We start from the raw sequence: 114,475 nt of genomic DNA on the forward strand, positions 1-114,475 counted from the left end.
AGGCCGTGAAAAATGCGGTTGAAGCCATGGGCTACACCAGCCCTTCTGTCCGCCGGTACGGCGAGGATTGGGAAGCCATGATCCGCATCGAGCGCCAGGAAGGCGATGCCAAGGCCCAAAGTGCTGTGATCCAGAAAGTGCGGGAAGAACTGCCGAACGCGGTTCCCGGCATCAAATTCATGGACGGTAACTTCATTGGTGCCACGGTTTCAGGCGAACTGAAGCGCGACGGGGCGCTGGCTGTGACCATCGCGGTTCTGGCGGTGCTGGTTTACATCTGGTTCCGCTTCGAATGGCAGTTCGGCCTGGGCGCTGTGGTAGCACTGGTGCACGACGTTCTCTTGACGGTCGGCTTCTTTGCCATCACCCAGCTTGAGTTCAACCTGTCGATCATTGCGGCCATCCTGACCATCGTGGGCTACAGCCTAAACGATACCGTGGTGGTGTATGACCGGGTGCGTGAAAATATCCGCAAATACAGCAAGACACCAATGGAAGAGCTTCTGAACCTGTCCCTGAACCAGACGCTGGCACGGACCTTGATGACCTCTGTCACCACCCTGGTGGCGCTGTTTTCCCTGTTCTTCTTTGGCGGCGAGGCCATTCGCGGCTTTACGGCGGCGATGATCTGGGGCGTGGTTGTGGGTACCTACAGCTCGGTCTTTGTGGCATCACCGCTTCTGTTGATGTTCAAGATCAAGCGGGATGCACTGCTTGCGGGTGACGACAATGACCCAACGGTGGACAAGAGCCGCCCTGGCCAGTTTGATCAGATGTAAGTCTGATGGCTGACAAGATCAAACAAGGTGGCTTTATCATGGAGCAGCAGGCCGATGACGACCTGCTGCTCATTGAAGCCTATGGTGATGGCGGTTTCCGCCTGATGGACCGCCGCGTTGAAGGCGGTGTGTTGGTACAGCCCACTGGGTTCTATCCTATGGACGCCAAAACGCTGGATGATTTGAAACCGGAACATTTCAGCAAGATCATGAATGAGGGTGATCGCCCGGAAATCGTCCTTGTCGGAACCGGCGTAAAGATGCAGCTTCTGCCCAAGGCTATCCGGCAGTTCCTCGAAGACGCCAATATCGGCTTTGATATCATGGACACAGGCGCCGCGGCCCGGACCTATAATGTCCTGCTGATGGAACAGCGCCGGGTCGCCTGCCTGTTGCTGCCTGTCGACTGACACGCTGAGCCCAGGAAACTAAAGGCCCCTGCGGTGAACGGTTCGTCGCAAGCCTGTCTCTCGGTTCACCGCAACACCGGGCGGCCCGCCGCATCAACCCCACAATTCATCGCTTCCGCCTTCCACTGACACCAAGACCTGCGCATCCTTGATTTCACAAGAACGGGAAGTTCGGGTATAGGCCCGAGAAAATCGCGACAGTCGAGGATAGAGTTTTTTCTGGCGTCAGTGTACTCGCCGGGGGATACTCAGAAGAAGAATGGAGATTTCCCATGTGGATGACACCAAAACAAAAGCGCCGTGCAGCTGCAGCCCTAGGCATCGCCGCGTCAAGCCTGGTGATTGCCGGAGCCAGCCATGCCATGATTGCCATGGCGGGTGGTGACGAGCAAACCGAGCAGGCAGAAAAAGCCGAAAAGAACAAGCGGACGATCCGCGTTGTTCGCAGCGGCGACAGTAAAGTCGAGGTGCATAAAAAGGGGCACCGGACCGTTCTGGCAACAAGTGACCGCAAAGCGTTCGAGAAAGAGCAGCAGGAAGCGCTTGAGAAGGCGCGCGCTGCCCTCAATGAGGTGACCGAGCGGCTGATGAAGGCCAAGAGCAAGAGTGAGGTGCAAGCCCTGAAGGCCGCACAAAAGGGCCTTGAGGCTGCAATCATCTCGCTGGAAGAGCGCCGGATGCGCCATGTGATTGTCGCACCTAGCCGGATTGAAATTGCCAGGATCGAATCTGAAGCCCTGGCCGAAGCTCTCACGGACCTCAGTGAAAGCGAAGCCGAGCTGTCGGAAATGCGGGTTGAGCTCAAGGACGAAATCGCTGAAGCCCGCCGCGAGATCGAGGAAGCGCTTGGGGACTTGGAGCTTGAGCTGGATATCGACGGCGATATCCGTACCCTGCGGATAGAATCGCTCAAATCTGCGCAACTGTCGCTCGAGGAGATGGAAAAGCACCACCTTGAGGCCTTGAAGCAGGCGGAAGCAGATATCAAGCGGGAACGCGAGCGGATTGAACAGCGCCTGCGTGAGCGTGAGGCAGAAGCCAACAAGAAAGACGGTTAAGCCACATCCGCGAGGGAAGAATGGACGAGGGCGGCCTCATGGCTGCTCTCAGGCATTTGATCAAACTATGCCTAAAGTTTACTTGTCGTTTGTGTAATAATGTAGCATTATCCTGACACAGTTGGGAAATGGAACCACACATGAAACGCACCCTTATTGCTGTTGCATCTTTCGCCCTAATCGGTAGCGCTACTGCGCTTGCCGGTGAGCGCATGGTTGGCTTTGACAGCCTGGGTACCATGATGCTGGAGCACGAAGCCGAGGAAGTTCGTGAAGTTTCCTACCGCTCGCCAGAGCTGGCGCGCTGTGAACAGAAGGAAGAGGAAATTCGGGCGCGGCTCAATGACCTGAACCTGAATTTTGCCCAGTCCTTCTCCGAGTCTTTCTCTCAGTCCTTTGCCAAAAGCGACGCCGTGGATATGCAGGCGTTTGAAAGCCGCATTGAAGCCATGACTGACCGGCTGTCTGAGCTGAAGATGCAGAAACTTGTTCAGATGGGTGCTCTGCAGCAATCGCTGTCGGAACATCGGGCAGAGCTGGACAAGTACCGTAAGGCCTTCAAGGATGACGCGCTTTATGCCAAAGTGTTGAGCGCGCTGGAGCAGGCCGAACAGGCCATGGCGTCTGAATAGACCCCAATAGGGCCTGACTGTTACCGAACCGGGCCCAGCCCGGTTTTTTGTTGCCTCCCTCCCGGTTGCCGTCAGCTGTTACGCGAACCTTACGCAATAGTATTTCGCCAGATAAGAAAAACCATTCCGATCATTGCGTGCAGCCGTTGCGCTTGGCCCAAAATTCCCTTAGAGCTAAGCGTTCACAGGGCGCTTTGGCGCGTCCGGTTTTCGACAATATCCAAGGTAAAAAGGTCATGAGCAATCAAGAGTTTTACCGCATCAGGCGGTTGCCCCCTTATCTATTCGCTGAAGTGAATCAGATGAAGGCGGCGGCACGAGCGCGCGGTGAAGACATCATTGATCTTGGCATGGGCAACCCCGATTTGCCGACCCCGCAGCATATTGTCGACAAGATGAAAGAAACCGTGGATAAGCACACCACGCACGGCTATTCCGTATCGCGCGGTATTCCGGGCCTGAGGCGTGCCCACGCGGCCTACTATAAGCGCCGCTTCGGGGTGGATATCGACCCGGAGACGGAAAATGTGGTGACGCTTGGGTCCAAGGAAGGGCTGGCGAACCTGGCGTCCGCCATCACCACGCCGGGTGATGTGATCCTGGTGCCGAACCCCAGTTTCCCGATACACCCTTATGGTTTCATGATCGCGGGTGCGGCTGTCCGTCACCTGCCCATGGGGCCGGGGCGCGACTTCCTGACGGAACTGAAGTATGCCGTTCAGCACAGCGTGCCCACGCCGACTGCCGTGATCCTGTGTTATCCGGGTAACCCGACGGCCGAAGTGGTCGACCTTGCCTTCTATGAAGAAGTGGTCGATTTCTGCAAGGCGCATGGCATCTGGATTCTGTCGGATCTGGCTTATTGTGAGATTTATTTCGACAACAACCCGCCGCCTTCCATTCTGCAGGTGCCGGGGGCGAAAGACATCGCCATTGAATTCACCAGTATGTCAAAAACCTATTCCATGGCTGGGTGGCGCGTGGGCTTTGGCGCGGGCAACAAAGACCTTGTGAGCGCGCTGACACGGGTGAAAAGCTATCTGGACTATGGCGCCTTCACGCCCATCCAGGTGGCGGCAGTGGCGGCCCTCAATGGCCCGCAGGACTGCATTGACCTGCACCGCGAAACTTACAAGAAACGCCGGGATGTTTTGGTTGAAGGCCTCGCGGCTGCAGGATGGGACATCCCAAGCCCCAAGGCATCCATGTTTGCCTGGGCGCCGATCCCCGAAGACTTCCGCGAAATGGGGTCCATGGCCTTCTCGAAACTGTTGCTGGAGCACGCCAAAGTCGCTGTGGCGCCGGGCATTGGCTTTGGCGAATACGGCGAAGGCTTCGTGCGTATCGGCCTGGTGGAAAACGAACAGCGAATCCGGCAGGCGATCCGCAATATCAAGAAACTCATGGCGAACAGGGACGAGATTATCGCGTCTTGGAACGCCGAACAGAATAAAGCGTAACTGGAGATCAGTATGAGTAAGCAGGACGACCGGAAGATCATCCTGGGCATCGCGGGCCTTGGCACCGTTGGGGCTGGGGTAGTGAAGATCATTGAGAAACACAAGGCTCTCATTGCCGCCCGCGCCGGATGCCCAGTGGAAATCAAGGCCGTCAGCGCCCGTGACCGCAGCCGCGACCGCGGTGTGGACCTCAGCGCCTATGATTGGGTTGATAACGCTGTTGATCTGGCTGAAGAGGGCAGCGGCGTCAATCTTGTGGTGGAACTGATCGGTGGGTCCGACGGCCCGGCGCTGGCGCTGGCGCGGAAGGCGCTTGGCCGCGGTATCGGGTTCGTGACCGCCAACAAAGCGCTGATTGCCACCCACGGCAAGGAGCTGGCCGTGCTGGCGGAAGAAACCGGCGCACCGCTGAAGTTCGAAGCGGCTGTCGCGGGCGGTATCCCGATCATCAAGGCACTTCGTGAAGGGCTTGCCGGCAACGCCATCGAAAGCGTACGCGGTATTTTGAACGGCACCTGCAACTATATCCTGACGCGGATGGAGCATGAAGGCCTCGCCTTTGATGACGTGCTCAAGGACGCCCAGCAACTGGGGTATGCGGAAGCGGACCCCACTTTTGACATCGACGGCATCGACACCGCCCACAAGACGGCCATTCTGGCGACGCTGGCGTTCGGCACCGAGCCCGATATTGAAAACCTGCCCACCGAAGGCATCCGCAACATCGCGCCTGTGGATATTGAGTATGCCAAAGAGCTGGGCTACCGCATCAAGCTTCTGGGCGTGACCCAACAGACCGCCGAAGGCATCGAGACGCGCGTACATCCGGCCATGGTGCCGACCCGCGCGGCCATCGCCAATGTGATGGGCCCGACGAACGCTGTGGTCGTGAACGGCGACGCCGTTGGTCAGACGGTTTATGAAGGCGCGGGCGCGGGCGAGGGGCCAACGGCTTCTGCCGTCATGGGTGATATTCTTGATGTAGCGCGCGGCGCGGAAGGTCCACGCCTTGGCGTGCCGGCCACCAGCCTGAAGCCGTCAAACCCTGTGCCAGTGGTGAAGCACCGCGGCACCTATTACATTCGCCTGCGTGTGAATGATCAGCCGGGCGTGATGGCCGACATCACCAAGGTCCTGGCGGAAGAGAATGTTTCCATCGAAAGCATGCTGCAGCGCGGAAGTGCAAGTGATGGTGGCGTTTATATCGTGCTTACGACCCACGAAACAGTTGAAGCTTCTGTTGCGGCAACACTTGACCGTTTCACTACGCTTCAATGTGTGCTAGAGACCCCCACAATGCTGAGAATCGAAGCCTGAAAAGGGAGCAAGTCTAATGGGGTCTCAGGAACTGAATCGCCAACTCGTCCTTGAAGTTGTCCGCGTCACCGAAGCTGGCGCAATCGCGGCAGCCAAGTGGAACGGCCGGGGCGATGAAAAGTCCGCTGATGCAGCCGCTGTTGAAGCGATGCGCAAAGCATTCAATAAAATGATGATCGAAGGCACCGTCGTGATCGGCGAAGGCGAACGCGACGAAGCGCCTATGCTGTATATCGGGGAAAAAGTCGGCGCCGGCGGGCCAAAAGTGGATATCGCCCTTGATCCGCTCGAAGGCACGACCATTTGCGCCAAAGCCATGCCAAACGCGCTGGCTGTGCTGGCCATTTCCGCTGAAGGCGGCCTCCTGAACGCACCTGACGTCTATATGGACAAGATCGCCGTTGGCGGCGGCCTGCCAGACGGTGTGATCGATCTGGACAAAACGCCGACTGAAAACGTCAAGGCGGTGGCCGATGCCAAAGGCAAGGCCGTTGAAGACATGATGGTGTGTGTGCTGGATCGTCCACGCCACGCTGAAATCATCAAGGAACTGCGTGCGCTGGGTTGTGGCGTTGCCCTGATCGGCGACGGCGACATCGCGGGCGTAATCGCGACGACGGATCCGAAAACCGGTATCGACCTCTATATGGGGTCTGGCGGCGCACCTGAGGGTGTTCTGGCGTCCGCCGCACTGCGCTGCATTGGTGGCCAGATGCAGGGCCGTCTGTTGTTCCGCAATGATGACGAACGTGGCCGTGCCCGCAAATGGGGCATTGAAGACCTGAACAAGAAATACACCATGGAAGAGATGGCGTCTGGCGATGTGATTTTTGCCGCGACGGGTGTGACAGACGGCTCCATGCTGAACGGCGTGCATATCACGTCCCGCGGCATTGAGACTGACACCATCACCATGCGGTCCAAAACCAAGACCATTCGCCGTGTACAGGCGATCCATGGCCCGGACGGTAGCCAATAAGGTTATTGAGTTGACCGACATCCAAGAGACAACAGGAGCGGCGGAACCCTTTTTGGGTGTCCGCCGTTCTGCGCTTGAGCAGGCATGGGAGCTTAGGCCCTATGTGCCGCGCATTGCCGAAGCCATCGCTGACCGCCTGGGCGTGCCCGCCATTGTGGGGCAGTTGATCGCCGCCCGCGGCATCGGCCTTGAAGAAGCAGAAGCATTTTACACGCCTTCGCTGAAGGAAAGCCTGCCGGACCCCAGCACGATCCTGGATATGGACAAGGCCGTCTCACGCCTTGCAAGGGCGCTGCAGAACGGCGAAAAGCTGGCGATTTTCGGCGATTATGACGTGGACGGCGCAACGTCTTCAGCCGTGCTGTACCGCTACCTGACGGCGCTGGGTGCCCATGTGGAAATCTATATTCCCGACCGGATGGTCGAGGGCTATGGCCCCAATGCGTCGGCACTTCTGGGGCTCAGGGACAAGGGTGTGGACCTTGTAATCACGGTGGATTGCGGCACGCTGTCGTATGAGCCGCTGAGGGCCGCGAAGGACGCCGGGTTGGATGTGATTGTGGTGGACCACCACAAGGCCGAAACAACGCTGCCAGAAGCGGTAGCCGTGGTGAACCCGAACCGGCTTGATGACGATAGTGGCCTTGGCCAGGTGGCGGCTGTAGGCGTCTGTTTCCTGGTGGCAATTGCGCTTAACCGCGCCCTTCGGGAAGCGGGCTATTTCACCGGCGGCAAGCGTGAACCCAACCTGATCAGCCTTCTGGATATCGTGGCGCTGGGCACAGTGTGCGACGTGGTGCCACTGACGGGCGTCAACCGGGCCTTTGTGGCCCAGGGCCTGAAAGTGATGGCACAGCGCCACAATGTGGGCATTACGGCGCTCTGTGACGTCGGGCGGGTGTCTGAGGCACCAACCACCTACCATGCAGGTTTCATTCTGGGGCCGCGCGTCAATGCCGGTGGCCGGGTAGGGGAAAGCTATCTGGGGGCCCAGCTTCTGACCACGGACGACATGATGTCCGCGCGCCAGATCGCGGAGAAACTGGACCGCTATAATGAAGAGCGCCGCGCCATTGAGGCCGAGGTGCTGGAAGCCGCCATGAACCAGGTGGAAAGCGCCACAGGCGTTGGCGGGCAGGCAGATACGGTGGTGGTGGCTGCGGGCGACGGTTGGCACGCAGGCGTGATCGGCATCGTTGCCTCGCGCCTCAAGGATAAATACGGCCTGCCCACCTTTGTGATCGGCATCGAGAATGGCGAAGCCAAGGGTTCGGGCCGGTCGATCAGCGGCGTGGACATGGGCGCAGCGGTGATCGAAGCCGTACAGAAGGGCCTTCTTCTTAAAGGTGGCGGGCACGCCATGGCGGCAGGCCTGACGGCGGCGCCTGACAAATTGGAGGAGCTGACAGCCTTCCTGCGTGACCATATGCGCAAGGATGTCGAAAAGGCCACCCAGAACCGGGCTTTGAAGATTGACGGCATGGTGGCGCTTTCCGGCGTGACGGCAGACCTGATTGACCAGATCGACCAGGTGGGTCCTTTCGGGGCCGGCAACGCAAGCCCGCGGTTTGCCATCCCGGAGCTGGACCTATTGAAGGCAGATCTGGTGGGCCAGAATCACTTGCGCTGTATTTTCAAGTCCCGCGACGGGAAATCCATCAAGGCCATGGCTTTTCGCCAGTGGGATGAGCCCATGGGAGCACTGCTACGCACCGGCATCGGGCGGCGTTTCCATATCGCAGGAAAGCTCAAGAAAGACACCTGGGCAGGGGGCGGAAAAGTGGAAATCACGCTCGACGACGTTGCGCTGATTGGGCTGCCGTAAGAAAAATACAAAAAGATGTTGACCGGGGCACCGGGGGTAGGTATCTAGGCCCCCGTCGCAGCGAGTTCTGCAGCGTGGTCCCTTCGTCTAGTGGCCTAGGACGCCGCCCTTTCACGGCGGAAACACGGGTTCGAGTCCCGTAGGGATCACCATACTCGCCGCAACGGGTTGATATACCTAGCTTTGCGAAAGTTAGGCAGTTTTTTGAAAAAGAAATTTGCCCACTTTTCTAGGAAATTTGCCCATTTTCTAATTTATGGTCCCTTCGTCTAGTGGCCTAGGACGCTGCCCTTTCACGGCAGAAACACGGGTTCGAGTCCCGTAGGGATCACCAAAAAAAGCCCCGCTTCGAGCGGGTTTTTTTTATGCACTATGATTCTATGCTTTTCTTAAGATGGTTTGCTAGCTGAGCAATCTCGGGAAAGATCAGAAAGGAAGCGTGGACGGCCTCTTCTGAAACAGGGTTAAGGCTGGTTGGATGACCGACATCGTTTCGAGTGGTCCGCAGTTGATGGGTGAAGGCGGCCCAATAAGCCTCGTATTTCTCCTTAGTCTCTCTAGGAAACTCACTTTTCTTTCCATCAAAGAAAGTCTTAAGGCCATTAAGGACTTTAGAGATCAACCAGTTGTTTAAGTTGTTAGGAAGATTGTCCTCGGGGCCAAACGTAGCGACGACAGCATCACGCAGATCAATTGCGATTGCTTCGGAGGCTGCTCCCAACATAACTGCAGCAGCTTTGTGTTGTGCCGAGACGAAACAATGTAGTGCCTCATCTAAATACGAGGTGGAGATCTCAGGTAATGAAGCAATGGAATTCAGGTGCGCCATGTACCCTATCGGATTACTTGGGTCGCGTCGTCCAATTTCAATAGCACGCTTTCCAATTGCGGTGATGTGGAAAAAGGGCCTAGAAGCATTCGATAGATTGTGTCCCCAGGCCAGGTATCCAGTACGAAATAGATTATGGAATTCGGCGAGGTATTCCTGCTCGAGAGCTAGTGGCATACGACCCTCGAAGGCTTCGCCGATCATAGAAAATACCGTGTTTTCCTGAATAGAGTGGGTTTCGCCATCACGAGGCGCTATGTCTTCAAGAATACTAAGAAGCTTCTGGCGTATTTCGGTCAAAAGAAAATCCTTAAATCAAATCTTCAAGATCAACTTGAAGGGCTTGTGCTATTTTGGGTAACGCTGCAAGGTCCATTTCTTCCAATGATGCGATTTGTTGCACAGATAGTCCGGTGAGCATTGCAACATTCTCGACAGATAGGTTTCTTAGCTCTCTGAAAACCCTGATGGGGTTTTCACCATCCAATAGCCGATCCGCGTATTCTTGTGGAATAAATTCCAATCGAGCTTCAGTTTGCTTTTGCATCTAATGGTTCTCCAAATTCTCGCTATTCTAGCAGCTTAACCGAAATAATCGTTCGATAAAATCGAAGTGGGCAAGTTATTGAAATCATTAGTTTCCGCGTTTACATGATGAAAGCGCGGCGTCGAGCATCAAAAAGCCACTCCTTTTTACGAATTAAATAGTGCTAAATACCTGAAACACATGAAGGAATCTTTGCCCACTTTCTTCCTAAGTCCTTGATATCTTTGAAGAGCATTTGGTAGTTAATAATGGGCAAGTCATTGATTTATAAGTATTTCAATTTTCCACGGCGGAAACACGGGTTCGAGTCCCGTAGGGATCACCATATCTTCAAAAAGCCCTGCCTTTCCGGCGGGGCTTTTTTGTTGTCGCAAAGCCGTCTTAATTAAATCAAAATCTTTTGCTATGTATGATGTGCACCAGGAACGAAGGGGTGGCGATGACAATTGGTTTCAGAGTAACAGCAGCAATCATTCTTGCCAGCATTTGGGCCGCTCATGTCGCGGCGAAGGAAAGCCAGCCATCCGATCCGCTCTTGCGGGTTCTCAGCTTCAATATCAACGCCCTGCCGTCTGCCATCCATGGGGACGGGTCTGAAAAGTATGCCCGGATTGCGGAGATATTGCGCCAACGTCGGCAAGAGGGCACCCACCCGCAGATTGTGTTGTTGCAGGAAGCCTTTGACGGCGATGCCCGGGTCATTGCTGACACCACGGGTTATGCCTATGCGGTCATGGGGCCGGGACGCAAAGATACCTCCAGGATGGGTGAGACGCACTGGTCGCCAAAGACCCGGAAAGCCTACACCAGTTTCGATGATCCGCAGAAACTAACGGGCAGTGGCCTGGTGATCCTTTCTGATTTCCCAATTCTGGAAGCTCAGCACAAGGCATTTGATTCAGACATGTGCGCGGGCATCGATTGTTTGTCGAACAAGGCCATTCTGCTGGCACGCCTGGCGGTGCCGGGCATGGACCGTCCGCTTGATGTGATCAACTCACACTTCAATTCCCTGAATTCCACCAAGGCGCCCCGGCGCTGGACTGAGAAGGCGCATCGCCGCCAGTCGGATACCCTTGAATGGTTCCTGGGTAAGGTCGGGCAGGGCAACCCACTTCTTCTGGCTGGCGACTTCAATACCAGGGCGCAGGACCGCTACCGCTATTTCCGCGATGCTGTTCAGGTGCAGGACGTGGCAGAGCAATGCCTGTCCCTGTCTGAACGCTGTGAACTTGAGGTGGGGACAAGCCAGTCAGCCGTTCTCTATGACACCAACGACAAGCAGTTTTCGAATGACAGTACCTGTCACCGGTTGACCCCAGTGCGCATCAGCCGGAATTTTACAGAACAGATTGACGGTCAGCCGCTGTCGGATCATCTTGGCTATGAAGTGGCGTACCGCGTTGAGCGGGTCGGTCACGATGATGGACCTTCAACGGAAGCTTTATGGCGCACGACCGACACTGCCGATATGGACTGATTGCCTGCCTGTTGATGTGTGCCTCCGGCGCTGTATTTGCGCAGGATGGTCGCCTGACCAGCCCGGGTAAACCTGTCTATGTGGAATCCAGCGAAATCGAAGAGGACCGCAAGCGCGATGACTGGAGCGGCCAGCTGGGCCTCGGCTATTCGCTGGCGCCGGATTTCCTTGGCGCGGACCACCATGGGCTGGAACCTGCGGTTCTGTTTCGCGCTAGCTGGCGCGACAAAATATTCATTGAAAACAATAAAATAGGAAGTGTTCTTCACACATCACGTTTCCTGAAGGCCGGTGTGATCGGGCGCTGGAACCTGGGCCGCAAGGATGACCTGACATTGCGGCAGGCAACGGGCGCGGAAGAAGTGAATGATGCCTTTGAGGTGGGTCTGTTCGCGGCAGGGTCGCTCTATAAATTCTTTCTGACTGCCGAGCTGTACCAGGGACTAAGCAGTGTACATAAGGGCGTGAACATGGAGCTCGAAGGCGGTTATACGTTTGAGTTGAATTCACGGCTGAAGTTGACACCCATCCTGGGCGCTCACTGGGCATCGAAAGATTTCATGCAGGCTTTCTTTGGCGTCGAGGACGGCAGCGGGGATTTCGCGCCTTACCGCACAGGCGCTGGCATTTATGAGCTATATGGCGAAGCGTCGGCTGAATTGCGGCTGGACAGGAACTGGTTGCTGAAGTCCAGTATGCGTTTGACACAATTGAAAAATGGCGCCGCCAGAAGCCCTATTGTCAGAAGTGATATCGGGAGCCGCTATCAGGTAACCGGCTATGTGGGGCTGGTGTGGCTGTTTTAAGGGGGGACACATGCGTACCTTGGCAAATTTGGTGATGGGGGTGGCGATGGCCCTTGCTGGCTGCGTGACGGCCCTGGCAGCGCCGCCTGACGGTTTCGTGGACCTGGAGGCGTATATCCCCGGCATTGTGGTTGAGGCCCGCTATGCGGGGAACCACAATTTTGTCGGCCAGCCGATTGACGGCTATGAGGCACCGAAGGTGTTTCTGAGTGTTGAGGCCGCAAATGCGCTGAAGACTGCACAGCACAGGTTGGCGGCACAGGGTATGACGCTGAAAGTGTTTGATGGTTATAGGCCGCAGAGGGCTGTGGACCATTTCATGCGCTGGGTTTCAGACGCCAACGATACAAAGAATAAGGCGGCCTATTACCCGGACGTCGCCAAGCACCGCCTGGTTCGGGAAGGGTATATCGCTGAAAAGTCCGGCCACAGCCGCGGCAGCACGCTTGACCTCACAATCGCGCACATCATGCCTGATGGCAGTGTTCAGGAGCTGGATATGGGCAGCCCCTGGGACTTCTTTGGGCCCATATCCCATCCATCCTCAAAGGCTGTCAGTGATGATGCGCGCGCCAACCGGATGCTGTTGCGGATGTCCATGCTGGCGGCAGGCTTCAAGCCCTATGAGGCCGAGTGGTGGCATTTCACGCTGACGCGAGAGCCGTACCCCAATACCTACTTCGATTTTCCTGTGGAGTAACGCCATGACACCAGATGACACCTTGATGCGGCAGATGCGGCTTCTGGAGGAAGCACTTGCCGATGCAGAAGTGCGGGCATCACGTGATGCGATGGCCTCCCTGCTGTCCGACGGGTTTCGAGAGTTTGGTGCGTCAGGCCGGGTTTTCGGCAAAGAAGAGATCTTGGAGTTGCTGGCCAAAGAACCTGGTGGCGACAGCTATCTGGTTGAGGAGCTGAACGTGACAAGGCTTGGCCCGGAAACCGCGCTGGTGACTTACCGTATACCGCCACGCATGGTGGCGGGGTCTGAGCGGGCTGCCTCGCTCAGAAGCAGTATCTGGCGTATGGAAGAAGGCGTGTGGCAGCTGCTGTTCCACCAGGGCACAAGGCAGCCGGTAGCCTAAACGGTTTTGGCCAGCTGCCGCATATAGGCCTTGCCCGGCATGACAAGGTTTTCCGCCTCGTCGCGGGTGTAGCGTTCCAGCAGCTCAGTTTGCGTCATATAGCCGGCACCGTCGCGGATATCCGCTTCAATCGCGGCCTTCAGGCCAAACGGGTTGCGGGTCTCAATGGCCTTCATGATCTCAACGTGCCGGTCCGTGACATAATGCTTTTCAAGGTTCGCCAGCGCCAAGCGGTGCAGCGGCCCCAGTTGCAGCCAGACGCGCTCAATCATCGGCATGGTCACGGGATGAGGGTGGGCCAGGTAAAGCGCGCGGTGGAACGCCTGGTTGCCAAGGATGATGCCCTGGGCATCAGGCCCTTCGAACGCCTGGTTCTGTTCTTCGTTGAGTTCACGCAACAGCTCCAGCCGCTCGTCTGTCACATAGGGCAGGGCGCGTTCCGCTGCGTGCACTTCCAGCATGATCCTGAGTTCCAGCAGTTCCGCCAGCTTGGCAGGGGTCAGGTCGGGCACCATGATGCGGCGGTTGGACTTCAGCTCGAGCGCCCCTTCGCTCGTGAGGCGCCTGAGCGCTTCGCGGACCGGCATGGCCGATACATCCAGCATTTGGGCGATGCCGCGGATTGTCAGGGCGCGGCCAGGCTGCACCTGGCCGGACATGACTGCGAACCGAAGGGCGCGATACACCCATTCCTGGGCAGTTTCATTGTCTACCCGGTCCAGCCAGTCGAAATTGAAGTCATTTTTGCTCATAGGCTCCTTCTTACGCAAGAATGGCAAAGCCAATCAAGGAAATAAGCGCGCCCACGACCGCATAGGGAAGTTGCGTTAGCGCGTGCTGGATGGAAGTGGTGCCGCAGCTTTGAGCTGTCAGGACGGTGGCGTCAGCATAAAGGCACGCGTGGCTGCCGAATGTGCTGGCAGACAATGTTGCCCCGATCACCAGCGGGATACTCGCGCCCGTGGACAAGGCCAGGTCTGCAATGACGGGCAGGGCAATGACAAACATGCCCCAGCTGGAGCCTGTCGCAAAGGCGATCAGGCCCATCACCCCAAACACGATGAAGGGTAGGGTGGTTGCCGTCATGAAGGGCGTGGTCAGCTCAAGGATATAACTCGTCAGGCCCAGCTGCTCATTGACATCCTTCAACATGTAAGCCGCAAAAATGATCGCCAGAGCCTCAACCATGATCTTGAAGCCGTCAATGATGGTGTTGAACGTATCGTGATGGTCCAGAATGCGCAGGCCGATCACTGCCAAGGTCATCAGCGCCAGCGTGGCATATACGGCTGGCAGGAAATCCATGTCGTAATAGATGGTGAAACCGACAAGGCCCACAAGCGGCAAAACAAACAGCCACAAGTTCCGTTTGACGCCTTCTTTTTCGACGATGGTTTCGTTCGCGGCCTGTACATGTTCCGCGCCGGGGGGAATGGACTGGCCATATTCTCGCGCCCGGTATTCGGCTTTCTTCATCGGCCCCAGAAGGGGAAATTTGCCTGCCGCCACCAGCGGAATGATGAAAATTGCGATCCAGGGGTACAGCATGTAGGGAATGCCGGAGATATAGGTCCACAGGCCCTGGCCTTCAGCCGCAAGGCCGTTTTCTTCCAGCAGTTTGGCGAAAAAGACCCCCCAGGTGCTGAGCGGGATAATCACGCTGACAGGCGCTGCGGTGCTGTCGATCACATAGGCTAGCATCTCGCGGCTGACGCGGTATTGGTCTGTGATTTTACGCATCGCCGCGCCGGCGGTGATGCTGTTCAGATAGTCATCAACAAACAGGGAAATGCCAAGGGCCCAGGTTGCCATCAGCGCACTGAAGCGGCTTTTGACCCTTTTGGTGACGAATTGGACGAAGGCGGCGAGCGCTCCTGTTCGGATCAACAGCCCGATCAGGCTGCCCATGGCGCCACACACCAGAATAACCCAGATGAGGTCCTCGTCTGAGAGCACGCGCATGGTGGTTTCGGCAGTGACGATGACGAAATCACCACCATCAAGCATGACGATGCCAACGACAGCGCCTATGATCAGCGCCTCAATGGGCCGCCTGATGGTGACCGCAAGCACAAGAACCACAAGTGTGGGGATCAGCGTGAGTATGCCCTGGTGGCTCAGTTCCGCCGCTGTTTCCATTTAATCGTCTCTCCCAAAAAAATAGGGCGCAGCCTGTTGGCTACGCCCAAATCGGATTTGCTTAAAGCTGCACCCAGGTGGTTTTGAGGTTGGTGTATTTATCGAGCGCATGCAACGATTTATCACGCCCAAAACCACTTTGTTTATAGCCGCCAAACGGGATCGACAGATCACCGGTCGGGTCCCAGCAATTGACCCAGATGGTACCGGCCTGAAGCGCGCGTGCCATGCGGTGGGCGCGGCTGATATCCTTGCTCCACAGGGCGGCGGCAAGGCCATAGATAGTGTTGTTGGCAATCTCGATCGCTTCTTCTTCGCCGTCGAATTCGATCACGGCCAGAACGGGGCCGAAAATCTCCTCGCGGGCGATGGTCATCTCTGGCGTCACGCCGTCAAAGATTGTCGGCTGAACGAAATAGCCGCCGGTCTCGGTGCGTGCGGCAGCACCACCCGCCACCAGTTTGCCGCCGTCCTTGCCGGCTGTCTCGATATATCCCAGCACGCGGCGGTACTGGCTGTCGTCCACAATAGCACCCAGGTTGGTCGCAGGATTAAGTGGATCGCCCGGTACCCAGCTTTTGGCGGCTTCAAGCACTTTGTCCATGAACTTGTCTTTGATCTTCCTGTCCACCAGCAGGCGGGAACCTGCGGTGCAGACCTCCCCCTGGTTGAAGAAGATGGCGCCGGCTGCTGCCTGTGCGGCGGCGTCCAGGTCAGGGCAGTCGTCCATGATGATGTGCGGGCTTTTGCCGCCGCACTCAAGCGCAATGCGCTTCAGGTTCGACTGGCCCGAATATTCCATGAAATATTTGCCAACCTGTGTTGAGCCAGTGAAGGCCAGCCCGTCCACATCCATATGAAGCCCAAGTGCCTTGCCCGCCGTGTGGCCAAGGCCGGTCACCACGTTGAAGACGCCCGCAGGGATACCTGCTTCTTCTGCCAGATCCGCGATCCGAAGTGCCGTCAGGGGTGATTGCTCGGCCGGCTTCAGGACAACCGAGTTGCCGGTCGCGAGGGCAGGGCCCAGTTTCCAACAGGCCATCAGAAGCGGGAAGTTCCAGGGAACAACCGCGGCCACAACGCCGATGGGCTCCCGCGTGATCATGGCGAGCGCGCCAGGGTCGGTGGGGGCGATTTCGTCCAGCACCTTGTTGGCGGCTTCACCGTACCAGCGGATGGAGTTGACCGACGCCGGAATATCGATCGATGTGGCGTCAGAGATGGGCTTGCCCATATCAAGGGTTTCCAGCACCGCCAGCTCGTCGGCGTGCTTTTCCATCAGCTCCGCCCAGCGGATCATCACTTTGCCGCGCTCGGTGGGGTGCAGGTCTGCCCAGATGCCGCTTTTGAACGCGCGGCGGGCCGCAGCAACAGCCTTGTCCACGTCCGCCACATCGCAGGATGCGACCTTCGCCAGAACCTCGCCGGTTGCCGGGTTGATGGTCTCAAATGTCTCGCCAGAGGCCGCGTCTGTGCGCTTGCCGTCGATATAGGCCTGGGTGTGGATCCTGGCGTCCTTGGCCTTGGCCTGCCAGTATCCGAGTGTTTTATCCGTCATGGCAAACTCCTTACATTACGCCGATTTCTTTGGCTGTCAGGTCCAGCGCAAGGCGGGCCTTGGCAACCAGTTCGTCAATTTCATCGTGGGTGATCACCAGTGGCGGACACAGGATCATCGAGTTGCCCACATGGCGCATCACAAGGCCGTTGCCAAAACAGTGTTCACGGCATTTGAAGCCGACATCCAGCTCATCTGGGAACAGCTCTTTGGTTGCCTTGTCCTTGACGATCTCAATCCCGCCCAGAAGGCCGACAGTACGCACCTGCCCAACCAGCGGGTGGTCCGCAAGTGTCTCAAGCTGCGTGCGGAAATAATCGATCCGTGCCTTGGCTGCATCCGTGCCCACCAGGCCTTCACGCTCCATGATTTCAATATTCTTGAGCGCCACGGCGCAGGCCACAGGGTGGCCGGAATAGGTGAAACCATGCACCATCTCGTCGTCGCTTTTGGCAATCTCGCGGGCGATGTCGCCGCCCATGGCCACAGCGGAAATCGGCTGATAGCCGGACGACAGGCCTTTGGCCATGGTGATGATGTCAGGCTGGATGCCATAGTAGGTGGAACCGAACCATTCACCTGTGCGGCCCCAGCCGGTGATAACTTCGTCACACCAAAGAAGGATGCCGTATTTGCGGCATAGCGCTTCAATACGCGGCCAATAGCCTTCCGGCGGCGGCATCATGCCGCCAGCGCCCATCACGGGCTCACCCACGAAGGCAGCGACATTCTCCGGGCCGATCTCAAGGATCTTGTCCTCAACCGCCTGGACGCACTGGTCGCAGAACTCTTCCTCGCTCAAGTCACCACCGAACTTATAGTGGTGCGGCGTCGGGCCCACATGGTGGATGCCTTCAATCGGCAGGTCGAACTGCGGGTGCATGCCGGTGAGGCCCGAAAGCGAAGCTGCAACGGTCGTGGAGCCATGATAGGCCCGTTCGCGTGCGATGAATTGCTTGCGGTTCGGCTGGCCCTTCAGGTTCCAATAGTATTTTACCAGCTTGTAGGCGCTGTCGACGGCTTCGGAACCGGAGCAGGCAAACAGTACCTGATTGACGTCACCCGGGGTTTTCTCCGCAATCTTGGCCGCAAGCTCGGTGGCGTACGGGTTCGACGTCATGAAGAAGAGGTTATAGTAGCTGAGGCCCCGCATGGCTTCGGCGGCTGCCTGAACCATTTCTTCATTGCCGTAGCCGATCTGGGCGCACCAGAGGCCAGCCATGCCGTCCAGGATTTTCTGGCCTTCGCTGTCCTCGAGATACACGCCCTTGGCGCCGGTGATCATGCGTACACCGCGTTCACGCAGGCCTGGGTGGCTGGTGAAGGGATGCAGGTGATGTTCTGCGTCCTGGCTCTGCCAGAATTTGGTACGATTGCTTAACTCAGTCATAACTTACACCGTCAGTAGGAGGTACTTCGTTTCCCAAGGGCTCAGAACTGACGAATAGCTGTCATATTCCATTTCCTTGGCATCGAGATAGGTTTCCACGAAGGCTTCGCCGAAGATTTCGCGAATTGCCTTGCTTCTGCGCATATTTTTCATGCCTTCAAGGAAGTGCCGTGGCAGCGCCTTGCCGCGCGCTTCATAGGCAGAGCCCTTGAATTCCGCCAGCGGCTCCAGGCCTTCTTTCATGCCCAGATAGCCGCAAGCCAGCGACGTTGCGATGGCGAAATAGGGGTTGGCGTCAGAGCCCGCGATGCGGTTCTCAACCCGGCGGCCTTCCTTCGGCCCACCCGGTACGCGGAGGCCCACAGAGCGGTTTTCCCGGCTCCAGTGGGTGTTGGTCGGCGCCGACCAGGCCATGGAGAAACGGCGGTAACTGTTCACAAACGGCGCAAACAGCGGCATCGTTTCGTGCAGGTATTTCTGCAAACCGGCGATATGGCTCAGGAACAGATCTGAATGGCTGCCGTCTTCATTGGCGAAGATGTTCTTGCCTGTCTTGATATCCACCACCGACTGGTGGATGTGCATGGCGCTGCCATAGCTGTCAGGGTAGGGGCTCGCCATGAAGGTACAGAACATATTGTGACGAATGGCGATTGCCCGAAGGATGCGTTTGAACAGGAACGACTGGTCAGCAACCTGAAGCGCTGGGCCATGGGTCACGTTAAACTCGAACTGGGCCGGGCCGGCTTCGTGGATCAGTTCGTCCACATCAATGCGCTGGGCCTCGCACGCGTCATAGACATCGTCGAAATAGGCGGCATATTCGTCCAGGCTGTCGATCGAATATGGGGCCGAACCAACGTCACGGCGGCCAGAGGCGCCAACTGGAGAAATCGGTAGAGATTCAACGTCTTCCTGGCGATCGATAAGGTAAAACTCGAACTCTGGCGCAACGATTGGCTGCCAGCCTTCGTCCTCATAAAGCTTGAGGATGCGTTTCAGGAGCTGACGTGGTGAAAAAACACATGGGTCGCCGTTTTCAAGTTCGGCATCGCAGATGACTGCGGCCGTTGGTTCCGGTTGCCAGGGCGTCGTGCACAGCGTGTCCAGGTCCGGCGTCAGGATGACGTCGCGCTCTGTTTCCGACAGATGATCATTCAGGGCATAGTCCCCTGTGATGGTCATGCCGAACACACTTTCCGGCAGCTTCAGGCCGCGGGACTTGATGCCTTCGATAAATTTGGTGCGCGGCATGGATTTACCGCGGGCAATACCCGCGTTGTCCGCCACCATACATTCGATGTCGTCGATGTTTTCAGATTTCAGCCAGTTATCCAGCTCTTCGATGCGCTTTGCATCATACATAGATCACCTATGCAGGGCCCATTGCTGGGCCGTGTCCTTCTCTATAAGGTTCTCTTGGTCTTATGCCCGCGAACGGCGTCGCCGAACGCGTTAAAGATCTTGGTGGAAGGCTGATCATCCCAGGCCTTCCATTCCGGGTGCCACTGGACTGCCAGGGCAAATTCTTTAGCGCCGTCCACTGAGACGGCTTCAATGGTTTCGTCGTCGGCCAGCGCCTCAATGCTCAGGCCGGGCGCAAGGTCCCGGATGGCCTGGCCGTGCACCGTGTTGACCATGAAGCGGCTTTCGCCAGTCACGCTTGCCAGCAACCCACCTTCCGTGGTGCTGACAGCGTGGGCATGGCCGTACTGGACATCAATCGGGGCGTTCTTGTCTTCCCGGTGGTCCATCCGGCCTTCAATCTCGTGAACACGCGGATAAAGCGTGCCGCCCATGGCCACATTCAGTTCCTGCAGGCCGCGGCAGATGCCCAGCATGGGCACGCCAGCGTCCAGCACGGCTTTCACGAGCGCCAGTGTGTTCTTGTCGCGGCGCGGGTCTTCATGTTCGCCCTCGGGCGCAGGCTCCTCGCCATAATGATGGCGCTGGATGTTGCTGTAGCCGCCGGTGAACAGAATGCCGTCAGCGATGGCGAAAATATCCGCCGCGGCAATCGGGTTCTCAAGCGCCGGGATCAGTACCGGTGTCACGTCCGCACAGCGCACCAGTGCCTGGACATATTTATCCCCAACCTGATGGTAGATATGCGGCCCTTGCTGGTTGGTATCGCATACGATGGCAACAATCGGCTTCATGCTGCGTCTCCGGACTCGGTTACAAGATCATCTTCTGCTGGCGTCGATTCGTGCCATTTGAAGAGGTTCATTTCGATGAAGAAGAAGGCCAGGATCCACCAAAGTGAGTCTAAGAAGCCAACAAGATCACCCAGCCAGCCCCAATAGACACAGCACGCGATCAGGGTAAGGTACAGTACCGCTTTCAAAGCGCCGTTCCATTTGTAGAGTTTCTCCGTTAGCTCACCGCGCAGTTGCAAGAAAATGTCTATCCACAGCACGAGAACGATCAAGAGCCATGTAGAGGCATTCACAACATCGAGAACAGCCAGTTCTTCGAGGAAGTAAAGATTGTTGCCGTCGGTTAGCGCGTTGTAACCCTCATGGTAGAAAAGTGAGCTTGAATCGATGCTGCCGCAGTTCTGTGCCGTAAGATCGGCAAATTCATACAGGTCCAGCGCAAGCGAGGATACGCTGCCCACTGCCGCACAGGCAGTGCCTTCTGCATATGGTATGAAGTTCATGACTTCATTCATATGACTGATATAGCCAAGAAGAGCCTGGGTGATCAGGACGTAGCAAACGCCAGCAATCAGGTTCAGGGTCCATTTGACTGGACCTTTGAGCTTCTCATCTGGGATGATGTAGGTCTCAAGCTCGAAGGTCAGCAACAATACTAGCCAGGCGAAACTGTCAGTCGACTGGGAAAAGGCATCGATAAGCATGCCAAAACCCACGCCATCTGGAAAGCGCACTGTCGCAGCGATATATTCTTCCCGCACGAAATAGACGAGGTTGCCGAAAATGAGCGTATAGATGGTGTATTTGAAAACCTGAAACAGGGTTTCCGGTTTCATACCCAACACTCGTCGCTCTGCGGTCATCAATAAATTCCCCACTTCCCACCTAAGCCTTTTCTATATTCCAAGTTTGTCCCGCATCGAGTACCACCAGCAGCCAAGGGTGCTCAAGGGTACACTAAGAAGCTGTCCACCGGGGAAGCTTCTTGCCGGCATGCTTTCAAACACATCGAACGCCGTCGCGTCGCCATGCAGCGCGTGCGCCACAAGCCGCCCCATCATGTGGGAGCTGGTCACGCCGTGGCCACTGTAACCATGGGCGAAATAAGTGCCCGTGCCAAGCCGCCCGACATGCGGCAGGCGCGACCATGTCAGCGCGATGTTGCCTTGCCAGCCGAACTCAACCTTCAGGTCCTTCGTGGCCGGGAACAGGCGTTCCATGTTGGGGCGCAAGGCTTTTTCAACGTCTGCCACATCTTCGCCGCCATACACGGTGCCGCCGCCGAACAGCAGGCGTTTGTCTGCAGTCAGGCGGAAATAATCGAGCACATAGTTGGCGTCCTCGACGCACATGTCTGTGGGTAGAATGTCGTTGGCCATTTTATCGGAAAGCGGCTCGGTCACAATGATCTGCGTGCTGGCAGGCAGGATTTTGGGGTAGAGCTGTTTCACGGTTTTTCCGAGATAAGCATTACCTGCCAGAACAACATATCGGCTTTTGACCGAGCCGCCTTCCGTGTGCACAACGGGGGTTTCTGCCTGATGGTCCACTTCAGTGACACGTGTCTGTTCGAAAATGCGGGCGCCCAGACTTTCGGCAGCCTTGGCTTCGCCCTGCACCAGATTGAGCGGATGAATGTGGCCGCCTTTATGGTCAATCCAGCCACCGACATATTTGTCTGTGCCCACATGGTCACGGATCGCGTGGCTGTTCAGGATTTCAATGCCGTTCCTGCCGCGGCCGGCCCACATGTCCTTGACGTCGCTCATGCCGCGCAACTGCTTGTTGGTGCAGGCGGCAAGGACAGAGCCATATTTGAGGTCACACTGAATGCCGTAGCGGCTGACAAGCTCGCGGATCACATTGCCGCCTTCAAGAGCGAGGGATGCGAGCGCGCTGGCGCCTTCCGGCCCCACGGTTTTTTCGATATACTCGATTTCGCGGCTGAAACCGTTGATGATCTGGCCACCGTTGCGGCCCGAAGCGCCCCAGCCAATCTTGGCGCCTTCGAGAATCACCACATCATAGCCAAGCTCAGCCAGCGTTAGGCCTGTGACTACGCCGGTGAAGCCGCCGCCCACGATGCAAACATCGGCTTCGATGTCGCCTGTCAGGGCAGGGCGATCCTGCGTGTCGTTAGCTGTTGCGGCATAATAAGAGCCGGTATGATTGGTTTGTTGCTGCACGAATACACCTGTAAGCAAAAATGGGTAACGCGGCCCTTTGGCCGATAACTTGGCAATAAAGTGATCACATTTTTTAAAATGGGTCAAGTGAACTTTTATGATGCTATATAAACAGCAGAATAAAGGGATTTTTGGCCCCTTTGACGAGGCTTGTGCTTCGGCGTAGAAGCAAAAATGTCCTGCCTGTGTTGACACTAATCATATTTTGTGATCACATTGTCTCGTGCCTAGAGGGCTGTCGCTGCTGGTGGCGTGAACAATGTGTTCTAAGTAAACTGTTCAAGCTGTCGGTCAGCGACACTTCCTTTAGGTATTAATAGTGGGGATATTTTGTGATGAAACTGAGTGATCGTGCCTTACTGAAGGACAAGGGCTATATTGACGGTACCTGGGTGGATGCCGAGAGCGGTGAAACGTTCGAGGTAAAGAACCCGGCGACCGGCGACGTCATTGCCACGCTTCCTAATATGGGGGCGGATGAGACCCGTACAGCGATTGAGGCTGCAGAGGCTGCTTTTGCCGATTGGCGTGGCCGGGTTGCGGCAGAGCGGTCCCGTGTTCTGAAGAAATGGTATCAGTTGATCATGGATGCGCAGGAAGACCTGGCGCAGATCCTGACGGCTGAGATGGGCAAGTCGCTGGCGGAAGCGCGCGGCGAAATCGCATACGGCGCCAGTTTCATTGAATGGTTCGCGGAAGAAGGCAAGCGCCTCTACGGCGATGTGATTCCCCAGCATCAGGCTGATAAGCGCATCATTGTGTTGAAACAGCCGATCGGTGTTGTGGCGGCCATCACGCCCTGGAACTTCCCGAATGCCATGATTACCAGAAAGGTGGCGCCTGCACTTGCAGTAGGCTGCCCCGTGGTGGTGAAGCCAGCGGCAGAGACGCCGCTGTCGGCGCTTGCGCTGGCGGAGCTGGCGGAACGCGCCGGCCTGCCCAAAGGCCTGTTGAATATTGTTGTAGGCAAGAAATCCCGCGACATCGGTGGTGAAATGTGCGCCAACGAGACGGTGCGCAAGCTGACCTTCACCGGTTCGACCGAGGTTGGTCGCGTGCTGATGCGCCAATGTGCGGACGATATCAAGAAAGTATCGCTGGAGCTGGGCGGCAATGCCCCGTTCATCGTGTTTGACGACGCGGATATCGATGCGGCGGTTGAAGGTGCCATGGCGTCCAAATACCGCAACTCCGGCCAGACATGTGTGTGTGCCAACCGGCTGTATGTTCAGGCTGGCGTCTATGATGAATTCGTTGAAAAGCTGTCTGTTAAGGTTGCCGCCATGAAAGTGGGCAACGGCACGGAAGAAGGTGTGGCACAGGGGCCGCTGATCAATGAGGCGGCAATCGAGAAAGTTGAAGAACACATCACAGATGCGCTCGATAAAGGAGCGGCGCTGGTGGCTGGCGGCAAGCGCCACGAGCTTGGCGGCAGCTTCTTTGAGCCGACCATCCTGCGCGATGTAACGCGTGAGATGAAAGTGGCGCGCGAAGAAACCTTTGGCCCGGTGGCGCCTGTCTTCAAGTTTGAAGACGAAGCTGATGTGGTTGCTCAGGCCAATGACACGGAATTTGGTCTGGCGTCCTACTTCTACGCCCGGGACCTGTCACGCGTTTGGCGCGTGGCCGAGGCACTGGAATACGGGATGGTTGGTATCAATACCGGCATCCTGTCCACCGAGGTGGCGCCCTTTGGCGGTGTCAAGCAATCCGGCCTGGGGCGTGAAGGATCGCGCTACGGGATCGAAGATTATGTTGAAGTGAAATATCTCTGTATGGCGGGGATCTAAAGTGAGTAGTTCAAGTATGCCAGTTGGTGAGGAAATTAAGTCCTTTTTGAAGGACAACCCGGATATTGAAGTGGTGGAAGTGCTGATCGCCGATATGAACGGCATCTTCCGCGGCAAACAGATGCCTGTGTCCGGCCTCAAGAAGCTGGCGAAAGCCGGTGTGCCTTTCCCAATCACAACCACCTTCCTGACAACGAACGGCTCGAATGCTGAAGCCATTCTGGATGACTATGGCAGTGACCCGGACAGGATTTGCATGCCGGTTCCAGGCACGCTGAAGCGCGTGCCCTGGGCCTCGCGTCCGACGGCCCAGATTCTGGTGACCATGCAAGACAGTGACGGTGCACCTTTCTTTATGGACCCCCGCAGTGTGCTGCAGCGCGTGCTGGACCGCTATGCCGAAAAACGCCTGCGCCCCGTGATTGCGCTTGAGTATGAATTCTTCCTGTTTGAAGCAGGCTCAGTGCCGCCGGTGCCGGTGTCGCCACCAAACGGCATGTCCGCCGCAAGCGGCGCCAACTGCTACAATATGGACGTCTATTATGATTTCGAAGGCCTGATGCAGGAAATCGAGGAAAGCTGCCGTGCGCAGGGCCTCGATGTCATCGGCCTGGTGTGCGAATACGGCAACGGCCAGTTCGAGGTGAACCTGCAGCACACGTCCGACGTGGAAAGGGCGTGTGATGATGCGCTTCTGCTGAAGCGTGCGGTCAAGGCTGTGGCGCTGAAGCACGGCCTGCTTGCCAGTTTCATGGCCAAGCCCACCTATGATGAAGTTGGCAATGGCCTGCATGCCCATGTCAGCGTGCTTGACGCTGACGGCAACAATATCTTCGCGGGTGAGGGCGGTGAAACCAAGCTGAAGCGTGCGGTGGGTGGCCTGCTGGAGACCATGCCTGAAGCCACCGCATTCTTTGCGCCCAATGCCAACAGTTACCGCCGGTTTGACCCAGAGTGGTTCGCGCCCGTGGTGCCGAACTGGGGCGAAAACAACCGCCGCCTGAGCGTGCGCTTGCCGCTTTCGGACGATGCCAATCGCCGGTTCGAACACCGTGTGTGCGGCGCGGACGTATGCCCACATCTGGTGGTGGCTGCGATCCTCGCCGGCGCCTTCCATGGCCTTGAGGAAAAAACCGATCCGGGCGAGCCGCTGGGGGAGTTTGACCTGGTGGATTTCGACGGTGTCCTGCCGTCCCGTTGGCTCATTGCACTTGACGTGCTTGAGAAGGGCAAGGTGATGCCAGAGTATCTTGGCAGGGATTTCGTGGATCTTTACCTGCGCATCCGCCGGTCCGAGGAGGAAGAGTTCCACCGTCAGATCAGCGTCGCAGACTATGAACAGTATTTGAGAATTATCTAGAGGACTTATGCGTATTCGCGATTCTATCCATAGCGACCAACTGCCGCCATCCTATTATACGGCGACCTGCAATGACCTGAAGCCCTTCAGCCGGCTTGAGGGCAACATGAAGGTCAATGTGTGCGTGGTCGGCGGTGGTTTCACTGGTGTGGCCGCAGCACTCCATCTGGCCGAACGAGGCTATGAGGTGGCGCTGGTGGAACAGAACCACATTGGCTGGGGTGCCTCGGGCCGGAACGGTGGGCAGGTGATTGGCGGCTATGGCCCCGAACTGTCGAACCTGTCGAAAATCGAGAAGGTTTTCGGCAAGGATAACGCCCGTGCAGCCTGGAACATGGGTGTCGAATGTGTCGACATCATCAAGGGCTGGGTAGAGAAATACGACATCGATTGTGACCTGAAGTGGGGCTATTTCGACGCTGCGATGAAAGAGCGCGACATGGACGAACTGAAGGAAGCCATGGATACGCTGGTCAGCTTCGGTTACGAGCCCGAGCAGAAAGTGATCGAACGCGACCAGGTGAAGGACATCGTGGGGTCGGACCGCTATATCGGCGGTGTGACGAACATGGGTTGGGGGCACTGCCATACGCTCAATCTGGTGCGCGGCGAGGCCCGGGCGGCAGAAAACCTGGGTGTGAAGGTTTTTGAAAATGCGCGCGTGTCCAAAATGGATTACCAGGGCGACCAAGTGCTGATCGACATGGACACCTGCCGCATCACGGCTGATATCGTGGTGCTGGGCGGCAATGCCTATCTGGGGCGGCTGGTGCCAAAGCTGGCGTCTCGTGTGCTGCCCGCAGGCAGCTATATTGTCGCCACCGAGCCCCTGACCGACGAACAGGTGGCCAGTGTGCTGCCGTCTGATTATGCCGTATGCGACCAGCGCTGGGCGCTCGATTATTTCCGCCTGTCGGCTGATAAACGGCTGCTGTTTGGCGGCCTTGCGACATATTCGGGCCGGCACCCCCGTGACATCGAGGCCGCCGTTAAGCCCAACATGCTCAAGGTGTTTCCGCAGCTTGAAGGCGTCAAGGTGGACTATAGCTGGGGCGGTTATATGGGCATTGGCCTGAACCGCATTCCGCAAGTGGGCCGAATTAAGCCAAACGTCTATTTTGCCCAGGCATATTCGGGCCACGGTGTGGCAGCAACGCATATGTCGGCAAAATTGATCGCCGAAGCGATCGCAGGACAGTTCGAACGCTTTGATATCATGGCAAAAATCAAGCATCCTCCATTTCCAGGGGGGCAGTTATTCGCACAGCCCCTGCAGGCCATTGGTATGGCCTATTATCGAATGAAGGACGCGCTAGGGTAGGATCATGGCTTCAAATACCGGCACCATTGGCATGAAACCGACAGGCGCTGCCCCACGAGAGATGGGGCAGGCGGATGTGGCTAAGTTCCTGCGCCGGGGATATCAGGCCTTGATGCGCCGCGATTTCACTGAGGCGGGTAACTGCTGCAGTCTGGTGCTGAAGTATCACCCAAAGCTTGTCGAAGCCCATTTTCTGGTGGGGCTGGTGGGCATTGAAAGCGGCGACTGGACAACCGCCCGCCGCGCTTTCAAGAATGTCGTGTCTTTGGATGACAAGCATGCCGCAGGCTGGGCCCAGTTCGCGCGCTGTTGCGCCAAGATGGGCCAGTTCACCATGGCTGAGAAGGCCGTCATCAACGCAGAAGAGAATGATCCGACCGATCCCCTGGTTCTGGATGTGATCGGCAATGTGCATAGCCTTCTGGGTGACCAGAAGACCGCGTTGGTGTGGTTTGACAAGGCCAAGGCGGCAGGCAAATCTGCTTTCTTTGACCTGAGCCGCGCCAAGGCGCTGACGTTCCTGGGGCGCCTGGATGAAGCGGGCGCAGCCTTGAAGGCCGTTTTGGCGGAAAAGCCGGATGACGGCATGGCGCACTGGATGCTGTCGCGCCTTGGTAAGGCTGAAGACGAAAATCATATCGCCGAGATGCAGAAGATCGCGGACCGCATGCCATCGGGCCACCCAAGCCACGCGTTCCTGAATTATGCCATCGGCAAGGAATATGAAGACCTTGAGGCCTGGGATGACGCCTATACGGCCTACGAGGCAGGCGCCCGCGCCCGCCGCGCCGCCGTACCGCATGACGAGCAGGCGGAGGCCGAGTTGTTCGAAGCGCTTGAGCAATCTTTTGACAAAGCCTGGCTTGATGGTATCGGCGAGGGCGCTTCAAGTGACGCTCCGATCTTCATCGTAGGCCAGCCCCGCACGGGCACCACGCTGGTGGAGCGTATCATCACCGCCCACAGTGACGTGGAATCAGCTGGTGAGCTGCAGCAGTTCACCATGGCTATCAAGCGCCAGCTTGAGATGAGCTCGCCAAAGCCGATGACGGCGGACATCATCAAGGAAGCCCCCAAGCTGGACGTCAAGGCGCTGGGTGAACTGTATCTTGAAACGACAAAGTCGGTGCAGCCTGACGCAAAGCATTTCATCGACAAGATGCCGGTGAACTATATGTATCTGCCGCTGATCGCAAGCGCGCTACCGAACGCCAAGATCATTCATATCGTGCGTGACCCGATGGACAGCTGTTTCGCAAGCTACAAGCAGCTGTTCGCCGAGGCATACTATCATTCCTATGACCAGCAGGAGATGGCGCTCCATCATGTGCGTTACCGCAGCCTGATGGGCCGCTGGCGTGCGCTATTGGGCGACCGCATTCTGGATGTGGCCTATGAGGACGTGGTGCAGGACCTGGAGCCCAATGCCCGCCGCATCATCGATTTCCTTGGCCTTGACTGGCAGGACGCATGCGTGGAATTCCACAAGCAGGACGCGGCGGTCACGACCGCAAGCGCCGCGCAGGTGCGTGAGAAAGCCCACACCCGGTCGGTTGGGCGCTGGAAGAAGTTTGAGAAGAATTTGAGCCCTATGATGCAGGTGCTCAAGGACGCCGGGCTTGAGGTGGAGCCCTAGTACAACTGGGTGACTGAACGGCAACGCCGCCGCTTCCGCACCTTTGGTTAAACATGAGAGCAGCAGGTTTGGAGACGGAACATGTTGCTTAAAACACCCCGACAGATGTCGGGCCATTCCTTAGGGGAGGAGCAGAAAATGAAAACTGTCCATAGAACCCGCAATCGAGCCCTGGCCACAGGTGCGTCACTTGGCGCCATCCTATTTGCCAGCGGAACTGCGTTTGCGCAAGACACCGACAGCGGCGGTCTGTCGCTTGAGGAAATTGTGGTAACGGCGCAGAAACGGGCCCAGTCCACGCAGGACGTTCCTGTTTCCATCACGGCCTTTGATGCGGCCTTCACCAAACGGGTGAACCTGGATGACGTGAAAGACCTGGTAAAATTCGCACCGGGCTTTTCCGGCGACAGTAAAGACAGCTTCATCGACTATATCAACATTCGCGGTATCTCCACGAATGACTTTGGTGTCGGCGGTGACCCTTCTGTCGGCTTCTTCAAGAATGGCCTCTATCAGGGCCGCAACGGGGTTGTTGTAACCTCCATGTTCGATATGGCACGCGCCGAAGTGCTGCGCGGTCCACAGGGTTTCCTGTTTGGCCGTAACGCCATCAGTGGTGCCGTGAGCCTGCATACGCAGAAGCCGAACTTCGATGAAAACGACGGCTATGTGGAAGTTGGCCTTGGCGAGCGCGGCATCTTTGAAGCCGAAGGCGCGATCAACCTGCCGATGTCCGATAATTTCGCCCTTCGCCTCGCGGCCTACCACAGCGAGGAAAACGGATATGTGGACAACACATTCGCACCAAATGACGACAAGCTGGTGTCGCACGACAAGTCCGCCTTCCGGGCGACAGCTGCTGTTCGCGGCGAGAGCTGGGATGCCACTTTCATGGCGGAATATGAAGACCGCGACCAGTCCGGCTCCATTTACCGCCTGATCCGTGACGATGTTCCGGAAAATGATGGCTTCTCGATCGTCCAGCATCTGAAGAACGTGCTGGGTGAAGAGAATGTCCTGCCGGGCGGTAACAAACGTGATGTGGGCGCCGACCAGAAGCTGGGTAACTATGACCGCGGTGAGATCCTGTCACTGAGCGCGGAATTCAACGTGGATCTGGATTTTGCCACGCTGACGTCCCTGACGGGCTACAAAGACCACGACTATGAGTATGCGGAAGACTTCGACGGCATGCCGATCGGCTTCAACGACTATGGTCAGGTCCAGAGCGGCGACTATTTCGAGCAGGAGCTGCGCCTGGTCTCCAATGGTGACGGGCCGCTGAGCTGGTACGCTGGTGTGTCATACTACAAGGAAAACATTGACGCCCACTTCGACCAGCGTGGTGACGAAGAAGTCATGTGTCAGGTTTACTACTACTATAGCTGTGCGGAAGTGTTTGCTTACTATGAGTATGGCGAATTCACGCCGAATGCTGTTGGGCTCCTTGAATCGAACGATGTGTACGGCAAGTTCGAAGGCTGGGGCGCCTATGTTGACCTGACCTACGCTGTGAACGACAAGTTCGAAGTTGGCATGGGCCTCAGGTACAGCAAGGACACCAAGGAATTCGGCAACTGGATTCTGCCGGTCGAAAGTGACCTCGGTCCTTTCTGGGCGTTTGGTGTTACCACCGACGGTTTCGTGACCGGCAAGAGCTCCTGGGATGATTTCACCCCGCGCTTTGTCGCCCGCTATCGTCCGAATGACGACTGGATGATCTATGCCAGCGCCACGCGCGGCTTCAAATCAGGCGGCTTCGGTAGTTTCGCAGTAGAAGCGGATGATGACGACATCACTGATGATCTGGTGGCCGAAAACGCAACCCTCAACCAGTTCGAGCCAGAGACTGTCTGGTCCTACGAATTGGGTGTGAAGGGTGACATGCTCGACCGCCGTATCCGTATGGACATGGCCGTGTATCACTACATCTACAAAGACCTGCAGCTGAACTATTTCGACAAGGGCACGCGGGTAACCAACGTGGGTAAAGTGAAAGCAACCGGTATTGAAGGTACGGTTCAGGCGATCCTTAGCGAAAACTTCGACCTGTTTGTCTCATCATCCTACAACGACAATGAGATCAGCGATGTTGATCCGGTTGTTGCTGAAGGTGTTGACGGCAACACGCTGCCGGGTACGCCGAAGTTTACCTTCTCTGGCCTCCTGGCCTACCACCGGGCAATTGGTGATAGCGGTGAAGTCAACGCGTCCATCGACTGGCGGACGCAGACCAAAACCTATGGCGGTCTCGATAACATCGATATCTACGCCCAAGAGGGTTGGTCTGATTTCTCGGCCCGTGTTGGGTATGAAAGCTACAATGGCTGGTCTGTTGTCGCATACGTCGAGAACATCTTTAACCGCATGTATTATGACGGCACAGCCGAAGGCGGGGACTTCTTCCCTGGCCACGGTTTCGGTATCAGCCGTCCACGGACGATTGGCGCCAAGTTTACCTACCGCTTTGGCGGCTAGGGCTTACGCCTAACTGATTGTAACTAAAAGATTATCATTTTTCTGGAGGGGCCTGCGGGCCTCTCCATTCAGATGAGGTGTGTCATGAATGACCAAAGTAAACGAGTGAATGACGACTTGGCCGCCTATTGGATGCCATTTACGCCAAACAAGGATTTCAAGGCCAACCCGCGCATGCTCGAAAGCGCTGACGGGCTTTATTATAAAACAAGCGACGGGCGCGAGGTGATCGATGGGTCGTCCGGCCTGTGGTGCTGTGCGCTGGGGCATAATCACCCGAAGGTGGTTGAAGCCATCAGGGAACAGGCCGGCGTGCTGGATTATTCCACAGCCTTTGCCTTCGGGCATAAGGGCGCGTTCGAGCTTGCCAACATGCTGAAGGCCACAATGCCAGGCAGCCTGGACCATTTCTTCTTCACCAACTCGGGTTCCGAATCCGTTGATACGGCGCTCAAGATCGCGCTTGGGTACCACCGGCTCAGGGGCGAAGGCCAGCGCACGCGCCTGATTGGCCGCGTGGGCGGTTATCACGGTGTTGGCTTCGGCGGTATCTCGGTTGGCGGCATGGTGAACAACCGGAAATTTTTCGGCTCCCTGCTGCCGGGCGTTGATCACCTGCCGTTCCCCTATGACCCAAACACCATGTCCATGAGCCGGGGGCAACCGGAAGGCGGCGCCCATCTGGCGGACGAGCTGGAAAACATCATCGGCCTGCATGACCCGAGCACCATTGCAGCGGTCATCGTTGAGCCGGCTGCCGGGTCGTGCGGTGTCTATATTCCGCCGAAGGGCTATCTGGAGCGCCTGCGGGAGATCACCAAGAAGCACGGCATCCTGCTGATCTTCGATGAGGTGATCACGGCTTTCGGGCGCCTCGGATATGCGTCAGCTGCTGAACGCTTCGGCATCGAACCGGACTTGATCACCACAGCCAAGGCCATCAACAATGGTGCTGTCCCAATGGGTGCCGTGGCGGTGCAGAAGGAAATCTACGACACCTTCATGGACGAAACCAAAGCGGGTGTGGAGCTGTTCCACGGCTATACCTATTCCGCGCACCCGCTGGCGGTCGCGGCGGCCATCGCAACCCAGAAGGCGTACGTGGAAGAGGGCGTTTATGAAAATGTCCGGGCGCTCGAGGGCTATTTCGAGGACATGGTCCATGATCTGGCTGAGGCCGAAACGGTCACAGATGCCCGGAATCTGGGCTTCATGAGCGCGCTGACGTTCGCCCATAAGGACAGCACGCCGATGAAGCGAGCGGGCGAGATATTCCAACGGTCATACGAGAATGGCCTGAAGGTGCGGATGAGTGGTGACCACATTGCGATCGCGCCGCCCCTGAATATATCCAAATCAGATATTGACAAGATTGGTGAAATCATGCGGAAAACCATCAACGAGGTTGGTTAGTATCGCGAGATTTCATGGTCAGAAAACATGTCAAAAGGGTAATGCCTGCCACGCGCATTGGACGCATTGTGGTGGGCATTCTTCTTATTTTGGGGGGCTTCCTAGGGTTCTTGCCGGTCCTGGGCTTCTGGATGGCACCTCTTGGGCTTCTGGTTCTGTCTGTTGATTTCCCGGTCGTCCGCCGGTTCCGGCGCAAGTATGAGGTCAAAATTGGCCGCTGGTGGGATGCGCGAAAAGCCAACTATAAGAAATCAAAAAAACATAATGGCGAGGATGCCCCAAAATGACTTATGCAATCAGCTATGATGATATCTTAAGTGCCGCAGAACAGATCAGGGGCGTGGCGGTCCGGACGCCGCTGATCGAAAGCCCGACGCTGAATGCGCGCGTGAGTGGCCGGGTGCTGATCAAGCCTGAAAACCTGCAGCGTGTTGGCGCTTTCAAATTCAGGGGCGCCTATAACCGCCTGTCGCGTTTGACGGACGAGGAAAAAGCCCGCGGTGTCGTGGCTTTCTCTTCTGGCAACCACGCCCAGGGCATCGCCCATGCCGCTGAACTGCTGGGTATCAAGGCCACCATCGTGATGCCGAAGGACGCGCCTGAACTGAAGTTGGCCAACACTCGGGGCTATGGTGCGGACGTGGTTCTGTATGACCGCTATAATGAAAACCGCGAAGAGGTTGCGGCCCGCGTTGTGGGCGACAGCGGTGCCACGGTGGTGCCGCCCTATAACGACCCCTTCATTATGGCGGGGCAGGGCACGGTGGGCCTTGAAATCGCCGAGGACCTTGAGGCCATGGGCATCACGCCTGACCAGGCGGTGATCAACTGTGGCGGTGGCGGCCTGTGCTCGGGCGCCTACATGGCGCTCTATAAGCATTTCCCGGGCCTGGACGGCTATGTGGTGGAACCTGAAGCCTTTGACGATGTGACCCGGTCGCTCATCAGCGGCACCATTGAGCAGGTGGATTTCGGTGCGCGGTCTGTTTGCGATGCGCTTTTAACCCCCAGCGCCGGGGACCTGACGTTCCCCATCATGAGGGATCTGGGACTCAAGGGCGTGACCGTCAGCGACGATGAGGCGCTGGACGCTGTGGCCTATGCGGCGATCAGCATGAAGCTGGTGGGTGAACCTGGCGGCGTGGCTTCCCTGGCGACGCTTCTGGCGGGTAAAGTGGCCTGCCAGGGTAAGACAACAGTGATCGTGATCAGCGGCGGCAACATCGAGCCGGCGCAGTTGCAGGCGTGTCTCGAAAGAACTGTGTCATAAGGTCGCGGATAGGGCTTGGCCTCGGGCGCTGGTTGCGCTATAGAGCGGTCGAGATGGTTTAAAGGCACGCTGCAGTGCCAGTCTATTGGAGCTAAAGTGATGGATATCAAAGAACAGGAACGGACGTTCGAAGGTTTCATGAAAGCGACTGTACGCGGTACTGCTGCTGTTGTTCTGGTTATGGCGCTTCTGGCGGCTTTCGTTGCCTAAGGCCTGACGCCAATACCCAATAAAAAAGCGGCCCTGGTGGCCGCTTTTTTTTATGCTTGAAATATAACGCTCCGGTGCCTTAGTGGCGCGGGATCGCCTTCAATTCATAAAGGCCTTTGTCCAGCTGGCCAAACAGTTCCCCCACATCCGGGTGGTTCACTGGTTCGTCTGAATCGTCCGCTACCAAATTCTGCTGGGATACGTAAGCTTCATAGCTTGAATCCTCATTTTCAGCGAACAGGTGGTAGAAGGGCTGTTCCTTGGCCGGGCGGATTTCTGCCGGGATGGATTCCCACCATTCCTCGGAATTGGAAAATTCTGCGTCCACGTCAAAAACCACGCCGCGGAATGGGAAAAAGCGGTGCCGAACCACTTGGCCAATCGTGAACAGAGGGTTTTTCGTTACTTTTGGATCATACTGCATTTTAGCTTCCGACTCCTTTACTGATGCGTCAGATAGGCATCTCAGGCACCTTTGTCAACAAAGCTTGCAATTTATCGCACGCAAGCGTCACTCTAGCGCACATAAGTTGGCAAAAGCTTACCAAGCCCTAAGAAATTTAGGTTTTTTAACAGGGGCACCGCTGACGCGACATAAGGGAGATATCATGTTTCGTAACACTGTTTCATCTGTAGCACTTTTGCTGGCACTGGCTGCCTGCGAACCCGCGAAGGACACCAAGACCGCAAAGGAAGGCCAGGCCACCGAGCAGGTCCAGGACGTTAATGCCCAGATCACCGCTTTCTTTGACGAGGCGATGAAAGCACGGCTTGCACTGAACCCATTGATGGCAGAGCGCCTGGGTGATCGCAGCAACAATGACAAATGGCCGGAGCTGACGGATGCTGCCGCCGACGAACAGCTGCAGCTGATCAAGGATCAACTGGCAACATTGAAGACCTTCAATTTCGATAGCCTGAATGAGAAGAACCAACTGAGCTACCGCATTTTCGAGATTACGGCTGAGCGCACCATCGCCAACGATCGCTGGCGGGATTACGGCTATCCGGTCAACCAGATGTTTGGGTGGCAGACGGGCATCCCGAGCCACCTGATGACCGTTCACCGGGTCACCAGTGTGGATGATGCCAAGGCCTATATTAAGCGCCTCAACGGCGTGGAGGCGCTGATGGGCCAATTGGTTGCGTCGCTTGAGAAGCGCGCAGGCATGGGCATCCAGGCACCCAAGTTCGTCTATCCATACGTGATCGAGGCGTCTGAAAACCTCCTGAAGGGCGCGCCATTTGATGATAGTGGTGAAGACAGCGTGCTGCTTGCCGACTTCCGCAAGAAGGTAGCTGGGCTGGAGCTGCCAGAAGCTGAGGCGGATGCCCTGGTGGCTGAAGCGTCGGCGGCACTTCTGGCTGGGGTGAAGCCGGGTTATGAGGCACTGATTGCCGAGCTCAAGAAGCTGGAAGCCACAGCGACCACGGACGACGGCGCCTGGAAGTTCCCTGACGGGGACGCCTTCTATGCCCAAGCCCTGAAAAACATGACGACCACCGACATGACAGCGGATGAGGTCCACAATGTGGGTCTTGAGAATGTGGAACGCATTCACACCGCCATGCGGGAGATCATGGACAAAGTCGGCTTTGAGGGCACGCTGCAGGAGTTCTTCGAGTTTACCCGGTCAGGCCCGCAGTTCTATTATCCGAACACGGAGGAGGGCAAAGAGGAGTACCTCCAGCAGGCCCGTGACCTCATTGACGGCATGCGCGCCAAGGTACCCGAGTATTTTACCCTGACGCCAAAAGCGCCCATGGAAGTGCGTGCGGTGGAAAAGTTCCGGGAAGATTCCGCTGGCAAGGCCTTCTATAACCGCGCGGCGCCAGACGGCTCCCGTCCTGGTATCTTCTATGCCAACCTGCGCGATATGAGCTTCATGCCGATCTATCAGCTGGAAGCACTGGCGTACCATGAGGGCATTCCTGGCCACCATTTCCAGATTTCCATCAGTCAGGAACTCGAGGGTGTGCCGCTGTTCCAGCGTGTTGCGCGCTTCACCGCCTTCACTGAAGGTTGGGGCCTCTATACCGAAGAGCTGGGCAAGGACATGGGCTTTTACGAAGACCCTTATTCAGACTTCGGTCGCCTTGCGATGGAACTATGGCGGGCGTGCCGTTTGGTGGTGGATACTGGCATCCATTCCAAGAAATGGACGCGTGAACAGGCAATTGACTATCTTTCGGAAAACACACCGAACCCAAAGGGCGATGTTGTGGCTGCAATCGAGCGCTATATCGTGATGCCGGGGCAGGCAACGGCCTATATGGTCGGCAAGCTGAAGATCATGGAGCTTCGCCAGAAGGCCATGGACGAGTTGGGCGAAAAATTCTCCTATGCCGGTTTCCACCAGGTGGTGCTTGAAAACGGTGCTGTGCCGCTTTCCATCCTTGAGGAAAACGTGGATTCCTGGATCAAGTCCTTGAAATCCTGAGGATAGTTCCCATATTGTTTCTATCTCTGGCGGCGGTGCTACGTAGGTGGCGCCGCCGTTTGTCTGAAAGCCATACTTTTAATTGTAAGGCTGCTGTCAAAAAACTGCCTTCAAGTGGCGGTATACAGGAGAGCATAATAGTAAGAACAGAAAGCGAGTGAGTATATGGAAGATAGAATGAACCATACCATCAACAATGAAGGCCTGCACAGGCTGGTCGCACATGAATTGAAGCGGATGCATCCCACGTCCCGCAAGGAAGCGTACGACACAATGATTGGCCGTATGGGGGTTTATGACCGCCAGGGCGAAGTGATTGAAGAAGGCGTTCGCGCCTATTTCGACGGCGCGGCAAGCGCCATTTAACGGGTTGATCGCGTTTCGCGATCCCTGATTCCCGGGCCCCACCTTTTCGCAGGGCCCAAGACTTTACAGAAAATCAGCTGGAAAGAGCCCGGAGTTTATTCTTCGGGCTGCAACAGCTTGTGCAGGTGCACCACCACATATTTGGTCATGGCATCGTCAACGTTTGCTTGGCTTACGCTGCGCCAGGCCGCTTCAGCCTCAGTGTAGCTTGGGTAAATGCCAACGATGTCGACCTTGTTCAGGTCAGCGAATTCCAGTTTCTGTGGGTCAGTCACTTGTCCGCCGAAGACAAGGTGAAGAAGTTGTTCAGCCATGAGTTACCATCCTGTTGCGTTTGGCCTGCTGCCTTTGGCCTGATCCGATTGTTCAGGCAACGACCCTGCCGGTCTCGTTGCGAATTTTTTCTGCAGTCTGCAATGTAAAAAACATTGATTGTGTGCGCGGCGTTTATTTAGCAAACTCGCAGCAAAACACCACCTTTTTCTAGGAGTGCCACCGTGACGGCTCAAAACCCAACGTCTTTTCTTATTTCGATCATCGGCCGTGACCAGACAGGTGTCGTGTCCGCTGTAACTGGCTATCTCTTTGAAATTGGGGCAAATTTAGCTGACAGCTCGTTCGCGGTACTGGGCGAGGCGTTCGAGTTTTCCTGTATTGCCACGTTTGAAGCTGACACCAGTCGGGAAGACCTGGAGAAAGGCTTGGCAGAGCTCGCGTTGCTCAATGGGGCCAGAATCACTGTCTCAAGCTTCCATTATGATCTGGAACGTGGCGCCGATGGCGAAATCACGCACCTGGTGGAAATCAAGGGCGGTGACCGACCAGGGCTTGTGGCGCGGATCAGCGAAGTGCTGGTGGACTATGACGCAAACATCGTGCGTATGAGCAGCCGACGTGTGCCGCTGGATGATGGGGCGTTTGATTACCGCACGCGGTTTGCGGTGAATGTGCCAGCGGGCAGGGAGGCCGCGCTTGAGGCCGCGCTTTATAATACGGCGGGGAGCCTCCGCCTCGAGTGTAGCCTCGAGGCGGCGCACTAGGTTTATTCCGAGCTTGCGCCCTGAACGGCTTGTGGCGCGGTGTTTTGTGCTTTCAGCCAGCTGATCAGACCGTCCATGCCGTCGTCCTTGACCTTTGACGAGAATACATCGCGGTTGGTGATCATCAGGTTGATGCCTTCAAACTCCAGATTCACGATCTGGAACTTGCCGTCTTTCTTGCGAACTCGCCAGTCTGCCAGGATAGGCTCGCCTTCGTCGCGCTCAACTTCCGTGCTTACAAACAGGTGTCCATGTTTGCCAGGTGCTGCCTTGGTGCCGGTTACAGCAAGGGTCTTGAAACCGATCTGAGCCATGCGCTTGTCAAATTCGGAAACAATATAGTCTCCCATGGCTTTCATGTAGGCGTCGCGCTGCTCGCTCGTAGCGGTGCGGTAGTGGCGCCCCAGCATGCCGCGGGCCAACAGTTCAATGTCTGTTGCTTCCTCAAAAATGGCGCGGAAGGCGTTATAACGCTCCACCTCTGTCATTTTTGAATCGCTCCAGACAGCAATGGTTTCGTCGGAAATCCGCTGGATGAAGTCGATCGCACCGCGGGCATCGTCAACGGCCTGGTCGCCTTGAGCTTTCGCAGGCACAACGATCATCAGCAGCAGGGATAAAGTTGCTAGTAGGCGTTTCATTCAAATGTGTCCTCACATGTCGGCCGCGGATGGTCCGATATATTTTATTCCGCGCCGGTTGTCGCGTCCCGCAGATAGGCCATCAGGTCCTTGCGGTCTTGTTCTTTTCGCAGGCCGGCAAACTGCATTTTGTTGCCAGGCAGGAATGTTTTGGGGCTGGTGAGCCAGGCGTCCAGTTTTTCTTCTGTCCAGACAAAACCGGCCTCCGTCAGTGCTTTCGAATAACGGGTGAAGCTTTCTGACGTTCCGGCGGTCCGGCCAAACAGATTATCCAGATTGGGGCCCAGTTTGGCCCGGTCGGAAGCTGTCAGGTTATGGCAAGCCTTGCAGCGGTTGAAGAGGCGTTTGCCTTTGGTGGCATCGCCGCCGTCAGAGATTGCCGTCGACGTAGGGTCATCGTCTGCAATGGTGGCAGGGGCGACAAAAGGCGATAGCGCAGCAACAAGCGCAAGAGTGGCAAAAGTCTTTTTCATAACACAAGCTCCCAATAGCGTTGTGGCGGGGTAACCCCCGCCACATATTCCAGTTCCTTACTTAATAGCACATGAATGAAGATCAAGTCTCCTGTGGCAGTTTGCCGCTTTCATTTGCTCCGGGAACATAAGGTTTGATCTTGCCAGCTTTAAGGCGCCCCCAATAATCGTTCAGCAGTGCTTTAACTTCCTTACGCAGCAGGAACACGCCAATCAGGTTCGGGAACCCGAGGGCCAGCAGGGCCGCGTCGGCAAAGTCCATCACAGCGGTCAGCTGCATCGCAGAACCGACAACGATGGCCAGCAGGTAACACATTTTATAGATGTTGGTTGCTTGCTTGTGGCCGCCTTTGGTCAGGTAATCTAGAGCCCGCTCACCATAATAATAATAGGTGATGGTGGTGGAGAAGGCGAACATCGGCACAGCAATCGTTAGTACATAACGGAAGCCATCGAAGAAGCTGTCAAACGCCATGGATGTCAGGGCGATGCCGTCAAAATCACCAGCCTGCAGGTAAGCGCCTGTCAGGATGATCACCAGCGCCGTCATGGTACAGATCACAACCGTATCAACGAACGGCTCAATCAGCGCCACGAGGCCTTCAGCCACAGGCTCATTGGTCTTGGCGGCAGCGTGCGCGATGGACGCTGTACCAAGGCCTGCCTCGTTCGAGAAGGTCGCACGCCTCAGGCCCATGATCAGCACGCCAAGGATACCGCCAACAACACCTTCACCAGTGAAGGCGCCTTTGAAGATCAGGCCGAAAGCAGCCGGTACATCAGTGATATTTGCTCCGATGATCGCCAGCGCCGCGATGACATAGACGGCCGCCATGATAGGCACCAGGAATTCAGTCACGTGCGTGATGCCGCGGATACCACCAACAATCACGAAGGACAGCAGGCCAGCATAGATCAGGCCGAAGATCCAGGCTTTGCCGGCGAAGAAGCTGTCTGCGCCGCCCGTCAATTCAGCCGCAATGGCAGCCAGCTGGAATGTCGCCTGGTTGGCCTGGAACATGTTGCCTGCGCCAAACGCGCCCAGGATACAGATCAGGGCGAAGATGACGGACAGGGTTTTGCCCAGGTTCGGCATACCGAGGCCAGCAAGGCCTTTGGACAGATATTTCATCGGGCCGCCGGAAACCACGCCATGTTCGTCAATGTCGCGGTACTTGTGGCCAAGCGTTACTTCGCAGAACTTACTGGTCATCCCAAAGAGACCAACCAGGATCATCCAGAAAGTGGCACCAGGGCCGCCAACGGAGATCGCGATTGCGACACCCGCAATGTTTCCAAGGCCAACAGTTGCGGATAGGGCCGCTGTCAGCGCCTGGAAGTGGGTCACCTCACCAGGGTCATCTGGGTTGTCATAAGTGCCTTTTACGATCCGAAAGGCCTGCGTGAATCCGCGTAAGTTGATGAAACCCATATAGATGGTGAAAAACAGCGCAAAAGAAAAAAGCCATAATACAATGACAGGCAGTCCAGGAGCACCGTCAACCAGCCAATCCATAGGAATTGGATAGAAAATGATTTCAGAGAATTTCGTTGTGAAAGGTGAAACGGCGTCGTTCACCATCATGGAGAAATCATCCAGGAATTGTTGGAAGGATGATTGTTCTGCAGCATGCACTGTCCCACTTAGTGCAAAGACTGCGGCCAAGGCTCCCAGTAATCGTTTATACATAACTCAAAGCTTCCCCTGTTGACGGGCGCATTATTATTTTCTTGCCCAGACAAAATATTCTTGGGACGGTAGGCCCGTCCGGTTAAAATTGTTGCGCATGCTAGCCGCTAAACGGCGCAGGCTCAAGGAAACTATAGTCAAAATCGGGAGAGGGCTGTGGTTTTCACAAATTCAGGCGGACACGCCCTTTTAACTGGCGCTTAACTTGTTTACCGTAGCGTTCATATGAAATTACATGAGTGGGGATAAGGCCTTGTCAGACAGTACCAAGCTTTCCAGCGCCGATGTCGCGAAACTGCTGCAGGATCCGAACGTCGATAACCGGGCAGCGGCGGCCGCCAAGGTAGCGTCAACTTTTGGTGATGCGGCGCTCACGGAAGGGGAACGCAAGATCGCGGAAGACATTTTCCGGGTCATGCTCAAGGACGCTTCAGTCCGGGTTCGGCACGCGCTGGCTGAAAGCCTGAAGGAAAACCCTGACGTTCCGCGCGATGTTGCGACGTCGCTTGCGAAGGACGTGGACGAGGTCGCGCTGCCGGTCGTTGAATTCTCAAGTGTCCTGACAGATCAGGACCTGATTGAAATCGTTCGCACCAAAGGGGTTTCGGTCCAGAAAGCTGTAGCGGGCCGCAAGGATGTTTCTGAAGATGTGGCGGATGCGCTGGCTGACTCTGGCAATGAAGAAGTTGTCGCGACGCTTGTCGGCAATGAAGCGGCAAGGATCGCAGAGAAGACCTACGACAAGGTTCTTGAGAAATTCAGCGATAGCGACGCGGTCAAAACACCGATGGCGCTGCGCGGCGAACTGCCAATCGGTGTCGCCGAACGTCTTGTGACCATGGTGTCCGAGAAGATCCGCGACCATATCATGACCCACCATGAGGTTTCGCCTGCTATGGCGGCAGACCTTCTGCTGGAAAGCCGTGAGAAGGCTACAGTATCGCTTCTGGAAGGTGGTCAGAAATCCGCCACTGTGCAGGAACTGGTTGACCAGCTGGCTGAAAATGGCCGCCTGACACCCACACTGATGCTAAGGGCGCTCTGCATGGGCGACACGACCTTCTTCGAAGTGGCACTGGCCAAGAAGGTGGGTATTCCGGTCAGTAACGCATACAAGCTTGTTCACGACAAAGGCGAGCTAGGCATGAAGCGTCTGTTTGAAGTGGCCAAGATGCCGCCGCAGTTCCTGCCCATGGCACGGGCTGCGCTCGAGGTTGCCGACGAAATGCTGGAGACCGGCGGTGATGACCGGGAGATGTATCGCCAACTGATGATCGAGCGGGTGCTGACCGCAGTTGAAAATGACGTGGATACCGAAAACCTGGATTATCTGATCGGCAAGCTGCAGGCAGTAGAGGGAAGCGAATCGAACGAATCTGATTCGAAATGATTCGTTTTTCAGATTGAATGTTGATGAAGGGACGCCGCGTAGCGTCCCTTTTCTTTTGTCAGGATGCCATGAAAGCTGGCAGCCAGAGCGCAATTTCTGGCCATATCAGCAGCATGATCAACCCCAGAAGCTGCAGCAGAACGAAGGGCACGATGCCCCGATAGATGTCTGTAAGCTTTACGGAGGCCGGCGCGGCACCCTTCATATAGAAAAGGGCAAAGCCGAAGGGCGGTGTCAGGAAGCTGGTCTGCAGATTGACTGCCATCAGAACGGCGAACCACGGCAGCACATGGCTTGGGTCCGACAGGTGATCGCCGAAATCCAGTTGCGAGATGACGGGCGCGAACACAGGCAGGATGATCAGGGTGATTTCGATCCAGTCGAAAAAGAACCCCAGCACAAAGACGGTTACCATCAGGATCCCAAGGATCAGCCACGGACCGGCGCCTGAGGTTTCCATCAGGTGCAGGATCAGGTCGTGCCCACCCAGAAGTGCGAAGACGAACGAGAAAGCTGTGGCCCCGACAAACAGGCCAAACAGCATGGTGGATGTCAGGGCTGATTGTTCGACAACGTTCTTGAGCGTCGCGAAGCTAAGTTTTCTGTTCGCAGCAGCCAGGATCAGGGCACCCGCAGCTCCCACGCCGCTGGCTTCCGTTGGTGTGGCGATGCCGCCAAAGATGGACCCAAGCACAGCAACAATCAGCAGAATGGGTGGCACAAAGCTTTTGACGATGCGGCCAACTGTCAGTTGGCCTTTTGCGGCTTCGGCGCCAAGCGGCGGCGCCAGCGCCGGGTTCAGGCTGGTGCGAACCAGGATGTATCCCATATACAAAACTGCGAGCACAAGGCTGGGCCCGATGGCCGCCATGAAAAGCCCACCCGCGGAGGTGGACAACAGATCGGCCATCACCACCAGCATGATAGAGGGTGGCAGCAGAATGCCCAATGTGCCGGACGCCGCGATGGTGCCGGACGCCAGTGCTTTGTCGTACCCACGGTCAATCATCACCGGCAAGGCCAGAAGGGTCATCATCACCACGCTGGCGCCGATGATACCGGTGGTGGCTGCCAAGATCACGCCCAGGAGCGTGACAGACAGCGCCAGGCCGCCGGGGATGCGGCGGGTCATCAATTGCAGGGTGTAAAGCAGCGAGCGTGCCACACCGCTTTTCTCCAGCATGGTCCCCATGAAGATGAACATGGGAATGGCCACCAACACCTGCTTGTTCACCACGCCGCCAAAAATGCGGCCGATGATCAGGAAGAAGCTGTTCTCATTCTCAAGACCCAGCGCCACGGCCAGCAGCCAGAAGGCCAGACCAACACCGCCTAGTACAAACGCGACCGGATAGCCGGAGAACAGCAACGGTGTCAGCACCAGGAACATCAGGAACGGCAGATATTCGATCAGCATATCCATCAGCTTTCTCCCGTCTGTGGTTCAGTTTGGGAGAAAGGCGTGCGTTCTGCCTGCTCAGGCCTGCCGAAAAGGAAGACAACGGCCTGCAGCAGTCGCGAAATGGCGGCAATACCAAGAACGGCAAAGCCGATGACGATCGCCGACTTGATGATCCAGCGGTCGGGCAGCCCGGTGGGTGAGGCAGAGGCTTCGTTATAGGCCCAGCTGTAGCTGACATAGTCATAGCCGAACCACAGCACGGCGCTGACATACGGCAGCAGGAACAGGATACAGCCGACCAGCTCAATCCAGGCGCGGGTACGGGCACTCAGGCGTTCGCTTACCAGCTCAATGCGTACATGGGCGTTTTTTGTGTAGGCCCAGCCAAGGCACAGCAGGAACAGAAAGCCGTGCAGGTGCCATTCAAGTTCCTGCAGTTTGGTGGAGCCGATCACGAACCAGCGCCTGAGGATCACATCTGTCATGATCACCAGCACAAGGGCAATGATAGCCCAGGCAGCAAGGCGGCCAATGGCGCTGCTGATGCGCTCCAGCTTTGCTGCGAAGGATAAGAGGCGTTCCATAACCCTCATTCCTTCAGGTAGCCGCGGTCGGACCAGGCTTTGTATTTCTTGCGGAAGGTCTGGAGGCTCTCCCAGACGCGGGCGAACTCGGGATCGTTGCTCGCCATCCTGGCAGCGACCTTGTTCCAGGCGGCTTCGAGCTCAGCCAGAATTTCCGGCGACCATGTGTGGATCTGCACACCTGCGGCTTCAAGAGCGGCCATGGCGTCTGCCTGCAAGGCCTCGCCTTCGGATATGCCGTAGCGGATGTTCGACGAACATGTGGCCTCGATGTGGGATTTCTGAAGGTCTGACAGGCTGTTCCAGGCATCCAGGTTGATCATCAGCTCAAAGAAAGTGGATTGCTGGTGCCAGCCGGGGAAATAATAGTGTTTTGCTACCTGATAGAAGCCCATGCGGTAGTCGACAGCCGGCATGGCATACTCGGTTGCGTCGATGGTGCCCAGCTCCAGCGCCTGATAGATCTCACCGCCCGCAATCAGCTGTGGGGAGGCGCCGATTTCCTCCATCACCTTGGCGCCTAGGCCAAAGAAGCGAATCTTGAGGCCTTTGAAGTCTTCAATGCTCTTGATTTCCTTCTTGAACCAGCCGGACGCCTCAGGCGGGGTCATGCCGCACAGAATGCTGTGGATGTTATGCTTGTGGTAAACCTCTTCAAACAGCTCACGCCCGCCGCCATAATCAATCCATGCCAGATATTCCGGCGCTGACGGCCCGAACGGTACGGCGGAAAACAGCTGCAACGCACTGTCTTTTCCCGCCCAGTAGCCGGGGGTGGACCAGCCGGCTTCAATGGCGCCATAGCTGATGGCGTCAAACGTCTCGAAGGGTGGGGCAATCACGCCGGGTTCGTAGAATTTCAGTGTGATGTTACCGCCAGAGATGGCGTTCACTTCACGCTCCAGCCGTTTGCCCATGGTGCCCAACTGGATGAGTGTGCTGGGGTAGGTGCTGGTCATGCGCCATTCGATCTTCTCGGGCGCTTGAACCGGGCTTTGGTCTTTGGCTTCTTCAGTACCGCAGCCTGAAAGAAGGCTGCAGGTGGCAAGTGCCGCAATGATGTGCGCGCGCATAGGCTCCCCTCCCGTACTCGCTTTAATTATAATGGCTTAGCCGAATTTCTTGAGCGATTGTCCTAGCAAAATATACAGCTTGCCCATATCGGATGAAATCAATGTGACAGACATGGCGCTGCCGCGGTCCCCCAGCATCGCCCGTTCCATCATACCCTCGAAATCGCGGCAATAGCGGGTAACCGCCTCGCGGAATTCCGGGTCTGTCTTGAACTTGTCGGCGATGGTCTTGCGGGTGCTGCGGTCTGCAATCTTGAGCGACCGGCGCATGAATACTGACCGGTCCCCCGCGAGATAGGCTTCCCACACATCATCCGGCAGGTCCGTGGAAATGGCCTTGTTGATGTCGATGGAGGTCGACTGCAGGCTTTCCATCAACAGCGTGGATGTGCGGGCGAAGTCATTCTTGGTGGCGCTGGCGATGCGCTGCTCAATCTGGGCCGTATGGTCCATGAACTGGTTCGCCTGTTTGGCGATCTTGTCGGCTTCTGTGCCGATGCGCATGGCCAGAAGCGCGCTTTCCTTCTCTGCCTGCTCGGCCGTGTCGGTATACTCCTCCAACACGCGGGCGAGGGTGGCCTGCATTTCTTCGCGCAGGTAGGTGATGCGCTCTGCTGCCTTGTTGGAGATTTCCTCCATGCTGGCGGCCAGTTCGTCGCGCGTTTCGTCGACGGAGGATTTCATTTCCGTCTGCGCCCGCTCGGTCTGGTCCATCAGGGACTGACTGGCGGCATCAAGGCGCGCTGCGGCTTCCATCGAGCTGAGCGCAAAGCGGTCGACTTCCTTGCTCATGGTGTCAGAAGCCTGATTGAGGTTCTTCACCACGCCTTCGGTTTCGTCCTTGATGCGCGCCCGTTCGCCGGAGAAGGCTTCCGCGGCGCTTCCCAGTGCATCGCTGGATTCCTTGAGTTCCGTCCGCAGGTCGGTGTTGCGCTCCTTCAGTGTGTCCGAAGCTGCCGTCAGGTCGTCGGCTGTCTGGGTGCCCGTTTCGCGCATATGCTCAACAATGGACACCAGATTGCCTGACTTGCCCTCCAGGGCTTCGCCGACCTGTTCGGCTGCTTCCTGAAGCTCGCGCCCGTGCGACGTGAAGCGTTCGGCGGCTTCGATCACGCGTTCAGCAGCGTCGTTCGAGGCATTGTTGAGCGCATCCCGCTGGGCAGAAAGATCTTCCTCCAGCCGTGCCAGCTTCATGCGGGTATCATTCAATACTTCTGCGATTTGCTGGCTTTGAGCGCCCATCTGTTCGCTGACGCCTGCAAGCTCTTCACTGGTGGCGCCAGCTTTTTCTGTCAGTTCGTCAGCCTTCGCCCCTATCTGGTCTGCGGAAGCCCCGAGTTGGGTGCCTGCGGTCTCGCCAGCCTTGGCCAGTTCTTCAAGCTGTTCCTCAACGCCCGCACGCAGCTGGCGGATATGCTGCAAGGTTCGTGCAGCAACTTCTTCTGCTTGGGCTGCAGCAGTATCGCTGTGGCTGGTGATGGACGCCATGGTCTCATCCAGCGCCCGACGCGCGCGCTCAAGCCCGTCATCAAGCACCCGGTCCACCTGTCGGGCGTGCTCCAGCACGGCCTTGCCGGTTTCTTCGGTGGTCGCCAGCGTCTGCTCGTTCACCGACTTGCTTGTGGAAAGCGCGGCCTCACAGTGGTCTTCGAGCGATTTACCGGCTTCATCCAGCATGGCTTTGGCTTGGCTGACGGCTTCGGTCATCTTCTCGGACATGGTCTGGGCACGCTCGGACACAATGGTCGAGACTTCTTCGGTGTGCGCCAACGCATCGGTGGCAGCTGTACGGACTTCACCGACGTGGGACCGCAAGGCTTCTTCGATTTTGGCGGATTCGGCCGCAGCCAGCTGTGCCAGTTCATTGAGCACATTCGCCTGAGTGGTCATATGTTCGGAAAGCTCTGCGGACCGGCCTTCAAGGCCTTCCACATCGTGGCGGAAGCGGTCCATGCCGGACAGTACATTGTCTGTGACAGTCTGCAGGCGCAGCTCCACGTCCATCGACATTTCCTGAACTTCGTTTGCCTTTTTCGACATCTGGCTGCTGGCGCTGTCGAGCCGGGCTTCCATATTGTCTGTAGCGCCGTGAAGGGCCGTGAGGCTCTCGTCGATCTTTTCCTTGGCGGAAAGCGCCGTGCCGGCCGCGTTTTCGCCCGCGCCGGAAAGGTCTGCTGCCATAGCTTTGACAATGGCTTCCAGGTTGTTGAAGCGGCCTTCGATTTCTTTTGTCAGGTCTGACATGCTGCCGCGCTCGCGCTCCAGGATTTCCCGGATGCTGGTGGTGCGGGCTTCTGTGTCTGCCGTGGCTGAAAACAGGTTGCTGATCTGCTCCTGGAAACGGTTCTCCAGGTTATCAATCCGGTCAGACGCCAGGTCTGCGACGGCTTCGATGTTGGTCAGTTCTTTTTTGAGCGAGCGGTTCAGCTGCGACAGGCGCTGTTCTGCCAGTTCCACAGGCGCCACGGCCTTGTGGAGGCTTTGCGCCATGGCCAGTCTACGCTCAAGCAAGGGGTCTGTGCGCTGGAAGGCCAGGGCAATCAGCCAGAAAATGGCTATGGGCGTTGTCAGGCCGCCGATGATTGCGGCAGCAGCCTCGGGTGCCATCGCAGCAATGTTGACGCCTGCGTTGGTCAGGTAATAGCCACCAGCACCCAGCCATCCCAGCGATGAGACACTGGCCAGCATGAAAGGCATCAGGCGCCGCGTGTTGCGGGCCCGGATGGCTTTTTTCGCATTCTCGCTATTGGCTTCAGGCAGCGCGTCGTTGCCCTCGACCGACTTTTGCTCAGACGTTTCTGGGAAGTCCATTTCCGCTTTTGACATGCCGCCCCCGGCGTTACCGCCACCCATATGAAATAGTTTTCTCTATTGTTACAGTTTATGAATAACACCAGAACGTCAACACGTGCCAGCTTGTTCCTTATCGGAAAAGAAGAATTTTAACGAAGATTATGGCAATATGACGGTTCGTGATCGTTTTCATGAAAGGGAAGGGGTTTTATGAACGATCTGTTGGAACAGACACCTGCCACCAAGGCCAAGCCCAGTGGTGCACAGAAACGCTATCTTGAAAGAGGGCTTTCCGAGCCTGGTGGCAAGCTGCCACTGTTTGACCGGGACGGCCAGCGTATCAAGGACGCGACAATAAAGTCTTGCCTGTCGAAAGGCTGGTGCGAGCCCTGGTACAGGAACCCGATCAAGCCTGATTGGCTGGTTTGCAAGCTGACCCGCGAAGGACGCGCGGCCCTTGGCAAGGATGCTGGTTAATGGCCGAATCCGATTGGGACGAGTCCGTCGTTTTGGACCGCGAACACCTCAAGGGGTACACTGGGGGTGACGCTTATCTGGCGCGTGATGTCCTGAAAATCTTCCTCGATAACGCGCCGCTTTACCTTGATGCCCTCTCATCCGCTGAGGGGGACGGCTGGCGATCATCAGCCCACAAGCTGAAGGGGGCGGCCCGGGGGATCGGGGCGTGGCGGCTCGCGCGCGCTGCGGAACGGGCAGAGATGCTGGGGGAACCTGCGGCGAATGACCCGCGCCGTGGGCCGATTCTTGATACCCTGAAGGAGCGCCTCGCGGAGCTTGAGGGTGTGATCAACGCTGGTTAAACTGGTGAAATGAAAGCGAAAAGATTGACCGGGCGTCAAAACTAACGGTAAAAAAGTTTATCAACCTGTGTGGGGCAGGATAATTAAGGCACATGTATGAGCGATTATGATTTTGACCGGGTAAATGTATTGTTGGCGGAAGATAGCCCGTTCATCCGCTCCTTGCTGGTAAATTCCCTGAAGGTCCTTGGCGTTGGTAACGTGTTTGCTGTCGAACATGGGGGCGACGCAATCCATTTCCTGCAGCGCGTGAAGAATGAGCCCATGAAAGTGGGGGTGCAGCAAATCGACATTGTCATCTCAAATTGGGACATGCATCCGATCGATGGCATGATGTTCCTGCGCTGGGTGCGCCGCCATAAGGATAGCCCTGACCGCTTCGTGCCGTTTGTGATGATCACCAGCTATTCGGAACCCGAGCGCGTGCTTCAGGCCCGCGAAATGGGTGTTACCGACATGCTGGCGAAACCCTTCACCATCAAGAATATTGGTGAAAAGCTGATTTCCATTATCGAGCGGCCTCGCCAGTTTGTGCATACCAAGGATTTCTTCGGCCCGGACAGACGCCGCCAGAAGCTTGAATATGGTGGTACTGAACGCCGTGTCCTGACGGACAAGAGCGAAGGTGTGGAGGTGATCCGTGGATAAGAAGAAGGTCATCGTCCGCTTCTACCGGTTCAAGAACCGCCTGAAGGAAAAGACTGCGGGGCTTGCGCCAGGCAAGGTTTCCATTTCGCCCGAAGCGCTTGAGGCCGCGGAAGCCGCGCTTGAAAAGATGGCTGAAGACTATCCGGATTGGGTGTCGGGCCTGATTGTGAAGCTGCAGGAACAGCATGGCCGGTGTGTTGACAGCCCGGAAAAACGCCGTGAAAGCCTGGAGGCGATCAACCACATTGCCCATGACATGAAGGGGCAGGGCGGCACATTTGGCTATCCGCTGATCACAACAATCGCGGATTCGTTGTATGGCTTTTCCTATTCCCGGGACGAGATCACTGATAATCAGGTCGAGCTGATCAAGGCGCACCTGGATGCCATGCGTGCCGTGATCCGCGGGCGTGTCAGCGGCAGTGGTGGCGAGATTGGTGAAAAACTGATCGAAGGCCTCAATCAGGCGATCACCAAATACGACAAATAGGCCAGTGAGCGAGATTGAAAAAAAGGGACCGAATTTCGGTCCCTTTTTCGTATGCGTGTTGGGTGCCTAGTCGGCGGCGCGTTTCCGTAGATTGAGCGCCTTGTCCATGATGTGGAAGACCACATTCTGTTCCATGGTGCCGCTTACCAGGTGGGCCCAAGGGCCAATCGCGAACAAGGCAACATCCTCGCCACCATGGGTTTCGCTGCGGGTCGGGACAAGAGCCTGGGGCTTGAACATCGGATCTGCGATGTCTTCTTCCGTCAGGTGTTTCCGTTCCCCTTTCACGGCACCGGGCCCGTTCTGGTAGGCCAGTGTGGTGTATGGCTTGCCGTCTTCAGCCAGCGTAGGCTCGGTTTCATATGGGCCAGTTACCAGGCCGAAGATGGGATTGCCGCGCTTGGGGTAGCCGGCCATCGTGAACACGTGGCTGTGGTCAGCGGTCACAAGGATCAGTGTTTCATCCAGGTCGACCATTTCCATGGCTTTTCTGACGGCCTTCGAAAGAGCAACCGTGTCAAAAAGAGCAGCCTTGGCGCTGCCGCCGTGGTGACCGTGGTCGATCCGGCCAGCTTCCACCATCAGATAGTAGCCACCGTCACTTTTCTGCAGCATCTTGATGGCAACTTCGGTCATTTCGGCGAGGTCTGGTTGCTCGTCACCGCGCTGGGCCTCAAACTGCATGTGGGATTTATCGAAAAGGCCCAACAGGCGTGATGTGTTGGCTATATCTATTTGCGCCAGCCTTTGCTCGTTTTCGACATAGGCAGCTCTGCTATCGCTTGCCAACCATTCCTTGGTGAGGTCACGACCATCCTTGCGGCGGCCTTCTCCTGTACCATCGGGCAGGAAATTGCTTCGCCCGCCGCCCAATGCCACTTCAAGGCCGTTCCCGCCTATCGGGTCGAGCATTTGTTGTGCGATGTCCCGACAGCCGTTCGTGACAGCTTCTTCCGGCAGCTCACCGTCGTTTTCCCATTGACGGCTTGGGCTGTGGGCATAGACAGCAGCAGGTGTCGCGTGGGTCAGCCGTGCGGTACTGACAATGCCAGTTGCCATGCCGGCTTGCTCGGCATAATAGGCCAGCGGTGTCAGGGCTGTGTCCATGGCGCCCGCACACTGGGCGTTGGGCTGGGTTGGCGCGGTGTTGATCGCACCGATACGGGTTTTGACACCAGTATTGAGCGCCGAAGCCGTGCCAGCAGAATCCGGCACCTGGGCATCCACGTTGTAGGTTTTGACAAGAGCCGTGTATGGGAAGCGTTCGAAGCTCAGATAGTTCTCCTCGCCGGACTTGCCCTGTAATTGGCCTTCCAGAATGCGGCCTGCGGTCAGGGTTGAGATACCCATGCCGTCGCCCACGAACAGAATGACATTCTTGGCCTGTTTGGTATTTACCGGTCGTACCGCTCGTTCGGTGACCGCTTTGGCGCCCGCATCAAACCAGCTTTCCGTGGTGCCAGTGTCCTGGGCAACAGCGGAAGCCGCGAAAAGTGAGGTGGCCAGTGCGGTTGTCGCAATCGCCACGGATCTCAATTGTATGTTTTTCATATATTCCTTCCCGGAACTTGAATTGATATGTGGGCGCACATCGCCATTGTTGTAGCAAACTCAGCCATAGCTATAAAAGGCTAATTTAGACATATTGTGACAGCGCAGTGCGGCAACACTCATATTGGCATGTGAAAGATATAAACTTCGGTCGTACGGTTTATCGACAGGTCGCAATTTCTCCTCCTTTCATCGTGTCGGTATCGCAACCGAGCCGGTTTCAGGCATTCTTCATTTACCGGCGCAGCGCAAAGACGCCAGAGACAAAGGCCGGGCATTGAAACACGAGCGACACGCAATCCTGAAAGCGAGGAGAAGACTATGACGACCAGTTTTTTGAAAAAGAGTGCAATTGGTGCAGCGGCATTGTCTGTAATGTTGTTGAGCGGTGCTGCGCAGGCAGGCCATGAAGAAGGCTTGAATACCTGGGCCGAGACTGCGGGCAGCAGCATTGATAAAGTAATGAAATATCCTGCCTTTGCGGCGCGCAAGGGCGACCAGGGCTATGCCAGCTTCCGGGTGACGGTGAACAGGGCAGGGGATGTCATTGCGTCAGACCTGCTGCAGCGCACTGACAGCGCATTGCTGAATTCAGCTGCGAAGCGCGTCGTCGCAAAAGCTGATTTCCCGGCACTTCCCGCTGAGTTTGACGGTGAGAAACTTACGTTTTCTCTGCAGCTGAATTATGCGCTTGCGGGATCAGCGATGGAGCAGCGCAATCTGATGCGGGAAGGCCGCGTGACTGGCAGCGAGGTGGCGAGCAATCGCGGGCCGGTGACAGCGAGCATCTCTTTTGAAGATGCCAGCGCTGACTAGAACAAGGCGGAACCGCAGAAAAGGAAAGGGCCCTGATGGGCCCTTTTTCATGTTCAGCCTAGTTTTGGCGCCTAACGGCGCAGTTCGCGCATGGCCCGGTCGATACCGCTGACCGTCAGCGGGAACATACGGTCTTCCATCAGCGTCTTCATGATCTGGATGGATTGCGAATAGGTCCAGTGTGTTTCCGGAATCGGGTTCAGCCAAATTGCACGCTGGTAAACCTGCGTGACCCGGTTCATCCACACCTCGCCGGACTCCTCATTCCAGTGCTCCACCGATCCGCCTGGATAGGTAATCTCATAAGGGCTCATGGACGCATCACCGACGAAGATGACCTTATAGTCGTGCGGGTAGGTGTGCAGCACATCAAGCGTGGACTGGAAGTCGTTGAAGCGGCGGCTGTTTTCTTTCCATACCTTTTCATAGAGGCAGTTATGGAAATAGAAGAACTCCATATGCTTGAATTCTGATTTGGCGGCAGAGAACAGCTCTTCACATACCTTGACGTGTGGGTCCATTGACCCGCCCACATCAAAAAACAGCAACACCTTCACAGCGTTATGGCGTTCCGGCACCATCTTGATGTCGAGGTATCCTTTGTGGGCCGTGGACCGGATGGTGTCATCAAGGTCCAGCTCGCTGGCCTCGCCCTCACGGGCAAACTGGCGAAGCTTCCTCAGGGCTACCTTGATATTACGGGTGCCCAGTTCAACGCTGTCGTCCAGGTTCTTGTATTCGCGTTTGTCCCAAACCTTGATGGCGCGCCCGTGCCGGCCCTTGTCCTGGCCGATGCGCACGCCTTCGGGGTTATAGCCATAGGCGCCGAAGGGGCTTTTTCCGGCTGTACCGATCCATTTGTTGCCGCCCTGGTGGCGCTCCTGTTGTTCTTCGAGGCGCTTCTTCAGCGTTTCCATGATCTCGTCCCAACTGCCGAGAGACTTGATCTCCTCCATTTCTTCCTTGGACAGGTAAAGCTCAGCCAGTTTTTCCAGCCATTCTTCCGGTATTTCGACTGTTTCATCGCCAATAAACTCGATGCCTTCGAATGTCTTCCCGAAGATACGGTCGAATTTATCCAGATTCTTCTCGTCTTTCACGAACGCAGACCGGGCCAGATAATAGAAGTCTTCCACGCTGAAGCCGGCGCAGCCTGCCTTCATGGCTTCAAGAAGGGTCAGATACTCCTTGATACTGACGGGTACGCCACCGTTCTTCAGGTCGTAAAAGAAACTGTTAAACATGGTCTTTAAGCACCCTGGCGCCGGTTCATGAAGGCAAGCCGCTCAAACAGATGGACGTCCTGCTCATTTTTGAGAAGCGCGCCATGCAGCGGCGGGATGATGGTTTTCGGGTCTTTGGACTTAAGCACGTCCAGTGGCAGGTCTTCGGCCATCAAGAGCTTCAGCCAGTCAAGCAGTTCGCTTGTGGACGGCTTTTTCTTGAGGCCAGGCACCTCGCGAAGTTCAAAGAAGACATTCAGCGCTTCCTTGACCAGGCTTTGCTGGATGTCGGGATAGTGGACCGCAATGATGTCCTTCATCGTTTCTGGGTCAGGGAACTTGATGAAATGGAAGAAACAGCGGCGCAGGAAGGCGTCCGGCAGTTCCTTTTCATTGTTGGATGTGATGATCACGATTGGCCGGTTCTTGGCTTTCACCGTTTCGCCGGTCTCGTAAACATGAAACTCCATGCGGTCGAGTTCCAGCAGCAGGTCGTTCGGGAATTCAATGTCAGCCTTGTCGATTTCGTCAATCAAAAGTACCGGTGTTTCGTCGCTCGTGAAGGCTTCCCAAAGCTTGCCCTTTTTGATGTAGTTGCTGATGTCTTTGACTTTTTCATCGCCTAGCTGACTGTCGCGCAGACGGGAAACAGCATCATATTCGTAAAGGCCTTGCTGGGCCTTTGTGGTGGATTTGATGTGCCATTCAATCAATCGGCATCCGAATGCATCCGCGACTTCATTGGCCAGGACTGTTTTCCCGGTTCCGGGCTCACCTTTGATAAGGAGAGGGCGCCTGAGCGTCGCCGCAGCATTGACTGCAACTTTCAGGTCATCGGTGGCGACATAATTTTCGGTGCCAGCAAACTTCATCGTGTCAAACTCCTGAAACGAACAAATGGAATTGCTACTTACGTAGCGCATATGTCTGTGATGTCCAGCCCTACAGTGGCGTGGTGGGGATATCGATATATTGCTTGGTGGACAAACGCAAAAACCCTGTTCCGCACCCATCGGGGCAGATACAGGTTGGGGTATCATTATCAGCTTAGGCTTGAGCTACGTTACCGCATTAACCGTTTAATTTAGGTTAACTCAAGCCTAGGCTTTATCGTCTACTGCCAGTCCAGCGACATGCCGATAATAGGACAGAAACTCCAGAATAGATTCTGGTGGGAACTGTTTGATTACTTCACCGGACTCGGTGTCGATATTCTTGTAAACAAACCGTCCTGTTTCGTCGTCTTTATCGATACGCAATCGCGTATTCGGAGCCTGCTCTTCTTCCGGTAGGAAGCTTTGCAGGGCCTCAGCCGCCCGCTCCAGCGGTGTGGCATTGGCGTTTTGAGCCTTCTTCTCAATATGAGACAGAGGTTCAGCTCCTGACGTTTGCCCGCTTTGGGCTTTGATGCCTGTCAAGCGGTCGACGTCATTCGAGGCTGGCTTAGCAGTTTTCGCGCCACGGAGGTCTACGACCTGTGCGCTGCTGCTTATTTTTCCAATCTCAGTCATCGGTCCACTCCTGAAACAATGGTTAAACTCATTGTTTCGTTAACGTTCATGCTCTTGCCTGGGCGAAGGGCGGGCTGCCTTGGGTGCCGGACGGCAGCCCGCCAATCAGCTCAATTAACGGAAGAGCCCAAGTACGGTCGAAGGCGCCTGATTGGCGATCGACAGTGCTTGCAGGCCAAGCTGCTGCTTCACTTGCAGTGCTTGCAAGCTAGCAGACTCTTTGGCCAGATCCGCGTCAACGAGGTTACCGATACCAACTTCGATGGTGTCAGACAGCTTGCCTACGAACTCTTTCTGCAGGTCAAGACGTTTCGCGCCAGCACCAAGTGCGGACAGCGAGCTGTTCACGTTAGTGATGGAAGCCTCAATTGCAGTCACAGCCGCGGAAGCGTTCGCTGCAGTGTCAATGGAAGTTGTCGTTGCAACTGTAACGTTCGCACTACCGAGAGACAGGTCTTGCGCGGCAATCGTGATGGTGTTGGAGCCATCATCGTTTGTGATCGCCACGATTGCAGAACCGCCGGATTCAACAACGTTGGTGCCGTTGAACTCTGCGTTCGAGACAATCGACGTGATCTGATCACGAAGCTCTTCGAATTCGTCGTTCAGGGCAGTACGGCTTGCAGTGTCAAGGCCAGAGTCTTTTGCAGACACTGCCTTCTCTTTCATTTCAATAAGAAGGTCAGATACCGCTTCACCAGCTGCAACAGCAACGTCGATAGTTGAAAGCGCGCGGTCCAGGGAGGACTTCACAGCGTTCAAGCCGGAAACGTCGCCGCGCAGTTTTTGCGCGATCGAGAATACAGCTGCGTTGTCTTTTGCAGAAGCTACTTTCAGGCCTGTATTAATACGGCCTTGCACCGTATTCAGGTTGCTGCTTGTAGAGTTCAGGTTTTGCAGGGCAGCAAACGCGCCTGCATTAGTATTTACCGAAAAAGCCATTTTGCTTCTCCTTTTTGGAGTTATTTAACGGGCATTTTGCCCTAAGGACTTTTTGTCCTGGAAATAACAGTGCAATAATGGTGCCAAGATATACATCGTGGCATTTTCTTTTAAGGTGCTGATATATATAGAAAAAGAGATGTAGTTCTGGATTCTGAAACAAACGGAAAGGTGGGCAATTTTTGCCCATTATGCGATTTAGAGCAGTTTTTGCCTATTGAGGTGGGAAAAAAATGCCGGGGCGGCCCGTAGGCCGACCCGGATATGGTTTTAGACTTTAACCTTGGAAAAGGCTTACAGCAGCCTGAGGCGCCTGGTTGGCAATAGACAGGGCTTGGAGGCCCAGCTGTTGCTTCACCTGAAGCGCCTGCAGGGTTGCGGAGGCTTTCGCCATATCGGCGTCCACAAGGTTACCGATACCGATCTGGATTGTATCCGAAAGCTTGTTGGCAAAGGCTTGTTGCAGCTCAAGCCGTTTGGCGCCTGCGCCAAGAGCTGACAAGGACGAGTTTACTGCAGTGATTGATGCATCGATGGCCGACACAGTAGCGGCTGCATTCGTTACGGTGTCAATGGTTGTCGTGCTGGCAACGGATACGTTTGCGCTACCAAGCGACAGGTCCTGTGCTGCAATCGTGATGGTGGAAGAACCATCATCATTTGTGATTGCAACGATATCACTGCCTCCAGAAGCCACAACATTGGTGCCGTTGAACTCGGCATTTGAAACGATTGAGGTGATCTGGTCACGCAGTTCTTCAAACTCGTCGTTCAAAGCAGTCCGGCTGGACGTATCCAGCCCCGAATCTTTCGCGGCGACTGCCTTTTCTTTCATTTCAATCAGAAGATCGGAAACCGCCTCTCCTGCTGCAACCGCAACATCAATCGTGGACATGGCGCGGTCCAGCGAGGACTTAACAGCATTCAAGCCCGACACATCAGCCCGGAGGCTTTGTGCGATAGCAAAAACTGCTGCGTTGTCTTTCGATGAAGCCACTTTAAGCCCCGTGTTAATTTGCGTTTGCACTTTTCCTAACGCCCGGTCTGTAATGTTCAGGTTCTGAAGCGCTGACAGCGCGGACGCATTGGTATTAACGGAAAAAGCCATTTCTGTTCTCCTTTCTGAGAGTAATCAACTGAGCCTTTTGCTCTTGGTTTCGTTAAGCGCAAGCAGCGTGCCAGATTAAGTCTCTGAAAGGTAAGGGTATTTTTATGGGTTGGGTTGGGCGTAAACTGCCTTGCGGCAGAAATTGCAGGCAAAGAATGCCCTATAGCACCATGAAAGAGCGCATAAAAAAAGGGGCCCGAGGGCCCCTTAAAAGTCATGGTTTCTTTGAACCACTTACCGGAAGAGTCCGAGAACTGTCGATGGTGCCTGGTTGGCGATGGACAGGGCCTGAAGACCCAGCTGCTGTTTAACCTGCAGGGACTGCAGTTGAGCGCTTGTCTTGGCCAGGTCGGCGTCAACGAGGTTACCGATACCAACTTCGATGGTATCAGACAGCTTGCCAACGAAAGACTGCTGCAGTTCAAGGCGTTTGGCACCTGCACCAAGAGCAGACAGTGAGCTGTTCACATTGGTGATGGAGGCTTCAATGGCAGCCACAGCTGCAGAAGCATTCGCGGACGTGTCAATTGTAGTCGTCGTTGCAACTGTCACGTTCGAGCTGCCCAGCGACAGGTCTTGTGCTGCAATAGTGATGGTGTTGGAACCATCGTCGTTAGTGATGGCTACGATTGCTGCGCCACCTGACTCTACTGCATTTGTACCGTTGAACTCAGCGTTCGATACGATCGACGTGATCTGATCACGAAGCTCTTCGAATTCATCGTTCAAGGCAGTACGGCTTGCAGTGTCAAGGCCAGAGTCTTTTGCAGACACTGCCTTCTCTTTCATTTCAATGAGAAGGTCGGAAACCGCTTCGCCTGCAGCCACAGCAACATCAATCGTGGACATGGCGCGGTCCAGCGAGGACTTAACAGCGTTCAGACCAGATACGTCGCCACGCAGTTTTTGCGCGATCGAGAATACGGCCGCGTTGTCTTTGGCAGACGAAACCTTCAAACCCGTGTTAATCTGGGTCTGGGTCTTGTTAAGCATGTTAGTGGTGGAGTTGAGGTTTTGCAGAGCAGCAAATGCACCAGCATTGGTGTTTACAGAAAATGACATACTGTTTCTCCATTCTGAGATGTCGTTTGAGCCTTTTGCTCATGAAAGCCTTTTGCTTTCGGAAATCACCATTGCATGGGGTGTGCCAATTTTTCCCATTGGGCGGAAAAAAATTCCCTATTCGTTGAAAATAAAGGGGTTTTTCGTGCCGATGGGTGGTGGTGGTCGCCATCGACGGCATTAAGAAAATAAGGTAATATTTGCCGGGTGGGAAAAAAGGATCAGGTTTGGTGGGAAAATGTTGCCGGTTTACGGCAGATCTTGCCTACAGAAGTGAATTAATTGGCTTCTGGTCCTGCGGTGATGGCTCGGGCTGCTCGTCCTGGGCGCGCTGCTGCAGTTTTGCCTGGTCGGCAAGGCCTTCCATGATCGTGCGGTTGATATTGATCAGGTCGTCGATGGATTCCTCGCCGCGCATCACGGCGGATGAATGTTTGGAAACCCATATGGAAAGGGAGATGATCCCAGCGCGCAACTGGGGAGGGAGGCCATTGCCTTCAGTGCCGCAGTCCGAGGACAGGACCGACCACATGCGCCGGTTCCAGTCCAGTGCCTCGACCATCTGTTTGTCCCGTGTTGCCCTTTCCTTGGCCTTCATCAGGGCATTGGTGACTTCTGCGAACAGCCGGTATTCCACCTGGCTTGCGTTTTCCGCAGAATGCTGAGCTTTCTGGTAAGCTTGGTATGACATTTACTTTCCCGTTTGTTACCTATTCTCAACTTCCCCCAAGTCTCGTCTTCTCAAAAGTAACCAGCTTTTTGCAGTTCATCAGTGCTCGATAATAATTCTTGTCCATTACGTCCCGGCTGATGGAAACACATAGTTCAACCGCTTCGGGTGTACTGATGGCATTCATGAATTCCGTCATGCGGACAACAAACTCTTCATAGTATTTGTCGACCTGTCCCTGATCCATGTACATAAGCATGATCGGAAAATAGATGCGCCTTGCTGGTGTCGTAATGTCCTCTTCCTGCAAAATGTCCTTTTCTCGTAAGATCGAGGCCTTGTTGTGGACAATCAATGTTGTCCGCCTGTCGGCATTTGCAATTACCGCGCCATTAATCACCAGTTTCTCATCAGGCTTTAAAGAAAGCTTTAACGCCATATGGTCCTCTCCCCGAAAGTTCCGCTGATTTCAGCTTGCCTATCAATATGTGAGACATGGGTTCACTTTTGCCATATTGCCTCTATGCCATGGTATAATAAGAAATTTTTTTTTGATAGTCCGTTAATTTGCTTGGCATTTGCATTGCATAATTGATGTCAGGGTGCAAACTTCTCCTGTGCCGGGATGTTACCTTTGCAGCTTCAGAGTGACTGTTGCTGCGCGCCCGGCCCGAAATCAAAGGTTCGGGAGAATTTATGTGCGTCATGATAATCTGAATATGGGGCTAAGGCTGTAAACATGGGAAATGTTAAACCGAAGAAAATCACCAAGGCGCGCGCCAACAAGGAGTTTGAGCTCGGTCGTAAAGCTGCAAAGGCCGGTGACTGGCATTCTGTAGCGAAGCATCTATTGGTTGCTTGGGAGGTATACTCTGACGACTTGCCCTTGTTGACAGTCCTTTCGCATGCGCTGGTGCAGCTTGGTGCCCGTTCGCAAGCGATCGAGCTGCTTGAAAAAACCTTGCAACGTCACAAGGCGACACCAGATATCTGTGCGATCATGCTTCAGATGGCGCTTGAAATGACCATGTATGATGTTGCGGTCAAGATCGGTCGCATCCTGATCGAAATCGACCCTCAGACTCCGGGGCACTATATTAACTTGGCATCTGCTTTGTCAGGCGCGGAAGAATATGACGCCGGTATTTCCATGCTTCAGGCCGTAATCCCGATGTTCCCGGAGGTGTCGGGGCTTTGGAACGTTTTGGGCAGCCTGGTGCAGCAGCGGGACGGCAGGGAAGCATCCAAGGCCTTCTTCCATGAATCAATCCGGTTGGACCCGAAAAACTTCAAAGCCTACAGCAACCTTGCTGGCGCAGAGGAAGACCAGGCCAAGCGTCATGAGATTATCACTGAAGCCATCAAGCTTGAACCCAAAAACCCTGAACCGCACCTGATCAATGCCTTCTGCCTGATGCACATGGGGCGACTGAAAGAAGCCTTCAAGGAATATGAATTCCGTATGGACCCTTCACGTAAACTGGGTCAAAGCCTGTCCTATACCCACAAGGTCCCTCGCTGGGACGGTAGTTCGCTTGCCGGCAAAACACTTATGGTAACGGGAGAACAGGGTATTGGGGACGAGGTGGCCTTTGCGCCGCTTCTTCACCGTGTCTATGCGGAGGCAAAACAGCTGTACATCGGCTGCGAACCCCGGCTGGTCTCCATTTTCCAACGTGAATTCCCAAATGCGGTTGTCGCGCGGCATGCCACGAAAAGCCAATATGGCTATATCTATCGCTCCTTCCCGGACATTGAATATGCGATGCGCGATGATGGTCTGGAAATTGACTGGGCTGTTCCGATTGCGAGTTTGCCCGGATATTTCTGGGAAGGTCCCGAGGATATCGAAGAATTCCCCAATGGCTATTTAAGCGCAGACCGGGCGTTGGCGGCGGAATTTGCCAAAAAGATTGCGGGCGCAGGCGAAGGTCTGAAGGTCGGAATTGTCTGGCGTAGCGGCAATATCACCGGGATTCGGAAGAGAAGCTATCTGAGTTTGGAACAGCTGCTGCCCATTCTGGCTACGAAAGGGGTTACGTTTTTCAGCCTCCAGTATACGAACGTCGGGGAAGAGCTTGAGGCGTTTGAAGAAGAGCATGGCATCAAGATCCATACTTTCGATGGCGTTGACATGAAAAACGATATCGAAGCCAACCTCGCCATCATGGCCAACCTTGATCTTGTCTTGGGGGCACCGACATCGCCCCTAAGCTTTGCTGCAAGCTTGGGTGCCCGAACATGGTGGATGTGTGAAATGGAACCGTGGTGGCGCTTTGGCTTCGATGGCGGTCGTCCCAAATTTTTGCCACAGGGTAAATACTTCACCCAAGGGGAGGAACGTGGCAACTGGGACAAGCCTGTTGACGATGTTCGTGCGGCCCTTGCTGACCTGCTGGACGCTGGATAATGGCAGGCTGGCGCAACACATCTCCTTATTTCATCGCGGAAGTGTCCAGCAACCACGCCCGGGACCTGAAGCGTTGTATCGCCTTTATCAACAAGGCGGCAGAAATCGGCTGTGATGCTGTCAAATTTCAACTGTTCCGGATTGATGACCTGTTTGCGCCGGAGGTTCTTGAGAAGAGTGAAGAACACTCTCGGCGGCGGGCCTGGGAATTGCCAACAGCCTTTCTTCCCGATTTGAAAGCAGCTTGTGATGCTGTGGACATTGCCTTCTCCTGTACGCCCTTCTATCTCGAGGCCGTGGCGGAATTGGAGCCGCATGTAGATTTCTACAAGATCGCTTCCTATGAATTGCTTTGGGATGACCTGATCAGGGCGTGCGCCAGGACTGGTAAGCCACTGGTGCTGTCAACCGGTATGGCAACGCTTGATGAGGTAACTCATGCGGCTGATGTATTCCGCCAGGCTGGTGGGACTGACCTTACGTTGTTGCACTGCGTGTCAGGCTATCCAGTTGAAGCGAAAAACTGTAACCTAGCGGCCATCGAAACAATTCGGGAAGCCACCCGCGTGGCCGTTGGCTGGTCAGACCATAGTCGTGATCCGGGGGTGGTGCATCGGGCCATCGACAAATTCGGGGCGAGCATGATCGAGTTCCACCTGGACCTTGAAGGGCAGGGTGCAGAGTATGAAGCAGGCCATTGCTGGCTTCCTGACGAGATGGCTAAAGTGATTGCAGATTGCCGTCGACTGGCGACCGCAGATGGCTGCGGCGACAAGGCACCAACTCCTGCGGAGATTGACGACAGACCGTGGCGTGCGGACCCATCAGACGGTCTCCGTCCGACACTGGACGTGAGGCGAGAATGGCGGGACGGGTAGTCGCAGTCATTGGTGCGCGGCTGAACTCAAGCCGCCTGCCACGGAAACATTTGCTTCATTTGGCTTCTGAGCCATTGATTGCACATGTGGTGGACCGACTGAGACAAGTGCCGGAAATCGATCAGGTTGTATTGGCAACAACAGCTGACGATTATAACCACGACCTTGTCACGTGGGCCGCAGACTATGGTGTTGCCTGTCACGCATTTGATGGCGACGTTAACGACCTGATGGGGCGGGTGAATGAAGTAGTGGTCCAAGAGGATGCTGACATCATTCTGTATGTTTGTGGCGATTGCCCGCTTATTGATATGGACACTGTGGCGGCCCTGTTGCGTGCGCTCAAGGATGCACCTGATGCGGAAGTGTCCAAGCTTACATTGCCTAATGGGTCGCAGGGAACCATTCATGTGGGCTTCGATATAGTCAGGCGCAGCTTCTGGAACCGGATGTACGCTGCTTCCAGCACCGCGGACGAGCGTGAACATGTGGGGGCTGCCTGGCATCATTCCAAAAAAGTTGAGCCCGCCGCTATAGCCTATGCGAACGACGCGGAGGTTTTTTCCAGTATCAGGCACCGAATTTCCGTTGATACCGCCCAGGATTATTACTTCATGCGAAGGGTCTATGAAGATTGGTACGCGTGCCACGACCAGGGTACGCCTGTAGCGCTGGAATGGGTTGTTGATCGACTGACGGCTGAGCCGGAACTCAGGGCGATTAATGCAGACGTTCACCAAAGAGGCGTCAGCGAGGACATTAAAGAAATCGCCCTCTTGAGTGAAGTTGGGCCGGAGATTGGATTGGGGCATCTTTCCCGTATCTGCGTTGCAGCATTTGCATTGCAGGCCACGATGGGAGCCCGTGTGAGGCTTTTTATCAGGGGACAAGTCGTACCGTTCGAAAGCCTCAATTTGCTGCCCCACACGTGGGTTGACGGCTTTCAGTCGGTCTCGGATGAAGTCCTTGGCCACGATGCCGTTATTGTTGACCTCAAGGAGATCGATCAGGACGCTTCGACCTTGATGGCAAGGTGTGAAGGGAATGTATATCGGGTTGGGATTGATCGGGCACTGCACGCCGACCAACTGTTTGACTTCCTGTGGGTGCCTTCGGTTTATCTGCCGGAAGAAGCAGTGACACGACTTGGTGCCAAGTTGCAGTATGGCCTGGATTGCATGTTATTGAGGCAGCCCTTTCTTGGGAACAGGGGTCAAGCCAGCGAAGGTACAGCCAAACGTGTCGTCATACTGACTGGTGGTTCTGATCCTGCGGGTTTGGCCCAGGTACTTCCAGAAAAACTGCTCGCTGCGCTGCATGGACACGTTCAAATTACCTGGGTACAGGGGCCGTATGCAGCAACACCTAACGTGGGATCGGGAACGCAGGCATCGCCGCGATGGACCACTGCCGTTTCGCCGCCAGACTTGCACCAGTTTGTTGTTGGCTTTGATGCGGCGCTTTGTGTCTTCGGGGTTTCCTTTTATGAATGCCTTAATGCCCATGTGCCCACTATTGTATTTGACCCACTAAAGGCTGCGACGGCAGAAGAATGGCAGGTTTTGAAAAAACAGATGCCTGACTTCGTCATGCAAACGGTGGATGATGCTGTGTCACAGCTCGCCTCTATGATGCAGCAAGCGGCACCAGTTGAAATTCCTGCTGCAGCAGACCGTTTGCAAGGTGCTCAGGGCCGTTTTGCGCGGCTCGTGCAGGAAAAATTGCAGGCACATTCAAGAGGAGCGCTTCACAATGCATCATGAATGGCAATCCAGCGATTATGGCCGCCACGAGGGTCCGGAGGTCGTCCGGAAAGACGGCTCAACGGTGATTGACTGTAATGTTTGTGGTTTCAAGCATGTTGTACCCTTGCCGTCAAAGGCGGAATTGATGCGGTTTTACAAAGAAGAATTCTATCAGGTGGGCAAGCCGGACTATTTGTCCCTCAACAAAGAAGATCAGGCCTGGCGCGCGATTGAATATAAGGATCGGTTTCAAGCTGTCGCGGGTTTCCTGCCAGATGACCTTCCGCGAAGTGTCCTTGATATTGGGTGTGGGCCGGGCGATTTCCTGGAAGTCGGGCGTAAGTTGGGCTGGGACTGCCTGGGCGTTGAACCCTCCCCTGACGCTGCAGCCTTCACGCGGTCGCGCGGCGTTGAAGTTGTAAACGCCATGTTTGACAAGCAATTGGCCGCAACCCTGGATAAGGTTTCATTCATTCATATGAGTGAGGTGCTTGAGCATATTCCAGACCCAAAAGACCTGCTTGAACTGGCTTTTGACCTGTTGCTGCCCGGTGGCCTGCTTTGCCTGTCAGTGCCCAATGATTTTAACCCCTTGCAACGAGCATTCTGTTCTGAAACCGGGGCTGAAAAATGGTGGGTGGTTCCGAGCCATCATCTGAATTATTTTGATTTCGATAGCCTTGAGGGACTGCTCCAGCGCGTAGGCCTGACCGTCAAAGAGCGGGGTACAAACTTCCCGATGGAGCTGTTCCTGTTGATGGGGCAAGATTATACTACTGACGGTGTTTTGGGGCGAAACCTGCATAATAAGCGGAAGCATCTGGACGAGATGCTTGCAAAGCATGAACCCGAAGCGCGCGTAAATTTGTACAAAAGCCTGGCAGGGGTAGGCTTTGGGCGCCTTGCCATTGTATTTGCGCAGAAGTCATAATCAAAACCCACGAGCGGTTTGGTATATTGAATGGGTTGAAAGGGGTAAGGTATGGGGTCCAGGTATCTGGTTTTATCCGGTGGATATGACACCAAGAATGTTGGTGACTATGCCATGCTTCAGCTCTTTTCCAGTCTCGCCAGGAAAAAGGGGCTGGACGTGAAGCTTCTGTCTCGTCACAAGCTTGATGTCCTGAGAGACCGGTATGGCGCGGACGAAATTCTGGAGAATTTCGAATTCGGAAACAAAGAGCAGAGCAGGGGGCGCTTTTTCCGCGGCTTCAACGTTGGTGACGCCAGCAGTCACCTGACGGCCCTTACGGACGCAATACGGCAATCCAGTGGGCTGGTTATTGGCGGAGGGCGACTGCTGGTTGACTATGTAGACGGTGTTATGCGCGGGCCGCTTGCCTATTGGTCGACATTGGTCACCTTGGCCAAATTTCTGGGTGTTCCGGTTCATATCTATGCCATGACATTCATTCGCCTCAAGACTGAACGGGGCGCTACATCGGTTCGGTTCATGGTTGATAGCTGTACATCTGTTGGGGTTCGTGACCAGGCATCACTTGACTACCTACGCGAGATTGGATGCCAGAACCCAAATATCTATGTATTGGCCGACCCTGCGTTTGCCCTTGAATGGGGGCAGTCGCCGTTGAAGGGCAACAAGGTTGCGGTATCCGTCCGTCATATTCATGCCGATTATGCCGGGCTGGCTTATGAGCAGTATCTGGAAAAGATGGTTTGGGTTTGCGAGGCGATACGTGATCAGGGCTATGAGCCTTTTGGTATCCCTCATGCCTATTATGGAATTGACGCCCCTTACTGCGATGACCGGACGATTCTGAAAGACATTGCCTCTCGAACGCCCTTCGAGTTTGTGGAGGAGGAATGGCTTGATATTGACAGTTACAACAAGTTCTACATGGAAACCTGTGGCCTGATCGGTATTCGCCGACATTCCATGTTGTTCGCAGCGGCCTCTGGCGTACCCGTGCTGGGTATCAGTGAAAACGAAAACGCAGGCAATGCATGCAAAGACATCGATGCCGACCAGCCTCTGGCTCTTTCCGCCGGGCGGTCCGAAATCCAGTCGCGCATCGAGGACTTTTTCAAGCGCAGGAATGCAATCCAGGCGCAACAAAAGCGTGCATTTGATCGGGTCAAGTCCGGGCTTTATGAAGGGTATGAGGAATGCCAAATTTGGCCAGAAGGCTGTTAGGCGTCTTTATCATACAGGGTCAGGATCATACAGGGTCAGGATTTTCCCGTCTTCGACACCCTTCTCACGAAGGCTGCTGGCGATTTCCTGTTCGCTGGCACGTGACGAAATCAGGATCGGCGTATCTTGGTGGGATTTCCAGTAGGTGTCGGGCGAAATCACGGTCACTCCATGAACGCATTTCCCCCATTTCTGGCTATCGTTATCAACTATCGCCTCAATAGCGGTCTGTTCCGCAATTTCAGTGTAGTAAAACAGTTGGGACGTATGCAGCCCGCCGGCCCAAATCACAATGCTTTGCTCTGGATCTTTCCGTGCTAGCGCCTTGTCAAGCCGCGCCTGCCATTGGTTTCTTTCCCAAACCTCGAAATCGGCCAGCACTTTCTGTGACCATTTGAAATCGTTAAGAAGAGGCTTCTTCTTTCTGTCAGATTTTTGAGCGAGCAAGCGCTGAACCGGATATTGATCCGTTTCATAGTCGTCTTCGATTTCGGTGATCAGGCTGAAACCGGAAATCTGCAAAAGATTGGTCAGCGACGCATGTGAGAAATAGTTGATGTGTTCAAAGGTGAAATACCCCTCAATCAAATGCTCGGGGTCTGTCAGAAGTGGGACCTCCACCAAAATGATGCCATCATCATTCAGCATCGATGCTGCTTTCCTGAGGGCTTCTACAGGGTCATAAATATGTTCCAGCACATGCGTAAGGATGAACAGGTCGTAGGTTTCGCCAGTATCTGGAACATAGCTCTCGAAATCCCCGGGACGGGCTTCCACTCTCCATTGTTTCCTGCCGATATCGATGGCGGATGCTGAGGGATCACACCCGAAAACCTGCCACCCACCAGCCTTGAACCGGCTGAGGGTGTATCCGTCAGAGCACCCTACTTGGAACGCTTTGCCTGGGACTGTTTTTTTTCCAGCGACATACTTCAACTGATCTTCGACGATGAAGGTCTTGCGTTCGGAAGGGGCGCCATCCCGGCCGGCATTCGTGTAATTCGAATAGTTCTGGTAGTACGTCAGCATTGTGTCATGAGGTACTGCCGGGTCCTGAAGAACAAGTCCACAGCCCTCACACGCCCTGTAGGCCATACGCTGACGACCAACGCCAAGCACATCCATCGTTCGGTCAAGAAACACCGGTCCTTGGGTTGAGCCGCAGATGAAACAGGACCGCCGGATGGTGTTTTCAGTGGGTAATTTGTTCTTGGTCATTCGGTAACATAAGCAAAGTTTTTCAATGACGTAAATAGCTTAGTCGATTATAGCTGGACGAACATTATGTTTGGTTACGCTGCGATGGGGGCGCCTTAACTGCGCTCAAGCGGCTAAAAATGGCATGCAAAATGCTTAATAAAAATTCACGATAACCAAACATGAGGATTCTACGGCTTTGTGCCGTAGGACAAATTGAATGCTGAAAGAGAAAGACTGATGCATATGGGGCTGGAAGAAACGGCGACTGCACTGCGGGCGCTATCGCTGCGCGCTATACATTCGGCGCGCTCGGGCCATCCTGGAGGCAGCCTGTCTGTCGCAGATATTTTGACGGCCCTGTATTTTGAGATCATGCGGGTCAAGCCTGATGAACCGGATTGGATTGACCGTGATCGACTGATCCTGTCGAAAGGGCATGCATGCCCGGCCCTTTATGCCGCTTTGGCTATGAAAGGGTACTTTTCGGAAGAGCATGTCCTTGGCTTGCGCCACATTGATAGCGACATGGAAGGTCACCCAGACTTCAGAATAGCCGGCATTGATGCACCCTCTGGGTCCCTCGGCATGGGGCTGAGCCAGGGACTGGGCATGGCTATGGGCGGTAGGTACCAGAATAAAGATTTCCGCACCCATGTTATTCTGGGCGATGGCGATTTGCAGGAAGGCAATACCTGGGAAGCCATCATGGCGGCAGGGCATCATAAAATGGATAGCCTGGTTGCAATCTATGACGCCAACAAGCTGCAGGGTGACGCGCCGGTCAAGGTGCAGCTCGACCTGGGTGACGTAGCCGCAAAAGTGGCGCAGTTCGGGTGGCACACCATTGATGTTGATGGGCACGACATCAGCGCCCTGAAAGCAGCATTTGATGAGGCCAAGGCAACAAAAGGCAAGCCGACCTTCATGGTGGCGGATACAATCAAGGGTAAAGGTGTTTCCTTTATGGAGGGTGAACTTTTCTGGCATGGTAGCGTGACGATGTCAGACCAGCAGCTGGAAGATGCGTTGAAGGAGCTGGGCAATGACTGATCAATCCATTCTTTCATACTGGGGCCCGGGCGAAGAGGTATCTGTGCGCGATGCCTTTGGGCGTATTTTGGTCCATATGGCCGAAACTCGCGCAGACTGGGTATTCTTGGACGCCGATGTCGCTGGGGGTACTGGCGCAAAACCACTCATTCAGGCCAGGCCAGACAGAGTCATGCAGTTCGGGATTGCCGAACAGAATATGATGGCTGCTGCGGCGGGTGTAGCCGATACGGGCCTGATCCCTGTTGTGTCAACGTTTGCGGCCTTTGGCTGCATGCGGGCGCACGAACAGTTCCGTACAGCGATCGCCTATGCAGGACGAAATGTGAAGCTTTGCTGCTCTCACCACGGCCTAGATGTGGGCCCGGACGGTGCGACCGCTCAAATGCTTGAAGATCTGGCTACCATGCGCGCCATCCCGGACGTCACGGTGATCAGCCCGGCGGATGCGAATGAATTCATGAAAGCATTTGCCGCTATATTGGATCATGAAGGTCCTGTGTACATGCGGATAGGTCGTAGTCCTACCCGAGTGGTTTATGACGAAGATCATGACTTCACCATCGGCAAGGCTCATCGGATACGGGACGGCAAGGATGTGACTGTGTTTGCCACAGGAGTGATGGTTCCGCGTGCCCTTGATGCCGCGGTAGCCCTTGAGGCTGACGGTATTTCCGTACGGGTGGTTAATATGTCCACCATCAAGCCAATTGACCGCGATGAAGTTGTGGCAGCAGCAGCTGAAACCGGTGGCATTGTCTCTGCGGAAGACCACAATGTTCTTGGGGGAATGGGAAGTGCGATTGCGGAATGCCTTGCGGAGCACCACCCGGCCAAAATGCGGTTCGTCGGTGTAAAGGACAGGTTCGGAAAGTCGGGTGAACATACAAACCTTCCGGCCATGTTCGGGATTGATGCTGGTGCCGTTGCACAGGCATGCCGTGACATCCTGAAAAGCCAATAACGGAGAAAGTCAAATGCCAAAGGTTGCATTTGTAACAGGGGCTAGTCGTGGCATTGGACGCGGAATTGCAGAACGCTTCATGGCGGACGGCTACCGGGTCGCGGTTGGATACCGCGTGAATGATGCGGAAGCACACGCGGTTTGTGATGGCCATGATCACGCAATGCCAGTTCAGCTCGATGTTGCCTCTCGTGGTGACGTTAAAGCTGCGCTGGACAAAGTTGAAGCGGCTTTGGGCAAAGTCGATATCCTGGTAAATAATGCAGGCATTGCGCAGGAAAAGCCTTTCTTCGAGATCACTGACGATGACTGGAGCCAGATGTTGGCAACCAATCTGCAATCGAACTTCATTCTATCTCAGGAGGTGCTGCCGCATATGATAGATGGCGGTTGGGGCCGGATCATCAATATCTCGTCCATCGGCGGTCAATGGGGCGGCCTGAATCAGGTGCACTATGCAGCCGCAAAAGCCGCGCAGATCAACTTTACCCGGTCGCTTGCGAAGCTCTTTTCAGAAAAGGGTGTCACATCCAACGCAATTGCGGTGGGGCTTGCAGAAACCGATATGTCCAAGGCTGAACTGAACCGTGCGGATGGCCAGCAAAAGGTTGCTGGGATCCCTGTCGGTCGATTGGCCGATGTGAGGGAAATTGCGGCGACAGTGAGTTTCCTGGCTACAGATGAGGCCGCATACATCACGGGCCAGACCATCAACCTGAATGGTGGAATGTATTTTGACTAAAAGGCTTTTGGTTTTGGGCGGTGGTCGACAGGCTGTTCGCGGGCTTGAGCAACTGAAAAGCATGGGGCTGGAGTTGGTCGTATGCGATATGGACCCGTCAGCACCCGGCTTCAGCGTGGCAGATCATCGGATACAGGCCAGCGTATACCATCTGGATGATTGCCTGCCTGCGGTAAAGCGGTTTCATGCCAAATTACCGCTGGATGGCGTGATGTGCCTGGCTTGTGATGTGCCCCATATCGTAGCCCGTATCGCAGAAGTTCTGGGCACGCCCCATATTCCGGTTTCAGCGGCCGACCTGACCGTAGACAAGCTGGCGATGAAAGCTCGCTTTGAGGAATATGGCGTAAAGGTTCCTCCGTATGCGCGAGTTGCCAACCCTGAAGCGCTTGAAAATTTAGCCGAGGAATGGGGCCACGTTGTTGTAAAGCCGGTTGACAGCCGCGGGTCAAAAGGGGTCAGCCTGCTGGAGCGTGGTGGTGATGGTGTTTGGGCTTTCGAGCACGCACTGTCAGCATCGCCTTCCGGCCGTGTTATGGCAGAAAAATTTCTCGAGGGTCCCCAGGTTAGTAGCGAAAGTGTCATTATTGCAGGTCAGGCAATTACTCCAGCCCTGTCTGACCGCAACTATGAGTTTCTGGAAAAGTATGCACCTTTTCTCGTTGAGAACGGTGGCGACATGCCATCCAAAGCGAAACAGGGTGAAAAAGATGCAATCTGGACCCTTATTGGCGACGCTGCGCGTAGCCTTGGCATTGAGAATGGTGTGTTGAAGGGAGACATCGTTCTTCATGGCGGTGAGCCTTATATCATCGAGGTGGCGGCAAGGCTGTCGGGCGGCTATTTCTGTACCCACCAGATTCCCTTTTCAACAGATGTCTACCTTGTTGAGGCATGCGCACGACTAGCTTTGGGAATGCAGCTTGATCCTGCTGACTACCAGGCGAAAGCCGACAGACATGTTTGTTCCCGGTGGTTAATTCCCGGGGCAGGCCAGGTCGTTTCACTGGGGTCGCGCGACAAGATACTCTCCCTCGAAGGTGTTCTGGCTTTCGAATGCTGGGTGGAGCAAGGCGATATGGTGGCTGAAGCCGAAAATGCAGCTGCGTCGGTCGCAATGGTTCAAGCTACTGGCGTAAGCCGGGAAGAGGCAATAAGCTGTGCAAATCAAGCATTTACCGTTTTCGGACTTGTAACCAAGCGCTGATTGGGCGATTGAAAAGGGTATGACCAGATCGTCACTTTATATGGTGTTTCACCTGAACCTGGCCTTTTCCTCGATCGATGAGGGCGAGCACCCAACCGTTGTTGACCGCTGCTACCGGCCGCTGCTTGATCTCGCTGAAGCGGGCATCCCGATCGGGTTGGAAGCAACTGGCTACACTCTTCGGGCCATCAAAAAGGTCGCACCTGAATGGATTGATTGCGCCAGGCACCTGATTTCTGAAGGAAAGGTGGAGCTGATCGGCAGTGGCTTTTGCCAGATCATTGCACCACTGGTTCCGCCGGAGCTTACTCGCAGAAACCTGGAATACGGACTGCGCGACTATGATGCCTTGCTGGGCGCGAAACCAGAAGTAGCATTGGTGAATGAACAGGCCTATTCAAAGGGCATTTTGCCGCTTTATCAGGCCGCTGGTTATAAAGCAGTGATGATGGATTGGGCCGAGCCAGCAAGCCATAACCCCAATTGGTCGCGAGCATTGGCTGACCGCCCCCAGATGCTTGAAGGAGCGGCCGGGGTCAGGTTGCCTGTGTTATGGTCCGATGCAATCGCATTCCAGAAATTCCAACGCTATATCCACGGCGAATTGTCTGTGGAGGAATATTTCGAGTTTCTCTCGGACCTGATAGTAAAGGGCGCCAAGGCGATCCCGATATATACCAGTGATGCGGAGATTTTTGATTATCGGCCGGGCCGGTTTCACAGCGAAGCCAGTCTTGGTGGGGCAGAGTTTGAATGCATCAGTATTCTGTTGGAAAGCATCAAGGCGAACGAGGACGTAGAGCTGGTTCTGCCATCTGAAGCCTTGAGGCACCTTGAGCCTGAAACTGCGCCCATTCGTTTGGAAACCAGCCAGGTGCCGGTGCCAGTAAAAAAACAGCGAAAGTACAACTTGACGCGCTGGGGTGTAACGGGCCGTGATGACACCCGCCTGAACACGCTTTGTTGGCGTAAATTTATGGACCTGAACGCTGGAGGAAGTGACGCTGACTGGGAAGCACTGCTTCAACTTTGGGCCAGCGATTTCCGAACGCACATTACCGACAAGCGTTGGCAATCTCTTCTTGAGGGGCTTCCAGTAGAAAGCGAGCAGGCTTCCTATGCCGAAGCGAATATGGAAGCAGAAGTACCGGAAGCGATCTCGATCCGACAGTCAGGCAGGTTCACCGCAATAGAGGCGGAGGGGGTTCATCTGGTACTCAACAGTTATCGTGGATTGGCGATCCAGTCTTTCGGGTTTGGTCCAGCAGATTTGTCGCTTTCGGGTAAACTGGACAAGTCGAGTGTACTGGGCACGCTCGAGCATGGCTTCTTCGAAGACATTGCTTATGGCGCTGATTTTTACAGCGGCCATCTCGTGCACGAACCAAGGCATGCCCACAAGATTACGGATCTCGGCCGTGTGAAGCATGATGTCTTTTGGCAGGAAGCGTCGAACGCTGTTGTCATTCAGGGCTTTTTGGATACAGGTGCAGGCAAGCTGACCAAGGAAATCATTTTTTGCCCTTCGGAACAGTCGCTGACCATTCGTTATGATCTGTCTGATTTGACCATTGAACGCGGCGTATCAAGGTTGGGCTTTGTCACCCTAAACCCGGACTATTTTTCCGAGCCAGACCTGTTTTATGCCTGTCATAACGGTGGCGAGGACCTTGAATATTTTCCGCTGAGTTGCAGTGCAGGAGTACAGGAGATTAATCATGGTAAGGCTGTTTCGCGGCTCGTCTCCGCTTCTACAGCACTTGGTATGTCAGGAGGGTGCCTGTTTCTGGGCGATGACAGGACCTACGTCAGGCTTGATATGGACCGGGCAGACTGTGCAGGGCTCGGCATGATAGAAAGCAGGACCATCAGGGGGCGGAATTTCATCCGTGGCTGCATTAGCATTGATGAGCTTGATGAAACCAGCCGAATGGTTCCAAGCGGGCTGGCGGACAGGATGTCGCCGCTTCGACACCACATTCGGATTACTTTGGGAAAAACCCGTAATTTATTATAGCATAAAAAGAATTCTTCCCGTGTACCACAATGGATGGTAGGCATATGAGGCACAGGTACAAGGAGACAGCCAATGGTGACATCGACCTTTAGCGGGGAAAAATGTGATCTCGAAGGGCGGTCAATTCTCATCACTGGCGGTACTGGTTCGTTCGGCAGGACCTTGCTGAACGAACTTCTGGCTGCTCATAATCCGCGGCGGATCATTGTGTTTGCCAGGGGTGAATTTAATCATTTTCAGCTACAATATTCACTGACACCAGAAGAGCAGAAAAAAGTCCGCTTCTTCATTGGTGATGTCCGTGATCGTGAACGTTTGATCATGGCGATGCGCGATGTAGATGTGGTGATCCATGCCGCAGCGCAGAAACAGGTGCCTTTGGCAGAGTATAACCCGTTTGAATGCATAAAAACCAATGTCATTGGTGCTGAAAACGTGGTGCAGGCGTCGATCCGGGCTGGTGTGAAGCAGGTAATCGCCTTGTCGACAGATAAGGCGGTAAACCCGATAAATCTGTATGGGGCTAGTAAGCTTGCCTCTGACAAGATATTTGTTGCGGCCAATTCCCTGGCATCCGGTACAGGCACCCGATTTGCTGTGGTGCGTTACGGGAACGTACTTGGCTCGAAGGGCAGCGTGATTCCATTCTTCCGGGATCTGGTCAAAAAGGGGGCATCGGAACTGCCGGTTACCGATGTGCGGATGACACGCTTCTGGATTACTCTTGAAGAAGCCGTTGCTTTCACCCTGTCTTGCTTGCCCATCATGGTTGGCGGCGAGATCTTTGTGCCAAAGATTCCGTCCATGAAGATTACGGATCTTGTCGAAGCCCTTGCGCCAGGCATGCCGCAGAAGATTGTGGGCATCCGCCCAGGCGAAAAATTGCACGAGATTATGATCACCGAACACAATGCCCGGAACACCGTTGATATGGGCGACCGATACGTTATTGAACCAGAGTGGAGTTTCTGGTCGCGGCCCATGCTTTCCGAGCAAGGTTATCCTGTCATGTCTGAAGGATTTGAATATGTCAGTGACAAAAACGACAGTTGGATGACCGTTGAGGAGCTGAAAGCAGTTCTAGAGACCATTCCAGAAGGTGGGCAATAGTAGGTGGACTTCAATGTCGGAATCCTTTCTCGCTTATGGCAGGCATCAGATAGACGACGATGATATCGCCGCAGTCGTGGATGTGCTCAAGAATGGCGCCCTGACCTGTGGCCCAAAGGTTGATGCTTTTGAGGCTGCCTTTGCTGCCAAGGTGGGCGCTAGGGAAGCGGTTGTCTGTTCAAATGGCACCACGGCTCTCCATCTTGCGATGATGGGCCTGGATATCGGTCCAGGCGACGTGGTCATCGTGCCAACGGTAACTTTCCTGTCCACGGCCAATGGTGCTCGCATGGCGGGCGCAGATGTTGTGTTTGCTGACGTTTGCCCCGATACGGGCTTGTTGACTGCCGACACCCTCGAAGAAGCCTTCGCGCGTGCCGGCCAGCCGGTCAAGGCTGTGTTGCCGGTGCATCTGAATGGCCAGTGTGTGGATATCGAGGCTATCGAACGGGTGAGCCGTGCACATGGTGCCGCTGTGGTGACAGATTGCTGTCATGCACTGGGCGCTACATACAAGGGCGCCCTGGTAGGCGCCCCAGGGGATGGCCAGTTTGAGGATATGGCCTGTTTCTCATTGCACCCTGTGAAGTCCATCGCGATGGGTGAAGGTGGTGTGGTGACAATGTCTGATCCAGATCTGGCCGGACGGCTGAGAATTCTACGCAGTCAGGGCATGGTTCGTGATCCGGCCTCATGGCAGCAGGTAGAATCCGGTTTTTCTGAAGGGTCGGGGGCGCCCAACCCCTGGTACTATGAAATGCAGGAACTGGGCTATAATTACCGGGCGACAGACTTGCAGTGCGCACTGGGGCTAAGTCAACTGGCTAAACTTGATGGTTTTGTTGCACGGCGCCGTGAACTTGCCGAGCTTTATGACCGTCAATTCGAAGCCCAATTGAACAGCCTTGTGCCGGTTTCCAGAACGCACACGGCCGAGTCTGCCTGGCATCTGTATCCTGTTCTTATTGATTTCAGGAGTCAGGGCAGGGATCGAGCTGCGGTGATGGCAGACTTGGCTGAGCTGGGGGTCGGAACGCAGGTGCACTATATTCCCGTTTCATCGCAGCCTTATTATGAAAAGCTATATGGAAAGCAGCGCTTTAGTGGTGCTGAGCGCTATTATGAGCGTGTCCTGAGCTTGCCAATTTTTCCGGCGATGTCGGATGACGATGTTGTGCGTGTGGTTGCGTGCCTGGGGAAGGTTCTGCGCTAGTGGCAACTGGTTCAGGCGACCAGTAATAGAAGATCACGACAAGATGGACCTGCAGAGGCCCGGGCTTCAGGCTGAAGCCCGGGAACAACGCTGGCAATTACGTCATGAATGAGTGCCATCATTAGCCCTGGAAGAGGGAAAGGATGGACTGTGGTGATTGGTTGGCGATCGAGAGTGCCTGGATACCCAGCTGTTGCTTCACTTGCAGGGCTTGCAGGTTCGCACTTTCTTTGGCCATGTCCGCGTCAACCAGGTTGCCGATGCCGACTTCGATAACGTCAGCTAGTTTGCCGGCGAAGCTGCGGTTTTGCTCAAGTGCCGTTGAGCCTGCACCAAGTTGTGTCAGTACGGAGTTCAGGTTATTGATCGCGTCACCCAGGTCAACAACAGCAGCAGCAGCAGCCGTTTGCGTTGCGATGCTCTGGGCCGCAGAAATTGGGATGTTGGCACTGCCAAGTGTCAGATCCTGGTGATCCACAGTCAGCGTTTGTGTTGCGTCAGCATTCGTGATGGCCACAATTGCATCGGTTCCACCATCAATCAGGTTGGAGCCATTGAATTCGGCGTTATTCACGATGGTCGTGATTTGGTCGCGCAGGGCGGAAAAGTCTTCTGCCAGGGCTGTCCGGCTGGTGCTGTCGAGGCCCTGGTCGGCGGCTGCTACGGCTTTTTCCTTCATTTCCAGGAGGAGGTCGGAAATAGCTTCTGATGCAGCTAGGGCAATATCTACAGTAGAGATACCACGGTCCAGCGACTGTTTAACAGCGTTCAGGCCTTTCAGGTCACCGCGCAACTTTTGCGCGATTGAGAAGACAGCTGCGTTGTCTTTTGCAGACGAAATCTTGAGGCCAGTGTTAATGTGGGTCTGGGTAGTTTCCAGATCCTTGCTGGTGGCGTTCAGATTGCGAAGCGCGTCAAGTGCGCTAGCGTTAACATTAATTGAAAAGGTCATTTAACCTCTCCTTTTCATGACGTTTTTACCCAACCGATCTCTCGGCTTTCCCCTTTCTTTGCAACAGGCGTGCCAATTTTTAATTTCATGTAACACACTGAAATATAAATACTTTTACTAATTTCGTATTGCGGGCTCGTCTTAGGGGCAAAAATCGACCTGCGGGAATCTGCAGGGCTGCAGCATGGGGGCAAGAAGTTTCTGCCGGGTGGATCTGGGTGAAAGAGGAGATTGGGCAGATTTCGCCGGTCTCAGCGACGGCCGATAAGCCCCGCAAGAGCATCATCGCCAGAAGCGGTTGAGGATTTCTTCTTACGGCCTTTACCCCTGGACGTTGTACCGGATGACGCACCCGATGACAGACCTGCCAGGGGAACGAAGGTAATAGGACGAAGTGGTTCGCCGGTTGATTGGAGCGACTGTAGATGAGGCTGGCGTATGGCAGTCCGCAGCAATTCACTAAGAAAGGCTGTTGGGACTGCGAGACGTGTCAGAGAATGGGGGAGGGCTACCTTAGCAAGCTGAGCGCCTGAGTTTGGAATGGGATGTGCGGTGTTGACCTGCATGTCGCAGCCTCCGAGGTCAGATGACCTGGTTGAGGCTTAGCGAAGTCGGTTTGGCCGGGCCCGTCGCGCGCATGGATGCATTGCGGCCATATCCAAGAACAGGGCTGTTCTTTTTGGATACTTCTTCGCCAACGCTACGGATCAGTCCTTCAGTAACCGATTTCAGCCGCAGCACCACGCGTGCGTGGTCGCGGATTGTCTCCCTGAGTCCGTCGGTCAGTTGACGCAGGTATTTGCGGTCCCGAGAATCCTTTTCACCCAACTGATACTCGTTCACCTTCAGCTTGCCGATGGTTTCCTTGTATTCAGCCATCAGACGGCTTTTTTCCCCATGTAGGCGCTTTGCCTCCTGGGGGCGGCGATCTTGAAGCAGTTCGGTTTCTTGGCGGATCAGGTCCTGCAGCAGGATGGTCAGCTTGGCCAGGCGCGCACTGTGTCCCGAAAGAGTAGGGCGATCGTCCGCTTTATCTGTTGGCAGCTTTGGGTTGTCGAGCGGCATATTATACCTCCTGCAACTTCAGCAATTCACGGTAAACCTGATCGGCGATACCAACACCGCCTTGTTTGGCGATTGCTTTACTGGTTTCGGTAACGAACATGGACCGGTACATGCCCTCGGCATGGCCGCCGCCCATCGGGCCGTCTGTTGGTACGGTCTCGAACATCGGGCCGAGCATCTGGGCGATGAACACGGCTTCGAATTGTTCTGCAGCATCCCGCGCAGCGCGCTTGGTGTCGTCAGACATGCCAGCATTTTTCAGGCCGGCCTTGGCTGCACCAATTTGTGCGTCGATGGCTTGCGCTTGTGCGGTATCTATCGAGACGACTTGCATTACATCACCTGAATTTCAGCTTGCATGGCACCTGCGGCCTTGATGGCCTGCAGGATGGAAATCATGTCGCGTGGGCCAACGCCAAGGGCGTTGAGGCCGTCTACAAGGTCCTGGAGCGTCACGGCATTCTCAAGAATGGTCAGCTTTTCGGTGCCGGTTTCCTCAACCGTTACAGAGCTACGTGGCACGACCTGGGTCTGCCCACCCTGGGCGAAAGCACCTGGCTGGGAAACTTGTGGCTGCTCGGAAACGCTGATTGTCAGGTTGCCTTGTGCGATGGCAACGGAATTGATGCGTACTTCAGCGCCCATAACAATGATGCCGGTGCGTTCGTCGATGATGACGCGGGCCTTCTGATCCGGCTTCACGGGAAGCTGTTCAATTTCGGTCAGGATGTCCACAAGCGCCAGCTCGTAACCGATCGGACGGTCGATTTGAATGGTTGCAGGGTCAAGTGCGCGTGCCATGCTGTTTTTCAGATGACGGTTGATCGCGCGGGTTACCCGTTGAGCGGTTGTGAAATCGGGGTTGTGCAGCGACAGCTTGACGGACGTCATGTCGCTGAGTTCAAAGGGGATTTCGCGTTCAACGATACCGCCGTTCGCGATGCGGCCGTTCGTTGGTACGCCCTGAACCACAGAAGCCGCTTCGCCTTGGGCGCTGAAACCTGCGACGGCGATGGCACCCTGTGCAACTGCATAGACTTCACCGTCCGCGCCCATAAGCGGGGTTGCCAGCAGGGTGCCGCCTTTGAGGTCTTCTGCGTCGCCCATGGAGCTGACATTGACATCAATGCGGTTACCTTGACGGGAAAATGCTGGCAGGTTGGCTGTGACCATAACGGCGGCAACATTTTCCGGGCGCATGGTTTCGCCTTTGGCGTTGACGCCCAGGCGTTCCAGCATCGCAGTCAGGCTTTGTTCGGTGTATGGGGTGTTCCGCAGCGTGTCACCAGTGCCGTTCAGGCCAACAACGAGGCCATAGCCGATCAATTGGTTTTCACGAATGCCTTCGATGGACACAATGTCTTTGATCCGCGACGAAGCGTGTGCGGCCGGTAGCGCCCCCAGGAAGAGGAAGGCAACCATCAGTGTCAGACTGGTCCGAACTTTCGATTTGCAAAACATGCTTTGGCACCCTTACTGATTCATGTGCGGTCATATTTGCCGCTTATTCCTAACTTGCTTTAACTAATGCTAATATCATGCCAATTGATTTGGTGATGTAACTATCTGAAATATATAGTTTTTAAATATGCAGGAATATTGATTTGGAATTATCTGCCGGTTGGGTGTAGCAATGCTTGCTCATCTGCTGCTCAAGGAATAAATTAGAAGCATGAAGATCTCTGGTTCCGGTTCAGTTCAATCTAAGACGGTCAAAAAGACCTCGCGCAAAGGTGCGAGCAGTGGCTCTGCGTTTGCCAGCGAACTGTCGGAAACGAAGGGTGCGTCAGCAACGAGCGGGCCTTCAGGTGCCGGAAGTGCGGGGCCGATAGCGTCCCTTGATGCGGTGATCGCGCTTCAGGGCGTGCCGGACGCAACCGAACGGCGCTCCAAGGGGCTCAAGCGCGCGGAAGAGATGCTTGATCTCCTTGAAGAGGTCCGTAAAGGAATCCTGCTTGGGGCCATTCCGGCACCGCAGCTGCGGAGTCTTGCTGATATGGCAAGGAATCAGCGCGGCAAGACCGATGACGCAAAACTCGACGATATCCTTTCAGATATCGAACTGCGGGCTGAAGTCGAGCTTGCGAAACTAGGCGTTTAAAATCAAAGCCTTAGTAATTCTCTCCTGATTATCACGAATTCGTTGGGCCGCCCGTTTTTATTACAGCTTGTGCTGTGGGGCGGAAATCATTATATAACCCCCCGATGTAGTGCTCTCGGCCTTCGGGGGAATTTGAGGCGAAGGTCCAGATTTGGTTTGTTAGGGAGTGACAATGACCGAGACGATGACAGCGAAAAAGATCCAGCTGCCAGAAGGATACACACCGTCGCCAGACGAAGAGTTCATGAACCCGCTTCAGCTGGAATATTTCCGTCGTAAGCTGAACGACTGGAAGCAGGACATTCTGAGAGAGTCTGCGGAGACCCTTCATAATCTTCAGGAAGACAATCTTCGCGAGCCTGACATCGCCGACCGTGCGTCGTCTGAGACCGACTGGTCGGTTGAACTCAGGACCCGCGACCGTCAGCGCAAGCTTGTGTCCAAGATTGACTCTGCTCTGCGCCGGATCGAAGAGGGCGAGTATGGTTACTGTGAAGTGACCGGCGAGCCGATCAGCCTGCGCCGCCTGGACGCCCGTCCGATCGCGACTATGACGATTGAGGCCCAGGAAGCACATGAGCGCGCCGAGAAGGTTCACCGCGACGACTAAGTAGCGGCTAGACCTGAGCGATTGAATAAGGGAGCTTTCAGGCTCCCTTTTTTGTTGCCTTTTTTGAAGGCAGGCAAAAAAAGGGCCGGTAGCCACTGGGGCTGCCGGCCACTGCACTGTTATGCAGAATTAAGTTGGCTTTATTTCGGTAAGTAGTCCTAGTTCTGCGTTAGACGCCTCCTTGGTTGATAGACTTAGAATGGGAAGATGATGTCATACAGTTGGGTCCCATAACGTGGCTGTTGGACATCGGTTAGTTGGCCTTTGCCCCCGTAGCTAATGCGGGCTTCGGCGATTTGGGTGTGCGAAATGGTGTTCGAACTGGAGATATCCTCAGGACGCACAATCCCGGCGAGAAGTAGTTCGCGCTTCTCGAAATTCACTCGTACCTCCTGGCGGCCTTGGATCACCAGGTTGCCGTTCGGCAGGACTTCGGTAACGATGGCGGCAACCGTGAGGCTGATGGCCTCAGACCGGTTCACGCTGCCATTGCCTTCGTAGGATGTAGTAGAGTCAGCGTTGACCATAGAGCCTGCGGAGAAATTACTCCTGCCAGCCTCATGAGAACCGCCTTCGCGGTCATTATCAGCGTTACCATAGAGCAGATTTGGAATAGCTTGCTCAAGCCCCAGGAAGTTCGACAGGCCAGCGTCTTCCGCGGTCGAGCGGGAGCGCGAGGTCGAGTTGCCGATCTGGGCGCTGTCGGAAATATCGATATTCACCGTCAGGATGTCACCAATGTTGCCGGCGCGCTGATCCTTGAAGAAGGCGCGGGCACCGGTCCGCCAAAGCGAGTTCGGCTGGTATTTGTCCGGTGTATTGTTTGGCATGGGCAGGCTGATGGAGCGCTGCGCCACTGGGGCCTTGATATCCTTGATCGGGGTCATGTCTGGCGCTTTGCCGATGTTTGAGATCCGATCTGCCGCACCGCACGCCGCGAGCGACGCGAGGGCTGCCGTGAGGGCAATTTTGCGTATGGCGTTCTTAATCATGACTAGTCTCCGACGTTAGAGGGCGGCAAGCGCGAGGCTGTTGCTCATGACCTTCACCAGGCCAGGGCTGATAACCTGAGCTTCTACGCTTTGTTTGGATTTGATGTTCATGACCCGGATCATGTCGCCGTCGCCTCCATCCTGGAGGGCACGGCCACTGGCGCTGAGGGTCAGGGCACCGCTTTGGATTGTCATTGTCACCAGGCTGCCTTTCTCGACAACCACCGGCGCCATGATGTCATTTACGCGCAGCGGCTGGCCCGGCTGGAGCGGGCGACGCACGGTCTGGCCAACAAGGCTTTGCTGATCAAGGACAGAGTTGCGGTTCAGGCGCTTGGACGGATACTGGCTCCAGGTGACGTCTTTTGCCGTGATCACTTCACCGGGTGCAATCAGCCGGGTCAGCATCGGTACCATGCGCACTTCCTGCAGGGTGCCGTTGACCTTCAGCTTCTTCGGCACCGAGCCGCCGGTAGGGATCAGCAGCGTGGCGCTGAAACGGTCCATGCGGTCGGTCATGGTGAAGCGTTCGAACTCAATGTCGGCAAGACTTGCCGTGGTCGGCAGGTACAGGCCGCGGTTGCTGCCATACACGGTGACTTCCACATCATGTTGCAGGCCTTGCTGGTTGGCTGCATCCAGTACCAGGTCAGACAGATCGCTGAGTGAGAAAGCAATCCCATCCCGGTGGATCAAGACCGTACGCAGATAGTTGGGGCGTTCCCAGTCCAGCTCGAAATCCTGTGCGATCCGGTCAAGGTCGTAGGAGTTCAGCTTTTCAGCTTCGCCAGGTGCTGGTGCCTGCATGACAATTTCTGCGGCCTTGTCGCCTACGTCATCAAACAGGTCCCCCAGGCGGATGACAGTGTCATCAACCGTTGGCGCGGCCTTCAGTTCCGCCGCCTCGGTGGGGGCTGCTGTCATCAGCATGGTGCTGAAGGCCAGGGCTGTGATGAATTTCGTGCTACAGTTCCGCATCAGTGCCTCCTATTAGCGCAGGTTATTGGCAGCCTGGAGCATCTCGTCCGCGGTCTGGATAACCTTGGAGTTCAGCTCATAGGCGCGCTGCGCCGAAATCATGGACGTAATCTCACCCACGGCATTCACGTTGGACTGTTCAAGGAAGCCCTGGAACACGGTGCCGTAGCCTGGCTGGCCTGGTGAGCTTGGAACAGCTGCGCCGGATGCCTGGCTTTCAAGGTAGAGGTTTCCGCCAATGGCCTCGAGGCCCACTTCGTTGGGGAAGATCGCCAGTTCAAGCGTGCCGACCACTGCTGGGTTGGTCTGACCGTCCTGCTTGACCATCACTTCGCCTTGCTCGTTGATGGTGACATCAATCGAATCCTGCGGGATGTTGATGGCGGGCTGAACCGCGAAGCCTTCCGGGGTCACCAATTGGCCGTTCTGGTCAATCTGGAACGAACCGGCGCGGGTGTAGGCATCCTGACCATCCGGAAGCTGGATGTGGAAGAAGCCGCGGCCGTTGATCGCGATGTCGAACATGTTGCCGGTATTCTGCAGACTGCCTTGGTCTGTGATCCGGTATACGCCTGCGGTCCGCACGCCCACACCTACCTGGATGCCGCTTGGGACAACCGTGCCGGCGTCGGACGAGTTGGCGCCAACCCGTTCAATGTTCTGGTACAGAAGGTCTTGAAACTCGGCGCGGCCGCGTTTGAAGCCCGTGGTGTTCATGTTGGCGATGTTGTTCGAGATAACGTCGATATTCAACTGCTGGGCCAACATGCCTGTTGCTGCTGTGCTAAGTGCTTTCATCGTTCTATCCTTTCCTCACAAATGCTGGCTATTTCACTTGAGCCAAGCGACTGAGGGAATCTTTCCTCATCTCTTCGATGCCGCTTGATTGTTTGGATGCCGCCTCGTAGGCGCGCATCACGTCAATCATTTCGACCATGGATTCGATGGGGTTCACATTTGACCCTTCATACGCCTTTTGGCGGATGGTGAATTCGGTCATGTTTTCCGGTGGCTGGGGCGCCTGGTCAGTCTCATAAAGAGAATTGCCGCGGCGTTTCATGTTTTGCTCGTTGGCAAAAGACACGATGCCAATCCTGCCCCGTTCGCCATTGTTCGTGGATATCGAACCGTCAGTTGCGATGGAAATATCGATGTCGTCTTCATCAAACTGGATCGGCTGGCCATTGTCGTCCAGAACCTTCTCGCCAGACAGCAAGGTAAGGTTGCGGTCGGCATCAAGGGTCATACGTCCATTGCGGGTGTAGACGGTTTGTCCGTCGCTACCTTCAATCGACAGGTAGGCCCGGCCGTTGATAAAGATATCAAGAGGGTTGCTCGTTGGGATCATTGTCCCGGCTTCCAGGTTCCGGACAACGCCATGGTCCATAACCGTGGCGATCTTGCCGCCGACAGTGCCGGCCGCGCCTGGAACGTCAATCAAATGTTGACGGAAGACAGATCTTTCTTTGTTGAAGGCTGCTGTCGACATATTTGCGATATTATGTGCAACAACATCCATGCGCCTTTTTAGCGCGCTTCTATGAGCCAACCCGACTAACAGTGCGGTATCCATAACTTTTCTCCTGCATTCGCAGTTTGCTGCTTTGCGCAGTTATCGTTTGCCAGGATAAAAGCATGAACCGTGCCAGATTATTTTCTGCTTAAGTATCAGATGTTTAGTCGTTTTCACAGGGTTGGTGCGGGGGCTTGAATGCATGTTTTGCCCACCGAAGTTGCCCAGGCGGGAAAGAAAAGCCTGCCGAGTGGTGCCACTATTTTCCCGCTTTTCCGCGTGATTTCTTTACGACTGTTTCATGGCTTGTTAACTATGTATAAATAAAGATAAAGTTGAAATGATAATGAATGGGCTCGCCCCATATCAGGCACTCAAGAGGTATTGATCGCTTATGTCCGACGAAATGGAAGAAGCGCTGGGAGAAGCCGAGCTTGTCGAAGGGCTTGAGCGGAAGAAAATCAGCGGCAAAAAGCTTGTCATCATTATTGTTGGTCTGTTTGTAGCGGCTTTGACGGCTGTGGGCGCCGTGACCTTGTTTGGCGGCGGTGATGAAGTGGATCCAGCTGACGAAGCGCTGGAGCAGATGGCAGAGGATGCCGCCACTCAACGGGACAACGCTCAGCTTGAGGAAGATCAGCCAAACGAAAAGCTGAAGCTATTGTTCGTTGAGCTGCCTGAGCAGCTTTATAATCTGAATACAGGTGGACAGGGCACCAGTTTCCTGCGTGTGCGCATCGCCCTTGAAATTGATCGTGAGAGCTACAAAGCGGATATCAACGCCAAGATGCCGCGTATTCTTGATGAGTTTAACGCCTACATGCGCGAGCTGCGTCCAGAGGATCTTGCTGGCGCAGCAGGTATTTTCCGTCTGAAAGAAGAACTGTTGATGCGGATCAACCAGGCTGTAGCGCCGACCCGCGTCAAGGACGTTTTGTTCCAGGAATTCCTGGTTCAGGGCAGCTGATCCTGGCAGGGGGGCACCCGTGTGGGTGAAAGAGTAAGGTAGAAAATGGCCGACGACGAAGAAATTGACGACGAAGCAGTTGCAGCCGAATGGGCGGCGATGGCTGGTGGTGATGATGACGATGAAAACGCGGCTGACCAGGATGAGATGGCTGCCGAATGGGAAGCCATGGCCGCCGGTGGAGACGACGAAGATGACGATGGCTCAGGCCCGTCACCCGGGCGCGTACTTGATCAGGACGAAATCGATAGCCTGCTTGGCTTTGACGGAGACGGCGATTCCGGTGAGATGACGGGCATCCACGCGCTGATCAATAGCGCGCTGGTGTCCTATGAGCGTCTGCCGATGCTGGATATCATCTTCGACCGTATGGTGCGAATGATGTCCACAAGCCTCAGGAACTTCACGTCCGACAATATCGAAGTGTCGCTGGACAATATTACCTCCGTCCGTTTCGGGGACTATCTGAACTCGATCCCGCTGCCGGCAATGTTGGCGGTTTTCCGGGCCGAGGAATGGGATAACTATGGCCTCATGACCATTGACAGCAGCCTGATCTATTCGATCGTGGATGTGCTGTTGGGCGGTCGGCGCGGTACAGCCGCCATGCGGATTGAGGGACGCCCCTATACCACAATTGAACAAACGCTCGTGGAGCGTATGATCTCGGTGGTTCTGAAGGATATGTGTGGCGCGTTCGAACCGCTGAGCCCAGTGAACTTCACGTTCGACCGGTTGGAGACCAATCCACGCTTCGCAACGATCGCGCGACCACCAAACGCAGCGATCCTGATCAAGCTTCGAGTTGATATGGAAGACCGCGGCGGTCGCCTTGAGGTATTGTTCCCATACGCCACGCTTGAACCTGTGCGGGAACTCTTGCTTCAGCGGTTCATGGGTGAGAAGTTCGGTCGTGACAGCATCTGGGAAACCCACCTGGCAACCGAGCTGTGGCGTGCTGACGTGGACCTGCAGGCGATTATGGACGAAACCACCATGTCGCTCAGGGATGTGATGAATTTCGAAGTTGGCCAGACTATTCTTTTTAACAAGAGCCCGAATGATGAAGTTGTGCTAAAATGTGGCGAAGTTCCTATGGTAAGCGGCGCGATCGGTCGGGCCGGGCAGCATGTTGCCGTGCAGATACGGCAGACAGCAGAGCGCCTGCACGTTGAAGACGACCCCAATTCCGGAAGTTATTGATGCAAATCCTACCTGAAATGATTGTCGATGGTGTTTTGGCGATCCTGCTTATTGCAGTGATTGTTGTGTGCACCATTGTATATCGGCGCCTGTCTACCATTCGGGAAGGGCAGGAACAGCTCAGGCAGTTGGTTGATAGCTTGAACAACGCAGTGGTGGACGCCCAGCGTAGTGTCGGCAACATTCGCCAGGCCGCACTTGATGCCGATGAAAAGCTGAGCGCTGAAATCAAGCGCGCCAAAAGCATGGCTGAAGAATTGAGCATGATTACGGAGGCTGGCAACAATCTTGCAGATAGAATTGAGCAAGGCCTGACAGGTGATAAACCTTCAGCGCCAACTAAAGCTGCCGCTGATCCGGCTGAGCCGAAGGCAAACAAGAAACAGCAGCAGGAAATTTTGGCCGCCCTGCGTGAAGCACGTTGACGTGGCCTGTGTGTGAGTGAGAGGCAGTAAAATGAGTGGCGCGATATACAGTCGGGTTCGTCTATTCCCATTGCTTATACTGTTTGCCCTTGCGGCTCTCGGGCTGCGGGGTGTCAGCCTTTACGCGGGTTATGACCTGATGGTTGCTGTTGCTCAGGACGAAAATCAGGCACAGGAAGATACGGCACAGGCTGAAGGTGACAATGCTGGGGCCGACGACCCGGCAACCACCACTGCCGCTGCCGCTCCGCCACCCATCATCGGGCTGCCTAGTACCCAAGAAATGGAATTGATCACCCAGTTACGCCAGCGCCGTCAAGATCTCGAAGCGCGCGAACAACAGCTTGATCTGCAGGAACAGCTGCTGGCGAGCACCGAAAAGCGGATCAATGACAAGATTGTTCAATTGCAAGAGCTTGAAGTCCAGATCAAGAAACACCTGCGCCTCTTCGAAGAGGTGGAGGAAAAGCAGCTGGATGCGATCGTTGAAGTATACGAAAAAATGAAGCCCAAGGATGCGGCGCCCCGGTTTGAAGCCTTGGCGTTGCAGACCCAGGTCGACCTTGTGACCCGGATGAAGCCGGCAAAGGTTGCAGCCCTGATGGAGAACATGTCGCCTCAGAAGGCTTCGATTTTAACGACAGAACTTGCTACGCAAGTTCAACCGCCGAATTTTGACGAGGTTCGAGGCGGCGGGCGCTAAAAGGGGACTGGCGGCATATGGGAGTAGCCGCCTATCTTGAGTTTTCGTGGGGCAGGAGTAGCGGAATGGGAAAACAGGCAACTGTTGTGAGTTTGGAAGATCGGGCAGCATCGCTACGGCAGGACCGTGGCGACAACATCGCTATTGACGAAATTACCCATGTGGTTGGCAGCCTGGTTCGCGGCACCACCCATGATGATGATATGGACAGTGTATCAACCGAGCTGCGCGAACTTCTCAACTATATCAACGCCGCCAAAAGCGAACTGGTAGAAATGCAGCCCAAGTCGCTCTCGAACAGAGATATCCCAGACGCGGGCGAACAGTTGGATGCTATTGTCAAATCCACGGAAGATGCCGCGGAAGCCATCATGGATGCTGCTGACGCGGTAGGCCAAATCGCGGACGAGTTGGACGATGAGGTTGGTGGCCGATTGGCGCAGATTTCGACGGATTTGTTTCAAGCGTCAAGCTTCCAAGACCTCACAGGCCAGCGCATCACTAAAGTGACACGGACCTTGGCGCATCTTGAGGAACGGCTCAACGCGCTCGCGGATGCTATCGGCGATGACTATGTCGCGCCAGACCCTGAAGAAGAAATTGCCCGCAATGAAGAAGGTGTTGTGGAGGACGAGACGGATCTGCTTCATGGCCCGCAGTTGGAGGGTGAGGGTAACAGCCAAGCTGAAATCGATGCGATTTTGGCAAGCTTCGACTGACCTGGGGCAAAGCTAGAGACCATATGTTCAGTGAGGAGCAAGATAGCAAGCGGATATTCGGAGCAGACAACACAATGGGGTTGTTTGTTGCGCTTTATCTCATCTTGTTGGCCTTTTTTATCATCCTGACAGCATTGTCGACCCATGCTGCGTCCCGTGGTTCGTTGGCCATGGAAAGCGTGAACCAAACCTTCACCCGCAGCGGCGAAGCAAAAATCGAAGATATCGACCCGCGCGCGGCGACTTCCGCCGCGGAAGACCCTGTCCTTAAGGCCATTCAACAACGTTTCTTTTCAGAGCTCGAAATTCCGGGACGCTTTTCTGAAGCAGGTGGTGGTGCCTTTGAAATTCAGTTTCCTGAAAGCTATCTGTTTGAACCCGGTTCTATCAATATCAGGCGTGATATGGCGCCTTTCGTGGATCAGCTCGTTGAGGCGCTTGGGGATGTAAGCAGTGGGGGGCGGCAGGAAGTCGCTTTCATGTTTGGAACTGGCCGTGGTGCTGTTGCCAGAGAAATGACCCGCAGCCAGGAAGTCGCTGTCCGCCGTGCCGGAGCGCTGGCGCGGTATCTGCAGACATCCGGCCTTGAGCGAGACGTGTTCACCACCGGCTTTGTGGGTATCCCGGAAGGCGAGATTTTGGCAGTTTTTACCCGCACGCTGGACCGAAATACCCGTAACAAGCTGGGCGAGGGGGGAGGGCGCCATGGCAACTAGGCCTCATTCCGCACGCAATGCTGCAAAGCATGTCCCAGGGAATGCCTGGATGCTGACGTTTGCTGATTTGCTGTCCCTGTTGCTGACGTTCTTTGTGCTTGTTTTTTCCATGAACACGATCCGGTTCGAGGATTGGAAAGCGGTCGTGCGGACGATGAGTGACGAGTTCAACCCCAACAGGCCGACGATCAGTCCGACCGAACATAAAGAGCCGCCCTCAGTGCTTCAGTCCAAGCCAAAAGGTTTGAGCCTGGCCTATCTCGAGGCCGTCGTGTCCCAGCGTTTCAGCCAAATTCCGTTGTTTGAGAATGGTGAGGTATGGCGAACCGAAGGCAAGGTAATTATATCGGTCCCGGCCAGTTTGCTTTTTGAACGCAAGGATGCAATCCCCAACGCTGAAGGGTTCAGGGCCCTTCGGGACCTGGCAGGGGTGCTTATCCAGCTCCGAAACAAGATACAGGTAGCTGGCCACACGGACCAAACACCGGTTTCGAACCAGTTGTATCGATCGAATTGGGAGCTGTCTTTGACACGGGCCCGGGTTGTTGCCGGAATTTTGTCTGATGCGGGGTATCGCGAACCGATGGCGGTCCTGGGGTATGCCGATACGCGGTACAATCAATTACCCGGTAGCCTTACGCAGCAGAGGCGGTATGATCTGGCTGAACGTATTGATATAATCATCGTTGATGAACGACGGGATAGAGGATTATATGACCTTTTCTAAGTGGCGATATCTTTCTGGGGTTGCCGCGATTGCAGTTGTGATCGCTGTCCTGCCTGCGCCACCCGTTTTGGCCCTGCAGGCCGTCCCTGTGCAGGGGGCTCAGCAAGCGACCTTCGCGCGTCTGGCTTTTGCCATTCCAGAGAATGTTGCCTACACCGTTGACCACCAAGGCACACAGGTTACCGTTACAGCAGAGAGCAGTATCAGTTTTGACCTGAGCAACATCAACGCCAGTCAGTTGCGACAGGTCCGCAATCCTCGGGTCGCTGGTTCTGGTGGCCAGACAGTTGTGACCTTCAGCGTGCCCTCGGACGCCAATGTTCGTCATTTTCGCTCCGGCCAGTATCTGGTGGTGGATGTCTATTCGGAAAACATCGTAGAAGACGGTCCGCAAAGCCAGTCACAGGTTCCGGTGCCTGCCGAAAGTCAACCTGGATCACAGGCGGCGCAGCAATCCAACGGTCAGGCACCCGCCCCTCAGCCAGATGAAACTGCAGCTGATGGCGGCGCAGCGCAGCAACCGTCGGACGATGCTGCAGAGCAGGGCGGGACAGCTGGTGTGGATGCAGTAACACCGGGTACCGATACGACAGGTGCCGCACCGCAGCTTGGTTCAGATGATGGCGTGACGCGGGATATTACCGGCCCAACCGAAGATGACGTTAGTACACCGAATACTGATCCTGTCCCAAGCACCAATACAAATGTTACGGACGTGGCGCCGGAAAGCCAGGCAACAACCACACCGCCGACACAGGGTGTAACAGTTACAGGTGTTGAGCCCGAAGGCGAACCTGTGCCTGTTTCAGTTTCTGCGATTGAGAATGGTGTAAAGCTGCGGTTCCAAGCGCCTGAGGGGGTCGCGGTCGCGGCGTTCGAACGCGGTGGTTTTCTCTGGCTAGTGTTTGACCGCCAGTTGGGTGTTCAGATGAGTAACCTGAGCGCCAATGCCTCTCTTATTGGGCCGCGCATCCGCAATATTGAAGTCGTACCGCATCGTGATGCCCTGGTGATGCGTCTCAATATACGCACAGATCAGAGTACCGTTGTGGAAAAGGATCGCAATGATTGGCTGGTTTCCCTCAAGGATACGCCAGCGAAACCACGTTTCCCATTGGTGCCTGAGCGCCGCACTGAAGGTGCTCAAGGGCAGCAAATTCACATTCCAGCGACAGACCTTGGGCGCAAGATCGAGGTTGAAGATCCCGCTGTTGGTGATCTGCTCGTCGTCGTGCCTACACTTCTTGAAGGCCGCGGCTTACCTCAGCAATATAGCTATGCGTCATCTCAAGTGCTTGAAACCTCCCAGGGCATTGTTGTGGTGCCGCTGTCTGACTTTGTTACCATTGAGCGATACGCTGAAGGCGTAACGATCCGGTCCGCGGGCAATAATATCCTGTCGGCATCGAAGCTTTCGCGTGGTACAGGCATTGGTGACCAGGTTGGAGGCAACTTCAACCGGCTGATTGATTTCCGGGCCTGGCGGATTGGTAATGACTGGGAATATCGGAAGAATAAAAGCCGATTGCTCTATGAACTTTCCCTGCGCCCTGCCAATGACCGCAACGAGGTGCGTTGGAAACTGGCGCGTTACTTCCTGGCCCATGGGCGTGGTGAAGAGGCATTGGGCATCATGGATCGGATGCTTGATGAAGATCCTCTGCTGACTGAAAATAGCGAATTTCTGGCCGTGCGTGGCGTGGCGAACTTCAAGGCTGGGCGGCTGGACGAAGCTGCGGCGGACCTTTCCGCACGGGGGCTTGAAGCAGAGCAGGACGCGGAACTTTGGCGTTCCCTTGTGGCGGAAGCACGCGGCAATTATGAACAGGCACTTGAACATTATCGCCGCGGTAAGGATGTCATGGGCACCTATGATGACTATGACCGCGCTGAAATACAGCTTGCGGTGATCAGATCCTCCTTGGCCCTTGGCAACATTGAGCAAGCCCAGCGCGAGTTGGACCTGTTGAATGGCCTGTCGCTCACGAGTGAGCAGATTTCTGAATCCGTCTTCCAGAGTGCGCGCATCGCCGAGCGGCAAGGCCAGCTTGATATTGCGTTAACGCAGTATGAAGACCTTTCAGATGTGCCCCAACGCTGGATTGCGGCCCGAGCCCGATATGCGCGGATCAAATACAGCTTGCGTATGAACGACATCACGCCGCAGCAGGGCATCGATCAGTTGGAACGCTTGCGCTATGCATGGCGCGGTAACCGGTTTGAGATTCAATTGCTCGATGACTTGTCCGAACTGTATTTCGAGACCCAACAATACCGCTTGGGGCTGGAGACGTTGCGGCAAGGCATCTCCTACTTCCCTGAGCTTGCAGCAGAGCGCCAGATGATCAGTCGCTCAAGCGCCGTGTTCCGGAAACTGTTCCTGGACGGTGACGCAGACACTATGACACCGATCTCGGCAATCAGTCTTTACTATGATTTTCGTGACCTGACACCGCTTGGGAACGATGGGGACCTGATGATCAGACGGCTCGCCTCCCGGCTTGTGTCAGTTGACTTGCTCGATCGAGCGGCAGAGCTTCTCGAGTATCAGGTTCGCGTGCGCACCGAAGGGGCGGCAAGGGCCGCGATTGCTGCCAGATTGGCACAGATCTATATTCTTGATGAAAAGCCCGAGCAGGCCCTTCAGATCCTGCGTGGTACGCGCGAGCCTCGGTTGCCGCAGGATATTGAGGCAACACGCCGACACGTAGAGGCGCGGGCCTTGATAGAACTCGAGCGCTATGAAGAAGCTGAAGTGGTGCTGGATGGTGATCGCGGCGCTAACGCCGAATATCTTCGCGCGGATATCTATTGGGGCGCCAAAAACTGGCCGAGGCTGGCATCAACTGTACGTCGTATCCTAGGGGATGGCTGGCGCCGCAAGGAACCTCTCAATGACAAACAGCGCCTGAATCTGATTCGCCTGACCATTGCATTGACCTTCACGGAAGACCGCGCCGGGCTGATTGAGACGCGCCGCAGGTACGGGCTGCAGATGCGGGATGGAGATTTTGCCAACGCGTTCGAATTGCTGACCAATGACCAGGAACTGTCGGGCGGAGAACTTGGTGCCATTGCGAAACAGATCGCCAGTGTCGAAAAACTTCAAACCTTCATGCGGGAATACAGAAACGATTTTTCTGGCCGCTAGGCTGAGGTTTGAGCAAGTAACGGGCCGCTCGCAAGGCTGTGAGGGTCGGTCTTGCTAGTCATTGGATATCCCACGACAAGTGGTCTGTTAAATGAGGCGGGCTTGAGGGAAGGTGAGGATTGCTGCTGGGTTGACCGATTTCACCAAAGCGTGAATTTCATATTATTTTCCTTTGTCGCGTCATTCGGCGAATATAGAACCACGCAGGCAGGCACCGGTGTCCGCCTTAACGATGTTATGAAGACTGAAAAGGGAAGTTTAAGATGAAACTCAACCGTTTTGCGAAATCTGCAGTGATTACCACAAGTGCAGCGGCATTTGCGTTGGCGGCCGCCTCTGGCGTTGCCACAGCTGACGACAAGAAAGCCAAGAAAGAAAAGTGCTACGGTGTGGTTGCCAAGGGCATGAACGATTGCCAGACCTCTGCGCACAGCTGCGCAGGTCAGGCCAAGATGGATAACCATCCAGAAGAGTGGATCTATGTGCCTGCTGGCATGTGTGACCGCATTGCAGGTGGATCCAAAGAACCTAAGCGCTCCTAACAAGGATAACCGATGGCGGTGATCAGTAACTGCGTGGGGATAGAATGACATTTCCAGCATATATCGCTGCTAAAGGGGCTCAAAAACCGGTTGGCGTTGGCTTGAAATCACAACACTATGATGACGTGTTGACTTCAAAGCCAGCGCTTGCCTTTTTTGAGGTGCATGCTGAAAATTATATGATGCCGGGCGGTGCTCACCACCGTTACCTCGAAGAAATCAGAGAAACCTACCCGCTCTCCATCCACGGTGTTGGCATGTCACTTGGGTCAGCAGAGGGCCTAAACAGAAAACATCTGCAGCGGTTCAGTGAGGTGGTCAACCGCTACAGGCCTTGGCTGGTATCCGAGCATCTGGCTTGGTCGCGGGCCGGTGATACATACCTGAATGACCTGTTACCCGTGCCGATGACACAGGAAAGCCTCCGTGTTGTTACGCGCAATGTCAAAGCCATGCAGGATGCTATTGGTCGCAAAATCCTGATCGAGAACCCTTCCAGCTACCTAACATTTGCAGATGATGAGATGCCGGAAGTCGATTTCCTGGTGGCACTTGCCGAAGCGACCGGCTGTGGCGTGCTGCTTGACGTGAACAATGTCTATGTATCGGGCAAAAATATCGGTTGGGACGTTCGGGCTTATCTAGATAGCATTCCGGCGGATCTTGTTGGGGAAATCCACTTGGCCGGACACCTGACGCGGGATGTGGAGGGCCAAACCCTTCGCATCGATGACCACGGTAGCCGTGTCTCCGACAGCGTTTGGACGCTTTATGAGCGGGTTATTGCCCGGATAGGGCCGCGGCCAACCCTTATTGAATGGGATTCAAATATCCCAACGCTTGATGTGCTTGTTGTCGAGGCAGAGAAGGCACAGAAGCTGATGTCAGAGATGGTCGAGCCCGGTCAGGCTGCCACCCGTGGGTGACCTTGGCGACATACAGCGGTCTATGGCGCGCACCATCTTGGGGCAGGAGGCAGATGACAGCCTGCTTGGCGCGATCAAGGATGATCATCTGGGACCGGCAGCGCGGTTGCGCATCCACCAGAATAATTTCAGAGAGAGCCTGAGCGAAGCACTGTTGGGGATTTTCCCGTTATGTCAGGCTTTGGTGGGTGAATTGTTCCTGCGGCAGGCGCTGCGCCACTTTGTGCTTGAATACCCTCCTGTTGACGCGGCGCTTTATGCCTATGGTCGGGATGTGGCAAATTTCTTCGGGATATACTCGGCAGCCAAATCTGTGCCTTACCTCGCTGATGTGGCACGGCTTGAGTGGTATACCCACGAACTGGCAAATGCGGAGGAAGCAGCGGTTTATGAGGATATCACAGCTGCGCAGGCAGCGCATGAAGCAGGAATGGGTTTCGCCTTGCATGACAATGCGCGCGTGCTTGATAGCAATTTCCCCATTTATGACCTCTGGCAGGCATTGTCAGGCCAAATAACACCCGACGACCTGAACATTGAAGACGATGGGCAAACCATCCTGCTGGTGTTGCACGGGGGGCAGGTGTTCTACCAATTGCTGGATGCAGAAACAGCAGGCACGCTGGCAAAATTGAGCGGTGACCAAAAGGATATAACGATCGGGTCGGCGATGCTCGAAGAATTGATCGACAGGGGGGCGATCAAACCAAAATAACGATAATAAAGAAGAGAAGGTAAAACATTGAAGAATCTTTCGGAGCAATACCATGCGCTGTTTGCCCGGCTTGGCCGCGCCTTCCTGTTGCAGGATTATATGTTGCTCTTCGTTCGGGCCTGGGCTGCAAAGATATTCTACCTCTCAGGCAGATCGAAGGCTGGAGACTCGTACCTGACACCATCAGATTTAACAGTGATGTTGTTCGCGGATGAATATGACCTGCCACTGATTGATCCTGAAATGGCGGCACAGCTTGCACTCTATGCAGAGACATTCCTGCCGATAATGTTGCTGGTGGGCTTAGGCGCCCGCTTTGGTGCGCTTGGCCTTATCGGAATGACGCTGGTAATACAGTTTTTGGTCTATCCCGGATATTTCCCTGAACACGCAACATGGATCGCGGCGCTGTTGCCGGTTGTCATGTTAGGGGCAGGGCGGATTTCTCTGGACCATTTGTTGGTCTCCCGGTCTGGAAAATAGGCTTATCACGAAATCTTGAAAAGATGGGCGGGCTAACAGGCAGTTTTTTGTGTTTTTTTCCGTCGATTTGCTTTTTATTTAGAATGGAAATCGGCTAAGACAGACCGAAGTTGCCTCTCTTTATTGTGTTTTAAGGACATGTCATGGATGAAATCGACCGTAAGATTCTGAATTTGCTGCAAAAAGACGCTACGTTAAGCACGGCTGAAATTGCCGAGGCAGTTGGTTTGTCCACGACACCTTGTTGGCGCCGGATCCAGATTTTGGAACAAGAAGGCTATATCACCCGCCGGGTAGCGCTTGTTGACCGTAACAAGATCAATGTCCCACTGGACGTTTTCGTCGCGATCCGGACCAACGAACATAACTTTGACTGGCTTGATGAATTTGCCCGCCTTGTTTGCGAGTTCCCGGAAGTGGTGGAACTGTACCGCATGAGCGGCGAGATCGATTATCTGATGCGCGTGGTAGTGCCGGACATGGCTGCATACGACACCTTCTATAAGAAACTGATCAAGCGCGTACAGCTCACGGACGTCAGTTCATCCTTCGCCATGGAGCGGATCAAATATACCACGGCACTGCCGCTGGATTATGCCATTGAAAGTGGCCGTAGTCGCCGTAAGCGGGGTTAGTTGTGGATGTAAGGTCGGCGGCTTCCGCGCCCAAGCAGGAAATAAGGCTCGAGGACTATAAGGCTCCGGTCTTCACAATCGACAAGATCGACCTGACCTTTCGTCTTCATGACGATCATGCTGAGGTCGAGGCCCGCTCGCTGTTCAAGATGCACGGTGATGCAGGAGGCGCCCTCCAGCTTGACGGCGGGCCCTTTATGGACCTTCTAGCACTTGAAATAGACGGACAGCCGGTCCCTGCCGATCAATTTGTCAAATCTGCAGACTTCCTGCAGATACGGGCCGTACCGAAGACGTTTGAGCTGGGTATCATCACAAAGGTTTATCCTAAACAAAACACTCGCCTTGAAGGTCTGTACTTTTCTGGTGGAAACTTTTGCACACAATGTGAGGCAGAAGGCTTTCGCCATATCACCTATTTTCCGGACCGCCCTGATGTGCTGACCCGGTACATGGTTCGCGTCGAAGCCGACAAGGAGAGCTGTCCGGTTCTGCTCTCAAACGGTAACCCGAAGGAAAGCGGTGACCTTGAAAACGGGCGGCATTTCGCCGTTTGGGATGATCCGCACCTGAAACCCTCGTACCTGTTTGCCTTGGTAGCAGGGGACCTGGCATGCCAGAGCGACAGTTTCCGTACCGCCTCCGGCCGTCACGTAGAGCTGAATATCTTTGTTGCCGAGAGGGACCTGGACAAATGCGACTATGCGATGCAGTCGCTCAAGCGAGCGATGGTCTGGGACGAAGAGGAATACGGGCTTGAATATGATCTTGATGTCTACAACATCGTGGCTGTGTCGGATTTCAACATGGGGGCCATGGAAAACAAAGGCCTGAATGTCTTTAACACCAAGTATGTGCTGGCTAGCCCAGAAACGGCGACCGATGCTGACTTTGACCACGTTGAAGGCGTGATTGGACACGAATATTTCCATAACTGGACCGGCAACCGCGTTACCTGCCGGGATTGGTTCCAGCTGAGCCTCAAGGAAGGCCTCACCGTTTTCAGGGATCAGGAATTCTCCAGTGACATGACCTCTCGGGCGGTGAAACGCCTGGATGATGTGCGTGTCCTTAGAATGCTGCAGTATCCAGAGGATGCAGGACCGTTGGCGCACCCGGTTCGCCCAGAAAAATACATAGAAATCAATAACTTCTATACCACTACTGTCTACAATAAAGGCGCAGAGGTCATTCGTATGATGCATTGCATCATCGGACCAGAGGCCTTCCGCAAGGGTATGGACCTATATTTCGAACGCCATGATGGTCAGGCGGCGACGTGTGAAGATTTTGCGACTGCGATGGAAGATGCCAGCGGCGTTGATTTGAAGCAGTTTCGCCTGTGGTATTCACAGGCAGGCACGCCGAAAGTGGTCGTGCGGCGCGAAAGGGACGGAGAAGACCTAATCCTGACGTTTGAGCAGTCATGTGGAGCTAGCCCAGGTCAAGCGCTCAAACTGCCGTACCATATGCCTGTCCGGGTGGGTCTGATTGGTCCTAACGGCGGTGACGTCAAGGGTGAAATTGAGGGAGACGGCGTCTGGAGCTCTTCCGAATGTGTTCTGCATCTCAGGAATGCACGGCAGTCCTTCCGTTTCAGGAATGTTCCTGAAGGTACCGTGCCGAGCATCCTTCGCGGGTTTAGTGCGCCTGTGGTCCTTGATCATGATCTCAGCGATGATGAACTGGCTTTCCTTGCTGTGCAGGATAGCGATGCCTTCGTTCGATGGGAAGCTTCGCAGGACCTATTCAGTCGACATCTGGTGAAACAAGTCGAGACGAATGGCGTGGGGCACCTGCCTGAGTTGTTGCAGCAGGTCTTTGTAGGGCACCTGGAAGACAAGGATACTGACCCGGCTTTGATTGCGGAGCTTCTGGCTTTGCCGAGTGAGATCGCCCTGGGGCAGAAACTGGATGTATTGATGCCAGAGCGGGTGCACGTTGCTCGCGAGGCCTTGGCCAAGGCGCTTGCTGGTGCGTCGTCGGAAAAGATCATCGCGCTTTATCACAGTCTGACAGCCGGGCACGGTTACACGCTGGATCAATCGGCAAAAGCTGCGCGCAGATTGCGGAATATGCTTCTGACCTATATTGCGTTGCTGCCTGATGGAGAGGCCATCATACAGGCACATTATGCCCAAGCCGATAACATGACAGACTGCATGGCAGCTCTGACCTTGATTGCGCACAGCGATTTTGCATTCAGAGACCAGACCTTGGCTGATTTCTATAGCAAGTGGCAGAAGAATGACCTTGTGATTGACAAGTGGTTTGCCGTTCAAGCCCAAAGCAAAAGGCCGGATACTGTAGCCAGGGTTCGGGCGCTGACCGAGCATGAAGCATTCACCTTCAACAACCCAAATCGGCTGCGATCGTTGATATCGACCTACTCAATGCTCAATCAGGTGCGCTTCCATGAGAAAAGTGGTGAAGGCTATCGGTTTCTTGGAGAAATGATCGCCAAAGTTGATGAAATCAATCCGCAGACAGCTGCGCGCCTTGTGGCGCCGCTGGGCCGCTGGGGGCGTGTCGAAGAGCCGCGCCGAGGTTTTATGAAGGATGCTCTGACATCTGTTCTCAAGGCCCCAAACCTGAGCGACGATGTTAGGGAGTTGGTAGAAAAGTCACTTGCATAAGAGAGTGGTGATTCGCGTAAAAAATGAAATTTCCCGATGGGGAATGGCTAATGCGTCAGCTATATTAAGGAATGATAAACCTTTTCGCACTTTTTGGGCGAAATAATTAGTCTTTGATTTTTATATGTAATTGTCGGCCATCGTATTCTTCAGAATTGGAATCCAGCTGTCGGGGCCTCGGTGCTCAGACAATGTGCTAGTGATCGAAATAGCTGCAATCTATAATGATCAAAGCCAATCACCAGAGAGAGAGTATAATGAATAAGAGTCCTGATCCAATTGATGTACATGTTGGGCAACGCGTCCGTGCGCGTCGCAAAATGTTGGGTTTGTCACAAACTCAATTGGGGAACGAATTGGGTGTAACCTTCCAGCAAGTGCAGAAGTATGAGCGCGGCACCAACCGCATCGGTTCCAGTCGTCTTTTTAGAATGTCTACAACCCTTGATGTACCTGTGGCCTACTTCTTTGAAGGAGCGGAAACCAAACTACCAGGGTACAATGCGGCCATCGAAGGCATGGACGAAGATGCGTTCGAGCGCCAGGAAACGCAAGAGCTTGTCGAAGCCTATTACCGTATCGCTGATCCGCGTATTCGCAAGAAAGTGCTCGGCCTCGCCCGTCTGCTGGCTAGCGGCGTGGATGAGTACGGTATGTAACTAACTCTCTGCTCGAGACTCTTAATCAAAAAGCGCGGTAATTGGGGGCCGCGCTTTTTTTATTGTGATGGGATATAAGCTACCAGGGCTGCGCCCTTAGGCCTTCTTTTTGTGCTTCCTGCGTTCCCGCCGAGCAAGATAGATCAGCCCCGGTGCCAAAAGCAGGGCGCCAAGCGGTTCTGGCACGGAAACCACCCGGATTACCGCCGTATCCAAGCTGGTGAGGATGAAATCACCAGGCAGGAACAAGCGTCCGCCGGAAATCAGGTTCACGAATTCGCCGCTACCGAGCAAGCTACCGTCGTAGCGCACACGCAGTGTCACCTGGTAATTACCCGTGGCGTCAAAGCTTGTGCCATCGCCTGTTTGAATGAGCAAATTGGCGCCTGTTCCAAGCTCCTGGCCATTAAGTAGCCATACCAATTCGAACTCTGATGTATCGGTCAGATTACAGAGAGCCTCTGCTTCAAATGTGGAGGCGCAACCATCCAACTGGAAGTCCTCACCAAGAAGTACGGTGTCATATGTGCCAGCCTCTGCGGCCAGTTTTGGCTCAGGTGTCGGCTCAGGTGTCGGCTCGGGCGTTGGCTCAGGTTCTGGTTCCGGCTCCGGGGTTGGCTCAGGTTCTGGCTCCGGCTCTGGCGTTGGTTCTGGCGTCGGCTCGGGCTCGGGCTCCGGTTCTGGCGTCGGCTCCGGGGTTGGCTCGGGCGTTGGCTCGGGAGTTGGCTCTGGTGTTGGTTCGGGCGTTGGCTCCGGGGTCGGTTCTGGTATTGGTTCCGGCGTCGTTGGGCCGCCAATATCAGGAGTGCCATCATCTGGCTGTGGCGTTGGCGTTTCCGGTGTATCGTTCGGGTCTTCCGACGGGGTAGGCTCAGGTGCCGGGTCAGGCTCAGAGGCCGGCTCTGGCGTGCTCTCCGTGTTGGACGTTGATGGCTGTGGCGTGACCGCAGCTGCTTCCTGTGAAGGCAGGCCAGCAGATGCGTCGGCAAATGCCGCGCCGGGATCAATGATAGGCGTGTCTATCTCCAGGACGCTTTCGACCGTGATATTCTGGCCGGCAGCAGGCGCAATCCGCTCGATGAACTCGGCGACTTCTTCCGCCAGTTCTTCCTCAATCTCGTCGGAAGGTTCTGGATAGATGATAACGGCGGTAATATATGTGTCCTGGCCACCGAGCTGGCGGAAATTGATCTTGAGCGTGCCATCAACCACTTCAACACGGGTAACAAGCATATGACCCGTTGCTGAACCACCGCCTCCAACGCCTTCGAACTGCATGAAGGGCTGCGTGGCATCAAGTGAAAGGCCTGAAAGACTGCTGATGCTGGCCAAGCTGACAGGACCACCGCCCAGCGTCAGATCATCGCCGAAGGACGTCTGAACCAGACGGCCGCTAGCACTGGCTTGCACTGTATAGTCCTGAGTATCGAACTGGGAATTATCGCTGGTTGTTGCGTTGGCACCAGTGCCATCTGTCGGTGCCGAAAGCCGGTCCGGCCCATTGGTGCCCAGCTTCATGACCGGGACCAGGTCGTCAGTTGCCCGGGTGTCCACCATGTTGACCTTGCCGCCGTTACGCTTGACGTCTACGCCAAAAGGATAAAGCGGGGACTGGCCGTTAGGGCGGGGCGCTGTAAGGATAACAACGCGGTAGCGGCCGTTGGGAACGTTATTGGCGACAAACTGTTCCACATTGCGAACACCGTTCGACAGAATGGAAGGTCCCGTGTTAGCTGCTTCATCGCTCATCTGGTCGCCGATAAGCATCTTGCTTTCGGAGCTGACCCGTACAAACTTTTCATACGGTGTACTGCCCGAAGGCCCGAGATCCCAGCCCATGGCGCCTTCTGTCAATTTGAAGTTTTCATCCAGCACAAAGGGCGCCATGAAGGCGGTCCAGTGGGTGCGGGCACCAGCCTCAATAATCAGGTTTGCGGCATCTGAAATGGTTGCGAGATCATAATCACCTGCCGCTTCTTCGATTTTCGTCAGCAGCGCGTCCATCCGTGCTTTGAGGGCATCTGAATCGCCCATCGCCTGGTTCAGGTAGGACTGAACCACCTGAAAGCCCCATTCATCAACGGCAAGGGCGCCTTCAACTGCTTCATCCAATGTAACAGTCGGGAAGGTTTCGATCCGCGCTTCTACGGGAGACCGGATCAGGTCAGCGCTTCTGGTGCCAGTAAGGTAGAAGTCTGCAGCCTGGTCGTCCGTATCACGAACAGGTGCTGTGTCAGGGGTACCGGAAACGACACTTCTCAGTGCCGGGCGGACAACCTTCAGCCGCCTGATACCTGGGATTTCCACCGGCGGCGGCGTTGTCATCACATATGTTGCAGGGGGAGGTAGCAGCCGGTCGCCGATTACCGGCGGCAACGTGTCATCAAGAATGCTCAATTCTTCTTCCTGCTGCCAGGCACCATATAATAGTGTGCCCGTTGCGACCGCTGTACCGGTCAGCAGGGTCGAGACAATCAGCGACTTATTGCTTTTCAGCATCCATGGTTCCTCAACAACAAAAGTCTTTTGTTCAAATTTAACTTAATACACCATAATCACGTTTAACAAACGCATTTTGGTGGTATTCCTTGCTTTCTTCATTGGTTGCGGGCTAATCACTGGCCCATAACAGCACTCAATTGACCTCCAATTTATACTATGGATCATAAAAACATGTTAACTGGTCACCCCTTTGACGATCTTCGAGCTATTGCAGGCCAACTGCCAGAGCCCGATAATTGCGCTGCCAAGAAGGTCCGTGAAGCCCTTGAAAACAAGCCGCTGGATAGCGCCAGTGGTCTGGCGGGCTTAGCGAGTTGGATGGCGAGGTGGCAGGGAACAGCTGAGCCGACGATTGCTGAAAGCCACATCTGTGTGTTGGCTTCAAGCTACGAAGGGCATGATCCGTCGGCAGTGACCGGCTATATTGACGCGACCTCAAAGGGCGCTGCCGCGGTCAACCTGTTATGTGTCGACAAAGGCATAGGTCTGCGCGCCATCCAAATGGCGCCTGAAATGCCGCATTCAAATCAAACGGAATGGCCAGAACCCGATTGCATGGCGGCGGTCGCATTTGGCATGGAAGCAACTGCGGCTGGCGGCCATATACTGGGATTGACCGATATGGCGCCCGGAAATGCGGCGCGCGCGCTGGCGATTGTGATGGCGATCAAAGGCATAACAACGGACGATCCATTGCTTGAACTGGCTGACAGTGAAGTTGCGGCCGGGGCAAGGGCCCTGCTGGAAGATGGTATCGGCGCTGCGGACGATCCGCTTGAAATCATGCGGCGGATCGGTGGGCGTGAGATTGCGGCTGCAATTGGAGCACTGGTCGCTGCCAGAAGCCGTCGGTTGGCTGTACTGTCAGACGGCTGGGCGGCAATTGCAGCGACAGCAGTTCTTGAAGCAGTTACAGAAGGCGCGACAGAGCATGCTGTCCCTGCATCTGCAGATGATGCATTGCAGGAGGCGGTATGGGCCCGTCTTGGCAAGAAGCCAATCCTAGGCGTGCCTGTAGGTGGTGGGCCGGGATGCGGTATTGCAATGGCAGTGTCAGTCCTTGGTGCGGCTTCTGCAATGCTTGGCCTGCGGGATCAGCCTAAATAGCCTTATCTATGCCACAGAAGCAGCGTGAAACGGCACCCCAGGCTTGGCCGGGAAGTTATTGAATAGGAACAATAACTTGCATTTTCGTTTGTATTGCCTAGGCTTCGCACGAGGTGGGGAATTGTAAAGCGGCAGGGCGTATCAAAGATGGTTCGGATCTTTCGGCACTATGTATCGCCAATAAAGCTTGGCCTGGCGGCTATCGATTTTCTATTGATTTTAGGTGCGTCTATTGGCGCAGAATGGCTTCGTTATTGGTCGCTGGATCTTACCGGAGCCATGGACCTGGGGCTGGTGGGCTGGGCCGCAAAGGGCCTGCTGCCAACAGTAAGCCTTCCGGTTCTTATCGGTGTGGGAGTTTACCAATCTGAATCCCTCACAGATTTCCGCGTATTTTGGGTTCGATTGGCGGTAGGATTGCTGATTGGCGCTCTGGTTGCTGCGGCAGTTCTTTTTCTTGTGCCTACATTGCCTCTATGGCGTTCAATCATGGTGTTGGCCATTGTGTTGTCGAGCACCTTTCTGATGATCGCTCGCGGCATCTTCATGGCCTTTGGTAGCCCAGACTTTCTGGGAAGGCGCGTCTTAATACTGGGGGCGGGTAAAACGGCCCAGGATTTGATGCAATATACTGAAAGGGCGCGTGAAGCCGGCATCAACATCGTTCGTACAGTTGCGCTCCCCAATGAGCAGATATTGGTGCAAAATGCGGTGAAGCTGGAAGACATTTCCATGCTTGATGAATTCGCTAAAGACAATCATATCGAAATGATAATCGTGACGCAGGACGGTGCAAGTGCTGAACTTCCCTTGGAAGCGCTTATTGCCTGTAAGTTGGCAGGCATTGAAGTGAAAGATAGGCTTACGTGTTACGAACAAATTCGCGGCTATGTTGATGTCAGTTCAGTGAGCGCGGAGTGGATCATTTTTTCCGATGGATTCCAGGGCGCAACGGCGCTTGAAAGTGCCGGCAAAAGGATACTGGACCTGACAGTTAGTCTGCTCTTTGGGCTTCTTGTGAGCCCTTTGTTGATTGCTGCCGCTATTGCGATCAAGCTAACTAGCCGAGGGCCTGTTTTCTATCTGCAGGAAAGAGCCGGGTTGAATGGTAAGACCTTCCGGTTGGTGAAGCTGCGCAGTATGCGCGTTGATGCCGAAACACAAAGTGGGCCGCAGTGGGCAGAAGAAAAAGATCCGCGGATCACGCCAATTGGTGCTTTTCTGAGGCAATCCAGGTTGGATGAAATGCCGCAACTGTGGAATGTCTTCAAAGGTGATATGAGCTTTGTTGGCCCCCGTCCGGAAAGACCTTTTTTCGTGGACCAGCTTGAACAACAGATACCGTTTTTTAGGGAAAGGCACTGTGTCAAGCCCGGTATGACGGGCTGGGCGCAAATTCGCTACCCGTATGGGGCTTCAGTTGAGGATGCAAAGCGCAAACTTGAATACGACCTTTATTATATCAAAAACTATTCTTTGTTTCTGGACTTGTTGATTATCATCCAGACCGTAAGGGTAGTTCTTTTTCCAGCTGGGGTAAGGTAAGAGGTATGCAGCCAGGCAGCACAGTTTCAGTCCAACTTAAGGCAGCTGGGAAACGGTTGAGGGAAGGGGTTGCGGCCTTCGCCTTAATGGCGATTGCCGGGACAAGTGGTGTTGTGGCCCAATCTGGCAAGGAAGATGTCCGGGTCCTTATCGATTCAGGAGATTTTGAGGCCGCAATCCGACGCATTGAGCAGATCCAACAGGGCGGTCAGGCCGATAGCGAGCTCTATATCCTACTCTCTCGCGCTTATATCCAGACTGGTGCCGGGATTGCAGCCGAGGCAGCAATCGAACGTGCACGCCGCCTTGGGGCAGACTATGCCCAAACGGCTGTGTTGTTTGCCAAAACGAAGCTGCTGCAGGGCAAGTTTTCCGACGCTATTGGTGCATTGCGCGGTGTCAACATTCCATCAGTTCAACGTGCAGACTCATATGTTGTGCTAGGGGATGCAAACTTTGCGCTCAGAAAGTATGACGAAGCGCACAAAAACTATGAATTGGCACGTGCGGCTGATGATAGTAATTTCCAGGCCTATCTAGGGCTCTCGCGCCTGGGTCTTCAAAACGGGCGTCTGGACCAGGCGGCAGATTATGCGCAGAAAGCTGCCGTGCTAGCACCGGACAATACCATGGTCCGCTATACTGAGGGGCTGATTGCCCGGTATCAAGGCAACATAGCTGCGGCGGAAGAGTATTTTCTCGAAGCGCAGAAACTATTTCCCGGCAATATTCTGGCCAACATAGAATTGGCGGCGATGCGTATCGACCAAGGCAGGATTGAGGACGCGCAGACGTATCTGGACGCTATATATGCTGCAGCGCCCAAGCATCCAATGGCGCTATATCTATCGGGCACAATCCTCGCTCGCCAAGGCCGATATGAAGAAGCGAATACACTTTTGAATTCGGCACGGGTTGTTACCGAAAATTACTTGCCGGCGATCTATATTCGAGGTCTTGTAGCCTACGAGCTGGGCAACCTAAGCCAGGCAGAAGAGCTGCTGCAAAAGGTTGTCAGTGCTCGGCCTGCTAGCTTACCTGCTCGGTTGACACTGGCATCGGCCTACCTGAAACAAGAACAACCCCAGGCGGCGCTCAACACACTGAGGCCCGCATTGGAAGCCAGGCCTGATGATCCAAATATTCTGGCAATTGCGGCTGCAGCCACCATGCGTTTGGGCGACATTGAGAATGGAAAAATTCTCTACGAGGCCTTGGCCGCTAAAACGGGTGGGGAGGCCGGGCTTAACGATATCGATCTGATTGCCAAGTTGGCGCTGGCAAAGTTCGTTGCTGGCCAGACGGGGGATGCCTTGTCGACGCTGGCTCAGGCGGTTCAGAACCAGCAGGCGAACCTGCGCAGCCTGGCCATTCTTGCGGGGATGCAAATTCGCGAGGATGATCTTGATGCCGCTGAGAAGACGATTGCGAGCATGTTGGCCTTCGCACCGGATCGTGGCCTTGGGTATAACCTTAAAGGGTCGCTTGAATTCAAGCGTGGTCAGTATGCAGCGGCTGCGCGGTCTTTTGAGGCTGCCTATTCCCGAAATCCTGAATATTACACGGCGCTCAGGAACAAGGCGCTGTCGCAAATTCAACTTGGTCAGTTTGGCAATGCAGAAAAGGACCTGAAACGGCTCCTTGAAGTTACTCCCAATGACGCCAGGGCTAAAGCGATGCTGGGACGTACGCTGCTGCGGCAAAACAAGCCCGCAGAGGCTGTGGAATATTTTAGCGCCGCTGTCAGGGCGATCCCTAATTCTGTGGATGTATGGGCTGATTATTCGGAAGCTCTTGGTGGTGCCGGCAAGACTGCAGATGCGATCTCTCAGGCCAAGGATACAGCGGTCATGGCTGCAGACCGGCCAGACTTGCTGCGCCGCATGGGAGAGCTTTTGCTGCAACTGGGTGAGGCTCGGCTGGCGATACGGCCCTTGTCACGATATGTTGCCTATTATCCCGAAAGTGGCGAAGCTCATTTGCTGCAAGGCCGGGCGATGCTTGCAATAAAGCTTTATACAGGATCGAAAACCGCATTCCGACGAGCCTCGCAGGCTAGAGAGAGCAAGCCAGACGAAGGGGTGTTGGACTGGTATATATTTGCCGCGGACGCGCTTTCAGAACGATTTGACGAGGCGATGGCGCGCCGGAGTGGCCTGAAGCCGGGCAAGAGGCCCGCAGATGTTTCCGCCGGCGTTGTTGGAGATTTGTTATTGCGGTCAGGGCGGCCAGAGGAGGCTGTCGAGGCCTATAGAGCAGCCATGACGACCGCGAATAGTAGTGATCTCTATCTGGGCCTCGCCCGTAGCTATGAGCAATTGGGCGACAAGGCTGCAGCGATTGCAACTTTGGAAGGTTTCATAAGCAAAACGCCCGTTAGCAGGGATGCGCGGCTCATGTTGGGTGGGTTATATGTCAGCCAGGGCCGAACTGGCGCAGCCATCAAGCAATATGAATCCATTCTGCGCAATGGTGTAGCCGATGCTCATGTCGCTGCGGTTCTTGCTCTGGCCTATATGGAAGACGGTAACAGCAAAAGCGTCCCATTGATTGAGCGAGCATACCTTATCCGACCGGAAGACCCCTTCATCCTGGATGCCTATGGTTGGATTCTTCTGCAGGCGACCCGCGATACATCCAAATCGATACCTGCGCTTGAGCAGGCGACGCGGAGGGCGCCCGCAGAGGCTCTGTATCGTTACCATTTGGGTATGGCCTACCTTGCAAGGGGTCGCCGAAACGATGCTGAAGCCGCTTTCGAGGGTGCACTGCAGCTTGACCCCGACTTCAGTCAGGCCGCGGATGCCAGGCGTCAGCTTGAACTTTTGCGTTAAACATTGGAACTTGGTTGTAAGAAATTGAAAATAATTACTTTTTCAAGTTTGTTCCCCAATGCGGAACAGCCAAGTTTTGGTGTGTTTGTCGAGAACCGCCTAAGGCATCTTCTGCGGGACACAGATATCGAAGCTCAGGTGATTGCTCCGGTTCCCTGGTTTCCTTTCCGTCATCGCATGTTCGGACGCTATGGTGCTGTCGCCTGTGTGCCGGCCCATGAAAAGCGTCACGGTGTCAATGTGTTTCACCCACGGTTTCTGGTCCTACCCAAGATAGGGATGAGACTGACGCCTCGGTTTCTCGCACGTGCTGCTGCGAAGCAGTTAAGGGCGCTTCAGCAAACAGGGTTCGATCCAGACCTGATTGACGCCCATTATCTATATCCGGACGGTGTCGCTGCGGCCATGCTGGGCCGCGAGTTTGGTAAGCCTGTGGTCATGACGGCGCGGGGCAGTGACGTCACGGAGATTGGCAGAAGTCAGCCTTTTCGAACCAGGATATTAAGAGCCGCTAGCCAATGCAGCCATATCATCACTGTCAGCAACAGTTTGAAGGAAGAATTGACTGAGATTGGTGTTACCACCCCCATGACAACGCTGCGAAACGGTGTCGATGCAGAACGCTTTAATATTCTTCCAGGTACTCCTAACAAACCCAGGGGGCGTGACGACTTTCATATTGTTTTCGCTGGCTGGCTGATCCGTCGCAAGCGCGCAGACCTGGTGATCAAGGTGGCGGATCTATTACCTGGAGCGCGAGTTACCTTGGTGGGAGATGGCCCCGAACGTCCTGCACTTGAGGCGTTGGTGCAGTCGTTGGGATTGGACGACCGTGTCACATTCCTCGGGCAACAGGCACCGGAAAGGATGCCGGAGCATCTTGGTGGCGCTGATGTCCTGATGTTACCGTCTGAGCGCGAAGGCTGGGCAAATGTATTGCTTGAAGCTATGGCCTGCGGTACGCCGGTTGTCTCGAATGCGGTCGCGGGGGCGCTTGACCTGGTCACCGTACCGGAAGCTGGGCGGTTGGTTTGCGGTCAGAGCGCAGAAGCATACGCTGATGCAGTCATGGACCTTATCGCAAATCATCCAGGGCGCGACGCGGTTCGGCGCTATGCCCAACAGTTTGGCTGGCGAGAAATCTCCATGGGACAAAAGGCGATTTTTGAGGCGGTGGTAGAAGAATTTTCAGGAAGGTAGTCTTTCGGTGGGTAAGGGTAACAGCATTCTGGTAACTGGTGGAGCTGGCTATATTGGCGGTCAAACCGTTCTGGCGCTTCTTGATCAGGGTTTTGAGGTATGTGTGCTTGATGATTTATCGACAGGCCATCGCAATGACTTTCTCGCGCGAACGCATTTCTATGAAGGGCGGGTGCATGACCAAGCACTGGTGAAAAACGTGTTGGTGCGGCATGGCATTCGTAGCGTTCTACATTTTGCAGGTTCAATTAAAGTTGATGAATCTGTCTCCAACCCTTTGAAATACTATGAGAATAACACAGAAGGTAGTCGGGCCCTGATTGAGGCCTGTATGGCCGGGGGCGTGGAAAATTTCATCTTTTCATCGACAGCTGCTGTATACGGAACAACACCGGGCCGCCCGGTATCGGAAAAGGATACGACGTTTCCACTCAATCCATATGGTTGGTCCAAACTATTCACGGAGCGGTTGCTGGAAGACGTCGCGGCGACAGGGGCACTTAAATATGGGATTTTCCGCTACTTCAACGTGGCGGGGGCCGACCCAGATATGCGGCACGGCCAATATCAGGAAAAGCCCGTGCATTTGATTGGGCGAGCCATTGATGCTCTTTTGGGCGGGGCGCCGCCGCTGACGGTCTTCGGCAAAGCATTGGCTACGCCCGACGGCACGGGAGTGAGAGACTATATCCATGTAACCGATGTCGCTGATGCCCATGTCGCCCTGTTGGCCTACCTGGAAGAAGGCGGTGAAAGCCGGCGACTGAACCTGGGCTATGGCAAGGGGTATAGCGTGCTTGAGGTTGTCACGGCGTTGAGCGAGATAGCCGGACGGGACGTGCCTTGTGAATTTGGGGCCGCGCGCGCTGGTGAAGCACCTTGTGTCGTCGCAAACGTCGCGGCCTTGCGAGGGGTGCTGAATTGGCAGCCAAAGCATGATACGCTGGGTCAAATATTAAGGCACTCTCTTGATTGGCAAGAAGCGCTGGCAGCCAAAAGGTAAGGGTAAGGCTCTGGAAACGCTATATTTTATAGGATTTTGCTTCTTTGCTGCTTGGCTTGTCTATTGGATGGTCAAGAATGATGACTATGACGACTTTGCCGGCGATGAAGACAATAGCAAGTTCAATGTGAGTCAAAATAAAGAGGAAAGAGACCGCTAAACCATTAGATATCGCTGGTTTCTTACAACCTAAGTCTTTAATAAAGCGCTTGATTTATTTGGAATCTGCTTGGCATATTGCCCAGATAGTGCTGAATGCACGGTAAATGATATGAATTGAGGAAAGAAGGGCTTGTGACAGCGGCATTGAAATTGTGGGCTAGGCTTTTTGTGCTGATAGCTGGAGCCAGCCTGTTAAGTGGTTGTTATTTCTTCAATTGGCCAGACAGGCTACCTCCTGCACCCTTCGTGCCGCCCGATGAAGGGCCGGGGCCGAACTATGTGATCGGGCCAGGCGACGGACTGAGTGTCCATGTTTGGCGAAGCCCAGAGCTTTCTGTGATTGTAACCGTTCGCCCGGATGGACGCCTGACCATGCCGCTCGTGGAAGATCTGCCTGCGACGGGCAAGACACCAAGCCAGTTGGCGAGGGATATTGAAGAGCAGCTTGGCGTATACATCACTCAGCCGATCGTGACCGTTGTTGTTCAGAACTTCTTCGGTCCTTTCTCGCAGCAAGTGCGCGTGGTGGGCGAGGCGGCAAGCCCGCAGGCTATTCCCTACCGCGCCAACATGACGCTTCTGGACGTCATGATCCAGGTTGGCGGTCTGACGGAATTTGCGGCGGGCGACCGCGCAACGCTTGTTCGTTTCGAGAATGGCGAGCAAAAGGAATATGGGCTTAAGATTGAATCGTTGCTCAAGGACGGTGAAATTGACGCAAACGTCAAGATTTTGCCGGGTGACGTACTGATTATCCCTGAGAGCATTCTGTAGTATACTGTTGGCTGCAGGACATAAATTGTTGGTATCGGAGTAAGGCGAATGGCTGTTCAGCAGTCCAGTTTACATGATATATATCAACAGGTTAAAGCCATTGCATACGGTATTTGGCGGAAGCGTTGGTATATGCTTGGAACGACCTGGTTGGTCAGCCTGTTGGGCTGGGCGCTAGTAGCCACGATGCCTTACAAGTATGAAGCGTCAGCTCAGATATTCGTTGATACTGAGACTATTTTGCCAACTATCGCGCGGGAGATGGGCATCAACGTTGACTTGATGCGCAAGGTGGAGATTGTCCGCAGGACTGTTGTAACCCGCGCCAATCTGGAAAAGATCATCCGGCGCTCGGATTATCTCGATCAGTTGGCTCGCACGGATAAAGACCTTGATGCACTAGTCGGCCAGTTGACACGCGATATTCGCATCTTCTCGCTTGATGAAGGCATGTTCCGCATTCATTATTCGATCGATGATGACAGGCTTAGTGACCGTCAGCGGGCAGAGGTGGCGAAACGAGTAGTCGCGAACCTTTTGGCGTTCTTCCTCGAACGGAATACCGAAGACGGACGCCAGAAATCCGATAGCGCAATCGAATTTATCGACCAGAAAATTCAGGAATACGCCCAGAAGCTATCGGATGCGGAAACCTCAGTCGCCAAGTTCCAACAGGATAATATTGAGTATCTAGGGTCTGCGGGCAGCTTTATTCAGCGACTGGACAGCGCCAAAGCAGACCTTCGCAAAACCACAAGCCTGATTGCCGAAGCGCAGGTAACGCACGACACCCTTGAGCAACAAATCAAGAACGTTCCTGCAACAATTCGGGAAGCCCGCTCTAGCAGGAGTGGCTCCAGAGGCGGGGACCAGGATCCTCTTCAGGAACGCATTGCCGACCTTGAGAAGAAGCTGGATCAGCTAAGGGTTCTTGGCCTCAAAGACCGCCACCCAGACGTTGTCAATGTGACGCGTCAGATTGATGCACTCAAAAGAGAGTTGCAGGACAAGCAGGATGCCCTGGCTGCGGAACTGCAGGGGTCGGCAGATGCTGGCCGTAATTCAAACCTGACAACGGAAACACCGAACCGCCTGTATGAGCAACTGATGCTGCAGATCATCCAAACCAGGACAGAGCTGCAGACGCTCAAGCAGCGCGAAAGCGACCAACGCAGGACGGTTGCTGAGATGGAAGAGAAGGCAAAGCGGGTACCGGAAATCGAAGCGCAGGAAAGTAAGCTGAAGCGCGACTATATTTCTTTGCGTCAGCAGTATAACGAGTTTGTACAGCAGAAGCAGGATCTGGATCTTCGTGCTGATGTCGAGGCAACTGATGAAGCCATGTCACTCCGTGTTGTTGAAGAACCCATCACACCGCAAAGTCCAAGCGGACCGCCGCGCCTGATATTCTTTGCCGGCGTTTTTGTTGGATCGCTGATTGCGGGCATCGGTGTGGCACTGGTGCTGTCCCAGTTGCGCCCGGTTGTGATTACTGTTGATCAGTTACGGGCACATTTCGACCTGCCCATTTTGGGCAATGTGACCAAATCCATGTCCGAGGACGAAAACCGTCGCCGTAGTATCGATCTGCTGTCCTTCGCGGGCGGGGTTATGCTGTTGATGATAATCTTTGTATCCCTGCTTGCGTTCGATATTTTCGGCGCGCCGACGGTAGGATAAGGGTGAGTGTTGCGTAATGGATCTTATTGAGCGGGCAGCGCAAAAAGAAAAGAAAAAGAAAGAGGGCAGTGGTTCTCTGGTAGAACGTGCTGCTGAACGTGCTGCTTCAAAGCCATCCAAGGCGCAGGGGATTGGTATTGGTAGCCCCAATAAGCCAGAGCAGCAGTCTGATCCGTCATCACTAAACCCTGCAGCACAGCAGGAAGAGAAGCCCAAGCAGTTTCGCGGCATTGGCCAGCCAGGAAGCTCACGCTCGGAAGCTAAAGATTCTGCCCCTGAACCGAAGAAGGGTGTGGGGGGTATTGGGTCGCCAGAAGCGCGGCGCAGCACAGCAGATCGTCTGGCTGATAAAATTGGTGACAGGCCGCTTCCGGTGCAGCCACCGAGCCCGGCAGAACCGCCTAGGTCCGGCGAGCTGGACATTCCACCCCCACCCAAGCCAGAACAAGTGGGTAAGGCCCGCAGGGCAGGGTCTAGTAAGCGCAAGGACCAGGAAATTGACCTGATGGCGCTTAGAGAAGCCGGCTATATTACGCCAGACATGCCGCCAAACCTGATGTCTGAAGAGTTCAGGATCATCAAACGCTCGATCCTGTTGAATGCGTTCGGTAAGGAACGTCGGGTTAACAACGGCAATGTGGTACTGGTTACCAGCTCAAATCCTGGTGAGGGCAAGTCTTTTTGCGCGATTAATCTGGCGCTGTCAGTAGCAACTGAGCAGGATACGACAGTGCTTTTGATTGACGCCGACTTCTCAAAGCCCGAGGTCCTGAACCGCCTGGGGGTCAGTGGTGGCCGGGGCTTGATGGACGTGGTTGCCGACGACGAAATTGAAATTGGTGACTGCCTGATCAGGACCAATATCCCGAACCTTGTTCTTTTGCCTGCCGGTCGCCAACATAATCTTACGACCGAGCTCCTTGCCAGTGAACGGATGGAAAAGATCGTGAGTGAGATTGGTTCGCGCTATCCAGACCGACTGGTCATTTTTGACTCGCCGCCCGTGCTCGCCAGCTCTGCTGCTTCTGTACTGGCGCTCTATATGGGCCAGACAATCTTTGTCATTGAGGCAGAGAAAACGACAGAGCCGCAGATCAAGGAAAGCTTGAGCATGATCAGTGCCTGCGAGCATATCAATCTGCTCCTTAACAAGACCCGTTACAGCGGTAGCAACAAGAAATTTGCATCATATTACGGTTACGGCGGGCGATAGGGGAAACGCTAGGTGGGGGCTGTCTCCAGCAACATCCAATCAGTCAGGCGCTTGTCGCTGGGTGCCTTGGCGCTTGGCCTGGGGGGCGAGCTGCAGGCAGCCTATGCGCAGCATGTCTGGTTTGACCCGAGGGTAGAATCCAAACTGGCCTATTCCGACAATTCGCTCCTGACAGAAGCGAACAGGCAATCTGACCTGGTGCTAAATTTTGCGCCTGGCCTGAACACCAGGATTGAAGGCCGTAAACTGCGTGGTGCGCTGGACTATTCGTACGATTACCTGCGCTTCATGTCTGATGGGTCCACCGAAGGCCGCCACAATCTTTTTGGCACCTTTGATATGGATGTTTGGGAAGATCATCTGACTGTCAATAGCCGGGCCAGTCTGCGACAGGTATTCTTGGACCGCGGCGGTAGCCTGTCGAAAAGTATTGCGAATAAAAGTAGTAACCGGCGATTGGTGCAGAGTTACACGGGCAGTGCAATCCTCAAAGGGACGATCAGGAACTATGCAGACTGGCGGGTCAGCTACCGATATGGGCTGACGCTGAGTCCGGCTGACAACCTTGATGATGAAACCATTACGTCCAATTTTTCGGATACGCAGACCCATGAAATAAGAGCGTCCTTGGGCTCAGGTCAACGGTTCAACAATCTGGAATGGCGGCTCTTTGCGACCAGTCAACGCAGTCAACGGAGCTTGGAAGTTAATGACTTTACGTCAGAAACTGCTGGCGGTGAACTCAATCTGAAATTCAGCCGGCATTTTGCGCTTCTTGGCTCGCTTGGCTACGCCAGCAACGGTCTGCAGTCATCGGCGCTTGCCGCTGATGGCATTTCGTGGGAGACGGGATTTCGCCTGACGCCCGGCAGTAAGCTTGACCTGACCATGAAATGGGGCAAGGAGGGCAACCGTACCAAATGGTATGGGCGGTTGCAGCATTTCTTCTCGGTCCGGCTGGATTTGGCAGCAACCTATACCGACACAATTACGTCGAACGCGATTGTCCTGAATGACAATCTGCAGTCTCTGCAGTTTGACCCGTCAAGGGGCATTATTGACTCACAAGGCTTACCAGTTGACGAGACAGACCCCAGCTTTTCGTTATCGGATGTTGATTTCCGTCGCCGGAACGTCAATGCGGTACTAACCTGGCGACACAAGCGTTCGCAGCTTTATGTGAACGGGAATATGGAGTGGCGCACCTTTGACGATAGTTCCGGGACTGCCGCTTCTTGGGGGCTTTCCACCGGGTTCAAGCGAAGTATAAATAAAAACACTGATTTATCTGGAACAATAAGCTATCGTCGCAGTAGATTTGAGGACGGAGTTCGGGTAGATAATTACATTGTGGGGAGCTTGGATTGGTCAAAGCGTCTGTCTAAGTATTTTACTCTTGCAGTAAATGCTAGCCACAGTCAGCGACAGTCGAACGAGCAAGGCTCGGATTTGATGGAAAATGCTTTGACCCTGTATCTAAGAGGGACGTTTTAA

107 protein-coding genes and 2 tRNA genes (1 of these 109 running past the window's edge) are annotated in these 114,475 nt (G+C 55.0%); 71 read left to right on the forward strand and 38 right to left on the reverse strand.

What is annotated here, in order from left to right; translation table 11 throughout:
- The 10 genes from secF to KORLAC_RS08990 all read left to right on the forward strand — a co-directional run.
- Positions 1–779 carry the 3' portion of a protein translocase subunit SecF gene (gene secF / locus KORLAC_RS08945; protein ID WP_068305623.1) on the forward strand. Its footprint begins 196 nt before the window's first position, so only the last 779 of its 975 coding nucleotides appear in the window; the start codon falls outside the window, past its left edge; the stop codon is at positions 777–779.
- A 5-nt stretch (positions 780–784) separates the two neighbouring features.
- Positions 785–1,189 (forward strand): Mth938-like domain-containing protein, encoded by a 405-nt coding sequence (locus tag KORLAC_RS08950; protein WP_068305626.1) that lies wholly within the window; start codon positions 785–787, stop codon positions 1,187–1,189.
- Between the two features lie 272 nt (positions 1,190–1,461).
- Positions 1,462–2,247 (forward strand): hypothetical protein, encoded by a 786-nt coding sequence (locus tag KORLAC_RS08955; protein WP_068305629.1) that lies wholly within the window; start codon positions 1,462–1,464, stop codon positions 2,245–2,247.
- 140 nt (positions 2,248–2,387) lie between these two features.
- On the forward strand, positions 2,388–2,879 hold the full coding sequence (locus KORLAC_RS08960; RefSeq protein ID WP_068305632.1) for a hypothetical protein: 492 nt from the start codon (positions 2,388–2,390) through the stop codon (positions 2,877–2,879).
- A 236-nt stretch (positions 2,880–3,115) separates the two neighbouring features.
- A complete protein-coding gene (locus tag KORLAC_RS08965; RefSeq protein ID WP_068307093.1) occupies positions 3,116–4,339 on the forward strand; it encodes an LL-diaminopimelate aminotransferase in 1,224 nt (407 codons plus the stop codon).
- 12 nt (positions 4,340–4,351) lie between these two features.
- The gene (locus KORLAC_RS08970; protein WP_068305633.1) at positions 4,352–5,656 is read left to right on the forward strand and encodes a homoserine dehydrogenase; all 1,305 of its coding nucleotides are present in this window, start codon (positions 4,352–4,354) and stop codon (positions 5,654–5,656) included.
- A 16-nt stretch (positions 5,657–5,672) separates the two neighbouring features.
- Complete coding sequence (gene glpX, locus KORLAC_RS08975) at positions 5,673–6,635, forward strand: class II fructose-bisphosphatase (protein ID WP_068305635.1); 963 nt, start codon at positions 5,673–5,675, stop codon at positions 6,633–6,635.
- Between the two features lie 10 nt (positions 6,636–6,645).
- Positions 6,646–8,460, forward strand: coding sequence for a single-stranded-DNA-specific exonuclease RecJ (recJ, locus tag KORLAC_RS08980; RefSeq protein ID WP_241493395.1), 1,815 nt, complete (start codon positions 6,646–6,648; stop codon positions 8,458–8,460).
- Positions 8,461–8,536: 76 nt separating this feature from the next.
- Positions 8,537–8,612, forward strand: a tRNA-Glu gene (locus KORLAC_RS08985).
- A gap of 106 nt (positions 8,613–8,718) precedes the next feature.
- Positions 8,719–8,794 (forward strand) — tRNA-Glu (locus KORLAC_RS08990).
- A gap of 36 nt (positions 8,795–8,830) precedes the next feature.
- Here the strand turns inward: KORLAC_RS08990 and KORLAC_RS08995 are convergent.
- Positions 8,831–9,589: a hypothetical protein gene (locus KORLAC_RS08995; protein ID WP_068305637.1), complete on the reverse strand. Its 759-nt coding sequence runs from the start codon at positions 9,587–9,589 to the stop codon at positions 8,831–8,833.
- A gap of 10 nt (positions 9,590–9,599) precedes the next feature.
- A complete protein-coding gene (locus KORLAC_RS09000) occupies positions 9,600–9,836 on the reverse strand; it encodes a helix-turn-helix domain-containing protein (RefSeq protein WP_068305639.1) in 237 nt (78 codons plus the stop codon).
- A gap of 439 nt (positions 9,837–10,275) precedes the next feature.
- On the opposite strand from KORLAC_RS09000, the gene KORLAC_RS09005 reads away from it, so the two are divergent.
- The 4 genes from KORLAC_RS09005 to KORLAC_RS09020 are packed head-to-tail and all read left to right on the forward strand — an operon-like array spanning position 10,276 to position 13,207.
- Positions 10,276–11,316 (forward strand): endonuclease/exonuclease/phosphatase family protein, encoded by a 1,041-nt coding sequence (locus KORLAC_RS09005; RefSeq protein WP_068305641.1) that lies wholly within the window; start codon positions 10,276–10,278, stop codon positions 11,314–11,316.
- Positions 11,283–12,122 carry a MipA/OmpV family protein gene (locus tag KORLAC_RS09010; RefSeq protein ID WP_068305643.1) on the forward strand — a complete coding sequence of 280 codons (840 nt, stop codon included), beginning with the start codon at positions 11,283–11,285 and terminating at the stop codon, positions 12,120–12,122. The genes KORLAC_RS09005 and KORLAC_RS09010 overlap by 34 nt, the downstream gene beginning before the upstream one ends.
- A gap of 10 nt (positions 12,123–12,132) precedes the next feature.
- Positions 12,133–12,822, forward strand: coding sequence for a M15 family metallopeptidase (locus tag KORLAC_RS09015; RefSeq protein ID WP_068305646.1), 690 nt, complete (start codon positions 12,133–12,135; stop codon positions 12,820–12,822).
- A gap of 4 nt (positions 12,823–12,826) precedes the next feature.
- Positions 12,827–13,207, forward strand: a complete 381-nt coding sequence (locus KORLAC_RS09020) for a nuclear transport factor 2 family protein (protein ID WP_068305649.1) — start codon at positions 12,827–12,829, stop codon at positions 13,205–13,207.
- On the opposite strand, the gene KORLAC_RS09025 is transcribed toward KORLAC_RS09020, so the two are convergent.
- From KORLAC_RS09025 to KORLAC_RS09060, 8 genes are all read right to left on the reverse strand, one after another.
- Positions 13,204–13,959, reverse strand: a complete 756-nt coding sequence (locus tag KORLAC_RS09025; protein WP_068305651.1) for a GntR family transcriptional regulator — start codon at positions 13,957–13,959, stop codon at positions 13,204–13,206. The genes KORLAC_RS09020 and KORLAC_RS09025 overlap by 4 nt on opposite strands.
- A 10-nt stretch (positions 13,960–13,969) precedes the next feature.
- Entirely contained in the window at positions 13,970–15,346 is a 1,377-nt protein-coding gene (locus KORLAC_RS09030) for a Na+/H+ antiporter NhaC family protein (protein ID WP_068305652.1), read from the reverse strand.
- Positions 15,347–15,407: 61 nt separating this feature from the next.
- Positions 15,408–16,904: an aldehyde dehydrogenase gene (locus KORLAC_RS09035; RefSeq protein WP_068305654.1), complete on the reverse strand. Its 1,497-nt coding sequence runs from the start codon at positions 16,902–16,904 to the stop codon at positions 15,408–15,410.
- A 10-nt stretch (positions 16,905–16,914) separates the two neighbouring features.
- Positions 16,915–18,294, reverse strand: a complete 1,380-nt coding sequence (locus KORLAC_RS09040) for an aminotransferase (RefSeq protein ID WP_068305656.1) — start codon at positions 18,292–18,294, stop codon at positions 16,915–16,917.
- Between the two features lie 3 nt (positions 18,295–18,297).
- Positions 18,298–19,659, reverse strand: coding sequence for a glutamine synthetase family protein (locus KORLAC_RS09045; RefSeq protein ID WP_068305659.1), 1,362 nt, complete (start codon positions 19,657–19,659; stop codon positions 18,298–18,300).
- Positions 19,660–19,700: 41 nt separating this feature from the next.
- Positions 19,701–20,453: a gamma-glutamyl-gamma-aminobutyrate hydrolase family protein gene (locus KORLAC_RS09050; RefSeq protein WP_068305662.1), complete on the reverse strand. Its 753-nt coding sequence runs from the start codon at positions 20,451–20,453 to the stop codon at positions 19,701–19,703.
- A complete protein-coding gene (locus KORLAC_RS09055; RefSeq protein ID WP_068305664.1) occupies positions 20,450–21,316 on the reverse strand; it encodes a hypothetical protein in 867 nt (288 codons plus the stop codon). The genes KORLAC_RS09050 and KORLAC_RS09055 overlap by 4 nt, the downstream gene beginning before the upstream one ends.
- Before the next feature lie 33 nt (positions 21,317–21,349).
- Positions 21,350–22,639, reverse strand: coding sequence for an NAD(P)/FAD-dependent oxidoreductase (locus tag KORLAC_RS09060; RefSeq protein WP_068307095.1), 1,290 nt, complete (start codon positions 22,637–22,639; stop codon positions 21,350–21,352).
- 335 nt (positions 22,640–22,974) lie between these two features.
- Here KORLAC_RS09060 and gabD point away from each other — a divergent pair, with 335 nt between their 5' ends.
- From gabD to KORLAC_RS18670, 9 genes are all read left to right on the forward strand, one after another.
- On the forward strand, positions 22,975–24,429 hold the full coding sequence (gene gabD / locus KORLAC_RS09065; RefSeq protein ID WP_068305667.1) for an NADP-dependent succinate-semialdehyde dehydrogenase: 1,455 nt from the start codon (positions 22,975–22,977) through the stop codon (positions 24,427–24,429).
- Position 24,430: 1 nt separating this feature from the next.
- A complete protein-coding gene (locus KORLAC_RS09070; RefSeq protein ID WP_139167434.1) occupies positions 24,431–25,789 on the forward strand; it encodes a glutamine synthetase family protein in 1,359 nt (452 codons plus the stop codon).
- 7 nt (positions 25,790–25,796) lie between these two features.
- Positions 25,797–27,110 (forward strand): NAD(P)/FAD-dependent oxidoreductase, encoded by a 1,314-nt coding sequence (locus KORLAC_RS09075; RefSeq protein ID WP_068305671.1) that lies wholly within the window; start codon positions 25,797–25,799, stop codon positions 27,108–27,110.
- A 4-nt stretch (positions 27,111–27,114) separates the two neighbouring features.
- Positions 27,115–28,746, forward strand: a complete 1,632-nt coding sequence (locus tag KORLAC_RS09080; protein WP_068305673.1) for a tetratricopeptide repeat-containing sulfotransferase family protein — start codon at positions 27,115–27,117, stop codon at positions 28,744–28,746.
- A gap of 138 nt (positions 28,747–28,884) precedes the next feature.
- The gene (locus KORLAC_RS09085) at positions 28,885–31,224 is read left to right on the forward strand and encodes a TonB-dependent receptor (protein ID WP_068305676.1); all 2,340 of its coding nucleotides are present in this window, start codon (positions 28,885–28,887) and stop codon (positions 31,222–31,224) included.
- A gap of 84 nt (positions 31,225–31,308) precedes the next feature.
- Positions 31,309–32,637, forward strand: a complete 1,329-nt coding sequence (gene aptA / locus KORLAC_RS09090) for an omega-aminotransferase AptA (RefSeq protein WP_068305678.1) — start codon at positions 31,309–31,311, stop codon at positions 32,635–32,637.
- A 131-nt stretch (positions 32,638–32,768) separates the two neighbouring features.
- Positions 32,769–32,924: a hypothetical protein gene (locus KORLAC_RS19080; RefSeq protein ID WP_241493396.1), complete on the forward strand. Its 156-nt coding sequence runs from the start codon at positions 32,769–32,771 to the stop codon at positions 32,922–32,924.
- Complete coding sequence (locus KORLAC_RS09100) at positions 32,921–33,907, forward strand: threonine ammonia-lyase (protein WP_068305683.1); 987 nt, start codon at positions 32,921–32,923, stop codon at positions 33,905–33,907. The genes KORLAC_RS19080 and KORLAC_RS09100 overlap by 4 nt, the downstream gene beginning before the upstream one ends.
- 99 nt (positions 33,908–34,006) lie before the next feature.
- Complete coding sequence (locus tag KORLAC_RS18670) at positions 34,007–34,117, forward strand: aa3-type cytochrome c oxidase subunit IV (RefSeq protein ID WP_074519303.1); 111 nt, start codon at positions 34,007–34,009, stop codon at positions 34,115–34,117.
- A gap of 79 nt (positions 34,118–34,196) precedes the next feature.
- On the opposite strand, the gene hspQ is transcribed toward KORLAC_RS18670, so the two are convergent.
- Positions 34,197–34,541, reverse strand: coding sequence for a heat shock protein HspQ (gene hspQ / locus KORLAC_RS09105; RefSeq protein WP_068305685.1), 345 nt, complete (start codon positions 34,539–34,541; stop codon positions 34,197–34,199).
- 184 nt (positions 34,542–34,725) lie between these two features.
- On the opposite strand from hspQ, the gene KORLAC_RS09110 reads away from it, so the two are divergent.
- Both KORLAC_RS09110 and KORLAC_RS09115 read left to right on the forward strand, forming a co-directional pair.
- The gene (locus KORLAC_RS09110) at positions 34,726–36,558 is read left to right on the forward strand and encodes a DUF885 domain-containing protein (RefSeq protein ID WP_068305687.1); all 1,833 of its coding nucleotides are present in this window, start codon (positions 34,726–34,728) and stop codon (positions 36,556–36,558) included.
- A gap of 177 nt (positions 36,559–36,735) precedes the next feature.
- Entirely contained in the window at positions 36,736–36,924 is a 189-nt protein-coding gene (locus tag KORLAC_RS09115) for a hypothetical protein (RefSeq protein WP_068305690.1), read from the forward strand.
- 95 nt (positions 36,925–37,019) lie between these two features.
- Here KORLAC_RS09115 and KORLAC_RS09120 read toward each other — a convergent pair whose 3' ends face one another.
- Positions 37,020–37,238, reverse strand: a complete 219-nt coding sequence (locus KORLAC_RS09120) for a DUF4170 domain-containing protein (protein ID WP_068305692.1) — start codon at positions 37,236–37,238, stop codon at positions 37,020–37,022.
- A gap of 183 nt (positions 37,239–37,421) precedes the next feature.
- Here KORLAC_RS09120 and KORLAC_RS09125 point away from each other — a divergent pair, with 183 nt between their 5' ends.
- Positions 37,422–37,964, forward strand: coding sequence for a glycine cleavage system transcriptional repressor (locus KORLAC_RS09125; RefSeq protein WP_068305695.1), 543 nt, complete (start codon positions 37,422–37,424; stop codon positions 37,962–37,964).
- 2 nt (positions 37,965–37,966) lie between these two features.
- On the opposite strand, the gene KORLAC_RS09130 is transcribed toward KORLAC_RS09125, so the two are convergent.
- The 3 genes from KORLAC_RS09130 to KORLAC_RS09140 form a co-directional block, all read right to left on the reverse strand.
- Entirely contained in the window at positions 37,967–38,605 is a 639-nt protein-coding gene (locus tag KORLAC_RS09130) for an MlaC/ttg2D family ABC transporter substrate-binding protein (protein ID WP_068305698.1), read from the reverse strand.
- A 44-nt stretch (positions 38,606–38,649) separates the two neighbouring features.
- Positions 38,650–39,078: a c-type cytochrome gene (locus tag KORLAC_RS09135; RefSeq protein ID WP_068305700.1), complete on the reverse strand. Its 429-nt coding sequence runs from the start codon at positions 39,076–39,078 to the stop codon at positions 38,650–38,652.
- An 82-nt stretch (positions 39,079–39,160) separates the two neighbouring features.
- Positions 39,161–40,768, reverse strand: a complete 1,608-nt coding sequence (locus KORLAC_RS09140) for an alanine/glycine:cation symporter family protein (RefSeq protein WP_068305702.1) — start codon at positions 40,766–40,768, stop codon at positions 39,161–39,163.
- Between the two features lie 235 nt (positions 40,769–41,003).
- On the opposite strand from KORLAC_RS09140, the gene spbR reads away from it, so the two are divergent.
- Positions 41,004–42,158 (forward strand): SpbR family protein, encoded by a 1,155-nt coding sequence (gene spbR / locus KORLAC_RS09145; protein WP_074519304.1) that lies wholly within the window; start codon positions 41,004–41,006, stop codon positions 42,156–42,158.
- A gap of 58 nt (positions 42,159–42,216) precedes the next feature.
- On the opposite strand, the gene KORLAC_RS09150 is transcribed toward spbR, so the two are convergent.
- From KORLAC_RS09150 to KORLAC_RS09165, 4 genes are read right to left on the reverse strand one after another with little or no spacing between them, the layout of a single operon-like run.
- A complete protein-coding gene (locus KORLAC_RS09150) occupies positions 42,217–43,581 on the reverse strand; it encodes a TRAP transporter large permease (RefSeq protein ID WP_068305706.1) in 1,365 nt (454 codons plus the stop codon).
- The gene (locus tag KORLAC_RS09155; RefSeq protein ID WP_068305709.1) at positions 43,581–44,144 is read right to left on the reverse strand and encodes a TRAP transporter small permease subunit; all 564 of its coding nucleotides are present in this window, start codon (positions 44,142–44,144) and stop codon (positions 43,581–43,583) included. The genes KORLAC_RS09150 and KORLAC_RS09155 overlap by 1 nt, the downstream gene beginning before the upstream one ends.
- A 5-nt stretch (positions 44,145–44,149) precedes the next feature.
- The gene (locus KORLAC_RS09160; protein WP_068305711.1) at positions 44,150–45,217 is read right to left on the reverse strand and encodes a TRAP transporter substrate-binding protein; all 1,068 of its coding nucleotides are present in this window, start codon (positions 45,215–45,217) and stop codon (positions 44,150–44,152) included.
- 36 nt (positions 45,218–45,253) lie between these two features.
- Positions 45,254–48,043, reverse strand: a complete 2,790-nt coding sequence (locus KORLAC_RS09165; RefSeq protein WP_139167435.1) for a coiled-coil domain-containing protein — start codon at positions 48,041–48,043, stop codon at positions 45,254–45,256.
- A gap of 177 nt (positions 48,044–48,220) precedes the next feature.
- On the opposite strand from KORLAC_RS09165, the gene KORLAC_RS09170 reads away from it, so the two are divergent.
- The 4 genes from KORLAC_RS09170 (at position 48,221) to KORLAC_RS09185 (ending at position 49,969) form a co-directional block, all read left to right on the forward strand.
- The gene (locus KORLAC_RS09170) at positions 48,221–48,487 is read left to right on the forward strand and encodes a hypothetical protein (RefSeq protein ID WP_068305717.1); all 267 of its coding nucleotides are present in this window, start codon (positions 48,221–48,223) and stop codon (positions 48,485–48,487) included.
- The gene (locus KORLAC_RS09175; RefSeq protein WP_068305720.1) at positions 48,487–48,831 is read left to right on the forward strand and encodes an Hpt domain-containing protein; all 345 of its coding nucleotides are present in this window, start codon (positions 48,487–48,489) and stop codon (positions 48,829–48,831) included. Before KORLAC_RS09170 ends, KORLAC_RS09175 begins: the two co-directional genes overlap by 1 nt.
- A 96-nt stretch (positions 48,832–48,927) precedes the next feature.
- The gene (locus KORLAC_RS09180; protein ID WP_068305722.1) at positions 48,928–49,479 is read left to right on the forward strand and encodes a response regulator; all 552 of its coding nucleotides are present in this window, start codon (positions 48,928–48,930) and stop codon (positions 49,477–49,479) included.
- Positions 49,472–49,969 carry an Hpt domain-containing protein gene (locus KORLAC_RS09185; protein WP_068305724.1) on the forward strand — a complete coding sequence of 166 codons (498 nt, stop codon included), beginning with the start codon at positions 49,472–49,474 and terminating at the stop codon, positions 49,967–49,969. Before KORLAC_RS09180 ends, KORLAC_RS09185 begins: the two co-directional genes overlap by 8 nt.
- Before the next feature lie 66 nt (positions 49,970–50,035).
- On the opposite strand, the gene KORLAC_RS09190 is transcribed toward KORLAC_RS09185, so the two are convergent.
- Positions 50,036–51,520 (reverse strand): alkaline phosphatase family protein, encoded by a 1,485-nt coding sequence (locus KORLAC_RS09190; RefSeq protein WP_068305726.1) that lies wholly within the window; start codon positions 51,518–51,520, stop codon positions 50,036–50,038.
- Between the two features lie 321 nt (positions 51,521–51,841).
- Between KORLAC_RS09190 and KORLAC_RS09195 the strand changes: the two genes are divergently transcribed.
- Positions 51,842–52,336, forward strand: coding sequence for a TonB family protein (locus KORLAC_RS09195; protein ID WP_068305728.1), 495 nt, complete (start codon positions 51,842–51,844; stop codon positions 52,334–52,336).
- Between the two features lie 71 nt (positions 52,337–52,407).
- On the opposite strand, the gene KORLAC_RS09200 is transcribed toward KORLAC_RS09195, so the two are convergent.
- From KORLAC_RS09200 to flbT, 8 genes are all read right to left on the reverse strand, one after another.
- Positions 52,408–53,580: a vWA domain-containing protein gene (locus tag KORLAC_RS09200; protein ID WP_068305730.1), complete on the reverse strand. Its 1,173-nt coding sequence runs from the start codon at positions 53,578–53,580 to the stop codon at positions 52,408–52,410.
- Positions 53,581–53,585: 5 nt separating this feature from the next.
- A complete protein-coding gene (locus KORLAC_RS09205; protein ID WP_068305732.1) occupies positions 53,586–54,431 on the reverse strand; it encodes an AAA family ATPase in 846 nt (281 codons plus the stop codon).
- A 228-nt stretch (positions 54,432–54,659) separates the two neighbouring features.
- Entirely contained in the window at positions 54,660–55,070 is a 411-nt protein-coding gene (locus KORLAC_RS09210) for a flagellar protein FlaG (RefSeq protein WP_068305734.1), read from the reverse strand.
- 114 nt (positions 55,071–55,184) lie between these two features.
- Positions 55,185–56,012, reverse strand: coding sequence for a flagellin (locus tag KORLAC_RS09215; RefSeq protein ID WP_068305736.1), 828 nt, complete (start codon positions 56,010–56,012; stop codon positions 55,185–55,187).
- A 277-nt stretch (positions 56,013–56,289) separates the two neighbouring features.
- A complete protein-coding gene (locus tag KORLAC_RS09220) occupies positions 56,290–57,120 on the reverse strand; it encodes a flagellin (protein ID WP_068305738.1) in 831 nt (276 codons plus the stop codon).
- Positions 57,121–57,354: 234 nt separating this feature from the next.
- Positions 57,355–58,182 carry a flagellin gene (locus KORLAC_RS09225; RefSeq protein ID WP_068305740.1) on the reverse strand — a complete coding sequence of 276 codons (828 nt, stop codon included), beginning with the start codon at positions 58,180–58,182 and terminating at the stop codon, positions 57,355–57,357.
- A 265-nt stretch (positions 58,183–58,447) separates the two neighbouring features.
- Complete coding sequence (gene flaF / locus KORLAC_RS09230) at positions 58,448–58,873, reverse strand: flagellar biosynthesis regulator FlaF (RefSeq protein ID WP_068305742.1); 426 nt, start codon at positions 58,871–58,873, stop codon at positions 58,448–58,450.
- Positions 58,874–58,898: 25 nt separating this feature from the next.
- Positions 58,899–59,291 carry a flagellar biosynthesis repressor FlbT gene (flbT, locus tag KORLAC_RS09235; RefSeq protein ID WP_068305745.1) on the reverse strand — a complete coding sequence of 131 codons (393 nt, stop codon included), beginning with the start codon at positions 59,289–59,291 and terminating at the stop codon, positions 58,899–58,901.
- A gap of 300 nt (positions 59,292–59,591) precedes the next feature.
- Here flbT and KORLAC_RS09240 point away from each other — a divergent pair, with 300 nt between their 5' ends.
- The 5 genes from KORLAC_RS09240 to KORLAC_RS09260 are packed head-to-tail and all read left to right on the forward strand — an operon-like array spanning position 59,592 to position 66,040.
- On the forward strand, positions 59,592–61,262 hold the full coding sequence (locus KORLAC_RS09240) for a tetratricopeptide repeat protein (RefSeq protein ID WP_068305747.1): 1,671 nt from the start codon (positions 59,592–59,594) through the stop codon (positions 61,260–61,262).
- On the forward strand, positions 61,262–62,140 hold the full coding sequence (locus KORLAC_RS09245) for an N-acetylneuraminate synthase family protein (protein ID WP_068305749.1): 879 nt from the start codon (positions 61,262–61,264) through the stop codon (positions 62,138–62,140). Before KORLAC_RS09240 ends, KORLAC_RS09245 begins: the two co-directional genes overlap by 1 nt.
- Positions 62,125–63,903 (forward strand): cytidylyltransferase domain-containing protein, encoded by a 1,779-nt coding sequence (locus tag KORLAC_RS09250; RefSeq protein ID WP_068305751.1) that lies wholly within the window; start codon positions 62,125–62,127, stop codon positions 63,901–63,903. The genes KORLAC_RS09245 and KORLAC_RS09250 overlap by 16 nt, the downstream gene beginning before the upstream one ends.
- Positions 63,893–64,816, forward strand: a complete 924-nt coding sequence (locus KORLAC_RS09255) for a class I SAM-dependent methyltransferase (RefSeq protein ID WP_068305753.1) — start codon at positions 63,893–63,895, stop codon at positions 64,814–64,816. The genes KORLAC_RS09250 and KORLAC_RS09255 overlap by 11 nt, the downstream gene beginning before the upstream one ends.
- A gap of 51 nt (positions 64,817–64,867) precedes the next feature.
- Positions 64,868–66,040 carry a polysaccharide pyruvyl transferase family protein gene (locus KORLAC_RS09260; RefSeq protein ID WP_068305756.1) on the forward strand — a complete coding sequence of 391 codons (1,173 nt, stop codon included), beginning with the start codon at positions 64,868–64,870 and terminating at the stop codon, positions 66,038–66,040.
- Positions 66,041–66,049: 9 nt separating this feature from the next.
- Here KORLAC_RS09260 and KORLAC_RS09265 read toward each other — a convergent pair whose 3' ends face one another.
- Entirely contained in the window at positions 66,050–67,258 is a 1,209-nt protein-coding gene (locus KORLAC_RS09265) for a class I SAM-dependent methyltransferase (protein WP_082714592.1), read from the reverse strand.
- Positions 67,259–67,483: 225 nt separating this feature from the next.
- On the opposite strand from KORLAC_RS09265, the gene KORLAC_RS09270 reads away from it, so the two are divergent.
- The 7 genes from KORLAC_RS09270 (at position 67,484) to pseC (ending at position 75,543) form a co-directional block, all read left to right on the forward strand.
- Entirely contained in the window at positions 67,484–68,290 is an 807-nt protein-coding gene (locus tag KORLAC_RS09270) for a transketolase (RefSeq protein WP_082714667.1), read from the forward strand.
- On the forward strand, positions 68,283–69,254 hold the full coding sequence (locus KORLAC_RS09275; RefSeq protein ID WP_068305763.1) for a transketolase family protein: 972 nt from the start codon (positions 68,283–68,285) through the stop codon (positions 69,252–69,254). Before KORLAC_RS09270 ends, KORLAC_RS09275 begins: the two co-directional genes overlap by 8 nt.
- A 13-nt stretch (positions 69,255–69,267) precedes the next feature.
- Positions 69,268–69,996, forward strand: coding sequence for a 3-oxoacyl-ACP reductase family protein (locus KORLAC_RS09280; RefSeq protein WP_074519305.1), 729 nt, complete (start codon positions 69,268–69,270; stop codon positions 69,994–69,996).
- Positions 69,974–71,203: an ATP-grasp domain-containing protein gene (locus KORLAC_RS09285; RefSeq protein ID WP_082714593.1), complete on the forward strand. Its 1,230-nt coding sequence runs from the start codon at positions 69,974–69,976 to the stop codon at positions 71,201–71,203. The genes KORLAC_RS09280 and KORLAC_RS09285 overlap by 23 nt, the downstream gene beginning before the upstream one ends.
- A 19-nt stretch (positions 71,204–71,222) precedes the next feature.
- Entirely contained in the window at positions 71,223–73,220 is a 1,998-nt protein-coding gene (locus tag KORLAC_RS09290; RefSeq protein ID WP_082714594.1) for a hypothetical protein, read from the forward strand.
- Positions 73,221–73,292: 72 nt separating this feature from the next.
- Positions 73,293–74,330 carry a UDP-N-acetylglucosamine 4,6-dehydratase (inverting) gene (gene pseB / locus KORLAC_RS09295; RefSeq protein ID WP_068305771.1) on the forward strand — a complete coding sequence of 346 codons (1,038 nt, stop codon included), beginning with the start codon at positions 73,293–73,295 and terminating at the stop codon, positions 74,328–74,330.
- Between the two features lie 13 nt (positions 74,331–74,343).
- The gene (gene pseC, locus KORLAC_RS09300) at positions 74,344–75,543 is read left to right on the forward strand and encodes a UDP-4-amino-4,6-dideoxy-N-acetyl-beta-L-altrosamine transaminase (protein WP_068305773.1); all 1,200 of its coding nucleotides are present in this window, start codon (positions 74,344–74,346) and stop codon (positions 75,541–75,543) included.
- 121 nt (positions 75,544–75,664) lie between these two features.
- Here the strand turns inward: pseC and KORLAC_RS09305 are convergent, their stop codons facing one another.
- From KORLAC_RS09305 to KORLAC_RS09320, 4 genes are all read right to left on the reverse strand, one after another.
- Positions 75,665–76,495, reverse strand: coding sequence for a flagellin (locus KORLAC_RS09305; protein WP_068305775.1), 831 nt, complete (start codon positions 76,493–76,495; stop codon positions 75,665–75,667).
- Between the two features lie 582 nt (positions 76,496–77,077).
- Positions 77,078–77,560, reverse strand: coding sequence for a hypothetical protein (locus tag KORLAC_RS09310; protein ID WP_068305777.1), 483 nt, complete (start codon positions 77,558–77,560; stop codon positions 77,078–77,080).
- 1 nt (position 77,561) lies between these two features.
- Positions 77,562–77,894: a rod-binding protein gene (locus KORLAC_RS09315; RefSeq protein WP_074519306.1), complete on the reverse strand. Its 333-nt coding sequence runs from the start codon at positions 77,892–77,894 to the stop codon at positions 77,562–77,564.
- On the reverse strand, positions 77,894–79,021 hold the full coding sequence (locus KORLAC_RS09320; RefSeq protein ID WP_068305779.1) for a flagellar basal body P-ring protein FlgI: 1,128 nt from the start codon (positions 79,019–79,021) through the stop codon (positions 77,894–77,896). The genes KORLAC_RS09315 and KORLAC_RS09320 overlap by 1 nt, the downstream gene beginning before the upstream one ends.
- Before the next feature lie 211 nt (positions 79,022–79,232).
- Between KORLAC_RS09320 and KORLAC_RS09325 the strand changes: the two genes are divergently transcribed.
- Both KORLAC_RS09325 and dksA read left to right on the forward strand, forming a co-directional pair.
- The gene (locus KORLAC_RS09325; RefSeq protein WP_068305781.1) at positions 79,233–79,661 is read left to right on the forward strand and encodes a flagellar assembly protein FliX; all 429 of its coding nucleotides are present in this window, start codon (positions 79,233–79,235) and stop codon (positions 79,659–79,661) included.
- A gap of 172 nt (positions 79,662–79,833) precedes the next feature.
- Complete coding sequence (gene dksA, locus KORLAC_RS09330; protein ID WP_068144960.1) at positions 79,834–80,271, forward strand: RNA polymerase-binding protein DksA; 438 nt, start codon at positions 79,834–79,836, stop codon at positions 80,269–80,271.
- 194 nt (positions 80,272–80,465) lie between these two features.
- On the opposite strand, the gene flgH is transcribed toward dksA, so the two are convergent.
- The 4 genes from flgH to KORLAC_RS09350 are packed head-to-tail and all read right to left on the reverse strand — an operon-like array spanning position 80,466 to position 83,814.
- Positions 80,466–81,263 carry a flagellar basal body L-ring protein FlgH gene (flgH, locus tag KORLAC_RS09335; RefSeq protein WP_068305784.1) on the reverse strand — a complete coding sequence of 266 codons (798 nt, stop codon included), beginning with the start codon at positions 81,261–81,263 and terminating at the stop codon, positions 80,466–80,468.
- A 15-nt stretch (positions 81,264–81,278) separates the two neighbouring features.
- Positions 81,279–82,241 (reverse strand): flagellar basal body P-ring formation chaperone FlgA, encoded by a 963-nt coding sequence (flgA, locus tag KORLAC_RS09340; protein ID WP_068305786.1) that lies wholly within the window; start codon positions 82,239–82,241, stop codon positions 81,279–81,281.
- A gap of 12 nt (positions 82,242–82,253) precedes the next feature.
- Positions 82,254–83,039, reverse strand: coding sequence for a flagellar basal-body rod protein FlgG (gene flgG, locus KORLAC_RS09345; protein ID WP_068305788.1), 786 nt, complete (start codon positions 83,037–83,039; stop codon positions 82,254–82,256).
- Positions 83,040–83,067: 28 nt separating this feature from the next.
- Entirely contained in the window at positions 83,068–83,814 is a 747-nt protein-coding gene (locus KORLAC_RS09350) for a flagellar hook-basal body protein (RefSeq protein ID WP_074519307.1), read from the reverse strand.
- Between the two features lie 334 nt (positions 83,815–84,148).
- Between KORLAC_RS09350 and KORLAC_RS09355 the strand changes: the two genes are divergently transcribed.
- The 15 genes from KORLAC_RS09355 to KORLAC_RS09425 all read left to right on the forward strand — a co-directional run bounded on the left by KORLAC_RS09355 (position 84,149) and on the right by KORLAC_RS09425 (position 98,961).
- Positions 84,149–84,721, forward strand: coding sequence for a flagellar basal body-associated FliL family protein (locus KORLAC_RS09355; protein WP_068305792.1), 573 nt, complete (start codon positions 84,149–84,151; stop codon positions 84,719–84,721).
- A 45-nt stretch (positions 84,722–84,766) separates the two neighbouring features.
- Positions 84,767–85,924, forward strand: coding sequence for a flagellar motor switch protein FliM (gene fliM, locus KORLAC_RS09360; protein WP_068305794.1), 1,158 nt, complete (start codon positions 84,767–84,769; stop codon positions 85,922–85,924).
- Positions 85,924–86,349: a DUF6468 domain-containing protein gene (locus tag KORLAC_RS09365; RefSeq protein WP_068305796.1), complete on the forward strand. Its 426-nt coding sequence runs from the start codon at positions 85,924–85,926 to the stop codon at positions 86,347–86,349. Before fliM ends, KORLAC_RS09365 begins: the two co-directional genes overlap by 1 nt.
- Before the next feature lie 31 nt (positions 86,350–86,380).
- The gene (locus KORLAC_RS09370) at positions 86,381–87,052 is read left to right on the forward strand and encodes a MotE family protein (RefSeq protein ID WP_139167437.1); all 672 of its coding nucleotides are present in this window, start codon (positions 86,381–86,383) and stop codon (positions 87,050–87,052) included.
- 65 nt (positions 87,053–87,117) lie between these two features.
- A complete protein-coding gene (locus KORLAC_RS09375) occupies positions 87,118–87,771 on the forward strand; it encodes a protein phosphatase CheZ (protein WP_068305801.1) in 654 nt (217 codons plus the stop codon).
- A 74-nt stretch (positions 87,772–87,845) separates the two neighbouring features.
- On the forward strand, positions 87,846–88,487 hold the full coding sequence (locus tag KORLAC_RS09380) for a hypothetical protein (protein ID WP_139167439.1): 642 nt from the start codon (positions 87,846–87,848) through the stop codon (positions 88,485–88,487).
- On the forward strand, positions 88,477–89,214 hold the full coding sequence (locus tag KORLAC_RS09385) for a flagellar motor protein MotB (protein ID WP_082714596.1): 738 nt from the start codon (positions 88,477–88,479) through the stop codon (positions 89,212–89,214). Before KORLAC_RS09380 ends, KORLAC_RS09385 begins: the two co-directional genes overlap by 11 nt.
- Complete coding sequence (locus tag KORLAC_RS09390; protein ID WP_068305808.1) at positions 89,201–92,365, forward strand: hypothetical protein; 3,165 nt, start codon at positions 89,201–89,203, stop codon at positions 92,363–92,365. The genes KORLAC_RS09385 and KORLAC_RS09390 overlap by 14 nt, the downstream gene beginning before the upstream one ends.
- Positions 92,366–92,628: 263 nt before the next feature.
- The gene (locus KORLAC_RS09395; protein WP_068305810.1) at positions 92,629–92,907 is read left to right on the forward strand and encodes a BufA1 family periplasmic bufferin-type metallophore; all 279 of its coding nucleotides are present in this window, start codon (positions 92,629–92,631) and stop codon (positions 92,905–92,907) included.
- 44 nt (positions 92,908–92,951) lie between these two features.
- Positions 92,952–93,833, forward strand: a complete 882-nt coding sequence (gene bufB / locus KORLAC_RS09400; protein WP_068305812.1) for an MNIO family bufferin maturase — start codon at positions 92,952–92,954, stop codon at positions 93,831–93,833.
- Positions 93,834–93,855: 22 nt separating this feature from the next.
- Positions 93,856–94,548 (forward strand): HvfC/BufC N-terminal domain-containing protein, encoded by a 693-nt coding sequence (locus KORLAC_RS09405; protein WP_241493415.1) that lies wholly within the window; start codon positions 93,856–93,858, stop codon positions 94,546–94,548.
- A gap of 27 nt (positions 94,549–94,575) precedes the next feature.
- Entirely contained in the window at positions 94,576–95,031 is a 456-nt protein-coding gene (locus KORLAC_RS09410) for a DoxX family protein (RefSeq protein ID WP_082714597.1), read from the forward strand.
- A gap of 143 nt (positions 95,032–95,174) precedes the next feature.
- Complete coding sequence (locus KORLAC_RS09415) at positions 95,175–95,666, forward strand: Lrp/AsnC family transcriptional regulator (protein WP_068305816.1); 492 nt, start codon at positions 95,175–95,177, stop codon at positions 95,664–95,666.
- Positions 95,667–95,668: 2 nt separating this feature from the next.
- Positions 95,669–98,302 carry an aminopeptidase N gene (pepN, locus tag KORLAC_RS09420; protein WP_068305818.1) on the forward strand — a complete coding sequence of 878 codons (2,634 nt, stop codon included), beginning with the start codon at positions 95,669–95,671 and terminating at the stop codon, positions 98,300–98,302.
- Between the two features lie 257 nt (positions 98,303–98,559).
- The gene (locus KORLAC_RS09425; RefSeq protein WP_068145015.1) at positions 98,560–98,961 is read left to right on the forward strand and encodes a helix-turn-helix domain-containing protein; all 402 of its coding nucleotides are present in this window, start codon (positions 98,560–98,562) and stop codon (positions 98,959–98,961) included.
- 96 nt (positions 98,962–99,057) lie between these two features.
- On the opposite strand, the gene KORLAC_RS18995 is transcribed toward KORLAC_RS09425, so the two are convergent.
- Positions 99,058–101,460, reverse strand: coding sequence for a hypothetical protein (locus KORLAC_RS18995; RefSeq protein ID WP_068305820.1), 2,403 nt, complete (start codon positions 101,458–101,460; stop codon positions 99,058–99,060).
- 174 nt (positions 101,461–101,634) lie between these two features.
- On the opposite strand from KORLAC_RS18995, the gene KORLAC_RS09435 reads away from it, so the two are divergent.
- From KORLAC_RS09435 to KORLAC_RS09480, 10 genes are all read left to right on the forward strand, one after another.
- Complete coding sequence (locus KORLAC_RS09435; protein ID WP_068305822.1) at positions 101,635–102,570, forward strand: nicotinate-nucleotide--dimethylbenzimidazole phosphoribosyltransferase; 936 nt, start codon at positions 101,635–101,637, stop codon at positions 102,568–102,570.
- Positions 102,571–102,717: 147 nt separating this feature from the next.
- A complete protein-coding gene (locus tag KORLAC_RS09440; RefSeq protein WP_068305824.1) occupies positions 102,718–104,115 on the forward strand; it encodes a TIGR03013 family XrtA/PEP-CTERM system glycosyltransferase in 1,398 nt (465 codons plus the stop codon).
- Between the two features lie 86 nt (positions 104,116–104,201).
- Positions 104,202–106,949 (forward strand): XrtA/PEP-CTERM system TPR-repeat protein PrsT, encoded by a 2,748-nt coding sequence (gene prsT / locus KORLAC_RS09445; RefSeq protein WP_206594909.1) that lies wholly within the window; start codon positions 104,202–104,204, stop codon positions 106,947–106,949.
- A gap of 3 nt (positions 106,950–106,952) precedes the next feature.
- A complete protein-coding gene (locus KORLAC_RS09450) occupies positions 106,953–108,149 on the forward strand; it encodes a glycosyltransferase (RefSeq protein ID WP_206594910.1) in 1,197 nt (398 codons plus the stop codon).
- Positions 108,150–108,156: 7 nt separating this feature from the next.
- On the forward strand, positions 108,157–109,152 hold the full coding sequence (gene galE, locus KORLAC_RS09455; protein WP_068305830.1) for a UDP-glucose 4-epimerase GalE: 996 nt from the start codon (positions 108,157–108,159) through the stop codon (positions 109,150–109,152).
- Entirely contained in the window at positions 109,118–109,312 is a 195-nt protein-coding gene (locus tag KORLAC_RS09460) for a hypothetical protein (RefSeq protein WP_068305832.1), read from the forward strand. The genes galE and KORLAC_RS09460 overlap by 35 nt, the downstream gene beginning before the upstream one ends.
- 146 nt (positions 109,313–109,458) lie before the next feature.
- Positions 109,459–110,088, forward strand: coding sequence for an XrtA/PEP-CTERM system exopolysaccharide export protein (locus KORLAC_RS09465; RefSeq protein ID WP_068307098.1), 630 nt, complete (start codon positions 109,459–109,461; stop codon positions 110,086–110,088).
- A 48-nt stretch (positions 110,089–110,136) separates the two neighbouring features.
- Entirely contained in the window at positions 110,137–111,768 is a 1,632-nt protein-coding gene (locus tag KORLAC_RS09470) for an XrtA system polysaccharide chain length determinant (RefSeq protein WP_074519309.1), read from the forward strand.
- Between the two features lie 16 nt (positions 111,769–111,784).
- The gene (locus tag KORLAC_RS09475; protein ID WP_068305836.1) at positions 111,785–112,981 is read left to right on the forward strand and encodes an XrtA-associated tyrosine autokinase; all 1,197 of its coding nucleotides are present in this window, start codon (positions 111,785–111,787) and stop codon (positions 112,979–112,981) included.
- 12 nt (positions 112,982–112,993) lie between these two features.
- Positions 112,994–114,475, forward strand: coding sequence for a TIGR03016 family PEP-CTERM system-associated outer membrane protein (locus KORLAC_RS09480; protein ID WP_068305838.1), 1,482 nt, complete (start codon positions 112,994–112,996; stop codon positions 114,473–114,475).

Source organism: Kordiimonas lacus (genome assembly GCF_001550055.1).
GTDB lineage: Bacteria > Pseudomonadota > Alphaproteobacteria > Sphingomonadales > Kordiimonadaceae > Kordiimonas > Kordiimonas lacus.

What these genes read in the sequence shown, in the direction of transcription:
- KORLAC_RS08950 (WP_068305626.1), top strand. Translation starts at nt 785, where the DNA reads ATGGCTGACAAGATCAAACAAGGTGGCTTTATCATGGAGCAGCAGGCC.
- KORLAC_RS08955 (WP_068305629.1), top strand. Translation starts at nt 1,462, where the DNA reads ATGTGGATGACACCAAAACAAAAGCGCCGTGCAGCTGCAGCCCTAGGC.
- KORLAC_RS08960 (WP_068305632.1), top strand. Translation starts at nt 2,388, where the DNA reads ATGAAACGCACCCTTATTGCTGTTGCATCTTTCGCCCTAATCGGTAGC.
- KORLAC_RS08965 (WP_068307093.1), top strand. Translation starts at nt 3,116, where the DNA reads ATGAGCAATCAAGAGTTTTACCGCATCAGGCGGTTGCCCCCTTATCTA.
- KORLAC_RS08970 (WP_068305633.1), top strand. Translation starts at nt 4,352, where the DNA reads ATGAGTAAGCAGGACGACCGGAAGATCATCCTGGGCATCGCGGGCCTT.
- glpX (WP_068305635.1), top strand. Translation starts at nt 5,673, where the DNA reads ATGGGGTCTCAGGAACTGAATCGCCAACTCGTCCTTGAAGTTGTCCGC.
- KORLAC_RS09000 (WP_068305639.1), bottom strand. Translation starts at nt 9,836, where the DNA reads ATGCAAAAGCAAACTGAAGCTCGATTGGAATTTATTCCACAAGAATAC.
- KORLAC_RS09005 (WP_068305641.1), top strand. Translation starts at nt 10,276, where the DNA reads ATGACAATTGGTTTCAGAGTAACAGCAGCAATCATTCTTGCCAGCATT.
- KORLAC_RS09010 (WP_068305643.1), top strand. Translation starts at nt 11,283, where the DNA reads ATGGCGCACGACCGACACTGCCGATATGGACTGATTGCCTGCCTGTTG.
- KORLAC_RS09015 (WP_068305646.1), top strand. Translation starts at nt 12,133, where the DNA reads ATGCGTACCTTGGCAAATTTGGTGATGGGGGTGGCGATGGCCCTTGCT.
- KORLAC_RS09020 (WP_068305649.1), top strand. Translation starts at nt 12,827, where the DNA reads ATGACACCAGATGACACCTTGATGCGGCAGATGCGGCTTCTGGAGGAA.
- KORLAC_RS09025 (WP_068305651.1), bottom strand. Translation starts at nt 13,959, where the DNA reads ATGAGCAAAAATGACTTCAATTTCGACTGGCTGGACCGGGTAGACAAT.
- KORLAC_RS09030 (WP_068305652.1), bottom strand. Translation starts at nt 15,346, where the DNA reads ATGGAAACAGCGGCGGAACTGAGCCACCAGGGCATACTCACGCTGATC.
- KORLAC_RS09035 (WP_068305654.1), bottom strand. Translation starts at nt 16,904, where the DNA reads ATGACGGATAAAACACTCGGATACTGGCAGGCCAAGGCCAAGGACGCC.
- KORLAC_RS09040 (WP_068305656.1), bottom strand. Translation starts at nt 18,294, where the DNA reads ATGACTGAGTTAAGCAATCGTACCAAATTCTGGCAGAGCCAGGACGCA.
- KORLAC_RS09045 (WP_068305659.1), bottom strand. Translation starts at nt 19,659, where the DNA reads ATGTATGATGCAAAGCGCATCGAAGAGCTGGATAACTGGCTGAAATCT.
- KORLAC_RS09050 (WP_068305662.1), bottom strand. Translation starts at nt 20,453, where the DNA reads ATGAAGCCGATTGTTGCCATCGTATGCGATACCAACCAGCAAGGGCCG.
- KORLAC_RS09055 (WP_068305664.1), bottom strand. Translation starts at nt 21,316, where the DNA reads ATGACCGCAGAGCGACGAGTGTTGGGTATGAAACCGGAAACCCTGTTT.
- gabD (WP_068305667.1), top strand. Translation starts at nt 22,975, where the DNA reads ATGAAACTGAGTGATCGTGCCTTACTGAAGGACAAGGGCTATATTGAC.
- KORLAC_RS09075 (WP_068305671.1), top strand. Translation starts at nt 25,797, where the DNA reads ATGCGTATTCGCGATTCTATCCATAGCGACCAACTGCCGCCATCCTAT.
- KORLAC_RS09080 (WP_068305673.1), top strand. Translation starts at nt 27,115, where the DNA reads ATGGCTTCAAATACCGGCACCATTGGCATGAAACCGACAGGCGCTGCC.
- KORLAC_RS09085 (WP_068305676.1), top strand. Translation starts at nt 28,885, where the DNA reads ATGAAAACTGTCCATAGAACCCGCAATCGAGCCCTGGCCACAGGTGCG.
- aptA (WP_068305678.1), top strand. Translation starts at nt 31,309, where the DNA reads ATGAATGACCAAAGTAAACGAGTGAATGACGACTTGGCCGCCTATTGG.
- KORLAC_RS19080 (WP_241493396.1), top strand. Translation starts at nt 32,769, where the DNA reads ATGGCACCTCTTGGGCTTCTGGTTCTGTCTGTTGATTTCCCGGTCGTC.
- KORLAC_RS09100 (WP_068305683.1), top strand. Translation starts at nt 32,921, where the DNA reads ATGACTTATGCAATCAGCTATGATGATATCTTAAGTGCCGCAGAACAG.
- KORLAC_RS18670 (WP_074519303.1), top strand. Translation starts at nt 34,007, where the DNA reads ATGGATATCAAAGAACAGGAACGGACGTTCGAAGGTTTCATGAAAGCG.
- hspQ (WP_068305685.1), bottom strand. Translation starts at nt 34,541, where the DNA reads ATGCAGTATGATCCAAAAGTAACGAAAAACCCTCTGTTCACGATTGGC.
- KORLAC_RS09110 (WP_068305687.1), top strand. Translation starts at nt 34,726, where the DNA reads ATGTTTCGTAACACTGTTTCATCTGTAGCACTTTTGCTGGCACTGGCT.
- KORLAC_RS09115 (WP_068305690.1), top strand. Translation starts at nt 36,736, where the DNA reads ATGAACCATACCATCAACAATGAAGGCCTGCACAGGCTGGTCGCACAT.
- KORLAC_RS09120 (WP_068305692.1), bottom strand. Translation starts at nt 37,238, where the DNA reads ATGGCTGAACAACTTCTTCACCTTGTCTTCGGCGGACAAGTGACTGAC.
- KORLAC_RS09130 (WP_068305698.1), bottom strand. Translation starts at nt 38,605, where the DNA reads ATGAAACGCCTACTAGCAACTTTATCCCTGCTGCTGATGATCGTTGTG.
- KORLAC_RS09135 (WP_068305700.1), bottom strand. Translation starts at nt 39,078, where the DNA reads ATGAAAAAGACTTTTGCCACTCTTGCGCTTGTTGCTGCGCTATCGCCT.
- KORLAC_RS09140 (WP_068305702.1), bottom strand. Translation starts at nt 40,768, where the DNA reads ATGTATAAACGATTACTGGGAGCCTTGGCCGCAGTCTTTGCACTAAGT.
- spbR (WP_074519304.1), top strand. Translation starts at nt 41,004, where the DNA reads ATGAGTGGGGATAAGGCCTTGTCAGACAGTACCAAGCTTTCCAGCGCC.
- KORLAC_RS09150 (WP_068305706.1), bottom strand. Translation starts at nt 43,581, where the DNA reads ATGGATATGCTGATCGAATATCTGCCGTTCCTGATGTTCCTGGTGCTG.
- KORLAC_RS09155 (WP_068305709.1), bottom strand. Translation starts at nt 44,144, where the DNA reads ATGGAACGCCTCTTATCCTTCGCAGCAAAGCTGGAGCGCATCAGCAGC.
- KORLAC_RS09160 (WP_068305711.1), bottom strand. Translation starts at nt 45,217, where the DNA reads ATGCGCGCGCACATCATTGCGGCACTTGCCACCTGCAGCCTTCTTTCA.
- KORLAC_RS09165 (WP_139167435.1), bottom strand. Translation starts at nt 48,043, where the DNA reads ATGTCAAAAGCGGAAATGGACTTCCCAGAAACGTCTGAGCAAAAGTCG.
- KORLAC_RS09170 (WP_068305717.1), top strand. Translation starts at nt 48,221, where the DNA reads ATGAACGATCTGTTGGAACAGACACCTGCCACCAAGGCCAAGCCCAGT.
- KORLAC_RS09175 (WP_068305720.1), top strand. Translation starts at nt 48,487, where the DNA reads ATGGCCGAATCCGATTGGGACGAGTCCGTCGTTTTGGACCGCGAACAC.
- KORLAC_RS09180 (WP_068305722.1), top strand. Translation starts at nt 48,928, where the DNA reads ATGAGCGATTATGATTTTGACCGGGTAAATGTATTGTTGGCGGAAGAT.
- KORLAC_RS09190 (WP_068305726.1), bottom strand. Translation starts at nt 51,520, where the DNA reads ATGAAAAACATACAATTGAGATCCGTGGCGATTGCGACAACCGCACTG.
- KORLAC_RS09195 (WP_068305728.1), top strand. Translation starts at nt 51,842, where the DNA reads ATGACGACCAGTTTTTTGAAAAAGAGTGCAATTGGTGCAGCGGCATTG.
- KORLAC_RS09200 (WP_068305730.1), bottom strand. Translation starts at nt 53,580, where the DNA reads ATGTTTAACAGTTTCTTTTACGACCTGAAGAACGGTGGCGTACCCGTC.
- KORLAC_RS09205 (WP_068305732.1), bottom strand. Translation starts at nt 54,431, where the DNA reads ATGAAGTTTGCTGGCACCGAAAATTATGTCGCCACCGATGACCTGAAA.
- KORLAC_RS09210 (WP_068305734.1), bottom strand. Translation starts at nt 55,070, where the DNA reads ATGACTGAGATTGGAAAAATAAGCAGCAGCGCACAGGTCGTAGACCTC.
- KORLAC_RS09215 (WP_068305736.1), bottom strand. Translation starts at nt 56,012, where the DNA reads ATGGCTTTTTCGGTAAATACTAATGCAGGCGCGTTTGCTGCCCTGCAA.
- KORLAC_RS09220 (WP_068305738.1), bottom strand. Translation starts at nt 57,120, where the DNA reads ATGGCTTTTTCCGTTAATACCAATGCGTCCGCGCTGTCAGCGCTTCAG.
- KORLAC_RS09225 (WP_068305740.1), bottom strand. Translation starts at nt 58,182, where the DNA reads ATGTCATTTTCTGTAAACACCAATGCTGGTGCATTTGCTGCTCTGCAA.
- flaF (WP_068305742.1), bottom strand. Translation starts at nt 58,873, where the DNA reads ATGTCATACCAAGCTTACCAGAAAGCTCAGCATTCTGCGGAAAACGCA.
- flbT (WP_068305745.1), bottom strand. Translation starts at nt 59,291, where the DNA reads ATGGCGTTAAAGCTTTCTTTAAAGCCTGATGAGAAACTGGTGATTAAT.
- KORLAC_RS09240 (WP_068305747.1), top strand. Translation starts at nt 59,592, where the DNA reads ATGGGAAATGTTAAACCGAAGAAAATCACCAAGGCGCGCGCCAACAAG.
- KORLAC_RS09245 (WP_068305749.1), top strand. Translation starts at nt 61,262, where the DNA reads ATGGCAGGCTGGCGCAACACATCTCCTTATTTCATCGCGGAAGTGTCC.
- KORLAC_RS09250 (WP_068305751.1), top strand. Translation starts at nt 62,125, where the DNA reads ATGGCGGGACGGGTAGTCGCAGTCATTGGTGCGCGGCTGAACTCAAGC.
- KORLAC_RS09255 (WP_068305753.1), top strand. Translation starts at nt 63,893, where the DNA reads ATGCATCATGAATGGCAATCCAGCGATTATGGCCGCCACGAGGGTCCG.
- KORLAC_RS09260 (WP_068305756.1), top strand. Translation starts at nt 64,868, where the DNA reads ATGGGGTCCAGGTATCTGGTTTTATCCGGTGGATATGACACCAAGAAT.
- KORLAC_RS09265 (WP_082714592.1), bottom strand. Translation starts at nt 67,258, where the DNA reads ATGACCAAGAACAAATTACCCACTGAAAACACCATCCGGCGGTCCTGT.
- KORLAC_RS09270 (WP_082714667.1), top strand. Translation starts at nt 67,484, where the DNA reads ATGGGGCTGGAAGAAACGGCGACTGCACTGCGGGCGCTATCGCTGCGC.
- KORLAC_RS09275 (WP_068305763.1), top strand. Translation starts at nt 68,283, where the DNA reads ATGACTGATCAATCCATTCTTTCATACTGGGGCCCGGGCGAAGAGGTA.
- KORLAC_RS09280 (WP_074519305.1), top strand. Translation starts at nt 69,268, where the DNA reads ATGCCAAAGGTTGCATTTGTAACAGGGGCTAGTCGTGGCATTGGACGC.
- KORLAC_RS09285 (WP_082714593.1), top strand. Translation starts at nt 69,974, where the DNA reads ATGGTGGAATGTATTTTGACTAAAAGGCTTTTGGTTTTGGGCGGTGGT.
- KORLAC_RS09290 (WP_082714594.1), top strand. Translation starts at nt 71,223, where the DNA reads ATGACCAGATCGTCACTTTATATGGTGTTTCACCTGAACCTGGCCTTT.
- pseB (WP_068305771.1), top strand. Translation starts at nt 73,293, where the DNA reads ATGGTGACATCGACCTTTAGCGGGGAAAAATGTGATCTCGAAGGGCGG.
- pseC (WP_068305773.1), top strand. Translation starts at nt 74,344, where the DNA reads ATGTCGGAATCCTTTCTCGCTTATGGCAGGCATCAGATAGACGACGAT.
- KORLAC_RS09305 (WP_068305775.1), bottom strand. Translation starts at nt 76,495, where the DNA reads ATGACCTTTTCAATTAATGTTAACGCTAGCGCACTTGACGCGCTTCGC.
- KORLAC_RS09310 (WP_068305777.1), bottom strand. Translation starts at nt 77,560, where the DNA reads ATGCCGCTCGACAACCCAAAGCTGCCAACAGATAAAGCGGACGATCGC.
- KORLAC_RS09315 (WP_074519306.1), bottom strand. Translation starts at nt 77,894, where the DNA reads ATGCAAGTCGTCTCGATAGATACCGCACAAGCGCAAGCCATCGACGCA.
- KORLAC_RS09320 (WP_068305779.1), bottom strand. Translation starts at nt 79,021, where the DNA reads ATGTTTTGCAAATCGAAAGTTCGGACCAGTCTGACACTGATGGTTGCC.
- KORLAC_RS09325 (WP_068305781.1), top strand. Translation starts at nt 79,233, where the DNA reads ATGAAGATCTCTGGTTCCGGTTCAGTTCAATCTAAGACGGTCAAAAAG.
- dksA (WP_068144960.1), top strand. Translation starts at nt 79,834, where the DNA reads ATGACCGAGACGATGACAGCGAAAAAGATCCAGCTGCCAGAAGGATAC.
- flgH (WP_068305784.1), bottom strand. Translation starts at nt 81,263, where the DNA reads ATGATTAAGAACGCCATACGCAAAATTGCCCTCACGGCAGCCCTCGCG.
- flgA (WP_068305786.1), bottom strand. Translation starts at nt 82,241, where the DNA reads ATGCGGAACTGTAGCACGAAATTCATCACAGCCCTGGCCTTCAGCACC.
- flgG (WP_068305788.1), bottom strand. Translation starts at nt 83,039, where the DNA reads ATGAAAGCACTTAGCACAGCAGCAACAGGCATGTTGGCCCAGCAGTTG.
- KORLAC_RS09350 (WP_074519307.1), bottom strand. Translation starts at nt 83,814, where the DNA reads ATGGATACCGCACTGTTAGTCGGGTTGGCTCATAGAAGCGCGCTAAAA.
- KORLAC_RS09355 (WP_068305792.1), top strand. Translation starts at nt 84,149, where the DNA reads ATGTCCGACGAAATGGAAGAAGCGCTGGGAGAAGCCGAGCTTGTCGAA.
- fliM (WP_068305794.1), top strand. Translation starts at nt 84,767, where the DNA reads ATGGCCGACGACGAAGAAATTGACGACGAAGCAGTTGCAGCCGAATGG.
- KORLAC_RS09365 (WP_068305796.1), top strand. Translation starts at nt 85,924, where the DNA reads ATGCAAATCCTACCTGAAATGATTGTCGATGGTGTTTTGGCGATCCTG.
- KORLAC_RS09370 (WP_139167437.1), top strand. Translation starts at nt 86,381, where the DNA reads ATGAGTGGCGCGATATACAGTCGGGTTCGTCTATTCCCATTGCTTATA.
- KORLAC_RS09375 (WP_068305801.1), top strand. Translation starts at nt 87,118, where the DNA reads ATGGGAAAACAGGCAACTGTTGTGAGTTTGGAAGATCGGGCAGCATCG.
- KORLAC_RS09380 (WP_139167439.1), top strand. Translation starts at nt 87,846, where the DNA reads ATGGGGTTGTTTGTTGCGCTTTATCTCATCTTGTTGGCCTTTTTTATC.
- KORLAC_RS09385 (WP_082714596.1), top strand. Translation starts at nt 88,477, where the DNA reads ATGGCAACTAGGCCTCATTCCGCACGCAATGCTGCAAAGCATGTCCCA.
- KORLAC_RS09390 (WP_068305808.1), top strand. Translation starts at nt 89,201, where the DNA reads ATGACCTTTTCTAAGTGGCGATATCTTTCTGGGGTTGCCGCGATTGCA.
- KORLAC_RS09395 (WP_068305810.1), top strand. Translation starts at nt 92,629, where the DNA reads ATGAAACTCAACCGTTTTGCGAAATCTGCAGTGATTACCACAAGTGCA.
- bufB (WP_068305812.1), top strand. Translation starts at nt 92,952, where the DNA reads ATGACATTTCCAGCATATATCGCTGCTAAAGGGGCTCAAAAACCGGTT.
- KORLAC_RS09405 (WP_241493415.1), top strand. Translation starts at nt 93,856, where the DNA reads ATGGCGCGCACCATCTTGGGGCAGGAGGCAGATGACAGCCTGCTTGGC.
- KORLAC_RS09415 (WP_068305816.1), top strand. Translation starts at nt 95,175, where the DNA reads ATGGATGAAATCGACCGTAAGATTCTGAATTTGCTGCAAAAAGACGCT.
- KORLAC_RS09425 (WP_068145015.1), top strand. Translation starts at nt 98,560, where the DNA reads ATGAATAAGAGTCCTGATCCAATTGATGTACATGTTGGGCAACGCGTC.
- KORLAC_RS18995 (WP_068305820.1), bottom strand. Translation starts at nt 101,460, where the DNA reads ATGCTGAAAAGCAATAAGTCGCTGATTGTCTCGACCCTGCTGACCGGT.
- KORLAC_RS09435 (WP_068305822.1), top strand. Translation starts at nt 101,635, where the DNA reads ATGTTAACTGGTCACCCCTTTGACGATCTTCGAGCTATTGCAGGCCAA.
- KORLAC_RS09440 (WP_068305824.1), top strand. Translation starts at nt 102,718, where the DNA reads ATGGTTCGGATCTTTCGGCACTATGTATCGCCAATAAAGCTTGGCCTG.
- prsT (WP_206594909.1), top strand. Translation starts at nt 104,202, where the DNA reads ATGGCGATTGCCGGGACAAGTGGTGTTGTGGCCCAATCTGGCAAGGAA.
- KORLAC_RS09470 (WP_074519309.1), top strand. Translation starts at nt 110,137, where the DNA reads ATGGCTGTTCAGCAGTCCAGTTTACATGATATATATCAACAGGTTAAA.
- KORLAC_RS09475 (WP_068305836.1), top strand. Translation starts at nt 111,785, where the DNA reads ATGGATCTTATTGAGCGGGCAGCGCAAAAAGAAAAGAAAAAGAAAGAG.